Origin of the sequence: Streptomyces sp. HNM0645, assembly GCF_030056615.1 — a bacterium.
GTDB classification, from domain to species: domain Bacteria; phylum Actinomycetota; class Actinomycetes; order Streptomycetales; family Streptomycetaceae; genus Streptomyces; species Streptomyces marianii.
Window position 1 is genome coordinate 1 of record NZ_JASHLT010000017.1, and the last position, 112,887, is coordinate 112,887.

Sequence of the window (112,887 nt, forward strand, 5' to 3'; positions counted from 1 at the left end):
CGTGTGCGCGCGGCCCGTGTGCGCGCGGCCCGTGTGCGCGCCGCGCGCGGCGCGCCTAGCGTGGACGCATGATCCGGTTCGAGGAGGTCGGCAAGGTCTACCCGGACGGGACCGCCGCCGTTGACGGGCTGTCCTTCGAGGTCGCCGAGGGCGAACTGGTCACGCTCGTCGGCCCGTCGGGCTGCGGCAAGACCACCACGATGATGATGGTCAACCGGCTGATCGAACCCACGTCCGGGCGGATCCTGGTGGGAGGCGAGGACATCTCCCGGGTCGACCCGGTTCGGCTGCGCCGCCGGATCGGCTACGTCATCCAGCAGGTCGGCCTGTTCCCGCACCGGACGGTCCTCGACAACACCGCGACCGTGCCGTCGCTGCTGGGCTGGAAGAGGCGCCGGGCCCGGGCCCGGGCCGCTGAACTCCTCGATCTGGTGGGCCTCGACCCGAAGACCTTCGGAGACCGCTACCCCGAGCAGCTCTCGGGTGGTCAGCGCCAGCGGGTCGGGGTTGCCCGGGCGCTGGCGGCGGACCCTCCCGTACTGCTGATGGACGAGCCGTTCGGCGCGGTCGACCCGGTGGTGCGGGAGCGGCTGCAGAACGAGTTCCTGAACCTCCAGGCGACGGTCCGCAAGACCGTGCTGCTCGTCACCCACGACATCGAGGAGGCGGTGCGGATGGGCGATCGCATCGCCGTGTACGGGCAGGGGCGCATCGAGCAGTTCGACACGCCGGGCGCGGTGCTCGGCACGCCCGCGACCGACTACGTGGCCCGGTTCGTGGGCGCGGACCGGGGGCTGAAGCGGCTCTCGGTGACCGGGATCGAGGAGGACGGCCTGGAGCAGCCGCCGATCGCGCGCCTGGACGAGCCGGCCGACGCCGCGGCGGGCCGACTGCGGGCGGCGGACGCTCGCTGGGCGGTCGTGCTCAACGCCGGTGGCGATCTGCACGGCTGGGTGTCGGCCGACTCCCTGGCCCGGGCCGGTGACCGGGGCACGGTCGGCGATCTGGCGCGCAGGATGGAGGCGTGGGTGCCGCTGGGGGCACCGCTGAAGCAGGCGTTCAGCGAGATGCTGCAGCACGACGCGGGATGGGTGGCGGTGGTGGACGGGACCCGTTTCGTGGGGGTGCTGACCCCGGCGAAACTCCACGAGGCACTGCGCCGTTCGGTGGACGCCGAGGCCCGGGGAGTGGCCAGGGACCAGGTGGACTTCGACTCGGTGGCGGACGCCTGAGCCACTCGGGGGTGTCCGTCCCGGCCGGCCCGGGAACGGCCTTCCGCGCCGCCCGGAAGAGGGATGACCCGCGGCTCACTTCGGGAGAAGGCCCTTGGACTGCAGGTACTGCCGGGCGACGTCCTCGGGCAGCCGGCGCCGGCTGTCCACCTGCTCGTTGAGCCGGGCGAGGTCCTCCGTGGTCAGGACCTCGTTCAGCTCGTCGAGCGCCTTGCCGACTCCGGGGCCACCGGCGCGCGCCCGGTTGACGACGGGCACGATGTGGTCCGCGTTCTGGAGGTGCTTGTCGTCCTCGAGGATCACCAGGCCGAAGTCGTCGAGGGTGGCGTCCGTGGTGGTGGTCAGGACCATCTGGTCCTGACCCGACTGGACGGCCTGTTTGGCCTGGGTGGTGCCGACGCCCTTGGGGTCGATGCCGCTGATGCGGATGCCGTACGTCCTCTCCAGACCGGGCGCGCAGTACGGCCGCCGCACGCACTCGTCCCCGGCGGCGAGGCGCACGGGGATCCCGGACCTTCCGAGGTCGCTGAGGGTCCGGAGGTCGTGGGCGCGGGCGAACTCCTCGGTGACGGCGAAGGCGTTCTGGTCGACGGCGCGCCCCGGGTCGAGGACCTTCAGCCCGCGCGCGTCTGCCAGCGGGCGCAGCGCGCTCATGGTGGCGCCGAGGTCGGGCGAGCCGACGGCCGGCGCATCGGGGCCGTGGGCCCTGGCACCCAGCCAGTCGGCGAAGGTGGCGGCGTACTCGGGGACCACGTCGATCTGGCCGCTCTCCAGGGCGGGTTCGTAGATCTCCCGGTTGGCGACGGAGATGACCTTCGTCTGGTAGCCGGCGTGCTCGAGCAGCAGGGAGTACATCTGCGCCAGCAGGTCGCTCTCGGTGAAGCCGGCGGATCCGATCGTCAGATGCCGGCTGTCCCCGGGAGGAGCCGTCACCTGTCCGCGGTCCTCCAGGGACGGGCCCGTGGTGCAGGCGGCCAGCAGGGCCAGCAGGGACGCGCCGAGGTGCAAGGGGAGCCTCCTCATGACGACCGCCGCCCGGTCCAGGCGGGTGCGGACCGTTCCACGGCGACGAAGACTCCTTCCACCACCAGGGCGAGGGCGGCGACGAGAACCGCACCGGCGACCACCTGCGGGGTGGAGGCGAGATTGAAGCCCGCCGTGATGATGCGGCCCAGCCCGCCGCCGCCCGCCAGCGCCGCGACGGTCGCGGTGGCCACGAGCTGGACGGCCGCGATCCGTACGCCGGTGAGGACCAGCGGCGTCGCGAGCGGGAGTTCGACCCGGAACAGGGTCTGGCTGCCCGTCATGCCCATCCCCCGCGCGGCACGTACGACGTCCTGGTCGACACCGCGCATGCCGACGTAGGCGTTCGTCAGCAGCGGCGGCACGGCGAACAGCACCAGCGCGACGATGGTGGGCCAGTCGCCCCACGTGCCGATCGGGCTGAGCAGCAGCAGGACGAGGACCGCGAAGGTCGGCACGGCCCGGCCCACGTTGGAGATGTTGACGGCGAGTGCGCCGCCCTTGCCGAGGTGGCCCAGGACGAGGGCGACGGGCAGCGCGATGGCGCAGCTGATCACCAGACACACCGAGGTGAGGTAGAGGTGCTGGCCGAGTCGGCGCCACACGCCGTTCTGGCCCGACCAGTTGGCGGCGCTGGTCAGCCAGTCCCAGGTCTGTGCGACCGTGCTCACGCGGCGGCCCGCCGTGCGGGTCGCGTCCACGGCGTGAGCATCCGCTGGACGCCCAGCAGGACGAGATCGGCGGCCACGGCGATGAGCACGCAGAGCACCGAGGCCGTGAGCACCTGGGCCTTGAAGTAGGTGTTCATCCCCGAGTAGATGAGGTTTCCCAGCCCGCCGAAGCCGACGATCGCGCCGATGGTGACCAGCGAGACCGCGGACACGGTCGCGATCCGCAGCCCGGCCATCGCGGCGGGCAGGGCCAGCGGCAGTTCGACGCCGAGAAGCTGCCGCGCCGGGCCGTAGCCCATGCCGCGTGCGGCCTCCCGTGTCTCCGCGGGGACGGAGCGCAGCCCCGCGAGGACGTTGCGGACCAGCAGGGTGAGGGAGTACAGCACGAGCCCTGCGACGACCAGTGACGCGGACAGCCCGTACACCGGGAGCAGCAGCGAGAACATCGCCAGGGACGGGATCGTGTAGAGGATCGTCGTCACCCCGAGCACGGGACCGGCGGCCCAGCGCCACCGCCGGGCCGCGACGGCCAGCGGCACGGCGAGGAGCAGCGCCAGCGCCACGGAGGCGAACGTCAGCTGGAGGTGCTGGAGGGTGGCGTCCCAGAGGATCTCGCGGCGGGTGGAGAGGTAGGCGCCGCAGACCCACTCGTTGCGCGCGAGGCAGTCGTCGGGAGTGGCCGTCACCCGTCCATTGCAGCCCGGGAACCCGGCTCGCGCGCGCTGTGCACACCTGTCCGAGTGCGTGGCGGTGCTGTCGGGACGGCCGCCGGGCCGGGACGTGGGACCCCGCCCGTTCTCCGGGCGGACGGCGCCGGGTCGCGGACGCACCGGACGCACTGCCCGGAGGCGTCCCCCGACGGCGGGGCGGGGTGATGACGTCGCCGGAGACGCGGGAGGGACCGGATCGCGGCCGGTGCCGAGGACGGCCCGGCCGGCCAGGCCGACGCCTGGGCCGCGCGGTCACGGCGGCGGACTCACCGCGGGCGGGACCGCGGGCCCTCGGCGGGCCCGCGGTCCCGCCCGGCGCGTCAGATCTTCTCCTCCTGCGACCGTCCCACGCACAGGGCCCAGATGATCGCGATGTAGAGGGCGATCGCGACCAGGGACCACAGCGGGTAGTAGGGCAGGGAGAGGAAGTTGACGACCAGCAGCACTCCCGCGAGGGCGATGCCGAGGATCCGCGCCCACAGGGCGCCCTTGAAGAGGGCGAATCCGGCCGCGATGGCGACGATCCCGAAGATCAGATGCAGCCAGCCCCATGCGGTGAGGTCGAATCGGAAGACGTAGCCGGGCGTCGCCACGAAGACGTCGTCGTTCGCGATGCCCATGATTCCACGGAAGAAATCGAGGAATCCGGCGATGATCAGGACCACTCCCGCGAACATCGTCAGGCCTCCGGCCCAGGCGAAGTAGCTCTTGGAGTGTCCGGTGGTCGGTTGGGTCATGATGTCCCCTCGTCCTCAACTCAGGAGCTTGTCCTTGGCTCGCTGGAACTCCTCCTCGCTCAGGTCACCCTTGGCCTTGAGCTCGGAGAGCCGGGCAAGCTCGTCCCCCGGGCCGGCACCCTTGGCGGTCTGCCGGATGTACGCGTTGAAGGCTTCCTGCTGCTCCTGCGCGTGCGTGATCTCGCGCTTGCCCATGTCCTTGCCGCGGACGATCACGTAGACCAGCACGCCGAGGAACGGAATCAGCAGCATGAAGATCAACCAGGCCGCCTTGGCCCAGCCGCTCATCTCGTGGTCACGGAAGATGTCCACGAAGACACGGAAGAGCAGCACCAGCCACACGACCCAGAGGAAGATCCACATCACGGTCCAGAACGCGCCCAGAACCGGATAGTCGTAAGCGAGGTAGACCGTGTCGTCCATCTCCGTCCTCCTGCCGTTCGCGTCGGACCTCGGGTGTCCGCTCGCCGTCAGTGTGGGGCGGTGGGCGAGCGGTTCCCTCACCCCGCACGGGTGAATCGGCGGCCCGGCCGGCCCCGCGGGGTGGCGGCCGGGCACCGTGTCGGTGCCCGGGCGGGACGGCCCCGTACCCGACGATGAACCGGTCCGTGATGCCTGGTGACCGGGTGGGTGATGAGTGCGTGAGCGGCGGGAACGCCCTGACCGGGGTGGCCGTGGCAGTGGTCACCGCGGGGTATGCGCTGGTGTCGCGGCGCATCGCCGCCACCGTCCTCACCGCGCCCCTGTTCTTCACCGCCTGCGGGGTGCTCATCGGCCCCGCCGGACTCGGCCTCTTCGGCCTCGAGCACAACGCGGGCCCGGTTCTGGTCCTGGTCGAAACGGCACTGGCACTGGTCCTTTTCACCGACGCGATGAGCCTGCGCGGACGCCAGCTGCACCAAGGCCGCTTCCTGCCCGTGCGGCTGCTGGCGATCGGACTGCCGCTGACGATCGCGGCGGGCTGGCTGCTCGCCTGGCCGCTGCTGCCCGGGCCGACCGTGTGGGAACTGGCGCTGATCGCCACGATCCTCGCGCCCACCGACGCGGCGGTGTGCCGAACCGCCCTCTCCTCGCCCAGGGTGCCGCCACTGGTGCGCAACGGTCTCAACGCGGAGTGCGGCGTCGGTGACGGCATCGTCCTCCCCGTCTTCGTCCTGCTGCTCGCGGCCCTTCCCGGCGCCGCCGAGGAGGACCACGTGGGCGTCTTCTGGCGCTCCCTGGTGCTCAGCGCGGCGCTCGGGGTCGCCTGCGGGGTCGCGGCCGGCCTGCTGCTGGGGCGGGCCCGTGCCGCCGGGTGGGTGAGCGGGGAGGGGAACCAGCTGATGATCCTGGCCACCGTCCTGGCGTCCTTCGCGCTCGCGCGGCTCGTCGACGGCAGCGGCTTCATCGCCGTCTGGGCGGCGGGTATCGCGTTCGCCGTACTGGTGCGCCGCGGCGTACCGGCGGACGACTCCCCGGACGGCGCGCGGAGCCGGGGATTCGCCGGGGGCCACGAGTTCACCGAGAACGTGGCCGCGCTGCTGGCGGCGATGAGCTTCCTGGTGTTCGGTGCCGTGCTGCTGGGGCCGGCGCTGGAGTACCTGGACTGGCGGGCCGTCGTGTACGCGCTGCTCAGCCTCACCGTGGTGCGGATGGTGCCGGTCGCGCTCGCCCTGGCCGGCACCGGGCTGCGGCCGCCGACCGTGGCGTACGTGGGCTGGTTCGGGCCGCGGGGACTGGCGTCGCTGGTCCTGGCGCTGCTGGTGGTGAAGGAGTACGGCGCCGCGGCGGCCCTGCCCGGCCGGATCGTGGCCGTCACCGTGGGGCTGAGCGTGCTGGCGCACGGGGTGACGTCGGTCCTGCTGAGCGAGCGGTACGGATCCTGGTACGAGAAGGCGGCGCGACGCGATCCGGGGCTACGGGAACGCGTGTCCGACGGCGAGCGGACCGGATGACGGTCCGGGCGCGGCGCCGCCCCCTGCGCGGGCCGGGCGGCGTCGGGCCCGCGCAGGGCACCGCTGGCGGCAGCCCGCGCGGAGCGGGCATCCCACTGCGGGGACCGGGCGGCGTACGCGTACCGGGCCGGGCGCATACGGCCGAACACCGCCCGGAGCCGCGCCCCACGGGCCGTGCAGCGGTCTCAGTCGGGCAGCCGGCGCAGCTCCACCACGCGGAGGCCGAGGTCCTGGAAGCGTACGAGCAGCCCGTACAGATGCGCCTCGTCGGTGACGGGCCCGTACAGGACGGTCTCCTCCGGCACCGTCACTTCGTCGAGCTCGGGAAAAGCACCGGCGACGGCCGGTGACAGATGACCGGAGATGCGGAACTCGTATCGCATGCGAGCACTTCCCCGTGCGCTGAGGGCTCTTGCCGCATGGTCCCGCCGTGTGCGTCCCGACCGCATCACCCGGACGAGGTGACCCGGCGCGTGGCCTGCCCGCCCGACCGCGCGGCCTCAGAGCAGTCCGGCGTCCCTGGCGCGGCGTACCGCCTCGCTGCGGCGGGACACCGACAACTTGCGGTAGACGCTCTTCAGATGCGTCTTGACGGTGTTGACGGACAGGAACAGTTCGGCGGCGATCTCGTCCGTCGACATCATCTCGGCGGCGCAGCGCAGGACGTCGCACTCCCGGGGGCTGAGCTGCTCGACGAGCAGTGGAGCCCCGGCGGCCGAGTCACCGGAACCCGATCCGCCACCACCGGGGCTCCGCTCCGTGTCGCCGGACCGGCCCGTCAGCCAGGCGCGGGCGTCGGCCAGGCCGGGTGCGCGGGCGAGGACGTGCCGCAGCCACGGGCCGGACTCCGTGAAGGGGGCACGAAGTCCGTGCGTCCGCGCGGTGCGCACGGCGCCGGCGACGAGCGTCGCCGCCTTCGCGGTGTCCCCCTCGACCGCCGCCAGCTGGGCCTGGAGCAGCTGCGCACGGACCCGGACCGCCGGGGGGACACGGTCGCCTGCGGGGAGCCCGGCGAGCAGCCGGCGCGCCTGTCCGCCGTCCCCGGCCGCGAGATGGGCGGCGGCCGACGCGGCGGTGAGGGCGGGGACGCCCGGAGGTGCCTCCTCCAGTGCGGCGAGCGCGGCCGCCGCGTCACCGCGCACCAGGTGGACGGAGCAGCGTGCCACGGCGATACGGCCCGCCGCCTCTCCCCCGGCGACGGCGGGACCGTCGGCGGAGACGGGTGCGTCGTCGAGCGCCGACAGTGCCGCCGCCGTGCGTCCGTGGGCGAGTTCGAGGCGGGAGCGCAGCACCGCGGCCTCGGCGGCGGCCGGTACGTCACGGACGGGCGCGTGCGTGCGGGCAGCGGCGAGATGCCGGCCGGCGGCCGTGAGGTCACCGCGGTCGGCGGCGACCGAGGCGAGCGCGAGATGGCAGCGTGCCGTGCGTCGGTCGACGGGAATGCCGTGCTCCTCCGCGGCCTTGAGTCCTTCCCGGGCGTGTGCCTCGGCCTCTCGCAGCAGTCCGTCGGCGGCCTCGGCGAGGGCCAGCGCGCCGAGGCAGTGGTAGCGGACCGTCCAGGTGTGCTCGTCCGTGGCCGCGGCGAGTGCGGCGGCGAACGCCTCACGGGCCTCGGACCGGTGCCCGGTGGCCAGCAGGGCGCGGCCGCGGCCGTAACGCCGGAGTGCCTCGATCTCCGGGTGCCGGGCGAGCGCGTCGGGGTCCACCCGGTGCGTCAGTGTCCGCACCTCGCGGTCGGGGTCCGGCGTGCCCTGGTCCGGGTCCATCTCCTCCGCGGCCCGCTCGGCGTCGTCGCCGTCCCCGGTCGAGGCGGGCGCCCGGGGGTTCGCGGTGCCGGTGTCCGCGCCGGTGAGAAGCAGCAGCAGAGCCCGGGTGAGCAGGCTCTCGGGTGTGTCGTCGCCGTGGGGACGGACCCCCGCGAGGTGTTTGCGGCCGGCGGCGGCGTCACCGCGGGCCAGTGCGCAGACGGCCGCGGTGAGGGCGGGCGCGGTGCCGGGCAGGCCGTCCGGCATTCCACTGAACAACCGTTCGAGGCGATGGCTGTCCGGTCCGGTCAGGAGCCGCCCGGCGGCGAGCCTGTCGACGAGGAGACCGGCGGCGTACGGCCAGTCGTCCGCCGCTGCCGCGTGCTCGATCGCGTCGGTCACCCTGTCGTGTCCGTCGAGCCATCGTGCGGCCTCGCGGTGCAGCGGCCCGCCGAGGGCCGGGCTGCGGCTGCGCAGATGGGCCCGGAGTACTTCGGCGAACAGCGGGTGGCAGCGGTACCAGGAGGTGTCGCCGATCGGCTCGACGAACGCGTTGTCGCGGACGAGCCTGCCGAGGATGTGCTCGCCGTCGTCCCGTCCGGTGAGGGCGTCGGCCAGTCCCGGGTGGACGTGGGAGAGGATGCTGGTCCGGATGAGCAGGTCCTGGGTCGCAGCCGGTTGGGCTGCCAGGACCTCGGCCGTCAGATAGTCGGCGACGGCGTTCTGCGAGGCGGCGAAGGACTGGGCGAAGTGCTCGGCGTCCTCCGCGCTTTGCATGGCCAGGGCACACAGCCGCAGCCCGGCGGCCCAGCCCTGGGTGCGGTCGGTGAGGGCGCCGACGCTCTCCTGGGAGGGCGTGAGCCCGTGGCAGCGCAGCAGCTGCGCCGTCTCGCGCGGGGTGAAGGCCAGTTCGGACCGGCGGATCTCGCAGACCCGGGCCTCGGCGCGGTAGCGGTGGAGGGGCAGCGCGGGATCGACCCGCCCGATGAGGACCAGCCGCAGGGACGGCCCGGCATGGGCGAGGAGGAAGTCCAGTTCGGCGGAGACGCCGTGGACGCCTGCGTGTTCCAGCCCGTCGAGGACGAGCACGACCGGTTGGGGCAACTGGGTGAGGGCGGATGCGAGCCGGACGATCAGCGAGTGGTCGACGTTGTCGGCGCTCGACGGGCTGCCGACACCGTCGGGCAGCGGCACCCGGTGGTAGCGGAAGGCACCGAGGACATAGGCCCAGAACACGCCCGGCGCGTTGTCGTCGCTCTCCACGGTGAGCCAGACGACCGGGCCGGGCGCGAGGTCGGCCTCGCGCCAGGAGGCGGCGAGGGTGGTCTTGCCCGCGCCGGCGGGGCCCGTGATCACGGTGAGGGGGCCCTGGGCGCCCTCGGTGAGCCGGTCCAGGAGACGCTGCCGGGCCACGAAGGCAGGCGGTACGGCGGGTACCGCGAACTTCGCGGCCAGCAGCGGGTCGCCGCTGGGGTGCAGCTGGGCGTCCTCGGCCATGGGTTCCACCGCCGTGCCGTCCGTTCGTCGGCCAGCCCTCATGATCCCAGCGGCCTTCCATGATCGCCAACGGCGACGGGGGCGCTGCGCCGACGGTGTCCCGCGACCCTGCGGCCGGTCGGCGAGGCGGCAGCGGCGTCGGCGAGGGCCTGGCGGGCCCGGCCGGGAGGAGGGGGACGTCGCGGTGTACCGGCCCGGCGCTGACGGCCGCGGGACGAACGGGCACCGGGCACGAGCCCGGCCGGGGGCTCGCAGCGCACCGCCCCAGGAGCGACCGCCAACGTCCGGAACCGGCCTGGGCGTACACGGCCCCGCGTCGTCAGGAGAGGCGGCCGCCCCCGCGCGGTTGTGCAATGGCGGTAGGACGCACACGGACCGGAGGCGCCATGGACGACGACGGCAGGACGCGCGTGGTCCGGAGCCGGCGCTGGAGCGCGCGGCTGGCGATCCTCGCGGCCGCCGCGGCCGTCGTGCTGCTCGTGGCCTCCGGACTCGGCGGCATCGCGATGGTGCTGCTGGTGCTCGCCGGGACGGTGGTGACGGCGGCGGCCCTGTGGTGGGCGCTGACCCGGCGCGGGCCCGTGCGGGTGCTGGCGGTGCTGCTGGCGCTGGCCGCCCCGCTGACCGTCATCTGGCTGCAGGCCCGTTCGGGGGTGCTGTGGGTCATGGTGCTGTGCCTCGTCCTCGGGGCGGTGGCCGCCTCGGCCGGCTGGGAAGCCCTCGCCCTGGACGCCCGGCGCAAGGCCCAGCCCACGGTGGCCGCGGAGCGCCCCGCACGCCCGTTCCTGATCATGAACCCGCGCTCGGGCGGCGGGAAGGTGGAACGCTTCGGGCTGAAGGCGAAGGCGGAGCGTGCGGGGGCGGAGGTCTTCATGCTGGATCCGGAACGCCCGAGCGACGTCGAGGCTGTGGCCCGGCAGGCGGTCGCCGACGGCGCGGACCTGCTCGGGGTCGCCGGTGGGGACGGTACGCAGGCGCTGGTGGCGGGGGTGGCGGCGGAGCACGGGGTGCCGTTCGTGGTGGTCCCCGCCGGAACCCGGAACCATTTCGCACTGGACCTGGGGCTCGACCGGGACGACCCCTCGCGGGCGCTGGAGGCGCTGACCGACGGGGTCGAACTCGTCGTCGACCTGGGCATGGCCGGCGACCGGGTGTTCGTCAACAACGCCTCGTTCGGGGCCTACGCATTGGTCGTGCAGAGCGACGCCTACCGCGACGACAAGGTCGGCACCGCCCTGCAGCTGTTCCCCGACGTGCTGACGCACCGGGCCGGACCGCGGCTCACCGTGCGGGCCGCGGGGACGACGCTCGACTCCCCTCAGGCGGTGCTGGTCAGCAACAACCCCTACCGCGCCGGGGACCGCACGGCTGTCGCGCGCCGGGACCGCCTCGACCGGGGCGTCCTGGGCGTCGTGAGTGTGACGGTGGAGAGTGCCGCCCAGGCCGCCGGGCTGCTGCGCGGCGAACGTTCGGCCGGGTTCACCACCCTCACCGCCCGCGAGGTCGTCGTGGCGGCCGACGCGTCGGAGGTGCAGGTCGGCGTGGACGGGGAGGCCCTGACGATGCCCGTGCCGGTGCGCTGCACCATCAGGCCCGGCGCGCTGCGGGTGCGCGTCCCCCGCCACCGGCCCGGGGTCCCCCTCGCCCGGCCACGGCTGAACTGGCGCCGGCTGGCGATGCTGGCGCTGGCGCGCTGACCCGGCCACCGGGCGGGTCCGGGCCGTCGACGGCACAATTGCGGACCGGGCCCCTCCGACCGCACAACGCCGCGCGCGCGAGGGCACGCCGCCGATGTCGTGGCGTCGGAGGTAGAGGACGGCCACAACGCCGCGCGCGCGAAGGCACGCCCCGGGCACGGTGGGACGCGGCACCACGCAGGCCGACGCACGGCCCGCCGCCGGCGCCCCTCGGCAGGGCGTACGCGGCGGCTGGGTGACGCGCCCCGCGACGCCGCGTACGCCTGCGGCGCACGCTCCGGTTCACGCCTCCCGCGCGAACGCCTCCAGAATGCGCTCCGCCGCGAGGGTGGCGGTCAGTTCGCCGTCGCGGACCTGCTGTTCGAGGGCGGGGCCGAGGGCCCGTACGGCCGGGTGGGCGCGGAGACGGCCGAGGAGTTCGTCCCGGACCATCGCCCACGCCCACTGGACCTGCTGGTCGCGGCGCTTGGCGTCGAGGTGGCCGCCCGCGTCGAGCAGGGCGCGGTGCTGCTCCAGCCGTTCCCAGACCGTGTCGAGCCCGCTCGACTCCCGCGCGCTGCAGCTCAGCACCGGCGGGGTCCAGACGGCATCGGCCGAGGGGGTCTCCCCGACTCCGGCGGAGTGGTGGGCGGGGGGACGCATCAGCCGCAGCGCACCGGCCAGTTCGCGCGCGGCGGTGCGGGCGTCGCGCTCGTGCGGCCCGTCGGCCTTGTTGACCGCGAGGACGTCGGCCAGTTCCAGGACGCCCTTCTTGATGCCCTGGAGCTGGTCGCCGGTCCGGGCGAGGGTGAGCAACAGGAAGGAGTCGACCATCCCGGCGACGGCCGTCTCGGACTGGCCGACGCCGACGGTCTCCACCAGGACCACGTCGTAGCCGGCGGCCTCCATCACCACCATTGACTCGCGGGTCGCCTTGGCCACGCCGCCGAGCGTGCCGGCCGAGGGCGACGGCCGGACGAAGGCCGCCGGGTCCACGGCCAGCCGCTCCATCCGCGTCTTGTCGCCGAGGATGGAGCCGCCGGTGCGGGTGGAGGACGGGTCGACGGCCAGCACCGCCACCCGGTGGCCGAACCCGGTCAGCATCGTGCCGAAGGCGTCGATGAAGGTGGACTTCCCCACCCCCGGCACTCCGCTGACACCGATCCGCCGTGCGTTGCCGCTGTGCGGCAGCAGTTCGGTCAGCAGCCGCTGGGCCGCGGCGCGGTGGTCGGGCCGGGTGGACTCGACGAGGGTGATGGCGCGGGCCACGGCCGCCCGCTTCCCGTCGAGCACGCCCTTGACGTAGGCGTCGATGTCGACTTCCCTGGCCATCCGCGGCTACAGCTCGTCGTGGCCCAGCGCCGCGGCCAGGCGCTCGACCAGGTCGTGGGCGGCGTCGGGGATGACCGTGCCCGGCGGGAAGACCGCCGTCGCACCCATCTCCAGCAGTGTCGGCACGTCCTGCGGAGGGATCACCCCGCCCACGACGATCATGATGTCGTCGCGGCCCTCCTCCGCGAGCTGCTCGCGCAGCGCCGGGACGAGGGTGAGATGTCCGGCCGCGAGCGACGAGACGCCCACGACGTGCACGTCCGCCTCGACCGCCTGCCGGGCGACCTCGGCCGGGGTCTGGAACAGCGGGCCGACGTCCACGTCGAAGCCCAGGTCGGCGAACGCGGAGGCGATCACCTTCTGGCCGCGGTCGTGGCCGTCCTGGCCCATCTTGGCGACGAGGATGCGCGGACGGCGCCCCTCCGCCTCTTCGAAGCGGTCGACCAGTGCACGCGTGCGGTCCACGGAGGGGGACTCTCCTGCCTCGTTGCGGTACACGCCGGAGATCGTACGGATCTGGCCCGCGTGCCGTCCGTACACCTTCTCCAGGGCGTCGGAGATCTCGCCGACGGTGGCCTTCGCCCGGGCGGCGTTCACAGCGAGCGCGAGCAGATTGCTCTCCAGGCCGGCCCCGGAGTCGCGTCCGGCGGCCTCGGTCAGCGCGCGCAGCGCGTCCTGGCAGGCGGTCTCGTCGCGCTCCTCACGGAGCCGGCGCAGCTTGGCGATCTGCTGGGCGCGCACGGAGGAGTTGTCGACCTTGAGGACGTCGATCTGCTCGTCGTTCTCGACGCGGTACTTGTTGACCCCGATGACGGGCTGCCGCCCGGAGTCGATACGGGCCTGGGTGCGGGCCGCGGCCTCCTCCACGCGCAGCTTGGGGATGCCGGCGTCGATGGCCTGCGCCATGCCGCCGGCGGCCTCGACCTCCTGGATGTGCTGCCAGGCCCGGCGCGCGAGGTCGTACGTCAGCTTCTCGACGTACGCGCTGCCGCCCCAGGGGTCGATGACGCGGCAGGTGCCGGACTCCTGCTGGAGCACGAGCTGGGTGTTGCGGGCGATGCGGGCGGAGAAGTCGGTCGGCAGGGCGAGCGCCTCGTCGAGGGCGTTGGTGTGCAGCGACTGGGTGTGGCCCTGGGTCGCCGCCATGGCCTCCACACAGGTGCGGGTGACGTTGTTGAAGACGTCCTGAGCGGTGAGCGACCAACCGGAGGTCTGTGAATGGGTGCGCAGCGACAGCGACTTGGCGTTCTTCGGCTCGAACTGCTTGACCAGCTTGGCCCAGAGCAGCCGGGCCGCGCGCATCTTGGCGATCTCCATGAAGAAGTTCATGCCGATCGCCCAGAAGAAGGACAGACGCGGTGCGAAGGCGTCCACGTCGAGGCCCGCGTCCCGCCCGGCACGCAGGTACTCCACACCGTCGGCGAGGGTGTACGCCAGCTCCAGGTCGGCCGTCGCTCCGGCCTCCTGGATGTGGTAGCCGGAGATGGAGATGGAGTTGTAGCGCGGCATCCTCTGCGAGGTGTACGCGAAGATGTCGGAGATGATCCGCATCGAGGGCCGAGGCGGATAGATGTAGGTGTTGCGGACCATGAACTCCTTGAGGATGTCGTTCTGGATGGTCCCGGCCAGCTTCTCGGGCGGTACGCCCTGCTCCTCGGCCGCCACGATGTAGAGCGCGAGTACGGGCAGCACGGCGCCGTTCATCGTCATCGACACGGTCATCCTGTCCAGCGGGATGCCGTCGAAGAGCTGCCGCATGTCGTAGATGGAGTCGATGGCGACGCCCGCCATGCCGACGTCACCGGTCACGCGCGGGTGGTCGCTGTCGTAGCCGCGGTGCGTGGGCAGGTCGAAGGCGACCGACAGGCCCTTCTGGCCGGCGGCGAGGTTGCGCCGGTAGAAGGCGTTGGACTCCTCGGCCGTGGAGAAGCCCGCGTACTGGCGGACCGTCCACGGCTGGTTGACGTACATCGTCGGGTACGGGCCGCGCAGATACGGCGCCACGCCCGGGTACGTGCCGAGGAAGTCCAGGCCCTCCAGGTCGCGGCCGGTGTAGAGGGGCTTGACGCCAATGCCCTCCGGCGTCTCCCACAGCAGGTCGTCGGCGCTGCTGCCGGTGGACTCCTTCACGGCGGCGCGCCACTGCTCCTCCGCGGCCTCGGCGGGCGGAGTGCCCTGGCCGAGGGCGACCTCGGAGAAGTCGGGGATCTGCGTCACGGGGCCACTCCCATGCGGTCGAGAACGGAGGACAGGACGCCGACGGCGTCGCAGCCCGCGAAGACGTAGGCGTCGACACCGGCGTGGCCGCCCGGCCGCCCGGCCAGGAAGACCTGCTGGGCACCGGCGGACCTGAGGGCCTTGGCGACCTCCTCGGCCTGCTCCTCGTACAGCGCGTCGCTGGAGCAGAGGCAGGCGACGGCGGCGCCGCTGCGCGCGAAGGCGTCTGCCGCCGTGGCGGCGTCGACCGTCACGGGGTCGTGGACCGGCTCGACGCCGCCCGCCTGGAACAGGTTCGAGGCGAACGCGGCGCGCGCGGTGTGCGCGGAGGCGGGGCCGAGCGCGGCGAGGAAGACGCGGGGGCGGGCACCGGTCGCGGCCAGGTGCGCGTCGGAGCGGGCGCGCAGGCCCTCGTAGTCCTCGTCGCGGCGGACACGGGGCAGGCCGCCCTCGTGGCGGGGCACCTCGGGCGCGGGCTCGCGCACGACGGGCTTCTCGGCGAGGAACGGGAACTCGCTGACGCCGGTGACGGGTTCACGGCGTTCGGCGAGCCTGCGCCTGCGCTCTTCCCAGGTGGCGGCGATGCGTTCGCCGACCAGGCCGGAGCGCAGGGCCTCGCCCTGACCGCCCGCGCGCTCCAGCTCCTGGAAGAACGCCCAGGCGGCGTGGGCGAGTTCGTCGGTGAGGCGCTCGACGTACCAGGAGCCGCCCGCGGGGTCGGCGACCCGGCCGAGGTGCGACTCCTCCAGGAGGATCGAGGAGGTGTTGCGCGCGATGCGGCGGGCGAACGCGTCCGGCAGGCCCAGTTCGTGGTCGAAGGGCAGCACGGTCACGGCGTCCGCACCGCCGACGCCCGCGCCGAGGCAGGCGATCGTGGTGCGCAGCATGTTCACGTACGGATCTCGGCGGGTCATCATCACCGGAGACGTCACCGCGTGCTGGCGCTGGGCCGCACCCGCGCCCCCGGAGGCACCGGACACCTCGGCGACGCGGGCCCACAGCCTGCGGGCGGCGCGCATCTTGGCGACGGTGAGGAACTGGTCGGCGGTGGCGGCGTAGCGGAACTCCAGCTGCCGGAAGGCGGTCCCGGCCGTCAGTCCGGCCCCGGTGAGGGCCCGCAGGTAGGCGACGCCGGTCGCGAGCGAGACGCCGAGCTCCTGGGCGGCCGAGGCGCCTGCCTCGTGGTAGGGCAGCGCGTCCACGGTGAGCGCGCGCAGTCCCGGGTACCGGTCGTGGACGCGGCGGGCGAGCTCCACGGCCGGTTCGGTGTCCACGGGGTCGCCGGTGCGGGCGGACAGGCCCAGCGGGTCTGCGCCGAGGTTGCCGCGCGCCTCCTCGCGTGGGACGCCGCGCTCCTCGTACAGCCGCAGCAGTTCGGCGGCGGCCGCCGCGGTGTCCGCGCCGGCGTCGAGGACGACCGGCGCGAGGTCGAGGTAGACGCCGTCCAGGGCCTGGGCGAGGCCCGGCACGGGCACGCCCGCGGCGCCGACGGTGAGCCAGAGCGAGGTGACGCCGTTCTCGAGGTCCGTGAGCACGGCCTCGTTGGTGCGGCCGGCCTCGGGCCGTCCGTGGCGCTGGCGCACGTCCCAGCCGCCGACGGGCCGGCCGCCGCGCACATAGGGCGCGAAGCCCGGATAGCCGGCGTCGGGCGCGGCGTCCCGCGCGGTGTAGAGGGGGCTCGCCACGAGCCCGTCGTCCAGGGCTGTCGTCAGCGCCTCTTCGGCCGCCGCACCCGACACGTCCTGGCCCGATTTGCGCAGCACACCCTCGACGAGGCGCTGCCACTGCTCATGGGTGGCGTCGGGGAACTCGGCGGCGAGCGTAAGCCCGTCATCAGGCAGAACCGTCATGCTCGGATGCTAGGGCAGGGTTACGGATGAGCAGCAGAGGAGACGGCTGTGACCTTGCTCGCTGAATTGGCACTCAGTGCCGCCGCAGCAGCCCGACACGGGCGGGATGTCCGGTGTGCACCCGCGCGAACCGCTTCTGATGCCTCGTCGGCGGATATTCAGTGCGAACCGCCCTCAATGGCCCGCGAGCAGTTTCACCGCGATGACGCTCACCCCGATGACGGTGTCCACGATCCCGGAGAGGAGTGCGCTGAGCGGGCCGTTGCCCATGCGCAGTCCGGTCCGCCAGCCCCAGAAGAACAAGGTGACGACCTCGACCGCCGCGCTCAGGAGCAGCGCGGTCCCCAGATCCAGCGCGCCCAGCGCCGAGACGCCGATCAGCGCGAGGGGACCCACCGCGGTGAGCAGCAGCGGGCTGGAGACGTACAGCGCGGCGCGGATCTCCTGGAGGGTCGCGGCGCGCCCGGTGAGCGCCCGGTGCGACTGCTCGTCGGCGACGAGGGTGGCCAGCCAGATCCCGAGCGCGGTCACGGTCACGGTGAGAGCGGACTCCAGGACCTCGGGGTGTGCCGTCTCGGCGAGGGCGACCACGACGGCGGTGAGCGTGATGGTCGCGTAGATGCGTTCCTTGAGCCGCGCCGCAGCGGTGTCGCCCGCCCGCGCGGCGGTGGCCGCCGCCTCCGGAGTCGCCCGCGGGCCCTGCTGTCCCGACGCCACCATCGATCACCGGCCCTTTCCGATGGCACACCGTAGGGGCCGGTGGGAGGCTCGGGCGCGGCGCAGCGCGGGGGTTGGGCCGCTCGGGGGAAGCGCGCCGCGGCCCGGCGGGCGGGGCCGGGACCCTGGAGTCGGGCCGCTGGCGCTGGTGGCGGTACGGGCCGAAACGGATCGACAGGGTCAGCACCTTCGTGCTGTTCGCCGGCACCCTGGTGTTCGGCATCAGTCTGCTGGACTCGTTCCTGCACGGACTGACGGCCCAGCAGACGAACCGGCCGGCCTGGGCCCCCGACATGATCGGCTGTCCGCTCTTCCTCGTCTCCGGGCAGCTGGCGCCGATGGAGGTCAGCCACGGGCCGCCCAGGGTCCAGCCCCACGACCTCGGCCGGTGGATCGTCGCCGTCAACCAGCTGGGATCCGTACTGTTCATGATCGCAGCGCTGGCGGACTTCACCGCGCCCGCCACCGGCGCCCTGGTGAACACGGGCATCGCCGACCGGGGACGCTGACGGGCGCCGTCCACCTCTGCGTCGGCGGAGTGCTCCAGGCTTTCGAGTGGCCGTGGCGTCCGCGCCTGCATGCGGGAGCTCCGGGCAAGGGCGCCCGGTGCCGTCCGCCGCGGGGCCGCGCGGGGCCTCTGCGCCTACGGCGGTGGGAACTCGGCGCGTACGCAGACCAGTCCACGCAACCGCGGTCGCCCTCCGCGGGTGGGGGCTCCGTGCCGCGGGGGCGGAGGTGCCGCCGTCAGTGCCCGTGCGGGCGCCGCTCCCCCGCCCGGCACCGATCCTCCGTCAGTGCCGCGTGCCGCGCGGCACGGCGACATCCGTGAGCAGGGAGCCCCCGGGGGCGGCCTCTGGCCAGGACTTCTGCTGGGTGAGCACCGCGATGGCCGCGGTCGGGAACTTCTCCTCGACCTGCTGGAGGGTGTCGCCGAGACCTTCCGACGCCATCAGCAGAACGAACTCCTCGAGGGCCGGGTTGTGGCCGACGAGGAGCAAGGTGGCCACGTCGTCCGGGGTCTCCCGTACGACGGCGAGCAGGTCCGCGGCGTCCGCGCCGTAGAGCCGGGGGTCATGGCGCGTCCGCGGACCGGTGGGGAGTTCCCCGGCCGCGAGGTCCCAGGTCTCGCGGGCCCGCACGGCGGGTGAGCACAGCACCAGGTCCGGGACGCAGTCGGCGTCCCTCAGCCAGCGGCCCGCGGCCGGTGCGTCGCGCTGCCCTCGCTCGGCCAGCGGCCGTCGCGCATCGGCCACACCGGGCGGCCGGGCGGACTTCGCATGCCTGAGGACGACCAGTCGTCGGAGAGTCATGGGGCCTCCACCCGTCGGGCCTCCACCCGTCGGTGAGCGGCGACAGTCTGTGCGCCGCAAGCCTTCCACCCCCTGGCGACCCGGGCCAGTGCACGGACGCGGTTGCCGCGACCCCGCTGCCGGAAACGCGCGCGTGCTCCCCGGACGGCGGACGGGGCCGGGCGCGCCGCACCGGCTCGGCCGGCCCCCCTCCCCGCGCGGAGCTTCCGTGTGACCGCACCGTCTCCAGTGGTGACCTCCCCGTCCTGGAGGAGACTGGGAACAGAGACCGGGAGGGGACGGGGCTTCGACCCAGGCGAGGCTGGTTGCGATGGGCACAGGCGGCGTGACCCGGCGCGGGGACGGGCGCGAGCAGGCCTCGGCGCGGGCTGGGCCAAGGTCGTGGTGAACGGGCGGGGTGCGGCGTCCCTGGCGGACAGCCCGGCGGAACCGACGGGCGTGTACGCGGACGGCGAGGTCAGCACGTTTCCTCCGGCCTCCCCGTCCATCGAGGCACTCGCCGATCTCCAGCCCCGGCTGGCCGACGCCGTGGAGGCCGACAGCGCGTGGGTGCTTCAGGACCCGGCGCGCGGCGCGCGGATCCTCCAGGACAAGATCCGGGCCCGGTGCGACCGGGTACCAGGGCGGTCACGCCGGGAATGCCGGTGAGGCGGCCAGGGCACGGCTGCTGGGCGCGCTCGCGCGAGCCCCGGGCTCCGTGCGCGAGACGTGCCGGATGGTGTTGGAGGCCCTGGTCCCCGACCGGCCGCGCCAGGACGCGGCCCTGCTCGTGGCCCGTACGCATGCGTTGGGCCCGGGCCGGGTCGCCTGCTGGGACCTTCCGAGCGACCCGGCCGTCGTCTCCACCGCCCGCTCGCCCGCCACCCGTCAGTTGTCCTCATGGGCGCTCGACGAGGCCGCGTTCGCCACCGAACTGATCGCGAGCGAGCTGGTCACCAACGCGATCCGGTACGCCAGGGCTCCGGTGCGGCTGCGTCTGATCCGCGACCACGTCCTGACCTGCGAGGTGTCCGACGGCAGCAGTACCTCGCCCCGGCTGCGCCATGCCCGTACGACCGACGAGGGCGGACGGGGGCTGCTGCTCGTGGCGCAGTGCTCCGAGCGCTGGGGGACGCGCTACACCGAGGACGGAAAGACCATCTGGGCCGAGCAGAACGTCGCCTGACGGGCCCTCGGCTCCGCCGGCTCCCGCATTCGCGTCGGCATGCACCGGTACGGACGGCCGGTCGCTGCGGGACGGTACCGGCGCGGACCGCCCACGGCCCCTCAGGCGGGCAGCGGCCTGCGATCGGCCCAGGGGCGGGCCTCCTCCAGCTCGGCGGCGAGGGACAGCAGTGTCATCTCGTCGTCACGACGGCCGACGAGTTGTACGGCGAGGGGCAGTCCTCCGGTGGTGAACCCGGCCGGGACCGAGGCCGCGGGGTTGCCGGTGACGTTCCACAGCGCGCAGTACGCGATCATCGGCATGGACCGCAGGGCCGCCCGTACCGTTCCCGTGCCCGTCAACCGGCCTTCCGCGGGCGGGAGTCCGGCGATCGTCGGGGTGAGCAGCACATCGACCCCGTCGAACACTCGGTTCGCCTTGACCGCCGTTCTCTCCCCCTGGCTCATGGCCCAGCGCGTGACACCGGGCCGGACCCAGGTGCCGAGACGGACGGTCTGGCGGGTGCGGCGCTCGAGTCGGGCGTAGTCGTCCACCGCGAACGCCTCGGTGCGCAGACCGGCGAAGAACTGCGGCACGAAGGACGCGGTGGGGTCGGGGTAGTGGGGGTCGATCTCCTCGACGTGGTGGCCCAGTTCGGCCAGCAGACCGGCCGTCCCCGTCACGGCCTCGACGACCTCCGGCGCCGGCCGTACTCCTCGCGCGGCGGACCGGGTCGACCAGCCGATCCGCAGCCGGGGCGGTTCGGCGGCCGCGGCCGCGGCGAAGGAGCCGGCCGGTTCGCGGGCGCGGAACAGGTCCCCGGGAAGGGAGCCGCGGATCGCGTCGTGGACGAGGGCGGAGTCCTCGACCGAGCGCGTCAGCGGACCGAGCACCCCGAGCCCCCACCACAGGTGCGGCTGCGGCGCGGTGCTCACCCGCCCGCGGGTGGGCTTCAGGCCGAACAGACCGCAGCAGGCGGCCGGGATCCGGATGGAGCCGCCGCCGTCGCCGCCGATGGCCACCGGAACCAGTCCGGCCGCGACCGCCGCCGCCGAGCCGCCGCTGGACCCGCCGGGCGAGCGTTCCGTGGACCAGGGATTGCGGGTGCTGCCGTGCTCCGACGACTCGGTGAAGGGGAACAGCCCGAACTCGGGCATGTTCGTCTTGCCGAGGACGACCGCGCCCGCGGCGCGCAGCCGTCGCACGACCTCGGAATCCGCGGGCGCGGGGCGGGTGTTGGCGGCGGTGCCGAACGTCGTCACACGACCCTCGACGTCGTTCTCCTCCTTGATCGCCACCGGTACGCCGTGGAGCGGGCCGCGCTCGTCCGCGGCGGTGGCGTCCCTGCGGCCGGCCTCGGCCAGCGCCTCCTCGGCCATGACGGCGGTGAAGGCGTTGAGGGTGACGTCGTACCGTTCGATGCGGGCGAGCAGCAGTTCGGTGAGTTCCCTTGCCGACACCTCGCCCGAGCGGACGGCCGCTGCCTGTCCGGCGACGCCCGCGTACGCAAGATCGTCCGTCATGACCGGGAACGTACATCCCGACGCCGCCCCCGAAGAAGCGCCCCTCGCATGTGATGCCGATCACATCGCGGCGGCCGGACAACGGCGAGGCGGGGCGCCGGGGTGGGAAGGGACGTCGAGGGAAGCGCGGCGGTCGGGGCCCGTGCACCGAGCCGCGCGGACGGAGCTCCGCCCCGCCCGCCTCCGCTCCTTCCCGGTCCCTCCCGCTCCTTCCCGGTCCCTCGGTCCCGGGCCCGACCAAGCGCTCACGCCCAGGTCTGCGAGTAGTACTCCCGGTAGTTCCTGCGGCCCTGGGCCGTCTGGATCCAGCGGCTGACGACGAGCAGGACCAGGCTCGCGCCGATGACACCGATGCCGGGGGCGACGGCGCCGAGGGGGCCGAGCTCGGCGGCGATGTCCGTGACGATCCCCGGCCCGGACCTACCGCCCCATGGTGGAGCCGCCCCGCCCCCGGCTCCCGCACCGGGCGCGGGGCTCTCGGGTGCCGGAGCCGACGGATCGGCCGGGGCGGCGGGCCGCCCGTCCGCCCCCGCGCCTCCCTGCGCTCCGGGGGACTGACCGATGAGTGCCACCCCGAGCGACGCCATGGCGGTGGTGACCGGCTGGAAGTAGGTGGTACCGCCGCTGTCGCAGTCGCCGGTGCCGCCCGAGGTGACGCCGAGCGCGATGCCCTGGGCGAACAACGGGCCGCCACTGTCCCCGGATTCGGCGCAGACGGTCGTCTCGATCAGCCCGCCGACCGTGCCCTCGGGGTAGTTGACGGTCGCGTTGAGCGCGGTCACCCGTCCCGAGCGCAGTCCCGTGGTGCTTCCGCTGCGGAAGACCTCCTGGCCGACGGAGGGGTCGGCGGCCCCGCTGATCCGCACGCCCCTGTTCTCTCCGATCGCCACTATGTCGGCACCGGCCGGGTCGGGCGCGGAGCTCTCGTCGTACCGCACCAGGGAGAAGTCGTTGACGGGGAAGCTCCCGGCGACCGTGCTGCCGACCCGGTCGTTCCGTCCGCGGTCGCCGAACCACGTGGTGCCCACGGGCCCGCAGTGGCCGGCCGTCAGGATGAACGACCGCTGCCCGTCGGTGACGTTGAACCCGGCGGAGCAGCGGCTGTTCCCGCCGAACATCGGCGCGGCGCCGTTCAGACGGGTGGTGAACGTGCCCGGGTTGCGTTCCATACGGACGAAGCCGCCGATGTCCTCGGCGAGTTCCGTGAGCCGTGACCAGTCGGAGGCGGAGACCGTGCGGTCGGCGCGCACCACGACCTCGTTGGTGCGGTAGTTCACCGCCCATGCGGTGCCCGGCACCCGGGGGGCTCCTCGCAGGGTCTCGGTCGCCGAATGGAGTTCGTCCATGCTGTGGCGCACGGTCTTGGGGTTCGCCCCGGCCCGGCGCACCTCGGCCGCCGCGCCGGGGTCGGTCACCGCGACGACCGGGCGGCCGTCGGCCCCGATCCAGCTCCCGGCGGTACGGGACGTGCCGAGCCGTTCGACCACTTCCCCACCCGGGTCGGCGGCGCGTGTGGTGGGTGCCGCGGCCGTACCGGGAGGTCGTGTCTCCCCGGCCATGGCATCGGAGACCATCAGCGAGCCGCAGACCAGCCCGCCGACCGCCGCCAGCCGGGCGATCCGCTGAAGGTTTCGTCGTGCGTGCCTCATCCGCGGCCCCAAGGTCGTACCGACACGGTGTCACCAGGTGTACGGGGCCCAGGAAGCGGCCTGGACCCCACCGTCTATACGCGGCCCGGCGCGGCGTCGTTCAACCGGGGTATCCATGGACTCGCGGGAGGGGGCGTGCGCCGTCGGCGATGACGCGCAGCTCGGGCCAGTGATACCCCCACAACAGGGCCGAGCACTCCCACATCAGGACGGCCGTCAGGAGTCCCGCGGGACGCCCCCCTGCGTCTGCCGGGCCTGCCGGGCCCGGAGGACCGCGGCCGTCCGGGCGCACCACTCGGACGTCTCCTGCTCGAAGCGCAGGCCCCGCAGACAGGTCAGGTACGGGCCGACGCGGTCCGCGGTGGCGAGGAAGGCGTCCTCGTCGAGCTCACCGCGCAGGCGTCGCAGGAAGCGCTCGAAGAAGTCGGTCTTGGCGGCGGCCGTGGCGGCCCGTTCGTCTAGCTGTTCGATCACGGGTGCCATGGGCGCGCCGTCCACGGCCTGCACCTTGACCAGGAGGTCGTCGCGGATGAACGACGGTTTCGCGGCGGTCTCCGCGAAGCGCGCCAGTTCCGCCAGACCCTCTTCGGTGATGGTGAACAGCCGCTTCGGCGGACGGGATTCCTGGATCACCTGGCGGCCCTCGACCAGGCCGGCCCTCTCCAGTTTCGTCAGCTCGAGATAGAGCTGCTGCGGAAGGGCGTGCCAGAAGTTCGCCACCCCGAGGTCGAAGGCCTTCGCGAGCTGGTAGCCGCTGGACTCCCCGTCCAGCAGTGCCGCGAGCACCGCATGGCGCAGCGCCATGACTCCGCCTCCCGCTCCGTGTCGTTTCCCGGTCCGTGCCGTCGTCAGCGTACTCAACGGCATGAGTAGTCACTTCGTTGAGCGGACGGGTGCGCTGAGGTGCGTCGACGGACCGGCTCCGCGCCGGGCCGTGCGCCCGTCGCCGGAACGTCCCGGGGTGGCAGGCGCGCGCCGGTCTCGCCGGATGAACCGGTCAGCCGTCGGGGCCTGTTCGGGCCGTGACCCGTTGCCGCCGACACGCTCAGGGCGTTCACGGGTCCGTGCCGGGCGGGTATCCGTACTCGCCGTAGAGCCGGACGAAACGAGCCGGCACGATGGTCCGGCGCGGTGTGAGACCCCGGGCCGTCCGCTCGTACAGCCGCACCTGTTCCCGCCCACCCGGACCGATCGGCTGGACGAGTCTCCCCCCGACGCGCAACTGCCCGACCAGTGGCTCCGGCACTTCCGGGAAGGCCGCCGAGACGACGACGGCGTCGTAGGGCGCCCGTTCCGGCGAGCCGAGCGTGCCGTCGGCGGCGGTGACCGAGACGTTCCCGACGCCCGCCCGGGACAGCCTGCGGCGGGCCTGCCCCGCCATGTCGGCCCAGCGCTCCAGACTGACGACCTCCCCGGCGAGGCGGGCCAGCACGGCGGCCTGGAAGCCGTAGCCGGTACCGACCTCCAGGACCCGCTCGCCACCGGTCAGACCGAGCGCCTCCACCATCAGGGCCACGAGGCTCGGCTGGGTGGTCACCTGTCCGTGCGGAAGGGGAACGGGGACGTCGAGACAGGCGGAAACGGCCTCCGCGCGGGGGACGAAGTCGGCCCGCTGGACGCTTCGCAGGGCTTCGAGGACACGCTCGTCCCGCACGCCCGCGGCCCGGGAGGCCCGGACCAGGTCCTCGGGACCCGGTCCTTGGCCCCACCCGTGTCGGTCCTCTCGTTCCGGGGACGCCCCTGGCGACGCGTCCCATGAGGGCTCCGACCGCGGCTCCGGCGACGAACCGGGAGACGGCTTCGGCCGCGGCCGCCGGGACATCACGGTGCCCCCTGTCCGGTGCGGTCACCGGACCGCGGCACAGGGGCTTCCGCATACGACAGCCTCATCGCCGCTCCTCGCCGCCCGGCTCCCCCGCCGTTCCTCTTCGATGATGCACTCGGACCCCCGGCCGCTCCAGGCCCACGGGCGTCCCGAGCGCCTCGGCAGGCACCGCGCGCCGGGCAGATGATGACGGACGCGGCGCACGCGGCGCCTGCGAGGTCACGTCTGCGGTCAGCCGTGGACGTGGCCGGGCGGGTCCCGCCGCAGGGGCATGTGCCGCGACCTGCTCCACGAGGGTTCCGCATCATGTGCGGCGACTGGCCGCACAAGGGTTCCTTTCCCGCCATGCTGGCGCGTACTGTGCGCATCCCCGGCACCCGTCCGCCGGGGAACCGCGGTGCACCTCCCCCTTGCGCACCGCCGCGAGACCCCGCCCGCATCCGCACGGCGGGGCCTCGCCGTGTCCCGCCCCGGCGCCCGGCACTCCCCGGTCCGTTCCTTCGCCCCCTCGGCGGCCCCTTCGCGTCCCGCAGCCCGCATCATTCCGGCCAGTCACCGCGTCGGGCCAGTGACAGCACGAGCGCGCCGATGTTCCAGGCGTCGTCCTCCCCGCTGTGGTGGCGGCCCTCCAGGGGAAGCCCGGCGATCCGCAGCGCCTGCGCCATGCCCGGGCGTTTGCGCAGGGCGTGCGCGTCGGTGAACACGGCCTTGGCATTGGTGTGCCGCTGCCCGAAGGGGTACGCCGTACCGGTCGCGGCGCACTGCCGGGCGAACTGCCTGCGGTCGTAGTCTCCCCAACTGGCCCAGGGCCGGGCCCCGGTGGCGTGCTCGGCGGCGAGCAGCCGGCAGGCGCCGGCGAACTCGACGCCCCTGTCCACCTCGGCCCGGGTGAGTCCGGTCAGTTCGGTGCAGAAGGCGCTGACCTCGGACCGTCGCGGGCGTACGAGGATCCGGTGCCGGGCCACATGCTCACGCGCCCGCAGATCGACCACGGTCAGTCCGATCTCGATGATCTCGCTGACGGCTCCTGGTGGTGGGGTGCCGTCCCAGCAGGTCGCCTCGACATCGACGACATTGAGGAGTCGCGCAGTACTCATGGCGCCGAGCGTAGGGAGCACGACGGCCGCACGTCGCCCGCATTTCGGTCGGCCCCGGGGCGTTGTGCCCGGTCACAGGCGCCGGCCGGGACAGCAGCGGGCCACCGGTCGGGGAAGCAGCCGGGTCGCCGCCGGGCGCCGTACCGCCCGGCGGCGACCCGACCGGTTCCCCGGCCGGCCGGTTCCTCACGGTCCTGCGGAGGCCGCTACGCCGCCGGTGCCCGGCTCTGCCCGTGGGCGGGAGCCGTCCGGTACCCGTGCCCGGGAGCGTGCCCGTACCCGTGCCCGGCGGAGGCGGCCACGACGACACGGGACTCGGCCCGCGTCCCGTTCACCGTCACCGCGAGCACGGCCGTCCCGGGGCGCAGTCCGGTGAGCAGGCCCGTCGACGGGTCGTACGCGGCGACGTGCCGCGGTCCCGCCCGGCCGGGATCGCCCACGTACACGTTCGGTGAACCGCTCCAGTCGGCGCTCATCGGGAAGCGGGCCGGCACCTCGCGGACGGCCGTGCCCTGGCCCTGCCGGACGACGGCCGTGACGGGCTCGTCGGTGGCGACCGGTAGGGAGGCCGGGGCGCCGAGGGTCAGTCCGTCGACGTGCGCGCGGGTCTGGACGGTCACCCAGTCCGGCCCCCCGGCCCACGGCGACCGCCGTGCCACCGCCTGTTCGGCACGGGACACCCGGTCGACGCCGACCAGCGACCATCCGGTGAAGCCTCCCTCGTCCACCGGAGTCGAGGGCGCCTTCCCGGAGTTGCCGTTGATCAGGTACGGGACGCCGTCGACGCGCTCCGCGTGGAAGGTGCCGACATGGCCGCCGATGAAGGCCGCCCCCTTGCCGGTCGCCCGCCGGAAGGCGGAGAGCCAGCTCTCCAGCAGCGCGGCCTCCTTACGGTCGCCGAGCTGGCTGCCCTGCTGAGGTGTGGGGTCGCGCGGCGGCACGTGCTGTATCACCATCAGCGAACCGACGCGCGGATCGGCGGCCGCCGCGTCCAGTTGCTCGCGCAGCTCCCTGATCTGGGCGAAGCCACCGCCACGCAGTGCGAGGCTGGAGGTGTCGAGGGTGACGAACCGGGTGCCCCGGTGGTCGAACGTCCGCTGCGCGGGACCGAACTCGGCCACGAAGTTGTCGATCCTGCCACCCATGACCTCGTGGTTGCCCGGTACGTAGTACCAGGGCAGCGCGCCGCCCAGCTCCTCCTCGAGCACGGTGCGGGCGAACGCCAGGTCCTCGGGCGAGCCCTCGTCGACCAGGTCGCCGTTGACGACCACGAAGTCGGGCCGGGCCGCTCTGATCTCGCGCAGGGTGCGGCGGGCCTGGGCGACGACGGGGCTGTCGGGGCTGCGGGCCACGAACTGCGCGTCGGAGATGACCGCGAAGCGCCAGTCCCGGCTCTGGGTCCCGGCCGCGGTTCCGACGAGCGGGTCCCGGTGCGGCGGCTCGGCGGGCAGCTCGACGGAGGGCGGGACCTCGGCGGTGAGGTCGTCGACGACGATCCTGCCCGTGTACGCGCGGTTGGCGGCGGTCTCGGCAAGGTAGAAGCGGTGGACCCGCAGGGGGTACGAGACGCCGGCGGGTACCGCGAACTCGACGTGCCGCCAGCCGGTCCAGGTGATGTACGGCCCGCGGAGCAGCTGGTCGGACCCGGCCGAGTCCTTCAGGTGCAGCGTCGGCCAGGCGCCGTTTCCGTCCCCCTTGACCCAGAGCCCGAACGACTGCGGCTGGCCGTCGACCGGAATCTGTCCCGGCGGACTGGCGTAGGCGGCCCGGGTCGCGGTGGACCGGGTGAAATCGTAGGCGATGTCCAGGCCGGTGCCGGTACGCCCGTCGGCCGTGGGTGCGACCGATCCGGAGGCACGGGCGGCGCTGAACGTCCAGCGCCCGGCGTCGTCGAACGACGCGACCTCCCGGGCGGCCAGGCCGACGGTCACGGCGATGACCGTGCTCCTGCCCGCCACCGTGGCCGTGACACGGCCGGCCGCGGGCCCCGCCCCGCGTGCCCTGACGGTGAAGCCGCCCTCGGCGTCCGGGGCGACGTCGAAGCGGGAGCGGTCGTAGTCGAGCCGGACGTCGGCGGGCTCGACGGGGGCGCTGGTCCCGTGCGCGTCGAAGCCGAGGACGCCGAAACGCCCGGACGCCTCCGCGTCGGCCAGAGCCACGCGCGGCTCCGAGGCGCGAATGCGGTCCAGGTCGTCGAGGACGGTCAGCCGGATGGTTCCGCGGGCGTTGCCGCGCCGCGCGGTGACGTGCGTGTCACCGCTGTGCCGGGCGGTGAACACACCGTCGGTGCCGACCCGTCCGACGAGGGGGTTCCCCGTGTACCAGCGCGGGGTCCCGCCGGCGGGCCCGTACGTCTCGTCGTACCCGGCGGCGGTGAGGCGGCGGGTGAGCCCGGGGAAGACCCGCTCGGGGTGGCCGCCCCGAACGGGGTCGGCGGTGGGCGCGGTGCCGGGGTCCACCGCCGTCTCGACCCGGTAGCCCCTGAGCTCTCCGCTGCCGTCGGGCGCGGTGAGGGCGAGGCCGTTGGGCACGGCCCGTTCGGTGCCGTCGGAGGGGCTGTTCTCGACCTGCACGGTGTCGCTGCCCGGCTCGCGGGCCACGAGGGTGGAGGAACCGCCGCCGTCGAGGTTGACGGCGTTGTGGGCACCCGCGCGCCGCATCATCAGGGCGAGTTCGGTGAGGGTCACCCCGCCGCTGTCGGCCTGACGGCCGTCGACGGTCAGGATCTGCATGATGCCGCCGTCCCGGGAGAAACCGACCGCGGTACGGGGCGCGGCGGTGTTGTTCCCACCACCCTCGTGGTCGACGGGCATGCCGTCGACCACGAGGAGTTCATTGGCGCCGATCGCGGTGCGCGGAACCCGCCCCGTGGCGGCGCGCGGGCGGTACTCAAGGGTGACCGGGTCGCCGACGGCGAGTGCGCCGAGCGCGTCCGCGCCGGCGTCCCGGCCGACGAGCACGGTCGTACCGGGCGGGACCGGTCCCTTGCCGGGCGGGCCGGCAGGGGCGGTCACCTTGCCGTCCGTGACGGCGACTTCGGCGGTGCGCTGCGCGCCGTCGACGGTGAGGGCCCGGTCCGCCTCGCCCCACTGGGCGTTGTACGCGCCGACGCCGTTCGCGGGGACGTTCGCCGCGTTGAGCGCGGCGAGAGGGCGGGTACCGGCGGGCAGGGTCAGTGTGCCGTCGAAGTACAGCCGGAGCACCCGGCCGGTGTTACCGGGACCGAAGCCGAGGGCCCGGTGGTGGCCGGCGGAGGGCGAGTTGAGCAGGCGGCCTTCCCGGAGGGCGATGCCGTTGGGGGCGCCGGTCTGGTTGATGTCGAAGAAGTCCCCGTTGATCGCGGCGACGGTACGGCGTCCGGGGCCGGCATCGTGCTCGGCGGCCATCTGGGACACCGTTCTCCGGGCGGCGACCTTGCCCGGGTGGAGATAGTCCACCCTCGTACCCCGGGTGAGGTCGACGGACAGGGAGTCGACGCGGAGCCACTTGTCGGACTCCAGCCGGTCGTACGAGTTCAGTTCGACGCCGGGGGCCAGCGGGCGGCTGGTCCGGGCCGTCTCCAGCCCGTCCCCGTCGGCGACGGTGAAGCTCTCGAGGCCCCTGCCGCCCGGGTCGGCGCCGGTACGGTCGGCGTCACTCGCGGCCGGCGGGGAGACGGGCCGCAGCATTTGGGCCGCGGACCGCGGAAGGGGGTCGGGCGGGGACAAGGACCCGGCGGCGGCCGGCCCTGCGGCTCCGACTGCCAGGGCCGAGCACACTGCCACGACGGTCGCGCTTCTTCTCAGTCCAACGGTCGCGCTTCTTCTCAGTCCAGGTGAAAGCACGGCGACTCCGGTGAAGGCTGGCGGCCACGCGCGCCCGGTGCGCACGTGACGGCGCTTCAGCATCGCGGCGCGAGTGACGCCTTACCAGAGGGCGTTGGAGACATCGGGGCGAACAACCGGCCGCGGCACCGGCGCCCGCGCCGCTCTCCGTGCAGGCCGCCGGTTCACGGTTGGGGAAGCCCCCGCCCGGAGCCACCGCTCCTGACCGGCGTCTCGGACCACACCGGCGCGGGACGGCCCGCTCGGAGCGAGGGCGGTGCACCTTGACGGAAGAAGGACGTACGGAATGGCAGAGGCGCCCCCGTCACCGCCAAGGTGGCGGGAACAGGGGCGCGCGTTCACCGTTCGGAGCACGGCGGCGGGCACGGAGGCGCCGGCCGCGCCGGGTGAGGGGGGGCAGGGTTCCGGAGGCGGCGCCGGGCCGGGATCCGGCCCGCTCCGGGAGAGGCCCGGCGGCTCAGTAGGCGGAGTCGACGTTGTCGATGGAGCCGTAGCGGTCGGCGGCGTAGTTGGCGGCCGCGGTGAGGTTGGCGACCGGGTCGGTCACGTCGTGCTTGGTGCCCTTGACGTGGTAAGCGTCGAAGGTCGGCTGGATGACCTGGAGCAGCCCCTTGGACGGGGTGCCGTTCTGGGCGTTGACGTCCCAGTTGTTCTGCGCGTTCGGGTTGCCGCCGGACTCGCGCATGATGTTGCGGTGCAGGCCCTCGTAGCTGCCCGGGATGTCCTCGGACTCCATGATGTCCAGGGCCTCACGGATCCAGCCGTCGAGGTTGTCCTTGTACTGCTTCTTTTCCTTCTTCGCCTGCTTCGCCTTCTTCGCCTTCTTCGCCGGAGCCTCGGCCGCCACAGTCCTGCCGGACGCGGCGCTCACCGAAGCCTGCTCGGCGGCGTGCGCCGGCGACGGGGCCAGCGTGAGAGCCGCTGCCGCGGCACCGGCGGTGGCGACACCGGCGACGGAGAGCTTGCGGAGACGGGCGATGCGGCCGGTGGTGGACTGCGTGCGAGCGGTCATGCGGGAGGACTCCAATGGTGGACTGCGTGGGGAGGAACCATGGGCGGTTCGGCAGGAGCTGAGCGATCGGCGCGGGTGGCGACCCGCTCGGCCCGGCACTCACTCCCCGGAACGTCAGCCATCGTGGAGGGCCCACCTGCCCGAACGCAAAGATGTGACGTACTACCGGTCTACGGAGAAATGTCCGATTCGATGTATCGAGCGCGTTCCCTGAAGGCCGCCCCGCCCTCAGCTCCACTACCGCGCTTAGGACGTGACGCGCCTCCTATGCCCGGCATCACACGGACGCGCCGTTTCCACCAGCCGACACGACCCGGAGTGGCCGTGTGCTCACGCACCGCCGACCACCGACCACCGGGGGCACGTTCCGGATGACGTTTCGGTTGCGACGGCGACGGGTGTCGTTCCCTCTCGCCCGAGTCGGTCGTTTCCCAGGCATGAACGCAATCGGCAGGGAGACCGCACTCGCACCGGCCGCGTCCTGCGTCGACGCCTACTGGCTCGACTCCCACAGGCACGACCAACTCAGCTGCCTCGTCCGGGTCCAGGCCCGGCAGGACGCCCGAGGCGGAGGTTCCTCGGACGCGTCCCGCGCCGGGGAGGACGAGGACCGGCCCTCACCCGGATCCCCGCCGGCACACGGACGAAGACACCCCGCCGAGCCGTGGATCGTGCCGCCGGGCCTCCCGCCCCGGCTTCCGTCACCGCCCCCGCCGCCCGGTGCCGACGGCTGACTCCGACCCGTGCTGTGCCGCGCGCGGGACGGACGCGGACCGCCGCGGGGCGCCGACGCGGGCCCCCGCCCGGACGTCACCCGGACGCAGTGGCCTTCCTCACGCCGGGCGCCGAGAATCCGGCCGACGCACCGGCCGACGTCGTGCCCGCGGTCGAGCAGGACGACGACCCCTGTGCCGTCGGTCCAGCGGGCGTAGGGGTGGCCGTCGTAGCGCTGGTGGGTGCGACGGTCGTCTCCGTGCCATTACCAGTGGCCGTCCTCGTCGTCGCGCCAGTGGCCGTGACCGTGCCGGTCCCAGCGTCCGTCACGGAGCCGGCGCTCGCCGGCGCGGTCCGTGACGGTGGTGTTCGCGTTCCGCCGGTCCCGGACGGCGGAACGCGGCTCCGCGGACGCGCCGCCCGGGGTGCCGGCCCCGGAGTCCCGCCTGGACACCAGGGAACACGTAGTCCGTCAGCAGGTACCGAGGCCCGCTTCTCTGCCGAATCCGCGGCGGGACTGCGAAGCGCCCGCTCCGCCGGGGGTCGTGCTCGGTGGATCCGGACGGTGGAGTGGAGTCGCGATCGCGCCGCGCTCGTTCACGGCCGTGCCGCCGCGCATGTGGCGCACCGCCTGGGCGGGGCCGGGCCCGGAGCCGGGGACGAACGCGGTGGTCACGTCAGGCGGCAGGGGTCGGGTGTCTCCCGGAGCCCGGAGAGGCACGGCACAGCCGCGGACTGCGGCGCTACCAGCAGAGCCGGCGCTCGCCCCGGCCGCCTCGGTCGGGACTCGATCGGCGGGCCGAACCGCGACCCGGAGTGCGCCTCGAGGGCGCCGGCCTCCTACGGCGGCGTGAACGATGCGCCAGGGCGCGGGCCCCACACCGGGGCCGATCATGTGACAGTACGACAGGTGCGGCAGGATGACTCGCGCGCCGGACGGATCCGAACGGCCCGGCGCGACGCACAACGGCATCCCGACACGCACAGGTGGCTCGTGACGACTCCTCACATCCGACTCACTGCGGCAGGCGCGCCCCGCCGCACCCTCCCGTATGCACCGGGGGGTACGAAGTGACCCGGGCCCTCACCCTCCACGACCTCATCGTCGCCGGCATCGCCCTGGCGGCCGGCACAGCGGCCGCCGTACTGCTCCGGGTGATCCTGAGATGGCTCGGGGTACGGGCCGGGAGAACGAAGTGGAGCGGCGACGACATCATCGTCGACGGTCTGCGGACGATCGCCCCCTGGGCCGCGGTGACCGGTGGCGCGGCGGTCGCCGCCTCGGCGCTCCCGCTGACGGCCCGGGTGGGACGCAACGTCACCATGACGCTGACGACGGTGCTGATCCTGGCGGCGACGATCACCGTCGCGCGGGTCGTCGCCGGAATGGTGCAGGCCCTGGCGCAGTCCAGGTCCGGTGTCGCCGGTTCGGCCACCATCTTCGTGAACATCACCCGCGTCGTGGTCCTGGCCATGGGCTTCCTGGTGATGCTGGAGACCCTGGGCGTCTCCATCGCGCCGCTGCTCACCGCACTGGGGGTGGGTGGTCTCGCGGTGGCGCTGGCCCTGCAGGACACCCTGGCCAACCTCTTCGCGGGCGTGCACATCCTCGCCTCCCGCACGGTGCAGCCCGGTCACTACATCAAGCTCAGCAGCGGTGAGGAGGGCTACGTCGTCGACATCAACTGGCGCAACACCGTCGTGCGTACGCTCTCGCACAACCTCGTGATCATTCCCAACACGAAGCTGTCCGGCACCAACATGACCAACTACCACCGCCCCGAGCAGCACATGTCGCTCAACGTGCAGGTGGGCGTCGGCTACGACAGCGACCTCGAGCACGTCGAGCACGTGACCGTCGAGGTCGTGAAGAGCGTCATGGCCGATGTCGAGGGGGGTCTGCCCGACCATGAACCCCTCGTCCGCTTCCACACGTTCGGCGACTCCCGGATCGGGTTCACGGTGATCCTCGGGGTCGGCGAGTTCAGCGACCAGTACCGGATCAAGCACGAGTTCATCAAGCGGCTGCACAAGCGCTACCGGTCGGAGGGCATCAGCGTGCCCGCCCCCAGGCGCATCGTCTCCGTCCACCAGACGGAGATCCCGCAGCCCGAGTTGCCGATCCCCGGTCCGCGCGTCGCCACCGATGCGATGACCACGCCGGTGAGTCCGACGCCACCGGTCTGACGCGACGAGGCGGTCCGCCCGTACTCCGACCTTCCGGCGCGACCGGCGGTCCGCGTCGCCTGCCCGGGGCGACACGGCCACTCGGACGCCACCGCGTCGCGTCGTCTTGGACCGGCCACCGCGGTGGCCGGTCCAAGACGACGCGACTGGGCACGACTGCAGGTCCGGGTCTTCGCCAGGCGCCATGTCCGGGGGCGCGCTCGCGCCGCGGCGGACACGGCGCCTCCGTACCCCGGATGCCCCTGCACGGGCGCGCCCCGCCGGACGGTCCGGTGCGGGTTCCGGCCCCCGGCCCCCGGCAGCAACCCCTCCGGACGCTTCGCGGAACGGCGCCGGCGCTCAGGCGCGGTCCACCGCGTCCCGGTCCGACAGCACCTTGCCGTCCCCCTCCCCCACCGTGTCGCCGGCAGGACCGTCCGCCGCCGGGGGTTCCGGGGCCTGCCGCACCACCGGAGCCGTCCCCGCCGGCCTGCCGCGCCCGGTGAGGCGGGTGGCGAGGGGTTCGGTGAAGCGGGCGGTGAGCGGACCCATGACGACGAGGATGAGGACGTACGCCGTGGCGAGCGGGCCCAGGGCCGGCTCGATGCCCGCGGTGACGGCGAGACCGGCGATGACGATGGAGAACTCACCGCGCGCCACCAGCGTGCCGCCGGCGCGCCAGCGCCCCTTGGCACCGACCCCGGCCCGCTTGGCGGCCCAGTAGCCCGTCGCGACCTTCGTGCAGGCCGTGACGGCGGCGAGGGCGAGTGCGGGCAGAATGACCGGCGGAATGCTCGCCGGGTCGGTGTGCAGGCCGAAGAAGACGAAGAAGACGGCCGCGAACAGGTCCCGCAGCGGGCTGAGGAGGGTGTGGGCGCCCTCCGCCACCTCGCCGGACAGGGCGATGCCGACGAGGAACGCGCCGACCGCCGCGGATACCTGCAACTGCTGGGCGATGCCCGCGACCAGCAGCGTCAGTCCCAGCACGACCAGCAGCAGCTTCTCGGGGTCGTCGCTGGAGACGAAGCGCGAGATGACCCTGCCGTAGCGCAAGGCGACGAACAGCACCCCTCCGGCAGCGCCGAGGGCGATCGCGAGGGTGACGCTGCCCGTGGCGAGGCCGGTCCCGGCCAGCAGGGCCGTGACGATCGGCAGGTACACCGCCATCGCCAGGTCCTCCAGGACGAGGATGCTCAGGATGACCGGTGTCTCACGGTTCCCGATCCGTCCGAGGTCGCCCATCACCTTGGCGATGACACCCGAGGACGAGATCCAGGTGACCCCGGCCAGGACCACCGCGGCCACCGGCCCCCAGCCGAGCAGCAGCGCCGCGACGGCACCGGGCACGGCGTTCAGGGTGAAGTCGACCAGCCCGGCCGGGTACTGGGTCTTGAGGTTGGACACCAGGTCGCTGGCCGTGTACTCCAGGCCCAGCATCAGCAGCAGCAGGATGACGCCGATCTCGGCGCCGATGGCGACGAACTCCTCGCTCGCGCCGAGCGGCAGGAGACCGCCCTCGCCGAAGGCGAGACCGGCGAGCAGGTAGAGCGGGATCGGGGAGAACCGGAGGCGTCCGGCGACACGGCCCAGGAGGCCGAGGCCGAGGATGATCGCACCGAACTCGATCAGGAAGAGGGCGGAGTGCACGCGGGTCACTCCCGTCCGAGGATGGCCGCCGCCGCCTCGATGCCCTCACGGGTACCGATGACGATCAGGGTGTCGCCGCCGGCGAGCCGGAAGTCGGGCGTCGGCGACGGGGTCGCCTCCGCCCTGCGCAGCACCGCGACCACGGACGCGCCGGTCTCCGTCCGCATCCGCGTGTCCCCGAGTACGCGGCCGTTCCAGTGCGAGTGGGCGGACAGTTCGATGCGCTCGGCGACGAGGCCGAGGTCCGTGGTGTGGAGCACGTTGGGGCTGTGGTGGTCCGGCATCAGCGCGTCGATGAGCGATGCCGTCTCCCCCGAAGAGAGGTGCAGGGACTGGGCGCAGGCGTCGGGGTCGTCTGCGCGGTAGACGTTCACCGTCCGGGTGCCGTCCCGGTGCGCGACCACCGACAGATGGCGCTGCTCACGCGTGGTGAGGTCGTACTGGACACCGATGCCGGGCAGTGGCGTGGTGCTCATCCGTGAGGCAGGCACGGCCCATCCCCTCTGGTTCTGCGGACTGATGTACGGACCACGGCGCCCCGTTCGGGGCGCGGCGGCGACGAGCAATGTTGCCACCTCGCCGCGGAGCTCGAACATGGGTGTCGGCACGTATGGACGCGGAGCCGCGCCGCCGCGAGGCTGGTCCGGGCGGCGCGGGACCCGCCGCGCCCCGGATCACGCAGGGGAGGCCCGTCGCCGGCGGGGAGACCATAGTGGAGGTGGGAGCCCACCGAGAAAGGCGAGCGCATGTCGCTGTACTGGCGGATCTTCCTCCTCAACGCCGCCGTTCTGGTCGTGGCGGTCCTGCTGCTGCTCGGCCCGGTCACGGTCTCCACCCCCGTGCTGCTGGCCGAGGCGGCGGTCATCGGGACGGGGCTGGTCGCCATGCTGATCGCCAACGCGGTCCTGCTGAGGATCGGGCTCGCTCCGCTGCAGCGGCTGACCCGCGCCATGACCACGGCCGACCTGCTGCGGCCGGGTGCCCGGCCGGCGGTCACGGGCCGGGGCGAGATGGCGGAGCTGACGAGGACGTTCAACGCGATGCTCGACCGGCTGGAGACCGAGCGCGCCACGAGCAGCGGCCGGGCGCTGTCCGCGCAGGAGTCCGAGCGGCGGCGCATCGCCCAGGAACTCCACGACGAGATCGGACAGACCCTCACGGCGGTTCTGCTGCAGATCAAACACGCCGCCGACCGTGCCCGGGAACCCGTACGGGGAGACCTCCACCAGGCGCAGGAGACGGTCAGGGCCAGTCTGGACGAGATCCGGCGCATCGCCAGGCGGCTGCGGCCGGGCGTGCTGGAGGAACTGGGCCTGCACAGCGCTCTGCGGGCCCTCGCCACGGAGTTCACCACACCCGGCCTGGACGTGCGGCTCGACATCGGCCCCGGGCTGCCGCCACTGGACCACGGCACCGAACTCGTCTTCTACCGCGTGGCCCAGGAGGGGCTCACCAACACGGCCCGCCACTCGGGCGCGAGCCGGGTGGAGCTGCGTCTGCGGACCCTGCCGGGCGGGGGTGTGGGCCTGCTCGTGCGGGACGACGGCAAGGGCGTCGGCGGTGCCCCCGAGGGCGCCGGGATCCGCGGCATGCGCGAACGGGCCCTGCTGATCGGAGCCGACCTGACCGTGGGCCCGGGCCGGAACGGCGGCACCGAGACGCGACTCGACGTCACCGACCCGAAGGGGAACGCCCGATGACCGCACCGGCTCGCATTCTGCTTGCCGACGACCACGCCCTCGTACGCCACGGGGTGAAGCTCATCCTCGACAACGAGCCCGACCTGACCGTGGTCGCCGAGGCCGACGACGGCGCCGAAGCCGTCGCGCAGGCCCGCTCCATGGACATCGACCTGGCCGTCCTGGACATCGCCATGCCGCGGCAGACCGGGCTCCAGGCCGCCCGCGAGCTGTCCCGCCTGCGGCCGGAGCTGCACATCCTGATCCTGACCATGTACGACAACGAGCAGTACTTCTTCGAGGCGCTCAGGGCCGGGGCCAGCGGGTACGTCCTCAAGTCCGTGGCGGACCGGGACCTGGTCGCCGCCTGCCGGGCCGCCATCCGGGACGAGCCGTTCATCTATCCCGGCGCCGAGACCACGCTCATCCGCAAGTACCTCGACCGGGCCCGGCAGGGCGACGCGCTGCCGGCCAGGCCCATCACCGAGCGCGAGGAGGAGATCCTGAAGCTCGTCGCGGAGGGACACACCTCGAAGGAGATCGGCGACATCCTGTTCATCAGTGCCAAGACGGTCGAGCGCCACCGCGCCAACCTGCTCCAGAAGCTCGGACTGCGCGACCGGCTCGAACTCACCCGGTACGCGATCCGCGTGGGGCTGATCGAACCGTGACGACACGGGTGCGATGCGTTTTCGGTTGCGGATGAAGTGGCGGCCGCGGTTGCGGTGGCACCGGTCCCGGACCGGCCGGCCCGTGACCCTAGCGCCCCGTCAAGCCGTTGCGGTCGAGTTCTTCCCGGATCCGGCCGAGCCACTCCGTGCCCAGTCGCCGCCCGTCGGGGAGTCGGTCGCGCCGATCCCACCGCCACGTCGTGACCATCGCCAGCACGAGGGTCCGGCACACGCGCAGCAAGTCCCGGTCGACACCCGGGTAGTGCCCGCCGACTTCCTCGGGCGCATGGGCGAGATCGAACTCGACGGGCCCACGGCAGCACGTCTCGAGGTCGATGAACAGCAACCCGTTGCTCGTCGTGAGCACGTTGCCCGGGTGCGGCTCGCCGTGCAGCAGTTGCTCCGCGCCGCCCTGCTCGTCGACGACTCGCCCCAGGTTCCGCAACGTGTCGCCGAGCAGCCGCCGGTCCGCGTCGGCGAGCGCCGGGGTGTGGTCGCGGTTCGCGACGAGTTGCCGAGCCTGCTCGACCCGGTCCGTGAATCGCGGCGTCGGGACGTCGATCTCCGGCATGCCGGCGTGCAGCCGCTCGAGCGCACCGGCGTAGTCCGCTGGTGAGAGCTCTCGAGGTGTCACGGGTTCGTAGTAGGTCCACAGCGTGACCACGAAACCGCCACGCTCATGGACGCGTGGCTCCACCCGAGGCTCGAGAGCGGCCACGGGGCATCCGGAATCGGCGAGCCGCTGGGCGAGATCGACCTCGAACTGTGCGACCTGATGCGCTGCGGGTGCCACCCGGGCCAGGACATCACAGGGCAGCAGGCGCAGAGTGAGCTTGTTCGAGTCATGGAGAACGATCGCGTCGTCGGCTGTCAGGCCGAGTGACGAGGCGGTCGACAGGGCCGCGGCCACCGCGTGCGGGACCTCTGACGCCTGCATCGTCGCCTGGCTCCTCTCCCTCGGGTGCTGACCACGGCTGTCCGGGCTGCGAACCATACCGAGCCGGTGCCGCGTCAGCCAGGGCTCGCCCCGTCGCGACGCCCGGCCACGGCGGCAACGGTGACGGCCCGCGTCCCGGGCCGGTGAGAGGTGGGGCACGCCGCCATCACCGGCCCGTCGTCCCGGTCGTACGTTCCGCGCAACCCGGGGGCCGCGCAAGGCTGTCCGGTTCCCGTACCGGGTCACCGAGGCGCTGCCGCCGGTCCCCCGTCCGGACGAACGGCGGCAGACCGTGCCCATCCGGTCCTCGGCACGGTCCACGCGAACGGATCCGGCCAGAACACGGGGGCTCTGCGACGTCTTCGCCACCCAACACCCGGGAGGAGACGTCCCCGGGGCACTTCGTGATCGCCGCGTCCTGCTGCCCCTCCTGACCGAGCCCCGCCGCCCCTCCCCTCCGACCACGAAAGATGGGTGCCGGCTCGGAGAGAGATGGGTGCCGGCCCCGATGTGCCGGCGCTCCTCCCCGTGTGACGGTGGGTGTACCGCGGTGACCGCCGTAAGGCCGGGAGGAGCCATGACACGTCCGGCGACGAGACCGTCGACGATCTCGAGGCACGCACGCGTTGGGGCGAGCCGCGCCTCGCCCGCGGGCTGGACGCCGGACGCCCCCGCCCTCCGAGGGAGTGCCGGCGCGGGCCGGCCTGCGTGCTGCTCGCGGCGCGCTCACGCTGCCGGCCGCGGGACTGGTACTGCCCGAGGGCCTGATGCCGGCGGGGTTCGCGGCACGGTTCCTCACCGCCCCGCGGCGGCGGACGGCCGCCGGCCGCGACCGCGGCACCGCCCGCCCCGACCGCATGACCGCATGACCGCGTGACCGCATGACCGCATGACCGCATGACCGCATGACACGCAACCGCATGAACGACAGGCCGCATGAACCGGAGAACCGCATGACCGCGAGGTGATCGACCGGCCGCCGGGTCCGGCTGCCGGTCGCCGCCGCACCGGCAGGCGCGGGAGCGGCCCCGACGCTTCGCGAGTCGCCCGCACGAACAACGAACGCTTCCCGAGCATAGGGAGTACGCATCCCCCCGTCCGTCGCAACAGATCCGTTCCTCCGAGCCGCCGAGGGTGGTGACCCGTGGGACATGCTGACACCCTGCTCGCCATGGGCGGAGCCTTTCTGGCTGCGGCCTTCCTCGCTCGCATGGGCAGCCGGATCGGGCTGCCGACGATCCCGCTCTTCATGTTCGCGGGCATCCTGCTCGGCCCGCACACCCCCGGTCCGGTCCTGGTCGAGGACGCGCACGACTTCGAGATGCTGTCCGCGCTCGGCCTGGTCCTGCTGCTGTTCTACCTGGGGCTCGAATTCCACCTCGACGATCTCAGGAGCGGCGGCAGACGTCTGCTCGCCGCCGGCGGCACCTATCTGCTGTTGAACGTCGGTGCGGGCCTTGCCTTCGGCTTCGGCCTGGGCTGGGGGGCCAGGGAGGCTCTGGTTCTCGCCGGAGTCCTCGGGATCTCGTCCTCCGCGATCGTCACGAAGATCCTCATCGACATGGGACGCGTCGGGCGGCCGGAGACCAGGCTGATCCTGGGCGTCATCGTCGTGGAGGACGTCTTCCTGGCGTTGTACCTGGCGGTCCTGCAGCCCGTCGTCAGCGGCGCCGAGGGCATTGCCGAAACGATTCTGCAGGCGTCGAAGGCCTTCGGGTTCCTCCTGCTGCTGGCCGCGGCGGCCCGATACGGCACCCGGCTCATCGGCCGGCTGATCGCGGTCCGCGACAACGAACTGCTGGTGATCAGCTTCCTCGGGGCCGCGGTCCTCATCGCCGGGGTCTCCGAGGTCCTGGGGGTGGCCGACGCCATCGGCGCCTTCATGGTCGGCCTGATCCTCGCCGGCACCCCCTCCGGGCCGCGCATCCGTGAACTGGTGCATCCGCTGCGCGACGCGTTCGCCGCCGTCTTCTTCCTCGCGTTCGGGCTCGCCGTCGACCCCGGGGACATCGCGTCGGTCGCCGGACCCGTCGCCGCGGCGGTGGGGCTGACGATCGGGATGAACGTGTCCGCCGGTCTGCTCGTCGCCCGGCTCTACCGCTACGGTCCCGGCGCCGCCGCGGAGATCGCCACCACGCTCCTGGCACGCGGCGAGTTCGCGCTGATCCTGGCCGCCATGGCCGCCGGTGCCGACCTCGACGCACGTCTTGCTCCGTTCATCGCCGGGTACGTGCTCGTGCTCGCCGTACTGGGCCCGGTCCTCGCGGGACGGGCGGACGTGCTCGCCCGCGCCCTGCGAGCGGCCCCGGCGCTGCTGCCGGGTCGGCGAGTCCGCGCCGGAGGGGAGCCGGAACCGCTCACGGACCGGCGGGACGCCCCGGCCACGGCCGGGTCCGTCGCGGCCACCGGCGACGTGGACCCGTCGGAGGCGGATTCCCCGGAGCCGTCACCGCAGCCCGTCGATGCCGAGCGGTAGTACGAGGAGTCCTCACGCGGCGACCACCACGAGAACGGCCGCCGCGCGGAGCCGTCGTTCGGGCCCCGTGGGCGTGGGGCGCGGGGGCGAAGGTGCTGTACGGAGACACGGCCGAACCGCTGCGACCACCGGACGGCAGCCCGCCGGTCCGAGGCGTCGCGGGGTGCGTCCCGCCCAGGCCGGCGAGGACGTCGGTGCCGGGGCGACGGGCCGGACGCGCGCCGTGGACGTCGTGAGACGGTCGGCCCCGATGACACGACGCAGGCGCGGCACCCCCTTCCCGGCTCGTGCGCCGAGAGCACGAACGCTCCCGCGAGCCCCGGACGTCCTGCGGACCCGTGCACCCCGCGCACCGGGTGGCGGCTACGCCGCCATCGCACCGCCCCCGCCGAGCGCGTGCAGTTCGGGCAACAGCTTGTCCTCGGCCCAGGCCAGAAAGTCGTGCTGGGTGCTGCCCCCGATCTGCACGAGGGCGACCTCGGTGAAACCCGCGTCGACGAAGCCGCGCACTGCCTCCACGACCGCCTCCGGGTCGTCTCCGCAAGGGATGGCCTCGGCCACGTCCTCGGACCGCACGTACCGGGTGGCCGCTGCGAACGAGTCGGGGTGCGGAAGTTCCGCATTCACCTTCCAGCCCATGCCGAAGCACTTGAACTGTTCGTGCGCGCGACGCACGGCGACGTCACGGTCGGTGTCGTAGCAGATGGCCAACTGTCCGATGCGGGGCTTGCCCGCTCCCCCGGCGCGCGCGAAGGACTCGGTGAGGGAACGCGCGGGCTCGACTGCGATCATGAGGTCGGCGAGCCGCCCCGCGAGTCCGCAGGAGCGGTCGCCCGAGACGGCGATGCCGATCGGCGGCGGTTCGTCCGGCAGGTCCCACAGTTTGGCGGAGTCCACGGTGAAATAGCCGCCGCGCCTGCTGACGTGCTCCCCACGGAACAGCTCCCTGATGATCCCGACCGCCTCGCCGAGCATCTCCAGGCGCACGTCGGCGGGCGGCCAGTCCCCGACGACGTGCTCGTTGAGGTTCTCTCCCGATCCCAGTCCGAGCCGGAACCGCCCCTCCGACAGGATTTGGAGCGTTGCCGCCTTCTGCGCCACGACCGCCGGGTGGTACCGCATCGTCGGGCACGTGACGAAGGTCATCAGCGGGATCTCGGAAGTGGCTTGCGCCGCCGCGCCGAGGACGCTCCACGCGTACGGCGAGTGTCCCTGGGCACGCAACCGGGGAAAGGCGCGGTCGGAGGTCACGGAGAAGTCGAACCCGACGTCCTCCGCGTGCATCAGGTGATCGACCAGCTGTCGGGGGCCGGCCTGTTCGGTCATCATCGTGTATCCGATTTGCACCATATTGCCTGGTTGCCCCTCGTTGATGCCGGGAAACTCCGCCGCCGACCCCGACCGCCAAGGCCTCGGGGCGGCGGTGCGCCCCGATGGCGTCGAAGACCTCCGCCGCGACGGAGCGGGCCCGGCCGATGGCGACGGTGAATGCATATGCCTTTGACATTTTCACCGGCTGAGCCGGCAGACACGCGAGGAGGACGGCGCCTCCCCCGCGCACATACGCCGGTGCAACCGCCCCGCCGATACCGGGATCACCACCGGTCACCACCCCCTGCGCTCGCGAAGGAAGGAGGCCGCGTCCCCCTACGACGTCCCTCCGTCGCCCGGGCCGGGTCCACGACCCCGTCCGTCCGCCGGCAGGCGTTCCGCCGCGGTCCGGTCAGGGGCGGAGCGGGAGCAGACGGGCGGCACCGGCGGCGACCGGTACCCGGTGGCTCTGCCCTCGCCCGGTCATCCCCTGACGACACTCAGCCCTTGGCTCCTCGGCCTCGCCGTGGGCGACGAGCGGCCGGGAGAACTCACGGAGGGCCTTCGCACGGTCCGCTTCGACGCTGCGCATCCCGCGGGGAAGGTCCTCCATCGTCCGGTGGTCCTCGAGAATCAGCTCCACCACGTCGGGGCCATCGGTACCTTCCTTCGGGAATCGTGATCTGCGGGCACGTGCTCGTCGTTCAGCCGTCGCGGGGCAGAAGCGAGCCGAGCGGGCCCAGGTCGATGTTCAGGTCCTCCGGGCGAAGCCCGAACTTCTCCAGCAGTTCGTCCATGCGCTCCTCGAGGAGCATGAGCGTCAGGCCGATGCGCTCCTCCTGCTCCTCCGTGAGGTCGCCGGTCTCCACCCTGCGCAACGCCTGGCGTTCCATGAGCTGTCGCAGCAACTCCACGACGGTGAGGACCAGTTGCGCAAGGTCGCGCTCGACGTTGTCGGGGTCGAGGTCCATGTGCCGCCCGCTCATGCAGCTCCTCGCTGCGGTCCGCCTGCGCGCGCCCCGTACGGACCGGAGCCGCCACGGTCCTCGAAGGGCGAGGCGACCACGGACCCGACCGAGCAGATCAGCGCGTTGAGGTCGATGCGCACGAGGTCGACGTCCGCGATCCGCAGGGTCAGGTCCCCCTTGATCACGACGCCGCCCGCGAGCAGCCGGTCCAGCAGGTCGACCAGCGCCAACTGCCGTTGTGCGAGCGGTCCGGCCTCCGGCGGCGCCGTCCGGGTGTCCCACGGCACGGCCGGATCCGTCGAAGACGTCACTCCGCCCCACTCCCCTCGGCGTTCGGCACGGCCGTGGTGACGGCGAATGAATACGGCGCCCACGGTCCGGTCAGCTCCACGCGGATGCCGGCGCCGGGGGGCGCCAGCCGCCGCACCTCGTGAGCGAACGCGTCGCCGTCCTCGCGGGGTACGAGATAGGCGGCGTTGAGCACGTTTCCGCTTGCCGCTCCCGGCAGCCCGGGGTCCTGGGGCCGATGAACCCGCTCGGCCTGCGCGTACCGGGAGAGTTCCGTGTGCAGGGTGCGGGAGACGGCGTCGGCCCGCGCCCAGACACCCTCGGTGGCCTCGCGGCGGCGCATCCGCTGCTTCAGGTAGTCGCGACCGGAGGCGGGACGGCGGTCTCGCGCGGGCCCGTCGCCGGAGTCACCCCGACCAGTGCCTTCCGCCCGGTCGCCGCGCCCCGCCCGGACGTCCCGTGCGCCGCCCAGGGGCTCACGGGTGTCCTCAGCCCCTTCGGCATAGACCTTGACCCCCCATTCGACGCGCCCGTCAAGGCGTTCCAGGGCACGAGTGAACTGTTCGCGACCCGAGTCCAGCAGCCGACGGACGCCGTCGTCGTCCCGGCACACCGTCACCATGCGCAGGGGAAGCGGTGTGGTGGCCGCGGTCAGCGCGCTGACGACGGCGTCGTGGCCGCGTGCGGTGGCGGCGAGCCAGTCGAGGTCCTCCAGCCGTTCGCGAAGGGCGACGTCGGAGAACTGCTCGGCCGGCACGTCGCTCAGCACGGCGACGAGCCCGTCGTGTACCAGCAGTCTCGCGTGGGCGCCGGACACCCCTTGCACCTCGTCGTGCGAGGTTGCGCCGGCATCGTCGAAGGGCCGGGTCACGGCGTACACATAACGGACGTCGGTCATGCCGTATCCGCCTCCAGGGCAGCGATGCGCTGTCGCAACCGCTCGTTCTCCTCGGAGAGTTCACGCCTGCGGGCTCCGGACGACAGCGAGGGGTCGTCCTCCCACCAGTCGATTCCCATCTCCTTCGCCCGTTCGACCGAAGCGACGACGAGGCGCAGCTTGATGGTGAGCAGTTCGATGTCGAGCAGATTGATGCGGATGTCGCCGGCGATGACGATGCCCTTGTCGAGCACCCGCTCAAGGATGTCGGCGAGGTTGGCTCCCGATCCTCCGGAACCGTAGGGGTCCGGAAGCCGGCTCGGGGTGGTCATGGTCGTCCTCCGGTCCCGGCCTCGGCGCGGGCCGTCTCGCGGTCGTGGGTGTCGTCGGCGCACGCCTGGTCGTCATACGTCTCGGGATCGTCGAGTTCCTGCTCGCCCTGGCGCGCGGTGTCGTCGTGGTCGGCATCGATCCGGGCAGGGTCCTCCCCGTCCCGCTCCCGCATCGCGACGCGCTGCGCGAAGCCCGTGAGGTCGAGGCGTGCCCGGCGGTTCGGGGCGCCCAGCAGAGCGCCGGCGCGCTCGACGAGCCCTTCGGGGTGGTACTCGACGACGAGCAGGACCCGGGTGAGTGTGTCCCCGATCGCGTGGAAGGTCACGACGCCGTCGACGGTGCCCTTCGTCCCGCGCGAGGTCCAGACGACGCCCGTCCCCTCCGAAGCCGTCTCGCCCCTGGCCCCCATCGCGAGTGCGGGCAGTGCTTCCTGACGGTTCCACAGGTCGTACGCACGGGCCACGGGTACCCCGACATCCACGGATTCGACCACAACGGCGGGCCCACGGTGACCTCCGGTGCGGACCCGCCTCGCGATACGGTCGGCGATGTCCTTCCTGAGGCGGGAGGCGCCTGCCTCCACCGCCGCGCGGAGGGGACTCTTGCCCTGCGACAGCCTGCGGCCGCTTTCGAGGGCGAGCCTCGCGAAGCCGGGGCCGCGGCCGTCCGCCATGTCCCGCAGCGTGACCACCGCCTGACCGAGCCCGCGGCCGAGGGAGGCCAGCAGATACTCCGACCTGGCGACGGCATGGTCAAGGAGTTCGGCCTTCACGCGCTCGACCGCGACCGGGTCCACTGCGGAGAGCACGCCGCCGCTACTTCTCGCGTCAGTCATCGGATCGGCCTTCCCGTGCGGAAGTGCTCCTCGCGGCGTCGGCGGTTCGCTTCGCCGGCGTCTTCTTGCGGGGCGAGGACCCCTTCTCGGCGGTGGTCTTCGTCGTGGCGGACTTCTGGTCGGCGGGCTTCCGCGTCGTGGTCCGCTTGGCCGGCGTCTTCCTCGCCGCGGTCTTCCCCGCCGCGGCCCCCTTGGTCGTCGTCCTCTTGGTCGTCGTCCTCTTGGTCGTCGTCCTCTTCGCCACGGTCCTCTTGGCCGGCGTCTTCCCGGCGGACGCCTTCCTGGACGCGGTACCCTCCCCTGCCGATGTGGACCTACCGGCGCCGGTCGGCCTCTCGGCGGCGGGCGCCGTCCCCTTCGCCTTCGTCGTCGGGGCGGTGGGTTGCCTCGACCTCTCGGGTACGCCCTCGCCGGGGGCGGACTCCTCGGGGTCGCCGGGGTCGTCGTCGGAGTCCTCCTCGTCCTGGTCCAGGGCCGCATCCGGGTCCGCGCGCGGGCCGCCGTCCACGTCGAAGTCGTCAGCGTCCACGTCGAAGTCGCCGTAGTCCCCCTCGAAACCCTCGTCGAGTTCGTCGAGTCCGACGGGTTCAACGGGTTCTTCGCCGTCATCGAGTTGACCGGGCCGGTCGAAGTCGTCGAGTTCGTCGAAGTCGTCGTCGGAGCGCCGCGCCGTCCCCGGGCCGACCGCCCCGTGCACCCGGTCCCGGACGTCGAGCGTGCGCTCGCGCAGACGGTCCGCCAACCCGTTGAGCTGCCGGTTGACGACCATGCCGACCGCGGCGCTGCCGACGCCGCTCAGGTCCTCGCGCAGCTGTTCGCCGATCTCCTTGAACCGAGGACTGCCCCGGAACGGATCGGTGATCACCTCGACCAGTGCGCGCGGCCCCAGGCCGAGCCGCCTGCACACCACGACGGCGCCGACGGCCAGGGCGAGTTTCGCCTTCTTCGTCCGCCCCAGTACATAGCCCGCGCCGACCGCGAGCCCCACTGCGAGCCCGTTGTTCATCGCCCGGCCGCCCCTCTGCTCATCACGCCCCCGCCGCCCTCTCCAGCCGGTCGAGGAGCTCGTCCTCGCGACGGTCGAACTCCTCCTCGCCGATCTCGCCCTCCTCCAACCTGCGTTCCAACAGAGCCAGTTCACGCCGAATGGTCGAAGGGTCGCAGTACCGCCGCTCCGCCTCGTCGGCGACCTGCCGGAGCACCCAGAAGGTGCCCCGGACCGGCGCCGCGGGAAGGAGCAGCAGCTCACCCAGCAGTCCCATGGGAGTTCACTCCACGAAGCTGTACGGAGGCAGTGGGCCGTTGAGCTGGAACGACAGGTGCGGGTTGTCCTTGGCCAGCTTGTCGACGGCCGCGACGAACGCGTCCGCGTCTTCCCGGGCGACCAGGCAGGAGACGTTGGCGAGCCAACCGGTGGACTCCGGACCGACGCTGACCGACTCGGTCAGGCCGTTGAGTTCGCGGTGCACGATGTCGGCGTCGATCAGCTCCCGCTGCTGCACGGCCGCCACGATCCGCTCGCCGAGCCGGAGCTTCTGCTCCTGGGTTCCGCCGCCGGCCGCCCTGTTGGCCTCGCTCATGGCGCGCAGCTCGGCGTTCTCGGCGAGGATGCGGTGCAGTACTGCCTCTTCGTCGTGGGAGGCCTTCACGTTGTACTCGACCCTGCCGTCGAGGGCCGTGAGCCGCTGCTCGAAGTGCTCCGCGCGTTCCGCGAGGACCGCCTTCACCGCGTCGTCGTCGGGCGACACCCCGCCGAACCTCATCGGCAGCACCGCTCCGGTCGCGGATGCCTCGGCGAGAACGTTCTGGTGGGCGAGCAGGTCGCGGCGCTTGGGCCGCAGGTTCTCGGGCGCGTCGCTGACGATGGCGACCAGTTCGCCGTCGGCGACGGTCCGCACGGGGAGCGGCGGATCGCCGACTCCGACGAGTTCGGTCGCCGGGCCGGGGTGGGAGCGGCGAGCGATGCCGTAGACGTACGTGCTCACTCCTGCTCCTCCTTCTTGCGCGACGTGGTGCGACGGGTGCGCGGCCTGCTCTCCGAGCTGCTCTCGTCACGGGCCTTCTCGAAGGCCTCGGAGATGGTCTGGGCGGCGCCCGAGAGCGCGCCCTTGGACTTGCCGCGAGCGCCGGACTCGGTTATTTCGCCGACGAGATCGGGCAGTCCGGGGCTGGCGTTGCGCCCCGATTCCAGGTCGAGGCGGTTGCACGCCTCGGCGAAGCGCAGATAGGTGTCGACGCTCGCGACGACGACTCGGACGTCGATCTTCAGGATCTCGATGCCGACCAGCGACACCCGTACGAACGCGTCGATCACGAGCCCTCGGTCGAGGACGAGTTCGAGGACGTCGTAGAGTCCGCTGGTGCCGCCTCCGGAGCGGCTCTGTTGTGCCGGAACAACCGTCATGGTTCCGGTCCTCCCTCTCTGGTCGTCATGGTCCGCGCGTCTCGGGTCCGGTCGGGTGGCACGCCGACGGGCTCCCGCGGTCACACATGGGTGGACGCACGAGGTGGATACGACGGGGGCAGGGGTCCGTGGTCGCGGCCGTGGGCACGGGAGCCGCGCCCCGGAGCCATCAGCCGGTGGTCCGGACCCTCAGGAGGAGTCCGCTCTCCCGCGCTCGTAGCGCCGGACCCGTCGATACGTGGTCAGCTCGCCGTCGGGGTCCAGGGAGACCTCGTACGTCGCGAGCAGGCTCGTCGTGTCGGGGATACGGGCGAGCTCGACCACCTCGACGGCGAGTTCCCAGCCGTCCTCCGTCCGCGCGAAGGACGACACCGACTCGACCTGCCTTCCGGTGAGTTCGGTGAGTTGGTCGCGAGCCGCCCGCATGACGTCGATCGCCGTCGACGGACGGTCCGCCCCGGTGTCACCACCACCGGACCCTCTCGTTGAGTTGGTCATCGCGACCTCGTCCTCCCTCTGGTTGCCGCATGTCGTCGGCGAAAACCCGACTGGCTGTCACGAACGTGATCCGGCACCGTGTCCGGTGCCCGCCGAGGCATCGGCACCCGTCCCCGGAGGGACGGGTGCCGATGCCGACGGGACACACTCCCTCTGCGCGGCGGACCTGAGCAGNGAACGTGATCCGGCACCGTGTCCGGTGCCCGCCGAGGCATCGGCACCCGTCCCCGGAGGGACGGGTGCCGATGCCGACGGGACACACTCCCTCTGCGCGGCGGACCTGAGCAGGAGCGCGGCGGCCGCCATTGCGGCGGCGAAGCTCAGCGCGGCGGCCCAGTCGGGGGGGCACCGCGCCGAGCAGGAGTACGAGGCAGCCGACGAGCGCCGCGCCCACGTAGCGGCCGGCCGCTCCCGCCGCGCTGTGGCAGAGCGCCGCCCGCCGCTGCCTCGCCGCCTGTTCGCGCGACTCGTCCGCAAGCACTTCCCGGACGGCCCGGGCTGCCTGGCCCGGCGGGTTGGTGTCCATAGGCGCTCGCGTACCCGGAGTCCTGTCCGACACGCGCGCGGATGCGGAGGGCCGCCCGCGGAACATCCGACTGCCCGCTGAGGCCGCACGGCTGAGGCGCCGGGGCGCCCTTGGCGGGGACGGCCGCCGTCCTCGCTCAGTCGGCCGGCGGCAGCAGGGGTCCGAGGTCCAGGTTGAGGTCCTCCATGGTCGGCCCGTACTGGGCGCACAGGTCCGCCATGCGGTCGTAGAGGATCATGAGCGTCGCCCCGAGCCGCTCCTCCTGCTCCTCTGTGAGGTCGGCCTGGTCCACCCGGTGCATTGCCTGACGTTCCATCAAGTGGCGAAGCAGCTCCACGAGCGTGAGGACGAGCCGCACGAGGTCGCGTTCCACGGTGTCGGTTCGCCGCGTTGCCAAAGCCGCCGCGAATCCCGAAGCCGCACAAGCAGACACTCAGCCGGTGCACCGGTCAGCGGAAGGGTCACGACCTGAGCAGGCTCATGGGAGCACTCTCAGACGAAGCCATACGGGGGGAGCGGGCCGATGAGCCGGAACTCGAAGTCGTCCCCCAGCTGGTTCGCGATGCTCATCTCGGTGGTGAGGAAGAGTTCCTCCTGCTCCTCGGCCACCAGGAAGGAGACACTGAGGAAGTCCTCGCCGGCGGGCTCGGAGGTCTGCTGGTCCCGGGCGAAGGGACGGAGCGCCTCGACGACTCCCGCGGCCAGGGACGCGTGGCGCGCTTCCACCTCCCCGGCGACCAGTTCGCCGAGCGCCAAGGAGACGTCGGGGCCGGCCGTGCCGCCGCGGACCGCGTCGTCGAGCTCCCGCGCCTCGGGAGACTCCTCGAGGATCTGCCGCAGCAGGGCTTCCTCGTCCTGCTTGACCTTCAGGTTGTACTCGGCGCAGCCCTCCAGCGCGCCGAGGCGGTCCGCGTACTCCGTCGCCCGCTCCTCCAGGTCCTCCCTGACGGCATCGTCGTCCGGCGCCGTGAGTCCGAAAGGCATGGGCAGCACCGTGCCGTCGGTGATGAGCCGGTCCTGGACCTCCTGGTGCGCCGTGAGGTCACGGCGCCTGGGACAAAGGCCCTCAGGAGCGTCACTGACGACCGCCGTCAGTGATCCGGAGGTCACGGTACGCAGCGGGGAAGGCGGGGCGCCGACTCCGGTGAGGCCGTCCAGCCGGAGCGGATGCTGTTTGCCGACGACGGAGTACACGTAGACGGCCATGGGTCACTCCTCCTCGCGCTCCCTCGAGCGCCGGACGCCGATCCTCAGACTCTTGACACCGACGAGCGGGACCCGCGGAGACGCCGACGACGAGTCCGCGATCGGGAATGAGTTGCAGGACGTCGTGGAGGCTGCGGCTCCCGCCCCTGGAGACACCGCGTCCGCCCTGCGGCACCCGGTCATGGCGCCTCCCTCCACCGGGCCGACCGCTCAGGGCATGCGATCGATCTGCTCTCTGGCGTGTCTGCGCTTGCGTTCGCAGGCCGGGTCACCCTCCTTGTCCAGGGTTCGCGGGCTCCTCTGCCGGGGCCAGATCGTTCTCCAGGGTCAAGGGGAGCAGCGTATTTCACATCTCAACATGCAATTTCACTATATACGGATATCCAAGTCACATGTGAGACGATGCCCTGCGGGGCCGCGGTTTCCCTGCCTTCCCCCAACGCCCTTCGTGAAGCCGCCGGTTCATGAGCGACACGACCAAGGTTGCTCGCGGGGCCGAGGATCTGCTCGGCGGCGGCAAGGGCGGACACAGATCCGGCGGTGGCAGTCCACGGACATCCTCGAGGTCCACGACGCGGGCGTGCCGATCCGCACGGCGGACGACCACCGGACGCAGTACGAGGCGTTCAGCGACTTCGCCAAGGGTGTGCGCAGCGTTGGACGTCCGAGGGTGCCGAGGGCACCACACGCGACTGCGTCAGCTTCCAATCCGTGACGCCGTCCCTCACCCGGATCGTGCTCATCGTCGAGTACTACCCGTCCGGATTCTTCGAGAAGACGGGAAACCTTTGGCGCACCCAAGACCGCCGGCTGCGGCTGGACTTCAAGAAAGTTCGTCGCCACGTCACCTTCGCCGAGGAGGAGCCCGGAGGACGGCGTGGCGAAATCCGTGACGGTGAAGTCGTGCGCAGTCACGAAGAGGCACTGGAGGACGAGGAACAGGAACAGGAGCAGGGCGAGTGCGACGAGGAAGGCAACGGGGACGACGAGGAATACGACGAGGAGGAGGAATACGCGGACGAGGACCAGGAACCCGAGGACGACGAGTACGAGGACGAATACGACGAAGAGGTCGAGGACGAATACGCCGAATGAGGTTTGACGGCATTCGTCCGAGGTAGCAGCAATGGCGTAGCGGACGAACCGTTCGGACGCTCAAGGGGCTGATGTCACATGGCTGCACAGGGAAAGAAGATTCGCGGCAAGGCCCAGGAGACCGTCGGCAAGGCCAAGCAGAAGGCCGGCGAGGTCACGGGCAGCGAGGAGCTCCGCGCGAAGGGGACCTCCGACCGCTTGGCGGGCAAGGGCAAGGAGAAGGCCGCTGAGGCCGAGCAGACGGCCCGCGGCACCGCCGAAGAGCTGAAGGGCAAGGCTCGCAAGAACATGTGAGGGCCTGCCTGCCGGAACCGGTACCCGGGCGCCCGGAACCGGTGCCGTCCCGGGTACCGGTCGCGTTTCGCCCAACGGACCTCCCCGCCGGGGATGTCCGCGACGCGCCCCGTCACCCGGAGGCCGGCAAGCGGACGGGGGGAGCCGGCATACCGGCGAACGACGCGCTGCGGGACCACCACCGCCCGCGTACGACGGCTGATCGACGATCCGGTCAGCCGCGCCCTTCGCCGGTGAGGCGCACGCACTCCGTGACGACGTCCCGCATGCTTCCGGTGCGCTCCAGGATCGCGCGCTGGACGGCGGCGCCGTTCCCGTCCCCGAGCAGACGGGCCAGCGCGTCCTGGGCGGGCTTCGTGTCCCCGTAGGCGTCGAGGGAGTCTCGTACGTGGTCGAACAGCGCGCGCACGACCGTTTCGGCGGGCGCGGGGCGCATCGACAGAGGGTGGAGCAGCCGGCCTTTGAAGCCGTAGCGGGCGGCCTGCCATGCGGCGAGCCTCAGCAGGTGCTCGCCGTGTCGCGCCGGGGGCTCCCCCGCCTGCCACTGCCGGGCGGCCGTCTCCACCAGCCCGCGGACGAGGACCGCGTGGAGAACCGTGGCGCCCGGGTTCAGGCAGACGTCCGCGACGCGGACCTCGACCGTGGGGTACCTGTGCGAGAGCCGGGCGTCGAAGTAGATCATGCCTTCGTCCCTGAGGACGCCGGTGCCGACCATGTCCCGCACCCGCTGGTGGTACTGGTCGGCCGAGCCGAAGATCCCCGTGGGGCCGGCGGACGGCCACCGGCCCCACACTTGGCTGCGATAGCTGCTGTAGGAGCTGTCCCGCCCCTGCCAGAAGGGCGAGTTGGCGCTCAGGGCGAGCAGAACGGACAGCCAGGGGCGGATCCGGTCCAGCACCGCGACGCCCTCCTCGTCCGAGTCCACGGAGACGTGGACATGGCATCCACAGGTGAGCTGCTCCTGCAGGGTCAGCCCGAAGCGCTCGGCCATCCAGTGGTACCGGCTGTCCATGGCGACGGAGGGACTGACCGGCAGGGGGGACGTGGCGAGCGCCGCGACGGCGACGCCGGCGTCCTCGGCGTGCTGCGCCGCCTCCGCCCGGCAGCGGTGGATCTCGGCCGCTAGTTCCGCCATCCGGGTCTGCGGCCGGGTGGCGAACTCCAGTTGCTCACGCTGCAGCTCCGACTCGAAGACCTGCTCGTCCCCCGCGCTCTCCCTGGCGGCGGCGTCCAGAACGGCCGCCGAGACGGCGCGGGGCTCACCGCTCTCCGCGTCCACGAGGAGGAGCTCCTCCTCCACTCCCACGCTGCGCACGGCACGCGCTCCCTCGCCGGTACGGCGGTCAGGAGGGCCCGGCGCCGAGCGCGTCCAGGGCCTCTCCGAGTGAGGTGACGGTACGGACCGACGTGCGCGGGCCGGCGCTCTCGAGCAGCTCCCGCACGGGCGGCGAAGGGGCGGCAACGTAGAGTGACGCCTCTTCCTGGAGCTTCATCAGGAGGGTGAGCATGGCCGGGTCGGCGGAGGTCACCGACTTCGTGTCCACGACGATGGCCCGGCCCTCCCCGGCCACGTCGTCGAGCTGCCGCGATACGCCGGCCAGCGCGTCCGGCCCGAGATCGCCACCCAGGGTGACGACCCAGGCGTTTCCGCGTCGGCCGCAGCTGAGGACGCCGAGCGCGGTGTCCGGGGCCGATGGAGTGTGGTCACGTTCATGCATCCCCCACGTCTAGCAAACTCGTCGGCCGACTTCCAGACGGACCGGCGTCCGCACATGCCCCGTCCGGCGGTCGCGTGCGCGCATCGTCCACCACAGCCTTGACGGCACACCGGCTGCACTCCCACCGGGCTTCCTCCGCCGTCCGTGCGCTCCCCACGCCCACCGGCCGTGCGAGTGGCCCCGTCCCGGCCCCGCTCGGCCGCGGGCCACAGCCGTCGCCCCGGCGGCCCTGCGACACGGCTGGTCACCGTGGCGCCCGGGGACGAAACAGCACGTGTACGCGGTGCCGGAGGGGGCACGCGCCAATCGGGGACCCGGATGGCGCGGGTGTGGGTGCGCAGGTGCGCCCACTCGGATCGAGTCAGGTGTGCACAGCGCGAAACAGGTGAAGGGGGACGCATGAGCAAGATGAAGCTGAAGAGGGCGGGCAAGGTCCCGCTCGTCTACAAGCCGGTCGGTTTCGCCCTGGGCTGGGGCGGCGGCGCGCTCGCCGGACTGGCCTTCCGGAAGGCGTGGAAGGTGTTGCGCCACGAGGACGACGCGCCCGACGCCCTTGACCCCGACCGGAAGTGGGGCGAGATCCTGCTCGCGGCGGCCGTGCAGGGTGCCATTTTCGCCGTCGTGCGCAGCGTGGTCGACCGGTCCGGCGCCAAGGCCGTGCACCGGGCGACCGGCGTCTGGCCCAGCGGCGACAGGACCGGCAGGGACTAGTGCCGCGACGGGCAAACCCTGCCCGACGCGGCACTCGGCAGTCCTCGCGGAGCGCCCGGCCGGGCGGGATCCGCTTCACCGCGGCTCCCGGGGTGTCCTGCCGCCGGGCCGGCGCCGACCTCGCCGACACGCACTCCCCGCACACGCGGGGGACGGCAGCGGCTCGACGTAGGCCGCGTCGGCGGCGGTGACCACTGCCCTGCGGCGAAGCCACTCGGTGCGTGCGGCGGGCGGTCCCGGCGTGCGGAGCGCGGGCGACGCGTTCCGTGTCCGGGAGCCCACCCGAGAGGGCCCGTCCCGCCCCCGGACGCCGGATCAGAGCACCCGGACGCCGATGAGGCAGGTGTCGTCGTCGGTGTCGGACTTGCTGTGGGTGAGCAGATGGTCCAGTCGCCGTTCCAGGGTCGCGGACGCGGTCTGGGCGGTGCCGAGCAGCTGGGTCAGGGAGTCGTGGACGGAGGTGTCCCGGCGCTCGACGAGGCCGTCGGTGTACATCAGGAGGGTGTCGCCCGGCTCCAGTTGGACGTCGGACTCCTCGTACTGGGCGTCGCCGAGGGCGCCCAGGAGAAGGCCGCCGGGCATGGGAAGGGTGGTGGCGTCGGCACCGCGTACGAGGACCGGGGGCAGATGTCCTGCCCTGGCCCAGCGCAGCATGCGGGTCTCGGGGTCGTACAGGCCGCAGACGGCGGTGGCGGTGACGTGCTCGGTCAGATGGTGCGCCACGATGTTCAGCCAGGACAGCAGTTGGGCCGGGCCGGCGCCGGTGACCGCGAGGCCGCGAACGGCGTTGCGGAGCACGACCATACCGGTGGCCGCCTCGATGCCGTGGCCGGCGACGTCGCCCACGCACAGCAGGATGCGCTTGGACGGCAGCACGACCGCGTCGTACCAGTCGCCGCCGACGAGGGACTCCGATTCGGCCGGGCGGTAGCGGACGGCGACCTCGAGGCCGGGGGCGTCGAGCGGTGCGCGGCGTGGCGGCATGATGGCGTGCTGGAGCTGGAGGGCGAGCCGGTTGCGCTCGGCGGACTCCTTCTCGGTGTGTTCCAGTTGGTCGCGGGTCGCGGCCAGCGCGACCTCGGTCCAGTGCTGCGAGGAGATGTCCTGGTAGGCCCCGCGCACGGCGATGAGCCGGTTCTCGGCGTCGAGGACGGGTTCGGCGATGACCCGGATGTGCCGGGTGACGCCGTCGGGGCGCTGCAGGCGGAACGCCGTCGACGCGGGCCGCCGGTGGTGGAGCACGGCCTGGAGGAATCGGCCGATGGCGACCGCGTCGTCGGCATGGGCGTGGGCGGAGAGATCCTCCAGGTGGACGGGGCTGTCGGTGACGGCGCGGCCGTACAGGGCGAACAACTGCCCGTTCCAGGTGACTTCGCCGCTGACCAGGTTCTCCTCGAACCCCCCTATGCGCCCGAGGCGCTGGGCGTGCTGGAGCAGACTGGCCAGGCGCGCGGTCTCGTCCTCGATGCGCCAGATGAGCAGGACGGCGTGGCCGTGCCGGCTGATGCTGAGGTCGGCGACGGTGTCGAGCGGCACCTGGTCGACGAGCGCGGTGAGGGTCATCCGCCGGGCCCGGAACGGTTCGCCTGTCGCGTAGACGCGCTCGACCTTGTCGAAGAGGTCGCTGTCCGCCGCGGCCATGGGGTACGCCTCGAGCAGCATGGCGCCGCCGACCGCGCTGCGGGGCCGGCCCGCCGGGTCGAGGAAACGGCTGTTGGCGTGGCGGATCCGGAAGTCGGTGAGATGGCCGTGGGCGTCGAGGTGCGGGGTGAGGACGAGCGCCGGGTCGTGCAGACCTTCGGCAAGCTCCACGAGCTCGGCCACGCAGGCGGACTCCCGCGGCGCCTGGAGACCCGCGCCGGCGGGTGCGCTCTCCAGGGTGTGGGCGCACAGCTCGGCCAGCGCGTCGAGCTGGCGCTCCACGGCGGGCGCCCGGTCGGGGAGCAGCTGCGGCCAGCAGATCTCCAGAACTCCGTGGATCCTGCCGCCGGTTCCGGCCGGGAGGGCGATCCGGCCGCCCTCCGCGGTCCGGTTGTGGCCGATGGACGGCACACCCGCCTCGGCGAGGCACGGAATGTGCACCGGGCGCCGCTCGCCGAGCGCCTGGCGGGCGACGGTGGCCACGCCGGGCGGCACGTAGCGCCAGCGTGCCGCCTCGTCCGTGCTGAAGCCCGCGTGGCCGCTGAGCGAGAGGGAGCCGTCCGCCCCCGCGGTCCACACGGCGACGGCCGTCGCCCCCAGCGGGACGAGGGCGTGTTCGAGCAGCGACTCGGCGACCGCCTGGGTGTCGCCTGAGGCCAGTGCGGCGCTCTCGGCCGTGCGCAGCCGGACGGAGACGGACCGGCTCGGTCCGTGTCCGTCCGCGTGTCCCTGGGCGCGCCGGACGAACTCGCCCGCGATGTCCGCGACTTCGTCACGCGCCGCCTGGTTGACGATGTCCGCGGCGAGTTCGAGCTGCGAAAGGCCCGCCTGGTCGGCGAGTTCGGCCAGTTGGGCCGCCGCCTGGGCGGGACCGCAGCTGAGGCGTTCGATCAGAACGCCCTTCGCGAGCTCGACGAGGGCCCGCCCGTCGGCGGCCGCGTGCGCGGCGCGGACCTCCCTGCGGAGCCGTTCCACGGTGGCCGCGAGGCGGCCGACGCTGGAGGTGCGGTCCCTCGTCTCCTCCGGGCCGATGGGATCTCGGGGTGTACCGGGCGCGCCCGTCGCCGCGGGCAGCGGGGACGCTCCCGGTTCGGTCCCGCGCGCCGGATCCGTTCCCGGCCGGTCTCCGGACGGCCACCCTGAGCCCGGTGCCGGAACGGCCCCGGGAGCCGGCAGCGCGTCGTCACCGGGCGGGTTCCCGGCGGGCTCGGTTCGGCTCATGGCGCTGCGGACTCCTCGGGGTGAGGGTGGTGGGGGAGGCTGTGCGTGCTCCGGCGCGGGACGTTCGCCGCGCCGCGGCGTGTGTCACGGGGCACTGAGCCACCTGCGGAGACAGGCCACGAGGTCGTCGGCGTTCACGGGCTTGGTGACGTAGTCGCTGGCCCCCGCGGCGAGGCTCTTCTCCCGGTCGCCGGGCATCGCCTTCGCCGTGACCGTGATGACCGGCAGCGCCGTGTGCTCGGGCATCTGACGGATCTTGGACGTGGCCGCGTAGCCGTCCATCTCCGGCATCATCACGTCCATCAGGATCAGGTCGATCTCGGGGTGCTCGGCCAGCTTGTCGATGCCCTGCCGGCCGTTCTCGGCGTGGAGCACGCGGATGCCCTGCAGTTCGAGGATGCCGCTGAGCGCGTACAGGTTGCGGGCGTCGTCGTCGACGACGAGGACCGTACGGCCCTGGAGTCCCCAGGCGGCACTCGGCGGCTGCTGGTGGCTCTCCTCCACCCTGACCAGCGGTACGACGTCCCCGGGCTGCTCGGCCGAGAGGTACAGGGCGATGCGCTCGCGGAGTTCGTCCAGGCTGGACAGCAGCTCCAGCGGCCGCTCGTGGACGCGGGACTGGAGCGCGCGCTCGTCCGCCGCGTCCAGCCGGCGGTTGTTGTGGGCGAGCACGGGTACGGTCCGCAGCGCGGTGTCCCCGTCCATGGCGTCGAGGAAGCGCAGCGCCTGCCCGTCGGCCATGTCGAGTTCGAGGACCACGCAGTGGAACGGGTCGGTGGCGAGGGCCGCGGCCGCCTCGTCCGGCCCGACCGAGGCGACGACCTCGAAGTTGTCGCGGTCGGGCAGGTCACCGCCGGCCAGTTCGCCGACCGCGCTCTCGGCCACGAGCGACAGCAGCCCCCGGGGCCGCTCCTCGATCACCAGCAGCCGTCGGGGTTGCCGGGCGCGGGCCGCGGCGCCGAAGGACCCGGCGGGCCGTTCCCCGCCCAGGGCCTCGGCGGTTTGCTCGTTCCTGACCGGGGGACGGGCCGAGTCGTCGGTCCGAGCCTGGAAATCGGTTCGCGCGACCGGGAGGTAGAGGGTGAAGGTGCTGCCCTGGCCGAGTGTGCTCTCCGCGGTCACCGCGCCGCCGAGCAGGTGCGCGATCTCCCGGCTGATGGACAGTCCCAGGCCCGTACCGCCGTACTTGCGGCTGGTCGTGCCGTCCGCCTGCTGGAAAGCACCGAAGATGACCTCCAGTTGCTGCTCGGCGATGCCGATGCCGGTGTCCTTGACGCGGAACGCCACCACTGCGCCGCCGCGGTGGACGGAGTCGGGCAGTTCGCCGTCGGACGCCGGTTCGATGCGCAGTTCGACGCTGCCGCGCTCGGTGAACTTGACCGCGTTGGAGATGAGGTTGCGCAGCACCTGGCGGAGCCGGGAGTCGTCGGTCACCAGGTCGGCCGGGACACCGGGCGCGGTGGTGATGGCGAAGTCGAGGCTCTTCTGCGTCGTGACCGGCCGGAACGTCGCCTCGACGTAGTCGAGCAGCGGACGCAGCGCTATGCGCTCCGGGTTGAGGTCCATCTTGCCCGCCTCGACCTTGGACAGGTCGAGGATGTCGTTGATGAGCTGGAGCAGGTCGGATCCGGCGGAGTGGATGATGCCGGCGTACTCGACCTGCTTCGGGGTGAGGTTGCGGGTCGGGTTCTGGGCCAGCAACTGGGCAAGGATCAGCAGGCTGTTGAGCGGGGTGCGCAGCTCGTGGCTCATGTTGGCCAGGAACTCCGACTTGTACCGGGACGCGAGCGCCAGTTGCTGGGCGCGGTCCTCGAGTTCCTGGCGTGCCTGCTCGATCTCGAGGTTCTTGCCCTCGATGGCGCCGTTGCGGTCCGCCAGCAGGGCGGCCTTCTCCTCCAGTTCGGCGTTGGACCGCTGCAGTTCCTCCTGCTGGACCTGCAGTTCCTCGGAGCGGGACTGCAACTCCGTCGCCAGGCGCTGCGACTCGTCGAGCAGTTCGTCGGTCCGGGCGTTGGCGACGATGGTGTTGACGTTGACACCGATCATCTCCATCAGCTGCCCGAGGAAGTCCCGGTGGACCGGCGTGAACGTCGTGAACGAGGCCAGTTCGATGACGCCGAGGACCTGTTCGTCGACGACGACGGGCAGCACGATCAGGCTTCCCGGCGTCGCACGGCCGAGCCCGGAGGAGATGACGTAGTCGCCCGGCACGTTGTCGGCGGCGATCGTACGGCGGCTGAGGGCGGCCTGGCCGACCAGGGACTCGCCCAGCCTGAACCGGTCCGGGCCGGGCGTGCCGGAGGGGCGGCCGTACGAGCCGACGAGCCGGAGTTCGGTGTCGTCCCGGGTCTCCTCGGCAAGGTAGAACGCGCCGAACTGGGCGGACACGAGCGGGGTCAGCTCGTCCATGACCAGCTCGGCCACGACCGCCAGATCGCGATGGCCCTGCATCAGCCCGGAGATCCGGGCGAGATTGGTCTTGAGCCAGTCCTGCTCCTCGTTGGCGCGGGTGGTGGCGCGCAGGGANNNNGGCGATGGCGCGGACCTGGCGGGTGAGGTTCCCGGCCAGCTCGTTCACGTTCTCCGTGAGCCGCTTCCAGGTGCCGGAGACACCCTCGACCTCGGCCTGGCCGCCCAGCCTCCCCTCGCTGCCCACCTCACGGGCGACCCGGGTGACCTCGGCGGCGAACGACGACAGCTGGTCGACCATCGTGTTGATGGTCGTCTTCAGCTCCAGGATCTCCCCCCGCGCGTCCACATCGATCTTCCGGGTGAGGTCGCCCTGGGCGACGGCCGTGGTGACCTGGGCGATGTTGCGCACCTGGTTGGTCAGGTTGTTCGCCATGGAGTTGACGTTGTCGGTGAGGTCCTTCCACGTGCCGGACACCCCGCTGACGGTGGCCTGACCGCCCAGATCCCCCTCGGTGCCCACCTCGCGGGCCACCCGGGTGACCTCCTCGGCGAACGACGACAGCCGCTCGACCATGGTGTTGATGGTGTCCTTGAGCTCCAGGATCTCGCCCCGTGCGTCGACCCGGATCTTCTGCGTCAGGTCGCCCCGGGCGACCGCGGAGGCGACCTGGGCGATCGACCGCACCTGCGAGGTGAGGTTGTCGGCCATGGTGTTCACACCGGTGGTCAGCTCCTGCCACACCCCGCTCACGCCCTTCACCCGGGCGTGCCCGCCGAGACGTCCCTCTCCGCCGACCTCGCTGGCGACCCTGGTGACCTCGGAGGTGACCAGCGACAGCTGGTCGGCCATGCCGTTGTAGACGGCGGCGATCTCGCCCATGATCCCGTCGGCTTCCTCGGGGAGCCGCGCGGAGAAGTCGCCGTCGCGCACGGCCGTGAGCCCGGCCAGGAGCTTCCTGAGCCCTTCCTCGCTCAGTTCCGCCGGTGGCCGGACCGCTTCCAGCGCCTCGCGCCCCGTGGTGGGCCGCGCGTGTCCGGATTCATCCATGGCCGACCTCGTGTGCCGAATCGTCCTGCGTCCCGTGGTCCGGGCCCCGCCCGACGGGCAGTGCACCCGGCCCCGGCTCCCTTACCGACTGTCGCACGGGGAGACCGGGTCGGCGCCCCGTGGCCGCTCACGGCCGGCGGGGGGCCGTGACCTCCGCCCACACCGTCTTCCCGGAGTCCCGGGGCAACGAGCCCCACGCCCGGGCGAGCCGGCCCAGCACCACGAGACCGTGCCCGCCGGGCACGGCGGGGTCGGCGTGCGGACGCGGCCGCGGCGGCACGGGGCTCCCGTCGCTGACCTCGATGCGAAGCCGCTCGGGGGTGCAGTTGAGGACGAGCTCCAGCGGCCCTCCGGCATGCAGACAGGCATTGGTGACCAGCTCGGACACCACCATCAGGACGTCCTCGGAAACCGCCCGCCGTTCCTCGTCCCAGTCCGGTTCGTTGTCGATGCTCGTGTCCCAGGCGTACGGGTCGTCCCCCGGGATCTCCTCCGGGGGTCTGGCGAGACCGCCGGGGGGCAGCCATTCCCAGTCGGCGAGGGCCGTCGCGCTGAAGTCCCGGCAGCGGCCGACCACGCCCCTCCTCCCCGAGATCCCGAGACGGCGGGTCTGGCCCTGCTGCGGAAGCGCCGCGCTCACGGTCACTCCTGTCGTGGGCCCGCGAGCGCCTCGGCGAGGCTCGCGTACCGGGGGAAGACCGCCCCCGCACCGGTGATGGTGAGCATGCGGGCCACCTGTGGCCGCAGCGCCGCGAGCTCCACGCGGGCCTCGCTCTCCTGCGCGGCGAGTCTCGCGCGCAGCAGCACGTTCAACCCGGTGGAGTCGCAGAAGAGCAGCTCAGCGCAGTCGACGAGGATCCGCCGAGCCCCGCCGACGACCGCGTCGTCCAGAGCCGTGCGCAGCGGTTCCGCCGTGTCGTGGTCGAGCTCGCCGGTGAGTGCGAGCACCACGATGCCCGGCTCCGGGCCGGGTCGGGCCGTGACCGTGAACCGGCCACCACCGCTGCTGTCACTGCCGGCCCAACCGTCCTGTGCTGACACCATGCGCGGTTCTCCATCCGTCCCTGCCGGTCCTCCGCCCGTCCCTGCCGGTCCTCCGTGCGTCGGCTCCGCCGTCTGCCGTTGCTTCGCCCGTCCCCACCGGAACTCGGCGCGTCGACCCGACCGGATACCCGCGCCTCTCCGCCGGTGACAACCCCGACTATGGCACCGCCTCCGCCGCACCGCCCCCGCTCCGCGAACTCGCGACGGCCCCGGCGCCCCGGTTCCGGGTCCGGTCACCACGGGCCGCTGAGGGGCCTCACGCGGCGACTACCCAGCGCTCGGATGACTAGGCTGAAATACCCGTCGATTCTTCTCACGAGCGGCGAAAGCTGGCGCATGCGATGAACGTGACCTCCGACTTCGAACTGCTGGGCGTGACGATCCAGGTGGAGGGGCGCCCCGACATGCCCGTACGTCTGGCGCCCGCCCAGGGGCGCGGCGCCGGGCCGCCGCACGCACCGCTGGTGCTGCGGGAGGGGTCGGAGTTCCGGGTGCGGCTGGAGTTCGCCGTGGGGGCCGGTAGAGACCTGGAGGGGTTGCGGTTCATCGACGAGCGCACCCGCCAGGGCGTGACGGTCGGCCATCAGGAGATCCTGCTGGGCGACTACCGCCGCGGGGGTCCGTACGAGATCGTGCTGCCGCCGGAGCGGCTGCCGATCGGCCATATGGCCCGGGACGTCTACCAGGTGATCGGCACCTTCGTGGACAAGGAGGGCCGGGTCCTCGGCTGCGAGTCCCACAGCTTCGAGATCACCAAGGACTGGCCCCACTGAGCACGCCCGGCGCCCGTCCCCGCCCGTGTCGACCGCCCTCCCGGGGTCCTCACGGCGCGCCCGTCGCGGCGAGGAGCGGCCGCACGGCTCGGCGGCACCCCGTTCGCCGTCGCCCGACAGACGCCAACCCGGAGCAGGAGGCCGGCCCGGTGCCGCTCGAACGGGTCGGCAGGGGCGTGCGGCCCACGGCGGCCGGACCGCTGCCGGGCACACCCCCCGGCGACGGCCCCGGTCCGTGCGTACGACTCCGGCCGGGGTTTCCCGGATCAGGCCGTGCATTCCGCGCCCGGACGGCTCACGATGGGCTTGAGGCGAACGGAGGCACAGCGATGAGCAGCTCTTCGATACGGATCACGACCGCACTGTCCACGGAGCACCGCGGCCGGCTGATGGAGATGGCCAAGGACGTCAAGTTCCCGGAAGGGGCCCGTGTCTTCGAGGAGGGCCGCCTCGCCGACCGGTTCTGGATCATCCGGTCGGGGACCGTCACGCTGGACATCCGTGTCCCCGGCCGGCGCCCCGCCGTGATCGAGAACCTCGGCTTCGGTGAACTCGTGGGGTGGTCGTGGCTGTTCCCGCCGTACGTCTGGCAGTTGGGCGCCGAGGCCATGACCCCGGTACGCGCCCAGGAGTTCGACGCGGTGCCCGTCCGCATGCTGATGGACGCCGATCCCGCGTTCGGCTCGGCGATCGGCCAGTGGGTGGGCCGCGTCCTGGCTCATCGGCTGCACTCGGCCCGGGTGCGGCTGCTCGATCTGTACGCCCCGTACGGCAGCGGTCTCACACCGTGAACTGAGCACCGTATCCTGGCTCCGTGCGGCGGACCGCGATCACCGCTCCCGGGTCCGCTGCCGGGGTGCCTCCCCGGCATGCGCCTCCCCCCGGGAACCCGGCCGGCGTGTGCCGTCGTCACGCCGCTGTACCACCGTTCCGCCGCCGTCGTCCGAGGAGTTGGGAAGTGCACCGTGAGCTATGAGGTCCGTGGCGGTCCGGCGGTGCCCGCGGAGGCCCGTACGGGCAACAGCGGCCGGGGCGGCGGCCCCAGGCTCGTGGCCGTCAGCGATCTGCACGTCCGCTACGCCGAGAACCGCTCCGTCGTCGAGCGGCTGCGCCCGGAGTCGGACGAGGACTGGCTGCTGGTCGCCGGTGACGTCGGCGAGTACGTGGCCGACGTGCGCTGGGCGCTGGACCTGCTGGCCGGGCGGTTCGCCAAGGTGGTCTGGACGCCGGGCAACCACGAGCTGTGGACGCCTCCCGACGACCCGGTGCGGTTGCGCGGCGAGGAGCGCTACGAGCACCTGGTGCGGCTCTGCCGGGAGCTGGGGGTGGTCACTCCCGAGGACCCGTTCCCGCTGTGGGAGGGGCCCGGCGGACCGGTGGCGATCGCCCCGCTCTTCGTGCTGTACGACTACTCGTTCCGGCCCGCCGGAGCACGCTCCAAGGAGTCGGCCCTCGAGATCGCCGAACAGGCCGGAGTGGTGTGCACGGACGAGTTCCTGCTGCACCCGGACCCCCATCCGTCGAGGGACGCCTGGTGCCGCGCCCGACTTCGGACCACGGAGGCGAGGCTGGCCGAGGTACCGCCGGAGCTGCCCACCGTGCTCGTCAACCACTATCCGCTGGTTCGCGAGCCCACCAGGGTGCTGCGGCACCCCGAGTTCGCCCTCTGGTGCGGGACCGAGGCCACGGCCGACTGGCCGCGCCGGTTCCGTGCGTCCGCCGTCGTGTACGGCCATCTGCACATCCCGCGGCTCGTGTGGTGGGAGGGCGTACCCCACCAGGAGGTGTCCCTCGGATATCCGCGCGAGTGGCGCAGGCGCCCGGGGACGCCCGGCCGCCCCGTGGAGGTCTTCCCGTTGGTTCCGGACGGAGCGTGCGCGTGATCGGCAAGCTGCTGCCCCCTCCGATCGCGGTCTGCGAAGTCTTCGACGACCCGCCGGTGTTGGAGATGTACCCCGAGGAGCGCGCCGTCGTGGCGAACGCCGTGCCCGAACGCCGGCGGGAGTTCGGCACGGTCCGGGCGTGCGCCCGCAAGGCGCTCGGGGAACTCGGCTACGCACCCGGGCCGATCCTGCCAGGTGCCGCGAGGGCCCCGCAGTGGCCGCCCGGCGCGATCGGCGCCATGACCCACTGCCGAGGCTACCGTGCGGCGGCCGTGGCACGTGCCGCCGACGTCCTGACGATCGGCCTGGACGCAGAGCCCCATCTGCCCCTGCCCGACAGGGGAGTCCGCGAGCTGGTCACACTCCCCGAGGAGCGCACGGCGCTGGACCGGCTGAGTGCCCTGCGCCCGGAAGTCTGCTGGGACCGGCTGCTCTTCAGCGCCAAGGAGAGCGTCTACAAGGCCTGGTACCCGCTGGCCCGGCGATGGCTGGACTTCGAGGAGGCCGCCCTCACGATCGACCCCGACGACGCCACCTTCCACGCCCGGCTGCTCGTGGACGGCCCGGTCGTGGACGGCCGCCCGCTGACGGGGTTCGACGGGCGCTGGCTCGTCGAGTCGGGGCTGGTGGTCACGGCGATCGCGGTGGTGCGCTGAAGGGCGAGTGCTCGGGGCGCACGGCGGCGGCCACGCCCCACGGCACGGCTCGGTTCCCGCTCGTTTGGCCGTGCGTGCCGATGAGGCGCTGCGGTCAGGTGGGTGTACTCCAGCTCGATCGCGGCGGCCTCGCGCTCGGCCGGTGCCAGGCGTTCTGGGTCGAGGTGGTTCAGGTGCCCGTGAAGCGCGTCGCGGGTCTCAGGCAATCGCGAACGACTTGCTCACGCAACTGTCCGTGCCGACGGGGCAGACCGTCGTCGCCGGTCTTCCCACCGTTGCCCTGGACGTCGTTCGTGATGTTCGCGACGGAATTCACGCTGCCGGAGTGAGGGCGACGACGAGTCGGCCTGGGGCCTCGTTCCAGTCGCATCCCACTTCCACCGCAGAGCTGCCGGCGGTGGTGGTACTGCTCCGGACGGCGGCGAGGAACGTCTGGCGAAAGCCCTCTCGGGTGTCATCGTCCATGCCGCTTGCCGTGACGGTGGCGCCGCCCTTCCTCTTCAGGGCCACGGCGCTCTCCGGTGGCATCGTGAGCGCGGTGATGATCAGGCGCCGGTGGCGAAGCGTGACACGAGACCACCAGAAAATGATCATGGGCCCCACCTCACTGCTGTGAGGTGGGGCCCATTCACCTGCGGCTACGAAGCAAAGCTTCCGTCGGGACGACAGGATTTGAACCTGCGACCCCTTGACCCCCAGTCAAGTGCGCTACCAAGCTGCGCCACGTCCCGATGCGCGGATCCCCCGGGGTCTGCCCCCGGCTGAGCGCGCAAGAGAACACTACCGCAATCCGCACCCCGTCCGGAGACACGACCCCCGCCGAGCGCCGTGGACCCGCCGGTGGGCCCGGCGGCCGGTCAGGAGTGACAATCGGGGCGTGACCAGGACGTCGAGGGATCGCGATGACGAGGGCCGGGCGCGCAACGCCCGTCCGAGGGACGGGCTGGGGCGGCCGCTCCCCTACGGGCAGGAAGGGGTGGACCGGCAGCCGGAAGGGGTGGTCCGCTCGCCCGATGAGACTCTGACCGAGGCGCAGCGCCTGCTGGACGCGGGCATGCCGTTCCACGCCCATGAGGTGCTGGAGGACGCCTGGAAGTCCGGACCGGAGGAGGAACGCGGGCTGTGGCGGGGCCTGGCGCAGCTGGCGGTGGGTCTGACGCATGCGGCGCGCGGCAATCCCAGGGGCGGCGCTGCGCTGCTGGCCCGGGGCGCCGACTCCCTCGCCCCGTACGCGCCGGAGCGGCCGTACGCGGTCGACGTCGTGGGGCTGGCCCGGTGGGCGGAGGAGCTGAGGGACGAACTGCGGCGGGACGGAAGCCCGGTCCCCGCCGCGGGACGGGCACCACGGCTGCGCGCGGGCTGAGCCCGCCACTCCGCGGCCGGGGGCGACACCGCTGCGTGCAGCCTCTCGGCGGGCCGATGTGTCGGTGCATGCACCCGGACACCGACCTGGGTGCCCGTACCGAGGAAAGTCGACCCTCCGCGCGGCACGGCTCGGGAGGAGCACCGGACCGCCGTCAGGCCCGTCGGGCCCGTCGGGCCCGCAGGCCCGTCCGCCCGGTCCGGGCATGCGGGCGGGGCTCACCCCCTGTGGCACAGGGGCCTCGTGAGCGTCAGCACGAGGTCATGTCAGGCGTACGCGAAGAACACCGGCTCACCAGCGCCGCGCCGCCGAGGGCGGTGTCCTTCAGGAACGAGATCTGTTCCGTCTGGCGCCGCTGAGGGTCGGTCTCCTTCCAGAACGCGCGCATGACCAGGGCGGTCGGGAAGAGGAAGACCGCGACCAGCAGGGCGCCGAGGTCCGCCCAGAAGCCGAACACGATGCTCAGACCGCCGAGCAGCAGGAGCACTCCGCTGAGCACGGTCGCGGACTCCGCGGCGGGCAGGCCCTTGGAGGCGGCGTAGGCACCGATCCGCTGGTGCTGGGTGAGGTGCCCCACCGCCGAGGAGAGGAACACGATCGCGAACAGGACGCCTCCGATCAGGACCAGGACATCGATTCCGGCCTCCGGGGCGCAGGAAGGCGACGGTCTCCGCGTCCGGGGGCCGATGGTCTCGTCGTTCGAGGGGTCGTCGGCCTCCGCCTCGATCGTCCATCGCCCCGGAGGAACGCTCACGTCGGAGCGTCGTCGCAGGTCGGCCGCGCGGGCAGGAGCGGCCCGCACCCGCTTCCGGGGGCGCGCGGGGGGGGTGACAAGGGTTTTCCCCGTATCGGGTTCACCCTGCCGTTCCCTACTGTCTGCCGCACCGGCGAATCCCGGCCAAGAACCTGAATGTCAGGTGCATGTTAATGCTGGGTGACGTTCGGTGGCGGCTCTTGACCAGGGGCCGTCACGCAGGAGGCGGCGCACGGGCTCACCCAGCCCGGGGCACCACGGGTCGCACCCCCACAGCGAACCGCGGAAGCCGTGCGCCGCCCCTCTGCGTTCCGCACCGTCACTTGAAAGGGATCATCTTGAACGGTTCCGGACGGAGACTCATATCCGTCGTGGCCGCGAGCGCCACGATATTGGGTGCCGCCGCCACTTCCTCCGTGGCGTTCGCCGCCGCCTCGGGGGAACCCTCGCCGAAGCCCGCACCGGCTTCGCAGTCGATGACCGCGCTCCCCTCCTCGCCCGTCGAGAAGGTCATCGTCACCTACAAGTCCCAGGCCGCGGAGGCGGGTTCGAACACCGCCGCTGCCGGGGACGCCAAGGCCAAGGGCTCCGAGACCGGTGAGAGCCTGCGCTTCGAGCGCCGCCTCGCCGGCGGTGCCGCCCTGGTCGACCTGGGCGGGGAGGCCTCGAAGAAGGACCTCGCCGAGGTGATGGACGCCTTCCGCGCCGACCCCTCGGTCGCCTCGGTGGAGCCGGACATCCGCGCGTACCCGATGGCCGTCACTCCGAACGACACCGACTACGCCAAGCAGTGGGACCTGTTCGAGGCCACGGGCGGCATGAACGTCCCCGGCGCCTGGGACAAGACCACGGGCAGCGGTGTCACCGTCGCCGTCATCGACACCGGCTACGCCACCCACTCGGACCTGGCCGCGAACGTCGTCCCCGGTTACGACTTCATCTCCAGTTCCGCGGACGCCCGTGACGGCAACGGCCGCGACAGCAACGCCGTGGACGAGGGCGACTGGAACGCCACCGACAACGAGTGCGGTCTCGGCTCCAAGGCGAGCGACTCGTCGTGGCACGGCACCCACGTCGCGGGCACCATCGCCGCGACCACCCACAACAGCAAGGGCGTCGCGGGCATCGCATACAACGCGAAGATCCAGCCCGTGCGGGTGCTCGGCAAGTGCGGCGGCTCGTCCTCGGACATCGCCGACGCCATCACCTGGGCGTCCGGCGGAAGCGTCCCGGGCGTCCCGGCCAACCCGACCCCGGCGAAGGTGATCAACCTGAGCCTCGGCGGGGCCAGCTCCACCTGCCCGAGCGTCTACCAGAACGCCATCAACGGAGCCGTGTCCCGCGGCACCACGGTGGTCGTGGCGGCCGGCAACAGCAACGCCAACGCCTCCGGGTTCACCCCGGCCAACTGCGCCAACATCATCAACGTCGCGTCGACGAGCCGTGAGGGCAACCGGTCCTTCTACTCCAACTACGGCTCGGTCGTCGACGTGGCGGCGCCCGGTGGGGAGACCCGCCGTGCCACCGACACGCCCGGCACCGTCACCACCCCCGAGAACGGCATCCTCTCCACGCTGAACTCGGGCGCGACCACCCAGTCGACCGAGAACTACCAGCCCTACCAGGGCACTTCGATGGCCGCGCCGCACATCGCGGGGCTCGCCGCCCTGCTGGAGTCCGTCAAGCCGTCGCTGACCCCGGCCGACATCGAGTCGGCGATCAAGGCCAACGCCCGCCCGCTGCCCGGCACCTGCACCGGCGGCTGCGGCGCCGGCATCGCCGACGCCACCAAGACGGTGAACGCGGTCTCCGGCACCACGCCCGGCGGCACGACCTTCACCAACGGCACGAACGTCACGATCTCGGACAACTCCACGGTCACGTCCTCGATCGCCGTCACCGGCCGCTCCGGCAACGCCCCCGCCGCCCTCAAGGTCGACGTGGACATCAAGCACACCTGGCGCGGCGACCTGGTCATCGACCTGATCGCCCCGGACGGGACCGTGCGCAACCTGAAGACCTCGTCCGGCTGGGACAGCGCCGACAACGTCCTCGCGACGTACACGGTCGACGCCTCCAGCGAGGTCGCCAACGGGACCTGGAAGCTGCGGGTCCGCGATGTGGCATCGGGTGACACCGGCTACATCGACAGCTGGAGTCTCACCTTCTGAGACGCCGGCACGACCGGCATCCATGCAGGTCAGGGGCGCGTCCGCGGGCACGATCCGCGGGCGCGCCCCGCGTTCGGCCCGGTCCGGACCTGTCCGCATGCCGGACACGGGGCCTGGACTGGGCCGATCGGGTTCGTATCCTCTGCTCGAACGGGCAGGGGGCCCGCGCACGCCGGAAGGTGGTGGTGGGTACGTGAACGTCGGCGCGTACCTCCCCCTGCGCGCGAACGCGGGGATACCTCCCGTGCCGGTCGGCCGGGCCGAACTCCTCGACCGCCTCGACCGGGTCCTGCACACCCGCGGACGCGCCCTCCTCACCGGCCCCGCGGGCGTCGGCAAGTCCGAAGTGGCGCTCGCCATCGCGGCACGCGCCGAGGCGCGCGGCGAGCAGGTTCTGTGGCTGTCCACGCTCCCCACCGACCGCGGGATCCCCGGAGCGGCGGCGGCCGCGCTCGTGGCCTCCGTCACCGCGTCGGCGCCCGACCCGGGGCAGCGGACGGGCCCCGCCCCGAGCGGCGGGAATCCGGCCGAGGAACAGGACGCCCTCCGGATGTTGCCCGGCCCGCAGCGCGACGCCGTGGCGATGCTGTGCCGGGAGGCACCCGTGCCCGAGGAGGGCTGGGACCGCATCGCCCTGCGGCTCGCCCTCGCCGGCATCCTCCGCACGCTCACCGTCGGCAGTCCGGTCCTGCTCGTCGTGGACGGAGTCCAGCGGATGGACCCGGAGAGCGCCGACCTGCTGCGATTCGCCCTCCATCTGGCCCCGCCCGCGCTGCGGGTCGTCGCCGTCGAGACCCCGGACGCCGAGGCGTACGGCCCCGAATCCTCCGGCGAAAGCCCGGAACCGCTGTGGGTTCCGTCCGAGGCGGACGTGCTGAACGTGCCGCCGCTGCACGCCGACGAGATCGCCGAACTCCTCATCCACCACCGGCTACCGTCCCGGATGGCCGGCCGTATCCACCGGGCCAGCGGCGGCAACCCACGGCTCGCCCTCGCCATCGGCCGCTCCCTCGCCGACGCGCGGACGCCGGTGCACCACGCCGAGGCGCTGTCCCTGTCCGGCCGCGCCCGCGACCTCGCCCGGCAGCTCCTCGGGGTGGCCTCCCCCGCCGTGCGCGCCACGCTGCTGCTCGCCGCGCTCGCACTGCGGCCCTCGGCGTCGCTGATCCGCCGGGCGGGCCGCCCCACCGCGGAGTCCGACCTGGCCACGGCCGAACGGGCCGGACTGATCACCCTCACCGAGGACGGGACGGTGTCCTTCACGGCCGGCGTGCTGCCGTCGACACTCGTGCACGACGCCTGCTGGATCGAGCGCAGCCAGGGGCACGCCGCGCTCGCGCGGGTCGTGGACGACCCGGTGGAGGAGGTGCGGCACCGGGCCCTCGCCACGGACGTACCCGACGAGCAGCTGGCGGCCGAGGTCGCCGCCGCGGCCGACTCCGCACGGCGCCGCGGCAACAGCGCCCTGGCGGCTGAACTCGCCCTGCTCGCGGCGGAGTCCACGCCCGGGCGGGAGGGGACGCAGCGGATCGCCCGGCTCGTCGACGCGGCGGAGGAGGCCGCCCGTGCCGCACGCGCCGACCTCGCGGTGCGGGCCGCCACCGATCTCCTCTCCCGGGACGCCGGCCCTGCCGACCGGGTCCGGGCCCGCCTCGCGGTGCTGGACACCGCGGGTCAGGGACTCACCGACCTCGACGAGATCTATGTGCACGCGATGGAGGACTCCGAGGGCGACACCGCGCTGCGCGCCGCCGTACAGCTCCGCCTCGCGGTGAAGTACGTGCTCGCCGACGGCGACCCGGTACGCTCACGGGCGGCCGCCGTCGACTCGGCGGAACTGGCCTCCTCCGTCGGCGACGCGAGGACGGCGGCCAGGGCCCTGACCGTACGGGCGCGCATGGAACGCTTCCTGGGCTCGCCGGACGCGGAGCGGGTGCTGGCCGAGGCGCGGGCCCTGGAGATGGTCGAGCGGCCACCCGGGATCCGTAACGCCGCACAGATACTGACGATCCGCCACGCCCTCTTCGACGACCGGCTCGGCGATGCCCGGGACGAGCTCAACGCGCTGCTGCCGCTGGTCGAGCGCCGCGGCACCGTCGAGGACGCCATCGAGCTGTTCAACACGTCCGCGGAGGTCGAGGCGCGGCGCGGCCAGTGCGCGGCGGCGCTGTCGCACGCCGGACGGTCACTCGCCCTGACGCTGGAGGCGGGTCTCTCCCCGGGGCCCGCCTGGTACTCGCTGGCCCTCGCCGAGACGGCCGGCGGCAGCTTCGCCCGCGCCGCCGGCTACGCGCGCCGCAGCGCCCAGGCATCCGAGGAGGAGGGCGACCATGTCTTCCTGTCCCGCAGCCTCTACGCGCTCGGACGGGTCCAGCTCGTCACCGGCGACGTGGCCAACGCCCTGGAGACCCTGAGGCGGGTCCAGGCCGGGGAGCGCGCCCAGTCCGCCGTGGACCCGTCCATGCTGCGCTGGCACGAGGAACTGGCCGAGGCGCTGCTCGCCAACGACGCCCCGGAGGAGGCCGCGGCGGTACTCTCCGACGTCCGGCCGGTCGCGGAGCGGCTGGGCCGTACGACGGTGCTGCTCGGCTGCGACCGGGTGTACGCGCTGTACCTGGCGGCGAGCGGGAAGGCCGACGAGGCGTCCGGGTTGCTGACGGAGACGGCCGACCGGTTCGGCGACGCGGGGCTGCCCCTGGAGCGCGGCCGGGCGCTGATCGCGCTCGCCAGGGTGGAGCGCCGCCGCCGCAGGCGCTCGGCGGCCCAGCAGGCGCTGCAGTCGGCGGCGACGGTCTTCGAACGGTCGGGAGCGACACCCTGGCTGGCTCTGGCGTCGGAGACCCCGTCGGGCTCGGCCGAGCCCGCGCCCGCCCGTGACGGCGCGCTGTCGTCGCTGACGGAGGCGGAACTGCATCTGGCGCTGCTGGTCGGGCAGGGCGCCAGCAACCAGGAGGCGGCGGCGCGGCTGTACCTCAGCGTGAAGACGGTCGAGGCCCGGCTGACCCGCATCTACCAGAAGCTGGACGTGCGTTCGCGGGCGCAGCTGGCCACCGCGCTCAGCGCCTGGCCCGGGCTGAGGCCGCCGGCGATCCCGGCCGGCGGGCCCGCGGCCGGCTGAGAACCGCCGGCCCGGGAGAAGTCCCTCCGGATCCCCGCGCCGCCCCCACACGGCGGTGACGATCAACGTGCGCGGCCGTGCCACAGCGGCGGTCCCGGCCGGGCCGGAGGCGGGCCGTGCCGGCACGGCCACGTGTCGGCGGCCCCGGCGTGGTCCGGCCGGTGGCGCCGCACTTCGCACGGTGGCCGGAGGAAGCGGAGAGGCCGTGTCGGATCAACTCCGACACGGCCTCTCACCTGCGACTTCGAAAAGTCGGGACGACAGGATTTGAACCTGCGACCCCTTGACCCCCAGTCAAGTGCGCTACCAAGCTGCGCCACGTCCCGGTGCCCGTCTGACCTGGGGTTTCCCCCGGCCGAACGCGCACGAGAACCATACCGCACTTCGCCGGGTGGTCACGAACCGATTGCCGGTTGACCTCAAGTGCGGTTGAAGTTGCACGGTGGGCCCATGACGCCGACAGCATCGACCACGACCCGTGACCGCACCTGCACCCGCCAGGACCTGGACCGCCTGATGGCCCGGATGACGGGCGACGAGAAGCACGGGGCCGCCGCGACTTCCACGCTCGACGCCCTCTGGGTGCTCTACGACCGGGTGCTCAGGGTGACCCCCGAGACCGCCGGTTCGGTGGAGCGCGACCGGTTCCTGCTGTCGAAGGGCCACGGCCCGATGGCCTACTACGCGGTGCTCGCGGCCAAGGGGTTCATGGACGAGGAGTCGCTGACCGGGTTCGGGTCGTACGACTCCCCGCTGGGCCATCACCCCGACCGTGTGCTCGTGCCCGGCGTGGAGATCGGCAGCGGCTCGCTCGGGCACGGACTGCCCCTCGCGGTCGGCACCGCACTGGGCCTGCGGGCACAGGGGCTGGACGCTCCCGGGGTGTGGGTGCTGATCGGCGACGCAGAGCTGGACGAGGGGAGCAACCACGAGGCGATCGCCTACGCCGGCGCCGCAGGGCTCGAACGGCTCCACACGCTGGTGATCGACAACGGCTCCGCGACCCATGGCTGGCCCGGTGGCATCGCCTCCCGCTTCCAGGCGGCGGGCTGGTCGGCGGCGACCGTGGACGGACGCGACCACGGAGCGCTGTACGCGGCGTTCACCGCACCCCATGCCGGGCGCCCGCGTGCCGTCGTGGCCCGCGTCGAACCGAAGGACGCCTGACGGGCTCACCGGCGGCGCGCCCGGCCCGGAAACCAGCGGACAGCACGGGAGCGCCCGACGGGCGCCCGGACACCACACGAGGGAATTGATCATGGACACGATGCGGGACCGCTTCATCTCGACGACGACCCGGCTGCTGGACGAGGACCCTCGGCTCGCCCTCGTCCTGGCCGACATCAGCGGGGACGGATTCCGGCCCGCGGCACGGGCACACCCCGACCGGGTGATCAACGTCGGCATCCGCGAGCAGCTGATGATCGGCGTGGGCGGCGGACTGGCTCTGACGGGGCTGCGGCCGGTCGTGCACACTTTCGCGAGCTTTCTCGTCGAGCGGCCGTTCGAGCAGATCAAGCTCGACTTCGGGCACCAGGGCGTCGGCGGGGTGCTGGTGAGCGCGGGCGCCTCGTACGACTGGCCGGCGGGCGGCTTCACGCACATGTCGCCCGGCGATGTGGCCCTGCTCGACACCCTCGACGGCTGGACCGTGCACGTACCCGGGCACCCGGACGAGGCGGAGGCCCTGCTGCGGGCGGCCACCCCCGGGGACGACCGGGTCTATGTGCGCCTGTCGCTCCAGTCGAACGAGCAGGCGCGGCCCGTCGACGGCACCCGCTTCACGGCCGTACGGGAGGGACGCGGCGGCGTGGTGGTCGCCGTGGGGCCGATGCTGGACCCCGTGCTGGCGGCGACCGGGGGGATGGACGTGACGGTGCTGTACGCGACGACCGTCCGGCCCTTCGACGCCTCCGCGGTCCGCCGGGCGGCCGGGCGCGGATCCGCCGACGTGGTGATCGTCGAGCCGTATCTGGCGGGCACGTCGACCGCCGCCGTCAACGACGCACTGACGGACGTGCCGCACCGTGTGCTGGGGCTCGGCGTCGCCCGGCGGGAGCTCCGGCGGTACGGGCGGATGGACGAGCATCTCGCGGCGCACGGCCTGGACCCGGCCGGGCTGCGCGGGCGGATCGGGCGCTTCCTCGGCGACGGCGCGCACCACTGAGCAGGCGGCCTCGTACCCCTGGCGGCCCTCCCCTCGGTCGTCACCCCTGGCCCCTGGCCGGCGGGGCGAGCCACGCGGCGACGGCCTCGGCGATGGGCAGACCGGTCTCCAGTTCGATGAAGCCGAACTGGCCGCCCTGGTTGCACTCCAGGAACCACCACAGCCCCTCCTCGTCCTCGGCGAAGTCGAAGGCGGCGTAGGCGAGTCCGGCGAGACCCATGTAGTCCCGAACGGCCCGGGCGATGCGCTCCGGTACATCCACTGCCTTCCAGGGCTGACCGGTGTCGCCGTACCGTCCGTCCACCTGTCCGTCCTCGGAGAGCTTCCGGGCGGCGAACAGGCGTGTGCCCACGGCGGTCAGGCGGATGTCGGACCGCTTGGGCACGTACTGCTGGAGCAGCGTGGGACCGGCGGCCACACCGGAGAAGTCGGCGTCGGGGGGGATGCGGGTGGTGGGCAGGGACACCGGCGGATCACCGGGCGGCGGCCCGGAGGCGGACTTCACCACGATGTCCTGGTACTGCGCCGCGAACTGCCGCGCCACACGGGGGAACGTGGTGACCACGGTGGGAGGGACGGCGAAGCCGCTGCGGTGCGCGAGGCTGAGCTGCCAGGGTTTGCAGCGGGCCTGCGCGGACACGCAGGGGTGGTTCATCCAGCGTGCGGTGGCCGAGTACAGCATTCCGTACAGGGCCTGCTCGGTCTCCGCGGTCAGCCATGCCGAGGGCTCCTCGGCGTGGGCGGCGGGTTCACCAGGTCTGCGCACCCATATCGACCGCAGGGCGCCCATGCTCAGCAGCCTGCCGTCGGTCGAGATGTGGCCGTAGAAGTCACCGCGCACATACTCGGCGGACAGGGCGGCCTCGCCCGGGAGATCTGCGGGGTCGAGCCGCACGAGGGGCACCCCCCGGTCATGCAGCTTGGCGATCACCATGTCCGCGGTGACGTCTTGACGGCACGTCAGTATCAGTACGGTCATCGCTGCGCCGGTCCGTCAGTCGTCGAAGTGCGTCTTGGAGCCGGCGGTGGAGGTCGTCGTGCCGGTGACCAGGATCAGATCGCGGTCGACGATGGCCGGCCGCCCGTCCGGCAGCACATTCAGCTGCAGCGCGGAGTCGTAGGTGTACGGCAGGGTGACCGCAGGACTCTCGGCCGGAAGTACGTAGTTCAGTACGAACGGTCGCATGAGTCTCCTTCGTCGATTGTCTGGGCACACGTAGCAGTACGTGCCGATGATGTAGGGCACTCATTACTATCCGTCACTTCCGTACGTGCTGGCAGTGAATGTAGTCACAGTGTGCGGACCCCACGGGATCGCCCCATCGGTAGACGGATGGGGGAATGTGCAGGGTTCCCCCATGAGAGCAAGGAATGGTGTAGACCGTTGTGAACATCCCGTGAAGACGGGCGAGTTGAGCCATCACCCGTGATCGCGTGCGCACACGCCATGACCGTCCGTCACTTGCGCACATCCTCCGCGCACACTCCATGACCATGCGTCACACACTTCCGTCACCCGCGCATGCGTCGTGACCGTGCGCCACCTCCACCCGTAGGCCGCGTACACGGCATCACTCTACGTAACAGGCGTGCACCGGCCCGCGCGCGGACCTCGCGTGCGCATGCGCCCCGTGCGCCGGTTCGGCAGGCGCGCGCCTGTCGAACCTCCGCGCCCCCCGGTCCCGCGCCTGTGCGCCCCTTCCGGCTTCGCCCCGCGTGGGAGGAGTCGCCGGGGTCAGGGCCAGGACGGCCCGCCCGGCTCGGGATGGGCTTCGAGCGGCCGTCGCGGAGCCGCCTGCCGCCAGGAGTCGAGCAGGACGGCGTACAGCTCCTCCTCGTCGTCCAGTGCGCCGAGCCGCACCCTCAGCCAGGCGTAGGCGTCGTCGTGCCCTTCGCGGACGAAGAACTTGTGCGGCTCGGAGGCGATCAGCCGCTCGCGGTCCTCGTGGGGGCACTTGACCCCGATCACCTGATCGCCGTCGTCGAGCGAGGCGAAGATCCTTCCGCCCCGTCCCGCCCGGAACGTGGGCAGGCCCCAGGCGAGCTCCTCCACCGCACCGGGGAGTGCGAGCGCGATTCTGCGTGCGTCGTCGGCAGTGGCCATCCTTCGACGGTACGGCGCCCCACCGACAACGCCCGGGACCACCCGCCCCGACACCCGGACCCCGGCTCGCACTCGCGCCGGCTCACACCCGCCCGTCCGATCCCCACCCGCCCGTTCGGTTCACACCCATTTGCCCAGCCAGGCCACCAGATCCTGCTGGACCTCCTCGCGGTTGGTCTCGTTGAGGATCTCGTGGCGGGCACCCTCGTACGCCTTCCACGTCAGGGACTCCGTACCGACGTAGCGGAAGTCCTCCAGCAGTTCGTGGACCAGGGTCATCCGCTGGTGGCAGGGGTCCTCCGCACCGACGGCGACATGGACGGGAAGGTCGGCCGGAACGCGGGCCAGGTTGCGCGGGTCGTTGATCTTCCGCACGGCGCGCAGCCAGTCGAGGACGAGGCCCGTGGTGAAGGGGAAGCCGCAGCGCTCGTCCATGGCGTAGGCGTCCACCTCGTCCTCGTCGCGGGACAGCCACTCGAATCCGGTCCGGTGCGGGTACGGGTCGTTGAAGGACGCGAAGAGCTCGGAGAGGTAGGCGGAAGGGGCCGAGCGGCCCTCGGCGGCCGCCTGCCCCTCCAGACGGGCGAGGGATCCCTCGATGTCGGCACCCGGCAGCGTACGGAAGGCACCGGAGAGGATCAGGCCGCTGAGATCGTCCGGGTACTCCTGGACGTAGTCGCGGGCGAGCATGGAGCCCAGGCTGTGCCCGAGGACGACCACGGGAACCCCCGGATGGAGCAGCCTTGCCCGGTCGCCGACCGCCTTGATGTCCTCCACCATCGCGCGCCAGCTGTCGTAGCCGTCGACCGGTGCGGCGTCGGGCGTCTCCGCGACGCCGTAGCCGCCGGTGGAGGGGGCCGTCGCCCCGTGACCACGGTGATCGGAGGCGATCGTCCCGTAGCCGTGGGCGGCCAGATGGCGGGCGAACCGGTCGTACCGCAGCGCGTGCTCCGCGGCCCCGTGGACGAGCTGCACCAGGGCCCGGGGACGCCGGCTCTCCGGCAGCCAGGAGTACGTGGCGATCTGCACGCCGTCGGCGGCGTCCAGCAGTCCGGGGCGGTATGCGGTCGCGGTCATGGGGGCCGGCCTCCTCGGTCGGACGGTCACGGGGCACGCGGGGGTCCCTCCCCCGGTCGCCGCCGGTCACACCCACCAGGCCCCGAATGCGCCTGCCGTGCCCGTCCGGCCCCGGGCACGCTCATCGAGCCCGGGGCCGTGGACGTCGCCCTCGCCGTGGTGCAGCACGGCGAGGGACTGACGCCGCCCCTGGACACCGGCGCAGGCCGTCGGGGGCGTGCGCCCGGAGAGGCATGCGCTGGTCAGCGCCCCTGTACGCCGGGACCGCTTTCCGCTCAAAGCCCGTCGATTCCGGCTGAGTTACGGGCATTTCCGGACCTCTGGGGCCTGGCCGACCGTCGCCGAAAGCGGAATGCTGTCCCTCGGCGCCATATGCCCGACAACCCCTTGCCCAGGGCATGTGGCAGAAAGAAGACCCGCGGGCATGCCTGCGGGTGCACCGGACGGGCCGCTACCACCAGGGACATAACCTCAATCACACTTCAATGGGTCACATTTCGGCCAAAGTTGGCCACCGAGTTGTACCACTCGTAAGCGATCAACACCATGAGGTGGTCGGCCTGCACGAGACGGGACCATGCCGATGCACCATCTGCTCGAACACTCGCGCGAGCAGGCGTTTCGCAGAGGAGGGCTCGCGATGGACGGGTACTTCGCCGGTCGGCTTCATCATCAGCTTCGTGAGCGGGTGCGGAACTTCGCCGAGTGCGAGGTCCGCCCGCGCATTCCGGCCATGGAGGCCGCCCGCACGGTGCACCACGACCTCTCGCGGCTCATCGCGCGACAGGGCTGGCTCGGAGCGACGATCAGCAAGGGCCACGGCGGGATGGGGGTCGGACATCTGGCCAAGACCATCATCATCGAGGAACTGTCCCGCGTGAGCGGCGCGATGGGAGCCATGGTCCAGGCCTCCCAGCTGGGCGTCGCCAAGATCGTCCACTTCGGGAACGAGGAGCAGAAGAAGACCTGGCTCCCCCTGATCGCGGCGGGCGAGTGCCTGCCCACGATCGCGGTCACCGAGCCCGAGTCGGGCGGCCATGTGCTGGGCATGAGCGCCACCGCCGTGCGTGACGGCGACGACTACGTCATCAACGGCCGCAAGGTGTACGTCGGCAACAGTCACGTCGGTGATCTGCACGGGGTCGTCGTCCGGACGGGGCCCGGCTCCAGGGGGCTCACGGCCTTTCTGGTGGAGTCCGGCCGCCCGGGGTGCCGCACGGACGAACAGAAGCCCACCATGGGACTGCACGGCTTCAGTTTCGGTGAGCTCCACTTCGACAACTGCCGGGTTCCGGCCGCCAACCGGCTCGGGGAGGAGGGGGACGGCCTCGCCGTCGCCTACTCCTCCAGCGTGCTCTACGGCCGGGCCAACCTGACCGCCGTCGCACTCGGCATACACCAGGCCGTCCTGGAGGAGACCACACGGTTCTGCGCCGAGCGCCACCGTTACGGCAAGCCGCTGCACGAACTGCCGTCCATCAAGCTGAAGCTGGGGCAGCTCCAGTCACGGCTGATGACGGCGCGGCTCGCCGCGTACCACGCGGTGCATCTGCTGGACCAGGGACTGGCATGCGACGCGGAGCTGATGAACGCCAAACTCGTCAACGTCGAGTCCACGCTCGACTCGGCACGGAACGCGATGGAGATACACGCCGCGTCCGGGCTGTTCACCGAGCGTCCGATCGAGCGCTATCTCCGGGACGCGCACCACATCTTCGCGCCCGCGGGCACCTCCGACATCCAGTTGCTCCGACTGGCCGAAGTGGCCCTGGGCCAGTCGAAGGGCCAGTGGTCGGAGCGGCTGGCCGAGCTGACGCGCATGGACGCCCTGGTCTGATTTGGGGCAGGCGAGAGGGGCCCAGCGGATGCGGCTCGGAGCACACGACGTCCCCGGGAGCCGTACGGCGTTCCCGGGGACGTCACCACGTCACGGTCACAGCAGCCCGTCCTCACGGCGGTGGATCTGCCCGACCAGCTCGGCCGCGAGCGACTTGATGGTCTCCAGACCCGCCCGGCCCCACGGCCGCGGCTCGGTGTCCACCACGCAGATCGTGCCCAGGGCGATGCCCGTACGGTCGATCAGGGGCGCACCCAGGTACGAGCGGATGCCGATCTCGTCGACGACCGGATTGCCCGCGAACCGGGGGTAGTCGCAGACGTCCTCCAGCACCAGCGCCTTGCGCCGCACGACCACGTGCGGGCAGTAGCCGTGGTCGCGCGCCATGAAGCGGCCCACGTCCCCGCCGCCCGCCGCCGCGAGGTCGCCCCCGCCCGCGTGGGTACCCTCGGGTGTGTGCAGCCCCGCGAAGAACTGCTGGTGCTCGTCGATGAAGTTGACCATCGAGTACGGGGCCCCGGTCACCTCCGCGAGCTTGTGGGCGAATTCGTCGAACGCCGGCTCGGGCCGTTCGCCCAGCCCGAGCTGACGCAGCCGACGCACCCGGGCGGGGGCCTCCCGGTCGACGGGTGTCAGCAGCAGGTGGCCGGTCGGGTCGTACGTCATGACTGAGCTCCGTAGCTCGGCGCCGCTGCCGGTGCCGGGGTGGTGGTGAGCAGATGCTGGACGAGGGTGACCAGAGTGCCGATCCCGGAGCCGGCGATGCGCGCGTCGCACAGCACGACCGGGACGTCCTCCCTGAGGTCGATCGCGGCCCGGACCTCGTCCGGTTCGTAGCGGTAGGAACCGTCGAACTCGTTGACGGCGACGACGAACCCGATGCCGCGCCGCTCGAAGAAGTCCACGGCGGAGAAGCAGTCCTCCAGCCGGCGCGTGTCGGCGAGGACGACCGCGCCGAGCGCTCCTCCGGAGAGCTCGTCCCACATGAACCAGAAGCGCTCCTGGCCCGGTGTGCCGAAGAGGTACAGCACATGGCGGTCGTCGAGGGTGATCCGGCCGAAGTCCATGGCCACCGTGGTGGTCGTCTTGGACTCCACTCCCGCCAGGCTGTCGGTGCCGACGCTGACGGCGGTCAGCAGTTCCTCGGTACTCAGCGGCTCGATCTCGCTCACCGCGCCCACGAAGGTCGTCTTGCCCACCCCGAAGCCGCCCGCGACCAGGATCTTCAGTGCGGTGGGAAAGGGATCGCCGCGGAGACGGGAGCCCTGGTCGTGCTCGGGGGTGTGGTCAGGGCGGTGGTCAGAGCCGTCGTCGTAGGCCATCGAGCACTGCCTCCAGCAGGGAACGGTCGGTCGGGGAGTCCTGGAAGCGGGGCGCCCTTGCGGTGACGGCCCCGCAGTCCACGAGGTCGGACAGAAGCACCTTGGTGACGACCGCGGGGAGCCGTAAGTGCGCCGAGATCTCCGCCACCGACGTGGGCCCGCCGCACAGACCGAGGGCCAGTGCGTGCTCCGGACCGAGCGCCCCCTGCGGGACGGTGCCGGTGGCCATCACCAGGGACAGCAGATCGAGGGTGGCCGTAGGACGGGTACGGCCCCCGATCACGGAGTAGGGACGGATCAGCCGCCCTGCCGCATCGTCGAGCCACGGCCCGTCCTTGGGGGCCGGCACGGTCAGAACCCCGTGGCGTTCGGCGCCCCGGCGGCCTGTCTGGCCGGAGTGACCAGATACGGCCGTACGCTCTTGACCAGCATCGCCATCTCGTACCCGAGGACCGCGGCGTCCGCCTCCCGCCCCGCCAGCACGGCCAGACAGGTGCCCGATCCGGCCGTGGACACGAACAACAGAGTGGAGTCGAGTTCCACCACGACCTGGCGGACCTCACCCCCGTCGCCGAACCGGGCGCCGGCGCTGCGGCCGAGCGAGTACAGCCCGGACGCCAGCGCGGCCATGTGGTCGGCGCTGTCGGCATCGAGGCCGTGCACGGACTTCACCAGGCCGTCGGAGGAGAGCAGAACCGCGTTGCGGGTGTGCGGCACTCGCTGGACCAGGCCGCCGAGCAGCCAGTCGAGATCCGAGGAATGGCCCGTGGGCACATCGCTCGCCATGGTGCATCTACTCCTTGTGGGTGTCGAGCTGTTGCTGCGGTTCGTGCGGGACCGGGTCCGCTGCTTCCGGCGTCCGGGACTCCGCGAGGCCGATTCCCCGTTGAAAGGCCGCCATCAGCCCGGGGTCGTGCAGGGCCTGCTCCTCGGGTCTGCGCGGGGCTGGTTCGTCCCGCAGCTGGGGTGCCAGATGCTCCTGGGCGCGCCGTTTGGGCAACTGCGGGCGGCCCATGGTGCCGCGTACGGCCGGGGGGTCGGACGGGGAGGGCGCATGGCGCGGCTCGGGCGGCCGCGGGGGCGGTTGCGCCGGCGCCGGCGGGGCGGCCGCGTGGGCCGCGCCGGTCCGGACGGTGGCCGGGTTGGCCCGGTCCGGGTGCTCGCCGCGCACCGGTAGCGGCCCGGCTGCGGGATCCGCCGCAGGCTGCTGGTGCGGCATCCCCGGCATGCTCGCCGCGTAGCTCAGAGTGCGCTGACTGCCGGTGTGGTGCGCGTCGACGGTGTGCGGCGGCTCGACGGCGGGATGAGGGACGGCCCCGGGGGCTGCGGCGCGCTCCCGGCCGGCGACCCCGCCCGCCACCGCGGCGGCCGCGGCCGGCGGCTGGTCGGCGTGGCGGTGGGCACCCTGCTGCCCGGCACCGTCCTGGGCTCCCGGCTCGGCACCGAGCAGCCCCTGGGGCAGCACCAGGACGGCCTGGATGCCTCCGTAGATGTTGGACTGGAGCCGGACCGCGATGCCGTGCCTGCGTGCGAGCGCCGAGACCACGAACAGTCCGATGCGGCCGTCCTGCAGGAGGTGCGCCACATTGACCTGGTCGGGGTCGGCGAGCAGGGCGTTCATCTTGTTCTGCTCGGAGAGGGGCATGCCGAGACCCCGGTCCTCGACCTCCACGGCCAGCCCCGCCGTGACGTGCGAGGCGCGCAGCAGCACCTGGGTGTGCGGGGCGGAGAACAGGGTGGCGTTCTCCACCAGCTCGGCGAGGAGGTGGATGACGTCGGCGACGGCGTGGCCGCGCAGGGTGCCGTCGATCGGCGGCACCAGCTTGACCCGGGGGTACTGCTCCACCTCGGCGATGGACGAGCGGAGGACCTCGGTCATGGTGACCGGGTTGGACCACTGGCGACGGGAGATGGCTCCGCCGAGCACGGCGAGGTTCTCCGCGTGGCGGCGGATCCGGGTCGCCAGGTGGTCGACGTGGAAGAGGCCCTTGAGCAGCTCCGGGTCCTCGACCTCGTTCTCCAGCTCGTCGAGCAACTGGATCTCGCGGTGCACCAGCGACTGGAGCCTGCGGGCGAGATTGACGAAGACCTCGACCTTCTGCTCGTTGCCCACGCTGCTGGACAGTCGGGAGGCCTGGACCACGGCGGCCACGGCGGACTCGTGGGAGCGCGTCAGCTCCTGGGCGAGGAGATCGAGTTCGTCACCACCGGCGGTCGGGACGGGCAGGCTCTCACGGGGCGACGGACGCTCGCCGTGGCGCAGTCGGTCCACCACGGCGGTGAGTTCGGCCTGCCGGCGGGCGCTGGACCGGCGCAGGCTCTGCGCGCGGTCGCGCAGGGTTCTGGCCGTGCGTTCCGCGCCCAGCGCCGCCGCCGCAACGGCGACGGCGGCGAGGGCCGCCGAGCCGGCGAGCGCGACCCACAGCGCGGCGGACGGCCGCGCGTCGGTGGAACGGATCGTGAACAGCACGGCGGCCGCGCCGCTGAGCGAGACCACGACGGCGGGCAGAACGGCGGTTCGCAGCAGTTGGGAACGTATACGGGCTTCGGAGTTCGGCGGCGTGGACTGCGGCCTGCCCGCGGAGGAGAGCGCGCGGGCGCCTGACCGGCCGTGCCGCCCGCCCTCGCGGCGGTCCTGCCGCGCGGCGGGTGCGCGTAGTTGAGACATCAGCGTCCTTGGTACGTGGCCCGGGAATCGTGTACCGATCGGTGTGCGCGGCGCCAAGGGGGTTGCGAGAGCCCACCGTTGATCACCGGACACACACGGTAGTCGTGATCCGTTCATGTGCGGTGGGCAGTTGACAAACTTGCCCGTAGAGCATCCCGCTCTGGTATGAGGGCTCGCACGCACAGGCGAAATTCCGGGGGCAGCGGTGGGTGCGTGTGCCCGGGTACGTCCTCGTCCTCGGCTGATGGGGCGGAGTGTCCGGACAATTCGTGAGAGGCCGGCCGTGCGGCGGGCCCCGGCGTCGGGTCTCCTCGTCCGCCCGAGCGTGCCCGTCCGGCTCGTCCAGGGGGGTGCAGCGCGAGGTTGAACGTGCCCCAGCGGATCGGTGACATCACCCCGGACAGCTGCCCGCGTACGGTGGAGCGACCGCTACCCGGGAGGGTCCGTGGCCAGCCGGACGCAGGGCACCGTATCCGATGCGGCGTCCTCCGCCACTTCCGCACATCCACGACCGAGCCCAAGGGCAACCAGGCGGGCGCGGTGGCCGGTTCGTTCACCACCACCAACACCTACGACTCGATCTACCAGCTGACGTCCGTGGTCAACTCGGCCGGTGACAAGGTCAGCTACGCGTACGACGACGTCGGCAACGTCACCAAGGTCGTCGACCCGAAGAAGAACGCGACCACCGACCCCGACGACTACACGGGCACGACGGTCTACGACCTGAACCACCGGGTCGTCACGTCCACCGACGCGGCCGGCAGGTCCACGTCGAAGAAGTACGACAAGGACGGCCTGGTCGTCGAGGCCACGGACGCCGAGAACCGGACCACGTACGTCACCTACGACGAGCGGGCCCGCCAGACCGAGATCAAGGTCCCGTACACGGGCACGACCTCGATCACCTACCGCACGACCCGGTACGAGTACGACCAGGTCGGCAACGCGACGAAGGTCGTCACCCCGCGCGGCACAGAGACGGCGGACACCGACGACTTCGCCGCCCGAACCGAGTACGACGCCATGAACCGGCCGGTCAAGCAGTTCCAGCCGTACGACCGGCGACCGCGACACCGCAGCGGGCGCCTTCATCTGCCTGCTGCTTTCGACGCTGTTCGGCATCGGGGCGGGGGCAGTGGCGTTCCGCTGGATGACCGCGCGCGTGCTGTGCGCCCTCCAGCTGGCGCTCGTGGTGATCATCTGGACCCGGGTGCCCAGCCCGTTCTGAGCACCGGGCCGGGGGGAGTCGCCCCGTGACCGATGGATCTGCCCGACGGCCGGAGCCGTCGGGCAGATCCGTGCGCGGCCCGTGCCGCGGCGCGTCGGGCGGGGCGCGTCAGGCCGGATCCACCATGCGCTCACCGGCCGGTCCGGCGACGGTGCTCCGGAACTGCGGCGGATCCGGCATCCGCACGACCCCGCCGCGGTCGCCCCCGGCCGACGTCACCGCTCACCGGCGAGGTCGAGATCACCCCTGCTCGTCTCGGCCGCACTCTCAACACCCCGCGGACGGCGCCACGGACGGGCGATCGGACCGGAGACCGCCCGCCACCACGGCTCCTCGGGCAGCCTCCCCGCCGGCTCGAACGGCTCACCGGGCCGCGGGAACGCCACCGCCTGGCCGGCCTCCTCGCCCGCGTCCTTCGTCCACTCCCCCGGCTCCGCCCACGCATGCAGAGCCAGGTTGAAGGTGCCCCAGTGGATCGGCAGCAGCACCCCGGACGGCCGCCCGCCCTGGAGGTCCAGATGGGCCCGCACACCCTCGGCCGGAGTCATGTGGATGTCGGGCCATATGACGCTCTATCAGACTCAATTAGCCACAACTTCAGCAGAGCCCAAAGGCTGGCTTCAGGCCCTCGGCGGCGCCCTGAAGCTCACCGACGCCACCCCCAAACTGCTACAGGTGGCCTCCCATCTCAACCCCCGGCCCGCGGCCTCTGAGCCAGAGATTCGCCGCCTACTGCCGACGAATCTCTGACTCAGATCACCAGCCGCGTGCTCCTACGTCGCGCCGCTGCTGACCGACCGGGCCGGTCTCGCCACCGGACTGGTACCGCTGGTCCTCGTCGGCTTCGGACTCGGTGCGCTGGCCGGCTCGCTCGTGGGCGGCCGTCTGGGTGACCGTCGCAGGCAAATGGTGACTGTCACCGCCGCCGCGGACGGGGTGCTTCCCCTGCTGGCGGTCGTCCTGCTGGCAGGCTCCGCCCCCGCCGTGATCGTCCTGATCGCACTGCTCGGCTTCTTCGGCCTCAGCGCCAATCCGGTCCTGGTGGCCCTGCCCGTCCGCCACGCCGGCCAGGCGTCCACCCTCCGCCTCAGCACTGACCTTCGCGGCGTTCAACCTCGGCACCACCATCCGCTCCGGGATCGCCGGCCGAACCCTCGACTCCGGCCTGGGCCCCACCGGCCGCGCCGTCGTCGGCACCGCCATCGCCGCCCTGACTCTGATCCGCAACTCGTCCTGGCCCGGCGCCACCGCCGCCCTGCCCCGGCCTGCGCGGGGACCCGTTGAGCCCGGATGCGGCTTCGCGGACATGCGGGCGCCGACCGCAAGGACCGCATCCCCTTCGACACCCTGGACGCGTTCTTCACCAGGAACTTCACCTGACCGCCCCACTCCACGGCGACCGATGCGGAGGGGCTGCTCGCGCTCAGCGGTCGACGGCGTCAGCGGCACGCGCCCTCGCTGAAGGTCGCGTGGGAGACGTAGAAGGCGAGCATGTCCGGGTCGGGTGGCGGCAGGTCCTCGGTTCCCGGAAAGGCCACGGGCGGCTCCGGGTCCGGAGTCAGTGTGACGCGGACGCAGTACTCGGTGTCGGTGTCCTCGGTGCCGACGGTGTAGCCGCCAGCCTCCTCCTTGTGCGTCTCGACGCCGTGCCCGGGTCCGATACCGCTCTCCTGGATCGCCTCGGCGATCAGGAAGCCACGGTCGCCCGCGAGACTCGTGTAGTGCCCCTTTCCGTCCAGATCCGCGACGCCCTTGTGGACGGCGTCGCGGATCTCGCCCTCACTCCACGTCGACTCGGCCCGCATGCCGAACAGCCCGCCGAGCGCGATGAGCGACGCCAGGACGATCAGTGGGAGACCGACCGGGTTGCGGTGGTTGTAGACGTACCGGCCCGTTCCCCACCCGCTCCTGACGAAGACCGGCTCCTCGCTCACCATGACTCCGATCCGGGATCAGCCCGACCGGGCCCCGTCCGCACGGCGTTCACCCACAGCCGGCGATGCGTGCGAGGTTCGTGGCCGCCTCCCGAACGATCGCCGCGCTGTTGCGGATCGCGGTGTCGCTGTCGACGAGCTCCTTCTCCTGCTGCTCGCCCTTCTTCGAGGGCGCGATGAAGGTCACCGTGATGTACGGGGCGGTCGAGCCCATGCGGGCGGCGCAGCCGTCGGGCAACACGGCCCTGGCCTCCTCGGGGAGCGCCCAGCCCTTGTATCCGGAACCGAGGGGGACGGAGTCCTTCCGGGGACCGGAGTCATGCCGCTCGTCCGCGATGACCAGGTTGAAGGTTCCTCGGCGGGAGTCGCTGCCGGGGTTGGCGCGCATCACTCCGCATGCCTTGAACACCGCGTCGTCACTGCCCTTGCCCTTGCTCTCCCACTCCTCCGCGCTGACCTCGCCCCCCTTGCCGTCGTCGATCAGCTCGGCCGTCTGCCGGCTGAGCGCCCCGTGGCACAGGGTCTGCGCCAGCGGCGGTCTCTTCTCGTCGTCAGGCCAGATACTCGCCGTCACGACCGCAGCCCCGGCGACGCCGAGCACGACGGTCAGCGGCAGCCACTTCTTGTGCATCGGTCACTGGCCCATCGACTTGTCGGCGTCTTCCATGCCGTTCTGGTACCACTGCTCGGTGATCGTCTGGAGGTGGTCCTCGAACTCGCCGGGGCTCCTGTCCAGCTCCGTCTCCGTGAGCCCGCGATGTATCGCCATCCCGCGCAACATGCCGTACATCTGCTTCTGGCCCTCGTCGTAATGCTTGATCATGTTTTCGCGGGTCGCGGCGTCGACCTTGGCGTTCTCGTCGTTCAGGTTCGCGCTCAGACCCCAGTCAATCGAGCGCTGGACCCCATCGCCGACGATCGGGATGGGAGTCAGCAGCCCACCATACACGTGGTAGTTGACCATCTTGTTCCAGTTGTTGGCGTCCTTCTCCGCCTGCCCCAGGTCATAGATGACGTCGCCGCGCACACCGTCGAGGTGACCGAGCGCCGACGCGGACTGCTTGACCCAGGCCCGCAGCTCCGGGTCCTCCTTGCGGAAGGACTCCTCCGGGAAGCGTGACAGCCCCTCGCCGATCACGGCGGTCTGCGAACCGTGGATGGCCTTGAAGGCGTTGGGGTCCTCGGCCGTGGAGCGGATGATCCGGGTGAGGTCGCCGCGGTCGATCTCCAACTGATTGAAGTCGGTCGGGCCGTCCATCTTCTTGCCGAGGATCTGGTGCACGTCGGAGCCGTAGTCGGCGATCATGTCGGCCATCGGCAGTCGCATGGAAACGGGGATGGCGCTCTGGTTCGTCCTGAGCTCCTTCGTGTACTCGCCCATCACCCGCTCGAAGATCGCGGTCTCGGCGCCGTCGTGGTGAGCCGGCACCGGGTGCATCGGCGAGCCGGGGGCGCGGCCGGTGGCGGCGGCCTCGAGCGCGAGACCGAGCTCGGCTCGGGCCGAGCTGTGCTGCAGCTCCCCCGGCATCTTGCTCTCGACCTCGCCGCCGGGCCACTTCCGGTCGTCCAGGAAGTACTTCAGGTTGTCGGTGGTGTTCGGGTCGAAGTAGTGGGTGGCGGCGGACGGGTTGCGGCTCATGGCGTTCAGCAGGCCCTTCATCGGGTCCTCCTGCGTGCCCTGCCAGTTCTTCATATGGCCGTCGTACGGGTCGTCCGTGTGCGTCTCCCAGTCCCGGATGGTCTCGGCGACCTCTGTGAGGAAGGCCTCGCTGTACACCGGGTCGCCCTCGTCCTTCTGCCAGGGCGAGGACTTCTCCTTGGGGTCCTTGTTCGGGTCGTAGACCTGCAGGCCGTCGTTGTCCGCGGCCATCAGCTTGGTCAGCGCGCTGAGCCCCGCCGCTCCGCCGCCCAGCTGCCCCGGGTGCCGGTTCGGAAGGCCGTTGCCGTCACGGGCCACGGCGATGAGGCGGTCGGTCCAGGCAGAGGTGACGCCGCCGGGGGAACCGAGCGGCGAATCGGGTCCTGTGGCGGTGGCGAGGCTCCCGGACAGCGCCCGGTAGAGGCGGGCGTCGGTCGCGGAGAGCTGGCCGTCGCGTCCGCCGTGCTCCAGGCTGCTGGCCAGCAGAAGTACGGCCTCCTGCTGCTCCCGACCGTTGAAGCTGAGGTTGGTCATGAGCTCGGCGGAGAACGCCGGCGATCCCTGACCGTCCTCCACGAGCCTCAGCAGCCGCTGCCCAGCATGCCCTCGATGCCGGTGAACGCGTCGTCGGCGACCGGTCCGGCGGCAGCGTTCAGTCCGCGCCCTCGGAGATCATTTCCAAGAGCGCGGAAGCTTTTCCCATGACCTCCAGCGCGGCCTTGTTCCGGGCCAGCTCCTTCTCCAGCCGTTCCACCCGGCGGCGCAGTTTCTCGTTCTCCGCCTCGGCGGCGGTCTTCTTCGGCCTCGCCGGGCTGGTGCGCTTGTCGACCAGCTTCTCCAGGGCCCCGGCATCCCGCGCGGCCCGCCATTCCTTGACGTGCGAGTGGTACAGCCGCTCGCGGCGCAGGACCGCACCCTTCTCGTTCTTGGGCGCGGCGTCGTACTCGGCCACGATCCGCAGCTTGTACTCGGGACTGAACGTGCGGCGCTTCGGCCGGGCAGCCGGGTCGGATCCGGCCGAAGTGGTGCTGGTCATGAGGGGGTGGCTCTCCTGTCGTGCCCTCTCAGGCTAACCCGACGAATCGGGACGTCTCACCCAAGGCTGACAGAGAGGGCCAGAGCGGCGCGGGATCCGGCTGCGGTCGACATAGGGGATCGCGTTCACGATCTCTCTCAGATCACGCGCTCAGGCTGCCGCTCCAGGCCCTGAGCTGGCCGCCGTATAGCGACAGGCGCTGAGCCGCTCCCCGCCACACGAGGTGCAGTCGGTGACAGGTGCGAGCGTCGCCGCCGGGGCGTACGGGCCTCCTCAGCAGTGCGTGGAGCGCGGTGGAACAGGGACGGCCTCAGGGGGCCAGAGCTCGCACGGCCAGCCCGAGCCCTACGACGACCAGGGCGGGGGTGGCCACCGGTCCGATGCGTAAGGCGGTGTTCGGTCTTGGCGCGCAGGTTCCTGGTGAAGGACCGCACATAGGTCAGGGTCGCGTTGTTGCACGCCTTGTCGGCGATGTCGTACGCCTCCATGTTGAGGTGGACCGGGCTTGCCGGCCTTCATGCCGAGCGCCGAGGCCCTGGCGATCGCGTCGTCGGCGTTGCTCACCCCGACCGCGGCGGCGGTGGCTGCCGTGAACCGTTCCTCGCTGCCGCTCCTCCGGCACGGCGGCTGCGCGCCGACGTGGAGGCGGATGACCCACCGGCCGAGCGTGTCGGCCGACTTCACCCACGACCTGGTCAGGTCGGGCTGGGCGCAGCCGCGGTTCCCGCCGCCGATGCAGACCGCGACGCGGCCGTAGTACGTGTCCTTCTTCTAGACCTTCATAGCGGAGAGCGAGGGTGCCGTGCGGGCGCCGAACGCCCGTCCCCTGTACGTCCGTCGGGCAGGCCAGGCCGAGGCCGCCGTCGAGGTCTGCGCCGCGATCCCGGCGGCGGCCACGACGACGACCCCCGTGGTCGCCATGGCCACGTAAGGGCCCTTCCTGGACGCTCACCCCGTACGCACCCGGGCCCCGGTCCTCCGGAGCGACCCCACCCTGTCCGGGGCCGCCGGGAGGACCGCGCCGGCCGCGGTCCGGTCAGGGGCGCAGCTCAAGCGTGCAGCACTTGACGCTGCCGCCCGCCTTCAAGAGCTCGCTGAGGTCGACGCCGACCGGGCGGAAGCCCCGGGAGCGCAACTGCTCGTGCAGACCTCGTGCCGCCTGCGGAAGCAGGACGTTGAGCCCGTCGGAGAAGGCGTTCAGGCCGAAGACGGCGGCGTCCTCGGCAGAGGCGAGGACGGCGTCGGGGAACATCTCCCGCAGCACCGCCCGGCTGCCGGGGGTGAAGGCCTCCGGGTAGTACATGATCTCCGTGTCGGAGAGCACCGCCAGCGCCGTGTCGAGGTGGTAGTGGCGCGGGTTCACGAGGGTCAGGCCGGTCACCGGGAGGCCGAAGAACTCCTGGGCCTCGGCGTGGGAGCGGGGGTCCGTACGGAAGCCCGTTCCCGCGAGGATACGCCGGCCTACCGTGAGGTAGTCACCCTCGCCCTCGTTGATGTGCTCGGGCCACAGCACCTCGCGGTAGCCTTGCCGGACGAACCACCGGAGATAGGCGGGGCCTTCGGCGGTCCGCTCCACGTGGCGGAACCGTGCGCCGAGGACCTTGCCGTCCACCACTGTGGCCCCGTTGGCGGCGAACACCATGTCGGGCACGCCCGGCAGTGGCTCGATGACCTCAACGGTGTGGCCCAGGTCGGTGAAGAGGTCCCGCAGTCGCTCCCATTGGAGCAGGGCGAGAGCCGCGTCGGTCGGCTTCTCCGGCTCCATCCAGGGGTTGATGGAGTAGGTGACGTCGAAATGGCGGGGCGGGCACATCAGCAGCCTGCGGGGAGTTGCGGTGCGGGAAGTGGACATGTCCATGTGTTCCTCACATCAAGGGGCGCGCGAGGGCGCCGCCGGGCGAGGCCCGGCCGGGACGTCAGTAACGGGCGGTCAGTTCGCCGAGCGGCAGGAAGGAGAGATCCTCGCGGCGGCGTTCCTGGAGCGCCCGGCGGAACGTGGTGGCCGCGGCCCTCGGGTCGGACAGGGCGGAGGCGAACAGGTAGTCGGTGACCAGGGGCTTGGCGCGGCCGTAGGACTCCCAGTAGGCGCGGGCCACGGTGGACCAGGCGACCGTGGGACCGCCCCGGCGGCCCACCGTGAGGCGGTGGCGGGCGAAGCTCTCCAGGGCCAGCAGGTCCTCCACAGGGGAGACGGCGGCGCCGTCCTCCGGGCGGTGGGTGGGGCCCTCGTAGGGGCCCTGGCCGGCCCAGGCGGCGAGGAAGTCGTCGACGGCCCGGTAGCCCTGGCGGCGCAGGAGCGGCAGGAGCATGCGGGAGTTGGCGCCCCAGCGGGTGTTGGACTCGATGAACATGTGCTCGCCGGTCACCGGGTGCTCCCGGACCTGGACGGCGGCGAAGCCGACCGCGTTCACGGCGTCCAGGAAGCTCAACACGGCCTTGGTCTCGGGAAGCGCCGGAACGATCCGGATGGAGGTGGAGACCGAGGTGTTGATGTAGCGCTGTTTGCGGAGCGACACCACCAGGCGGAAACCGCCGGCGGCGTCCCGGATCGCGTTGATCGAGGGCTCGCGCTCGCCGGGCACGTACTCCTGGGCCATCGCCGGGCTGCCCGCGAAGTCCTCGTACGCCTGGTCGAGCCTGTCGGCCGAGCGGATCACGCGGATGCCCCGACTGCCGGAGGAGACCCGCTTTTTGAAGACGAGCGGGTACCCCTCGTCGGCCGCGAACGCCCGCAGGCCGGCGAGGTCGTCGATCCGCGCGGTGCGCGGGGTGGGCACCCCGGCCGCCGCGGCGGCGGTGACGGCCAGGTACTTGTCCATCATGGTCCGTGCCGTCGCCAGGGTCGGCGCGGTGACCAGGATGCCGGCGTCCTCGAACGCCTTCCGGTGGCTCGCCAGCGCCACCACCTCGGAGTCACCGGTGGGGATCACCGCTTCGGCGCCGATCCGCCGGGCGAGGCCGAGCATGGCGTCGGCGAACCGGTCGGGCAGCGGGTCAGTGCCCTCGGCCATGAGGTGTTCGGCGGTGGGACGCGGGGCCGGCACCTGGTGCGCGGCGGTGATCAGCCGGGAGACGGCCACGTCTCCGGCACGGTCGGAGTGCGCGATGTGGACCTGCGCGCCGGAGTCCACCAGCGTGCGGGCGAGGGGGTAGGCGCTCTCGTACGTGCCGTTGGCGATGAGCACCCGTCGGGGGCGGCTGGTGGAGGAGGGGTCGTGCATCACGTGGTGACTCCCGTCGGCGTGGTCAGAAGGACGCGAAGGTGACGCCGGCATCGGCGGCGCGCTGCCGCACCTGGTGCGGGTAGCTCTCCGGGTAGCGGATGTCCAGGACCTGGCCGTGCCGCTCGTAGAAGACCTGCTTGCCGTCCTCCACCTGGACCCGCTTGGCGGTGAGGTGCGAGAGGAAGCGGTTGTTCTCGTACGCGTCGTGCCGGCCGGCACTGAAGAACAGCCCCAGCTTGGTGGGCGCGTCGCCGTCCTCGGGGCCGGCGGCGGGAGTGCTGGCGTGCATGAGCCGGGCGTGCCAGAGGACCAGGTCGCCGGCCTTGCTGTCGACCCGGACCGGGGGCCGCCCGCCGGGCGGGTTGGCCAGGGCCGAGTCGAAGTCCGGGCGGGCCCGGCCGTAACCGTCGATCGAGGCGAGGTGGGAGCCGGGCAGCACGTCGATCCCGCCGCCGGTCCGCTCGTCGTTGTCCTGGAGGTAGATCGCGCCCTGGAGGTGCGCGAAGCCCGGGTCCCAGACGTACTCCTTGCCGGGTCCTGCGAAGGCCTCGTCGATGTGCCAGCCGATGTAGAGGCTCTTGCGGATCGTCAGGTTCGGGTAGAACGCCACCCGCGGGCCGAGGACCCGCGTCAGCGCGGCGGTGATCTCGTCGCGGAGCAGCACGTCGGTCAGCTCGGGGGTGGCCAGGAACGTACGGGGCAGCATCTCCTGCTTGCCCTCGCCGGTCAGCAGCCGGCCGCAGAGCTCCCGCAGCCCGGCCACGGTCTCGCGGTCGAGGACGCCGGGCAGGATGGCGTAGCCGTCCCGGGCGAACGACTCGGTGAGGGGGGCGTGTGCGGTCAGTTCCGCCATGGTGGTCGTGTCTCCTGTTCTGATGGTGGTTCCGGCGCGGTGAACCCGTGCGGCCACGGCGCCGATTCGCCGGACAAGGCCCTAGGCGCGGGCCGTCTCCGCCGTCGGGCGTCCGGCGCCGTCTTCGATGCGGATGGTGAACCTCCGGCGGATCCGGTCGAGCAGACCGGGGATCTCGTCCGCCCGGTCGGCGCGGCCGACGATCAGGCCCGCCATGGAGGTCGAGTAGAGCGTTCCGGTGACGGTGTCCCCGGGGGCCACGGCCATCTCGACGTGCAGCACGCCGGGGAGGTCGCGGAAGTCGTCGGCGGTGGACACCTCGGCCACCGTTCCGTGCCGTACGGGCAGCACGCACCAGTAGTGGACGCCGTCGGCGACATCGACCCGGTGGTCGAGCGGCCGGCCGAGGGCGGAGGCGAGGAAGAGCCCGCGGGTGTCGATGCCGTACTTGTGGGCGAGCACGTGCGGCACCCCGCCACCGCCGGGCCGGCCGGCGATCTCGCCGACCAGGAACCGGCCGTCGGCGGTGCGCAGCACCTCCATGTGGGTCACGCCGTCGCGCAGCCCGACCGCCGCGACGGTCCGCTCGTTCAGCTCGCGGACCGCGGCCGCCTCCGGTGTCCCGTCCGCCACGGTGTGCGAGCCGAAGATCTCCCCCAGGGAGCGCAGCACCGGCTGGAAGTACCGGGAGACGGACGAGAAGACGATGCTTCCGCCCACCACCAGGGCGTCGCAGTGGTACTCGTCGGTGACGTCCAGGCACTCCTCCACGACGAACGGCCCGGGCGCCTGGGCCAGCGAGGCGAGCAGCGGCGCCCCGGTGAGCTCCGCCCGCTCGTCCACCCGGTGGGTGAAGGCGGTGCCGTTACCGAAGGCGGGTTTGACCACCGCCGGCAGACCGGTGGCGAGAGCGGCCCCGGGCAGTTCCGCGGCGGTCGGCGCGAGGGCGCCGGCCGCGACGGGGATGCCGTGCGCCCGCAGCCGGGCCTTCATTGCGTACTTGTTGCACAACAGGTTCGCGGTGTCGAAGGGCAGGCCGGGCAGCCCCAGGTACGAGCGGAGGTAGCCGCCCGTCGGCAGGGAGCGCTCGGACGGCGCGACGACGGCGTCGACCGGGCCGTGGGCGGCGATGATCCCGAGCGCGGCCGTGCGGACCTGCTTCAGGTCTCCGATGTCGTCGACGGTGGTGACGTGGTCGAGGTCGGGATAGAGGTGCCGGTGGCCGGGCTCGGTGATCGCCGAGATCCTCAGCGCCCGGTCCTGCCTGAGCAGTTCGACGGGTTCGGACTTTCCGCCGGTGACCACCAGTACGTGTTCGCGGGCCATCGTGAGGGCTGTCTCCTAATTCTGTGGGCTCGATGGGCGGGGGCGCAGTCAGCTCTGAGGGCTCAGGGCGGGCCGGACCGGGTGGAGGGCCACGCCGGCGAGGAAGTCCGCCCGGTACGGCGCCAGGTCCGGGGCGGGCGTGCCGCCCTCCGGGGTACCGCCGTCGGTCAGCACCAGCAGCCGCAGCGGCGCCGTCACGTCCGTACCGGAGTACGCCAGCAGCAGCGACGGATGGGACAGCCCCCGCAGTCCGAGGAGCAGGTCCGCCTCGTCCCCGCCGACGGCCGGGTCGACCAGGTGCGAGGCCACCGGGGTGAAGCCCGACCGAGCCTTGAACCGGAACAGGCCCGTGCCGGCCACGTGCCCGTACAGCGACGGGTCGTTGCCCAGCGACATCACGGTCAGGCCCCGCTCCCGCGCCGCCCGCATCGCCGCCAGGTAGAGGGCGCGCTGCAACCGGGCCTCGCGTTCGAGGGGAGCGGCCGCCGCGAAACGCAGCTGCAGCACCGCGTCCTCGGGGCGCAGCAGGCACAGACAGCCGGCCACCATGTCGTCGCCCCGGTAGGCGTACACGGCGACGTAATCCGCGCCCCCCTGCCACAGCCGCTCCTGCTGGTGCCGCGCGTAGGCGACGCCGTGCGGCATGGTCGCGATCTGCGCGTCGTACACCGCAAGGAACGCGTCCAGTTCGGGTGCGGTCAGACCGTCCCGGACGACCACCGAGATGTCCCCGCCCTCGGCGAACCGCCGGCCGAGACGGAAGTTGCGGCGCTCCGTGGCAGGCAGCCCCGCCAGGTACGCCTCTTCGGAGGCCCCCAGCGGCGCCCGCCAGTTCACCCAGCCGGGTTTCACCACGAAGCCGGCCCGTTCCAGCTCCGGCCAGTGGACCGGGTCCGGCCGTCTGACCCGGACCACGTCCGCGGCGGGCGGGTCAGCCCGCCAGTCGCGGGCGAGGGCCTCGCCGGCGTCGACCATCGCGATCCGCAGACCGTTCTTGTCCTCGATGTTCACGCGCGCTGCTCCTCGCTCCGCAGGACGGGGGGTTCCGAGGCCGTGGAGGTGTCCGGCCGGACGGCGGCCCAGACCGCGAAGGCAGCGGCCGCGCCGATCACTGCGGGAGCCAGCCGCAGTAGTTGCTCCGAGAGGCTCACCGACCAGCCGAGCACCACCGAGGACAGCACCGTGGCCCCCACGATGAACGCCCGCATGATCGAGTTGACCCGGCCGACCAGCGCGTTCGGGATCGCCCGGAACCGGTACTCGTTGGTCGTCACGTTTATGCCGCCCTCACCGGCCATCAGGACGAAGAAACCGACGACCGTCAGCGCGGGCCAGGGCGGCAGCAGCAGGGCGCAGGCCACCGCGCACACCCCGAACCAGCAGCCGACCCGCCGCGTCGTGGATCCCTTGGCGAGCACCCTCGGGCCGAGCCAGGCGCCGAGCGCGCTGCCCGCCGCGCCAGCCGCCAGTACCAGTCCCGCCTGGCCGGACGACCAGTGCCAGGCGTCCTTGGCGAGGACCACCACGATCGCCGGCATGCTGCCCGCACCGAGGTTGTAGAGCGCCAGGACGACGGTGAGCCGCACCACGCCGGGAAGCCGCCGGAAGCCCCGGAAGCCCTCCGACAGCATGCTCAGGAAGCCGGCGGACGCTGGTGCCGCCGGCTGCACCGGCAGGGTGAGGGCGACCGCGGCCGTGGCCAGGAAGGTGATCGCGTCGAACCAGAGCGCCCACGACGGCCCCACCGTGGCGAGGACACCGCCGGCGATCGCCGGCCCGACGCACCGCGCCACCGACGTGACCGAGGCGTACCGGCTGTATGCCTCCGCCAGCCGGTCCGGCGGCGATAGCGCGGGCACCAGACTGAAGTCGCTCGTCAGGTTGGACACCACGCTCGCGCAGCCAACCACCAGCAACAGCACCAGCGTCCAGGCGATCTGTTGGCCCATCAGGAGGAGGGGGACCAGGGCCACCGCGACACCCTGGACCAGCTCGGAGACCATGAACACCCGGCGGCGCTCGTACCGATCGATCAGCCCGCCGAGCAGCGGCGAGATGATGTACGGCAGGTTCTGCACCCCTAGACTCAGCGCGGCCAGGAGCGGCGAGCCCGTGTGGGCCAGCAGCGTCCACGGCATGGCCAGGTGGAGGAAGGTGTTGCCGAGTTTGGAGACGGCGGCGGCGCTGGTGAGCAGCCAGAACCTGTGCATGGTGGTGGCCGTCGGCGGCGCGGCGGCGGCGGACTGTGACGACGGTGGGAGGCCGTCCACGGGACTCCTCTCGGAGCGGGCGGCGCGGAGTTCCGGCCGGTGAGCGGGACTCCGGGCGGCGCGGGAGGAGCCCGCACCGCCCGGCGGATCAGTGAGCCGCGGCGTACAGCTTGTCGAGCGGGTGCTCACGGCTGATCAGGGGGAAGGCGACGGGGCCGCCGGAGAGCTCCGACTGATAGGCCGCGTGGATCATCTCCAGCGCGGCCAGGCCGTCCTCGCCGCTGCAGGCCGGCGCCCGGCCATCGAGCACCGCGTCGATGAAGTCGGCCGCCGCGAGCTGGTGGTAGCGCCCGTAGAACGGGATCTCCTCGGTCTCCAGACGCTCCCAGTCGGGGCCGCCAGGGATCACCTCGGGCAGCGGGTAGTACCAGAGCGAGTGGTCGGCGTAGGGGGCGCGGATCGTCAGGATGCCCTTGGTGCCGCGGATCTCCAGCCGGTACGGTTGGAGCGGGCGCTCCTCGATGCCGACCCGCCAGGACTCGATGGTGCCGGTGATCCGGCCGCCGAACTCGTACGAGGCGTGGATGGCGTCCCCCGCGACCAGGCCGGCCGCCTCCGGGCCGGGCTCGACGTGCTCGGGGGCCAGGGGCCGTCCGCCGGCCGACACGCGGGCGAAGCAGTTGACCGGGTCGCCCGCCAGCCGGCGCAGCATGTCGGCGAAGTGCACACCCAGGATCAGGAAGTCCTGGCCGCCGCCGCGGTGGTCCCACTTGCAGACGGCGCGGTACTGGACCACGTCGCCGATCAGGCCCGACTCGAGCAGCTCCCGCACCTGACGGTGGCGCGGCTCGTGGACGAAGGGCAGCGCGTTGCCGAGCCGCAGTCCGGCCCGCCGCGCCGCCTCCACCATGGTGTCGGCCTGCGCCAGGCTCTGCGCGAGGGGCTTCTCGCAGTAGACGTGGGCCCCGGCGGCGAGGGAGTCCAGGACGAGTTCCTGGTGGCAGTCGAGGTGCCGGGGGGCGACCACGACGATGTCGGGCCGTTCCTCCTCCAGCATCCGGCGGTGGTCGGCGTAGTGCTGGGGAGCGCCGAGCTCCGCCGCCTTGTCGCGGCCGGCCGCCTCGTCGGTGTCGGCGACCGCGACGATCCGCACGCGGGGATCCGCGGCGAACGCCCGGTCCAGCTGGTGGCCGTAGTTGCCCCCGCCGGTGCGGCCGATCACGGCCACGCGAAGTCCGGTCACGTCACACCTCCCACGAACCGGGCTCGATCGCCTGCAGACCGGCGATCTCCTTGAGCAGCGACTCCTCCAGCGGCGGCTTCGCGGCCCACTCGACGTTCTGCTCCAGCTCCCGCACGGTGCGCGGCCCGACCATGACCGTGTGCACCCGGGACTGGGAGAGCAGCCAGCGCAGCCCGAGTTCCGGCATGGAAAGACCGGCCTCGGCGGCGATCCGCTCCGCCTCCTCGATCCGCCGCACGATCCCCGGCGGGACCGAGGCCCGACGCTCGGCCCGGAGCCGCGCGGCCTGCTCGGCACCGCCGCCGAGGAGGAGGCCCTGGCGGTATGGGGCGCCGATCGCGACGCCCATGTCCTGGGCCTCGGCGTGCGGGAGGATCTCGTCCACCGACTCCTGCCAGACCAGGTTGCAGTAGTGCACGTAGAGGATCGAGTCGAACCGGCCGGTGTCGCAGAGCCTCCTGGTCTCCTCCGGCTTGCGGGCGGACAGCCCGACGCCGCCGATCCGGCCCTCTGCCTTCAGCTCGTCCACGAGCTCCATCACCGGACCGCGGGCGGCGGTCAGGTCGTCCCACCACTCGGCCCAGTCGCTCTCGTGCAGCAGCAGCATGTCGAGCCGGTCGCGGCCGAGCAGACGCATGCTGTGGTCGAACTGGGCGCGGATCAGCTCCTTCGAGCGGTAGCAGGCGTCCCCGTGGCGGGCGAGGATGCTCTTCTCGAACCGGCCGACTTTGTTGATGAGGAACACCTCGTCCTCGATCGGACGCAGCGCCTCGCCGACGATGAACTCGGCCTCGCCGAGTCCGTACAGCGGGGCCGTGTCGATCGCGGTGACACCGAGCCGGACCGCCTCGCGGACCATCGTCACGGCCTCCTCGTGCGGCACCGAACGGTCCGAGGTCAGGTGGTACGTGCCCAGGCCGATCCGGCTGACGTCGGTTCCGGCCCGCCCGAACCTGCTCTTGGGCAGGGTGGTTGCGCTCACGTGTTCATCTCCGTAGTCATCGTGGTGGGCGAGGCCAGGGACGAGCCGCCGTCGACCCGGATCACCTGGCCCGTCAGATAGCCGGCCGAAGCGCCGCAGAGGTGGGCGATCAGCGAGGCGACGTCGTCCGGCTCGCCGACCCGGCGCAGCGGCACGGCGGCCGCCTGTCGGCCGAGCGACTCCGGCGTCCGGCGACCGCCCCGCAGGGCGCGCGGGGTGGCCACCTGGCTCGGTGCGACGGCGTTGGCGGTGATCCCGTACGGCCCCAGCTCCAGCGCCAGTTGGGCGACGAGACCGTGCAGGGCGGCCTTGGCGGCGGCGTACGAGGCGCTGCGGCCGAAGGTGCCGCGGAAGGCCGCGCTGGAGGAGACCAGGACGATCCGGCCGGTGCCCCGCTCGATCATGCCGGGGGCGACGAGAGACACGCCGTTCAGCGCGCCTCCGAGGATCGGTTCCAGGTCGCCGCGCCACTCCTCGGGGGACAGCAGATGGACCGGCCTGTGCGGCAGCGAGGGCGCGGCGTTGTGGACGAGGACGTCCACCGGCCGGCCGGCCAGCGCGGCCTGCAGCCCTTCGCGGTCGGTGACGTCCGCGACGGCCGGTTCGGCGTGCCCGCCGGCCGCCCGGATGTCGGCCGCCAGCCGCTCCAGGGCGGCCAGACGGCGCGGTGTGCCGTTCAGCAGGACATGGTGCGTCCGGGCGAGGCGGTGTGCGACGGCGCTGCCGATCCCGCCGCCGCCGGCGCCGGTGACGAGCGCGAACGAGGGGCCCCGGTTGTCCGCTGGGGGGCCGACCGGGTCACTCGAAGACATACCCGCGCTGCTTCAGCTCGTCGACGACGTCGAAGGGCTCGTAGCCGGTCCAGGAGCCGCGCACCTCGCGCTCGGCCGCCAGCTTCGCCGCCACCTCGTGCCGGATCTCCGGGGCCAGGGCGCGGGGCACGACGACCACGCCGTCGTCGTCGCCGAGGATCAGGTCGCCCGGCTCGACCAGGACGCCGCCGCAGATCACGGGGACGTTGACGGCGCCCTCCTCGGCCTCCATCGGGTAGTGGTAGTTGCGCGGGGTGGTGCCGAGGCAGAACGTCGGGAAGCCCAGGTCCCGCAGTCCCGCCGCGTCGCGGACCGCGCCGTCCACCACCGCTCCGGCCATGGACTTCATGGTCATCCGCTTGGCGGTGCCGTCGCCGAAGCAGGCGCGGTCGCGGATGCCGCCGGCGGCCACGACCAGGACGTCGCCCGGTTCGGCCAGGTCGATGGCCATCCGGCGGATCGACAGGTCGGCGCCGAAGCAGGTCACGGCGGGGCCGCAGACCTTGGTGCCGGGGGCCAGCGGCGCCAGGTCGACGCTCATGGCGCCGCTCTTGCGCATCGAGTCGAGGACGATGCCGGTGTAGTAGGAGGCGAAGGCGGTGACGACCTCGGGGGCCGGCCGCTCGACGCGCTGGACGATCCGGCCTGCGGCGAGTTGGTAAGGGCTGCTCATACTGTGTGGTCTCCGTGTTCGGGTGCCGGCCGTGACCCGCGGGACCGGCAACGGGCCACGGGACACGGTCGGACGGGTCGGTCGGCCGCCGGGTTCGACCGGACGGGGTCCGGCCTTGGGGGCCGCGAGGTCACCAGCCGGTGCGGGGGAAGTGGATGCTCTTGGGCGCCATGAACTCCTCGACGCCCCGGCGGCCCCCCTCGCTGCCGAAGCCGGAGGCACGACGGCCCCCGGACGCCAGGGGGATGGCGTCGATGCGGTGGTACGAGTTGAGGTAGACGGTGCCGACGGTGAGCCGGTCCCAGATGCGCTCGGCCCGCTCGACGTCGCCGGTCCACAGGCCGGCCGCCAGGCCGTAGTCGCTGTCGTCGACGGCGGCGACCAGCTCGTCCTCGTCGTCGAACGGGACCACCACCGCCACCGGGGTGAAGAGTTCGCGCCGGGCGAGCGGGACGTCCGCCGCGTGCTCGGCGGCGATCAGGGCGGGCGCGCGGTAGCTGCCGGTCCGGCCGGCCACCTCGACGCGTTCGCCGCCGGTCACCGTGACGCCGGCCCGCAGCCGGCTCCCGGCGAGGACGGTGTCCATGGTGTCGGCCAGCTCCGCGTGGCGCAGCGCGCCGATCTCGGGGCCGGAGGTGTACGGGTCGCCGACGCGCAGGTTCTTCACCCCGCGGGACAGCCGCTCGACGACCTCGTCGTACACCCGGCGCTGGATCAGGATCCGGGTGGCCGCGGTGCACACGGCTCCCTGGTTGCGGGTGAAGCCCGCGACCAGGCCGTCCACCACCCGGTCCATCGGGGCGTCGGCGAACACCGCGTTGGCGCTCTTGCCGCCCAGTTCCAGGACGACCTTCTTGAGACCGTCCGAGGCGGCCGCCATGATGTCCCGGCCGGCCGCGTCGCCGCCCGTGAAGGAGACGACGCGGACCTCGGGACGGGCCAGCAGCGACCGGGCCGTGTCCGCCCCGCCGTGCAGGACGGAGAGCACCCCGCGAGGAAGCCCCGCGGCGTACAAGGCGTCCGCGAGCCCCTGGACCGCCGCGGCGGCCAGGGGGGACGGCTTGAGGACGGCGGTGCAGCCGGCCGCGAGCGCGGCGCCCACCTTGTGGGCCGCCAGTTGCAGCGGGACGTTCCAGGCGCTGATGAGGGCCGCGACGCCGAGCGGCTCGGCGACCTCGACGCCCCACACCCGGGACGAGGCGCGGTTGACGACCCGGCCGGACTCCGCCAGGTCCACCTGCGCGTACTGGTCGAGGATCCGGGCGGCGCCGTCGACCTCGCCGATCGCCAGGTCGGTCACCCGGCCGGTCTCCCGGACGAGCGCGGCGCCGAGTTCCCTGCGGCGTTCGCGCAGCCGGGCGGCCGCGCCGCGAAGCACGGCCGACCGTTCCGACTGCGTCGAGCGCCGCCAGGAGCGGAAGGCTTCGGCCGCCAGGCCGACCGCCCGGTCGATGTCGGCGTCCGTCGCCTCGGGCACTTCGTAGAGCGGGCAGGCGTCGGGGGCGTCCAGGACCTCACGGTGTCCGGTGCCCTCGGCGGGCTGTCCGCCGATGTCGTGTCGGAGACGCACGTCATGTCCTTTCCTGTAGCGACGGGCGGAATGACGGGTGCGGAACGCCTCTGTTCCGCGCGGGCCGGCTCAGCCCCAGCCGAGGTCGTCGTCGGACGACGCGGGCGACACGGTGTCGGACGTGCCGGGCGACGCCGTGGCGGACGCGGCCGCCGGGAGGCCCGACGGGGCCGCGAGCGCGGCGGTGGGAAGGGCCAGCGTGAACAGCAGGGCGGTGAGCTTGGCGGCGGCGGAAAGGCGCTTCATGTGCATTGTGTGTTCTTTCTGTACGGGCTCGGTGCGGCGAATCCGGACTGTGTGAGAACTCTGCACGGCGGATCGGGAGACCTGAATATGCTTCAGGTGTCGTAGGTGCGACTGGCGCAACTACGTGGGGAGGGAAACTACCCATTCGGGATTTTCCGGCCCACTACGGCGGAGGCCGGCCCACGGGTGTGGGCCGGCCTCCGCACGGCGAGCGCGGGCGAATTCTCCCGCCTGTGTGAATTCAGGCCCCCTCAGGGGCCGGGCGACGCGGATTCCGGCAGCGCCGGCGGCTACGTCGCCCGCCCCGCGTGCGCCTGCCGCTCCGGCAGCGCCGGCGGCTACGTCTGCTCCAGCTGTTCGGCCTTGTGCAGCAGGTAACCGGCGTGGGCCCGGCTCCTGGCGCCGATCCGCCGCATCACCTCCGAGAGGTGGCGCTGAAAGGTCCGCAGAGAGATGCCCAGGCGCCTGGCGATGACCCGGTCCTCGTACCCCTCCACCAGCAGACGGATCAGCGCCTGCTTCACCTCGTCCGAGGACTTGACGACGTTGTCGCGCTCGTAGGCGGTGGGGAATTCGGTGGCCTCCGCCCAGGCACGCTCGAACGACTGCACCGCGAAGTCCACGATGCTCGGCTCGCGCACCACGAGCGCGCCCTGAGGATGGTTGCGCAGGGTGAGCACGGCGGTCTCCCGGTCGAAGACGATGAGCCGCATGAAGGCGTCGCTGACCGTGCGGACCTCGGCGCCGTGTTCGGCCAGCATCCGCACGTGCTCGATGGTGGGCCGGCTGAACTGGGCGGCGTGCTGGTACAGCGTGCGCATCCGCACCCCGCGGTCGAGCAGGGTGAGCGTGCGCTCCACGGCCTCGTCCAGCTCGGACTCGGGCCGGGCGCCGCCCGGCTGCGAGGTGAGGACCTCGACGGCGGCCCTGGCGGACAGCTCCGTGATGATCTGACGCACCGCCGCCAACTCGGTGACGTACTGCATACGCTGGGTCTCGAAGCTGCCCAGGGTGTTGTTCTCGTACACGGTCATCAGGGTGGTCAGCTCGGAGTAGACCCGGCTGATCTCCTGCTGCCGGTCGTGCAGTTCACGCATCGCGGGAATCAGGACCTGGGCGCCGGCAGTGGCGGGCGGCACCGCCACCAGCCGGTCGGCGCACTCCACCGTGGCCCGCAGCAGCCGCAGGTCCAGCAACTGGGCGACGGCCGCTCTGGCCTCGTGCTCGGCGCCCCCGGCCACCATCACGAGTTCGTCGACCGAGACCGACTCCCGACCGACGGCGTACGCGTAGAGGGCGGTGCCGACGGCCCCCTCCTGCCTGCCGGCGACGGGTTCGGTTCCCTCCCCCTTGTCCTGGTTCTTACCCCTCGCGGTTGCGCCAGGCATGAATACGACCCCCTATTTCTATTCTGCACCGCCCTGGGTTTTGGCAGGCTTCAGCGCAGTACTTGCAACGGGTGCCTTCCGGCCGACCGACCGGAAGGAACCTGCTTTGCCTGTCAACCTAACTTGGCCTCCCGCCCCGCCTTCACTCCCTTTTCTGTGACCTGGCGCACAAGGGCGGCCGGATTCACAGCCGCGCCGCAATTCGGCGCTATGCCGCCGGGAGGGCACGTGACCACGGTCGATCTGGCGCCGGCGGACTCGCTGGCCATCGCCGACGCCGGCCTGGTCGCCGCACACGGCGGCCGGCTGGTCCGGGAGACGCTGCGCGGCGGCCCCGCGGCCGACCTGCTGGCCCGGGCGCACCGGGTCCACGTGGTGGCCGTCGGCAAGGCCGCCGTGGAGATGGGCACGGCCGTACGGTCCGCCGCCGGGCCCGCCTTCCGGTCCGGGGTCGCGGTGCCGGCGGCACCCGCCGGCCCGGTCGCCGGCTTCACCGTGGTCCGCGGCGACCACCCCGTGCCCGGCCCGAACAGCGTGCGGGCCGGTCGAACCGTCGAGGAGTACCTGAGCGCCCGGCGGTTCGACGAGCGCGACCTGGTCGTCCTCGCCGTCTCCGGCGGGGGATCGGCACTGGTGAGCCGGCCGTCGTCCCCGATGGAGCTGGAGGACCTCCGGCTGCTGACCGCCGCCCTGCTCCGGACCGGCATCGACGTCACCCGCATCAACGAACTGCGCAAGGCGGTCTCCGGCATCCACGCCGGCGCCCTGTTGCCCCTGGCCGGCCGGGCCCGGCTGCTGGGCCTGGTGCTCTCCGACAACGTGCAGCAGGGAGCCCGCGCGGTGGCCTCGGGACTCTCGTACCCGGGCTCCGTGGACTTCGCCCGCGCCGCCGAGGTCCTCACCGAAGCGGCCCCGCTCCTGCCGGCCCCGGTCGTCGCACGGATCCGTACCGCCCTGACACAGCGGGCGGCGACGGCATCCGGCACCCCCTCGATCCTCAACCTCGAGATCGGCAGCCCGCGGACCGCGCTCGACGCCGCCCTGGCGGCCGCCCGGGCCCGGGGCCACCGCACCTTCGGCTTCGGCGACACCGTCCAGGGCGAGGCCCGCGAGGTGGCCCGACGGATCGGGGCGGCGGCCCGCCGGATCGCCGAGCGGACGCCCGGCCCGGTCTGCCTGGTCGGCGCCGGAGAGGTCACCGTCTCGGTCCGCGGCCCCGGCCGGGGCGGACGGTGCCAGGAGCTCGCCTGGGCGATGCTGCCGGAACTCGCCGGACTCCCCGGCGCCTCCTTCACCGCCCTCGCCACGGACGGCCAGGACTTCCTGCCCGGCGTAATGGGCGCCCGGGTCACCGGAGAGTCCCTCGGCCTGGCCGCCGGCCTGGGCCTCGACTGGCGCGCCCTCCTCGACCGCAACGACACCCACACCGCCCTCTCCGCCATCGGCGCCTGCCTGCCCGGCCGGCCCACCGGCACCAACGTCTGCGACATCTACGCGCTCTCCTGGGGCGACGTGGCGGTGCCCCGGTGAACGCCCCGCTCCTCCTGACGGACCGTGACGTCCTGTCCACCGCTCCCCAGCCGGCCGTCGACGCGATGCACGAAGCCCTGACCGCCCATGGCGACGGCCGCCTGCACGCACCACCACGAGCACGACTGTCGCTGGCCGACGGGGACCTGGTGGTCACCGCGGGCCGGCTCGCCGGCTCCGTCCACGGCTGCCGCGTCTACGACACGTTCGCCGACGGCGACCAGTTGACGGCCGTCTGGGACGGCGGCCGACTCGCCACCCTGGTGCACGGCCGAGCACTCGGTCCCCTGCGCACCGGCGCCATCGGTGCCGTCGCCGCCCGCGCCCTCGCCCGACCGGACAGCTCCGTCCTCGGCGTGATCGGGACCGGCGAGCAGGCATGGGCCCAGGTGCGCTGCCTCGCCGCCGTACTGCCGCTGCGCTCGGTTCTCGTCCACAGCCGAACCCCGGCCACCCGGGAGGCGTTCGCGGCCCGCGCCACCCGGGAACTGGGCCTGACGGCCACGGCGGTGCCCGACGCCAGGGCCGCCGTCGAGCCCTGTGACGTGCTCGTGGTGGCCACCTCCAGCACCACGCCCGTCCTCGACGACGCCTGGGTGCGCCCCGGCACGCACGTCAACGCCGTCGGTCCCAAGGGCCCGGGACGTGCCGAGCTTCCCCGCGCGCTGTTCGAGCGGGCCGCGCCGCTCGTGACCGACGCCCCGGAGCAGGCCCGCGACTACCCGGGCGGCCTGGTGGTCCCGCCGGACCGGCTCCTCGGCCTGGGGCACGTGCTGGCCGGCCGCGCCGCGGGCCGTACGACCCCCCGGCAGCTCAGCGTGTTCTGCTCGCTCGGCCTGGCCGGCACCGAGGTGCTGCTCGCCCGCGCCATCGCAGCGGCGGCCTCGGCAGCAGCGCCGCCACCGGTGGCGGGAACGTCCGCCGCCGCGTCCTCGCCGGTGGCCGGAACGTCCGCCCCCGCACCCCTCTCCTCCCTCCGGAGTCCGGAATGACCGTCCCTCTCTTGCCCGCCTCTCCCGATCGCCCCCTGCTGGCCGGCTGCCGCCGGGCGCCCGTCGAGGAGTACGACACCGCCCTGCTCGACCTGGACGGCGTGGTCTACGCCGGACCCGAGGCCGTACCCCACGCCGTCGACGCGCTGCACCGGGCCGACCGGGCCGGCATGCGCCTGGCCTACGTCACCAACAACGCCTCCCGCACCCCCGAGGACGTCGCCGGCCACCTCACCCGGCTCGGTGTGCCGACGGGCCCCGACGCCGTGGTCACCTCCGCCCAGGCGGCGGCCCGGCTGGTCGCCGAACAGGTACCCGCCGGGGCGGCCGTCCTGGTCGTGGGGGGCAAGGGACTCCACGAAGCGCTGCGGGAGCACGGCCTCCGGCCGGTCGGCTCGCTCGCCGACGAACCGGTCGCGGTGGTCCAGGGGTTCGACCCGGGCGTCGGCTGGCCGGAACTCGCCGAAGCCTCCTACGCCGTGGTGGCCGGACTGCCCTGGATCGCCTCCAACACCGACCTCAGCCTGCCCACGGACCGCGGGCGGGCGCCCGGCAACGGTGCCCTGGTCGGCGCGGTGCGCGCCGCGACCGGCGCGGAGCCGCAGGTCGCCGGAAAGCCGATGCCCGTGATGCACCGCGAGTCGATGCTCCGCACGGCCGCCCGCCGCCCGCTGGTGGTCGGGGACCGGCTCGACACCGACATCGCGGGTGCCGTCAACGGGGGCGTGGACAGCCTGCTGGTTCTCACCGGCGTCACCACGGCCGGACAGCTGCTCGCCGCCGGCCCGCAGGAGCGCCCCACTCATGTCGCCGCCGATCTGCGGGGCCTGCTCACCCCTCATCCGGCGGTAACGCCCGGGCCCGGCCACGCCTTCCACTGCGGCGGCTGGCTGGCCCGTACCGCAGACGGGCGCCTGCTGCTGGAGGGCGAGGGCCCCGACCCGGTGGACGCGCTGCGCGCACTGTGCGCGGCGGCCTGGACGGCCGGGGACCGCATCGGCACGACACCCGTGCTCGACCCGGCAGGACCCGCCGGGACCGTGCTCGGCGCCCTGCACGCCACGCCCTAGTACGCCAGGGCCCCCGACTTTCGACCGCCGCACCCGCCCACCGGCGACCGGCGGTCGCACCACCACATGTTGAACACCCATCAGCGCATGCGAGGAGCAACACCATGGCAGATGTCAACCCGGGACTCGCGGGCGTCGTAGCCTTCGACACCCAGATCGCCGAGCCGGACCGCGACGGCGGCGTCCTCCGCTACCGCGGCATCGACGTCGAGGACCTCGTCGGCCAGGTCTCCTACGGCGACATCTGGGGCCTGCTGGTCGACGGCGACTTCGACCACGACCTGCCGTCCGCCGAGCCGTTCCCCATCCCCGTGCACTCCGGCAACCTCCGGGCCGACGTCCAGGCCGCCATCGCCACGATGACCCCTTACTGGGGCACCCAGCAGCTGATCGACATCGACGACGCCCAGGCCCGTGAAGACCTGGCCCGGACCTCGGTAATGATCCTCTCCTTCGTCGCCCAGGCGGCCCGCGGCCTGGGGCGGCCCGCCGTGTCGCAGCGCGAGATCGACCGGTCGGAGAACATCGTCGAGCGGTTCATGATCCGCTGGCGCGGTGAGCCGGACCCGCGCCACGTCAAGGCCGTCGACACGTACTGGATGTCCGCCGCCGAGCACGGCATGAACGCCTCCACCTTCACCGCCCGTGTGGTGGCCAGCACCGGCGCCGACGTCCCGGCCTCCCTCTCCGCCGCCATCGGCGCGATGTCCGGGCCGCTGCATGGCGGGGCCCCCTCCCGGGTGCTCCACATGCTGGACGAGGTCGAGTCGGCGGGCGACGCCCGACGCTACGTCAAGGACCTGCTCGACAGCGGCCGGCGCCTGATGGGCTTCGGTCACCCGGTGTACCGCGCCGAGGACCCGCGCGCCCGGCTCCTGCGCCGCACCGCGAAGGAGCTCGACGCGCCGCGCTACGAGGCCGCCGCCGCCCTGGAGGCCGCCGCCCTGGCCGAGCTCCAGGAGCGCAAGCCGGACCGTGTGCTCGCCACCAACGTCGAGTTCTGGGCGGCGGTCGTCCTCGACTTCGCCGAGATCCCCGCCGAACTGTTCACCCCGATGTTCACCTGTGCCCGCACCGCCGGCTGGAGCGCGCACATCCTGGAGCAGAAGCGGCTCGGCAAGATCATCCGCCCCTCCGCCGCCTACGTGGGCGACATCGGTGTCGAGCCCGCGCAGCTCTCGGGCTGGGACCTGGCGCTCAAGCGCCAGGACAACCGCATCTTCCGCGGCTGACCCCACGGGGCGGTCCTCAGGACCGCCCCTACGAGGCGGCCGCGGCGGGCAGCCACTCCAGGTACTGACCGTGCGGCCCGGTGCGGGCGAGCGGCCGCTCGTTCAGCGCGAGGGTGAACAGCAGGCGGTCGGGCCGAGGTCCTGGCGGCAGTCGGCGGTCCACGGCGGGGAGGATGCCCGGGGCCTCGTTGGAGATCCAGGGACAGCCGAGCTCCCGCATGGTGGCGGCGAAGGCCTCGCGCTCCCCGTCCGGCAGGTAAGCGAGGACCGCGCTGTGGAGGACGACGGGTGTGGCTCCCGCAGGGGCGGCGGCGACCAGGTCGCGGATGGTCTCGTTGAGGTCGCCGCGGACCAGCGTCGGGGGCTCGGCACGCGCGATCCGCATGGCGTCCCGGAGCCGGCCCAGGCGCTGGTGCTGCTCGGGCCAGACCAGGCACTCCAGCCAGCGCGCGTCCTGGGGGTCGGCCACGTCGAGCGGGTTGAGGTCGACGCCCGCCCGCCACACGACCTCCGGCAGCCGGTCTGGCAGCGGAGCGGCGCCGGTGGTGTCGCAGTCCAGGACGACCGCGCTGCCCGAGGGGCCGAACTCGGCGCCGCCGTCGTAGCGGTAGTGGTAGCGGTCGGGGTAGAGGCAGAGCCCTGCCGAGGCGCCGACCTCGATGAGCGCGAGCGGCCCGGGCAGCCGGGCGAGCACGGGAAGCAGGACGGAACACCGGCCCGGCTCGTTGGTCTGGGTCCGCCGCTCCAGCATCGTGGCGCGCACCCGGTCCCAGTGGGCGAGGACCCACGCCCGGAAGGCGGCTGGGTCATCGACCGGCCCACCCAGAAAACGCACCGCGGCCAGCAACAGATTGGGCTGCCTCCTGGCAGGCGGCAGTTGGTCGATCAGCACCAGCAGGTCCGGAGCACCGGCGATCGCGTCGGTCAGCCGCTCGTACGTCGGGGAATGCCCCCGCGCCTCCATCGCCGCGAACCTCCGGTACCGCTCCGCCGTGTCCATCACATGCCTCCTCGCCGCCCGAACGGCAGCTTAACGAGCTCGTGCACGGTAAGCGATGAGACGTCGGGCACGGATGGTCGATCATGGTGGGGTGGTGGGGACCGTGACTCGTGCAGCGATCGTTAGCAGCCGTCGGATCACGGGCCTGTCGGCCGGTGTGATCGCTGAACTCGTCGCGGGGCTGAGCTCGTTATGGCATGAGCGTCAACAGGCAGAGCCGGCCTCCCGGCCGCGGCAGCGGCGTGGGGGAGCCGGCGCGAAGCACCGGCTGGTGTTCGTCGACCGGCTCCTGGCCACGCTCGTCCATCTCCGTCACGGGGTCACCCATGACGTGCCGGCCTGCTGGTTCGGCGTGGACCGCTCCACCATCACCCGGGTCATCGGCGAGGTGCGGCCTCTGCTCGCCGAGCGGGGGTGCACGATCGGCCCCGGCGTCCGGCTGCGGACCCTGGCCGAGGTCGTCGACCACCTCGGCGCCGGCGAACAGACCGGAATCATCGACGGCGCCGAGATCCGGGTCCGACGTCCGGCAGCCGGACGCAAGGACCGGGACACCTTCATCTCCGGGAAGAACAAGCAGAACGCCGCCACGTCCATGGTGGTCACGGACGGCGAGGGCCGCGTGCTGTGGTGCAGCCCGACCGAGCCCGGCAGCTGTGCGGACATCACCCACGCCCGTCAGTCAGGGCTGGTCGAGCTCCTGGACGGCGGCCCCGTAGTCGAGATTCTTGCCGATGCGGGCTACCAGGGTCTCGGCGCCCAGACCGGCGGGCGCGTGGTCACACCACCGCACCGCAAGTTCAAGAAGAACGCCCCGGACTGGTACGAGGAGATGTACGAGCGCCAGCGCAAGGCACACTCCTCACGCCGTATCCGGGTCGAGCACGGCATCGCCCATCTGAAGAACTGGCGGGCACTGGCCCGCCACCTCGGCCGCCGCGAGCACATCAGTGACACCGTCCAGGCCGTCGCCGGCCTGCTGTCACATCAGCAGACCGCGGACCTGAACCCACGACGGCAGAGGTCAGCACCAGGCCTGCCGGAGCCCTCGACGTCTCATCGCTTACCGTGCACGAGATCGTTAGGAGATTCAGACTGCCCCAGAGGCGAGCGACCTACTCCAGTTCCTCGTCCGCCGCCACCGCTCGCCGGCAAGGTCCAGGTCCCCAACCTGGAACTCGTCCTGTGCGAGTTCCACCGGCTCCAGGACCTGGTTGTCGTGCAGGTTCGCCGCCGAGATCGCAACAGAGAGATGGGCAGACCCGTCCGCTCGGTAATCAAGTGAATCTTCGAGCCGTACTTGCCCCGGTCCACAGGATTCGGACCTGTCAGGTCCCCCTTTTCAAGGCCCGCGTGTTCACCGAGTCGATCGCGCAGCGGGACCAGTCCACCTCGCCTCGGGCCCTGAGCTCGTCGAGGACCAGGCGGTAGAGCTTGTCCCCCCTCTGGCCTTCGTCCCCTCGGAGAAGCGCCGGTGGGCTGGCGCTCCCGAGGACCCGAACGACGCGGACGGCAACTGCTGCCACGTGCAGCCGGACGTGGCCACGAACACGATCGCGGCCAGCACCTCCCTGTCACCGTTCCGGCGCCGGCCACCACCCTGAGGTCGCGATGGAGCCTCCGGCACCACTCGCTGGAACAGCTCCCACAGCTCGTCCGGCACCAGCCGTTCAACGATCCCCACCAGAGTCCGCCGCCGACCGACCCTGCCAAATGAGATGACGTCTCAGGCACCCACGACGCGCGTTCGGACAACAACCGAGGACGAACCCGCCCCGGTCGGCAGCGGTACGAACCGTGGGGCACTCACCGAAGGCTGCGGCCGGGACGGACCGTCCACAGTACGCAGCACCCGATCACGCTCCTCGCCCGAGAGACGAGCCAGCAGGGCCACGACCCTGCCCAGCTCATCCTCGCCCGACGTCACCGATCACCAGCCAGATCGAGATCACGCTCGGACGCCTCGACAGGAGCCCGCTCCGGCTTCGGCCGGCGCCACGGATGAGCGATCGGCTGAGACACCCCACGCCACCACGCCTCCGCAGGCAGCTTCCCCGCCGGCTCGAACGGCTCACCAGGACGAGGAAACGCCACCGCCTGCCCGACCTCCTCCGCCGCGTCCTTCGTCCACTCCCCCGGCTCCGCCCACGCATGCGGAGCCAGGTTGAACGTGCCCCAGTGGATCGGCAGCATCACACCGGCCGGAGCACCTCCCTGCAGGTCAAGGTGTGCTTGTACCCCCTTCGCGGGCGACATGTGAATGTCTGGCCAGGCCCCCGGCATCGGCGTATAGTCCGTGTGGTTCTTGGGCCAGTACTCGCTGTAAGCACCGATCTGGATCATGGTCGCGTCGAACGGACCGTGCTCCCGACCGATGTCCCGGAAGCCGGGGAAATACCCCGTGTCACCGCTGTGGTAGATCCGGTGACCGGACGGTCCTTCGACGGCCCAGGACGCCCAGAGCGTGTGCTGCTGGTTGCGCAGCCCGCGGCCGCAGAAGTGGCGGGCCGGAGTGGCGGTCAGCCGCAGGCCGTCCACCTGCGTCGACTCGTGCCAGTCCAGTTCCCGCAGGCGGCTCTCGGCGACACCCCAGCGCTCCAGGTGCGCCCCCACGCCCAGCGGCACCGCGAAGAGCGTGTCCGTCGAGGTCAGGGCGCGGATCGCAGGCAGGTCGAGGTGGTCGTAGTGGTCGTGGGAGATGACGACCACGTCGACCGGGCCGAGCGCGGCCAGCGGCAGCGGCACGGCGTGGAGCCGCTTCGGCCCGGCGAACGCGAACGGTGAGCAGCGCCGGCCCCAGACCGGGTCGAAGAGCACCCGCTTGCCGTCGATCTCGGCCAGCACGCTGGAGTGGCCCATCCAGGTGAGCCGCAGCCCGGAGACGGGGGGCTGCGCGAGGTCCTCGAGTGTGGTCGGATGCAGGGGGATCGGGCCGGCCGGGCCGCGGCGCCTCCGGGCCTCTTTCCGGAAGAAGACCTTCGCGAACTCGAGTGTCGATCCGGACGGTCTGGTCCGGGCTCCCAGGGGGTTCTGGAACACGCCGTCGGCGAAATGGGGCGAGCGGCGGATACGCTCCATCCGCTCTCCGGCGGGGTCGGCCCCGAAGGCGACGGGCCGCAGCGAACGCAGCCGGGAGCGCAGCGGGTGCGGGGAACCTGCGCCGGTCACGGGACCTCCTGAGGTCTTCGGTTCGTTCCATTATCGGTGGATGTTCGCCCGGACGCCGGGGTCCGTGGAACGGGACGGCGGGCGTCCTCGGCAGAGGAAACGTCCGAGGCCGGGGAAAAATGCCGGGGCCGCGATGGGCGTGTGTCACATCCGGCACCACCCCGTCCGTCGTAGGGGTGAAGCACGGACC

102 protein-coding genes, 2 tRNA genes and 6 pseudogenes are annotated in these 112,887 nt (G+C 72.6%); 30 read left to right on the forward strand and 80 right to left on the reverse strand.

The window, feature by feature from the left end; genetic code table 11:
- The first annotated feature begins 68 nt into the window (after positions 1-68).
- The gene (locus tag QMZ92_RS14020) at positions 69-1,232 is read left to right on the forward strand and encodes a betaine/proline/choline family ABC transporter ATP-binding protein (RefSeq protein WP_283297709.1); all 1,164 of its coding nucleotides are present in this window, start codon (positions 69-71) and stop codon (positions 1,230-1,232) included.
- Positions 1,233-1,307: 75 nt separating this feature from the next.
- Here the strand turns inward: QMZ92_RS14020 and QMZ92_RS14025 are convergent, their stop codons facing one another.
- From QMZ92_RS14025 to QMZ92_RS14045, 5 genes are all read right to left on the reverse strand, one after another.
- On the reverse strand, positions 1,308-2,255 hold the full coding sequence (locus QMZ92_RS14025) for an ABC transporter substrate-binding protein (RefSeq protein ID WP_283297710.1): 948 nt from the start codon (positions 2,253-2,255) through the stop codon (positions 1,308-1,310).
- A complete protein-coding gene (locus tag QMZ92_RS14030) occupies positions 2,252-2,926 on the reverse strand; it encodes an ABC transporter permease (protein ID WP_283297711.1) in 675 nt (224 codons plus the stop codon). The genes QMZ92_RS14025 and QMZ92_RS14030 overlap by 4 nt, the downstream gene beginning before the upstream one ends.
- On the reverse strand, positions 2,923-3,612 hold the full coding sequence (locus tag QMZ92_RS14035) for an ABC transporter permease (RefSeq protein ID WP_283297712.1): 690 nt from the start codon (positions 3,610-3,612) through the stop codon (positions 2,923-2,925). The genes QMZ92_RS14030 and QMZ92_RS14035 overlap by 4 nt, the downstream gene beginning before the upstream one ends.
- Before the next feature lie 344 nt (positions 3,613-3,956).
- A complete protein-coding gene (locus QMZ92_RS14040; protein ID WP_138051671.1) occupies positions 3,957-4,373 on the reverse strand; it encodes a DUF7144 family membrane protein in 417 nt (138 codons plus the stop codon).
- A gap of 15 nt (positions 4,374-4,388) precedes the next feature.
- Complete coding sequence (locus tag QMZ92_RS14045; protein WP_138051672.1) at positions 4,389-4,796, reverse strand: SHOCT domain-containing protein; 408 nt, start codon at positions 4,794-4,796, stop codon at positions 4,389-4,391.
- A 218-nt stretch (positions 4,797-5,014) separates the two neighbouring features.
- Between QMZ92_RS14045 and QMZ92_RS14050 the strand changes: the two genes are divergently transcribed.
- A complete protein-coding gene (locus QMZ92_RS14050) occupies positions 5,015-6,307 on the forward strand; it encodes a cation:proton antiporter domain-containing protein (RefSeq protein ID WP_283297713.1) in 1,293 nt (430 codons plus the stop codon).
- A 185-nt stretch (positions 6,308-6,492) separates the two neighbouring features.
- Here QMZ92_RS14050 and QMZ92_RS14055 read toward each other — a convergent pair whose 3' ends face one another.
- A complete protein-coding gene (locus QMZ92_RS14055; protein WP_269727042.1) occupies positions 6,493-6,690 on the reverse strand; it encodes a DUF8691 family protein in 198 nt (65 codons plus the stop codon).
- Between the two features lie 117 nt (positions 6,691-6,807).
- Positions 6,808-9,549, reverse strand: a complete 2,742-nt coding sequence (locus QMZ92_RS14060; protein ID WP_283297714.1) for a winged helix-turn-helix domain-containing protein — start codon at positions 9,547-9,549, stop codon at positions 6,808-6,810.
- Between the two features lie 386 nt (positions 9,550-9,935).
- Between QMZ92_RS14060 and QMZ92_RS14065 the strand changes: the two genes are divergently transcribed.
- Positions 9,936-11,246, forward strand: a complete 1,311-nt coding sequence (locus QMZ92_RS14065) for a diacylglycerol/lipid kinase family protein (RefSeq protein WP_283297715.1) — start codon at positions 9,936-9,938, stop codon at positions 11,244-11,246.
- Between the two features lie 282 nt (positions 11,247-11,528).
- Here QMZ92_RS14065 and meaB read toward each other — a convergent pair whose 3' ends face one another.
- The 4 genes from meaB to QMZ92_RS14085 all read right to left on the reverse strand — a co-directional run bounded on the left by meaB (position 11,529) and on the right by QMZ92_RS14085 (position 17,344).
- Positions 11,529-12,557 carry a methylmalonyl Co-A mutase-associated GTPase MeaB gene (gene meaB / locus QMZ92_RS14070; protein WP_283297716.1) on the reverse strand — a complete coding sequence of 343 codons (1,029 nt, stop codon included), beginning with the start codon at positions 12,555-12,557 and terminating at the stop codon, positions 11,529-11,531.
- A gap of 6 nt (positions 12,558-12,563) precedes the next feature.
- On the reverse strand, positions 12,564-14,774 hold the full coding sequence (scpA, locus tag QMZ92_RS14075) for a methylmalonyl-CoA mutase (protein WP_283297717.1): 2,211 nt from the start codon (positions 14,772-14,774) through the stop codon (positions 12,564-12,566).
- Complete coding sequence (mutA, locus tag QMZ92_RS14080) at positions 14,771-16,624, reverse strand: methylmalonyl-CoA mutase small subunit (RefSeq protein WP_283297718.1); 1,854 nt, start codon at positions 16,622-16,624, stop codon at positions 14,771-14,773. The genes scpA and mutA overlap by 4 nt, the downstream gene beginning before the upstream one ends.
- A 174-nt stretch (positions 16,625-16,798) precedes the next feature.
- Complete coding sequence (locus QMZ92_RS14085; protein ID WP_283297719.1) at positions 16,799-17,344, reverse strand: hypothetical protein; 546 nt, start codon at positions 17,342-17,344, stop codon at positions 16,799-16,801.
- 71 nt (positions 17,345-17,415) lie between these two features.
- Here QMZ92_RS14085 and QMZ92_RS14090 point away from each other — a divergent pair, with 71 nt between their 5' ends.
- The gene (locus QMZ92_RS14090; protein WP_502962049.1) at positions 17,416-17,850 is read left to right on the forward strand and encodes a hypothetical protein; all 435 of its coding nucleotides are present in this window, start codon (positions 17,416-17,418) and stop codon (positions 17,848-17,850) included.
- A gap of 282 nt (positions 17,851-18,132) precedes the next feature.
- Here QMZ92_RS14090 and QMZ92_RS14095 read toward each other — a convergent pair whose 3' ends face one another.
- Complete coding sequence (locus QMZ92_RS14095; protein ID WP_283297720.1) at positions 18,133-18,651, reverse strand: SixA phosphatase family protein; 519 nt, start codon at positions 18,649-18,651, stop codon at positions 18,133-18,135.
- Positions 18,652-19,035: 384 nt separating this feature from the next.
- Here QMZ92_RS14095 and QMZ92_RS14100 point away from each other — a divergent pair, with 384 nt between their 5' ends.
- Positions 19,036-19,299, forward strand: a complete 264-nt coding sequence (locus QMZ92_RS14100) for a hypothetical protein (RefSeq protein ID WP_283297865.1) — start codon at positions 19,036-19,038, stop codon at positions 19,297-19,299.
- A pseudogene (locus QMZ92_RS14105) lies at positions 19,298-19,816 on the forward strand (ATP-binding protein); the annotation flags it as partial. The gene QMZ92_RS14100 and the pseudogene QMZ92_RS14105, both read left to right, overlap by 2 nt.
- Before the next feature lie 101 nt (positions 19,817-19,917).
- Here the strand turns inward: QMZ92_RS14105 and QMZ92_RS14110 are convergent.
- The 7 genes from QMZ92_RS14110 to QMZ92_RS14140 all read right to left on the reverse strand — a co-directional run bounded on the left by QMZ92_RS14110 (position 19,918) and on the right by QMZ92_RS14140 (position 30,725).
- Complete coding sequence (locus QMZ92_RS14110) at positions 19,918-21,318, reverse strand: amidase (RefSeq protein WP_283297721.1); 1,401 nt, start codon at positions 21,316-21,318, stop codon at positions 19,918-19,920.
- Between the two features lie 245 nt (positions 21,319-21,563).
- Complete coding sequence (locus QMZ92_RS14115) at positions 21,564-22,967, reverse strand: S1 family peptidase (protein ID WP_283297722.1); 1,404 nt, start codon at positions 22,965-22,967, stop codon at positions 21,564-21,566.
- A gap of 216 nt (positions 22,968-23,183) precedes the next feature.
- Entirely contained in the window at positions 23,184-23,771 is a 588-nt protein-coding gene (locus tag QMZ92_RS14120; protein WP_283297723.1) for a PadR family transcriptional regulator, read from the reverse strand.
- A gap of 250 nt (positions 23,772-24,021) precedes the next feature.
- Entirely contained in the window at positions 24,022-24,648 is a 627-nt protein-coding gene (locus QMZ92_RS14125) for a protein-L-isoaspartate(D-aspartate) O-methyltransferase (protein ID WP_283297855.1), read from the reverse strand.
- Positions 24,649-25,331: 683 nt separating this feature from the next.
- Entirely contained in the window at positions 25,332-25,889 is a 558-nt protein-coding gene (locus tag QMZ92_RS14130; protein ID WP_283297724.1) for a 3'-5' exonuclease, read from the reverse strand.
- Positions 25,890-26,095: 206 nt separating this feature from the next.
- Entirely contained in the window at positions 26,096-29,557 is a 3,462-nt protein-coding gene (locus tag QMZ92_RS14135) for a phosphodiester glycosidase family protein (RefSeq protein ID WP_502962050.1), read from the reverse strand.
- 613 nt (positions 29,558-30,170) lie between these two features.
- Complete coding sequence (locus QMZ92_RS14140) at positions 30,171-30,725, reverse strand: transglycosylase SLT domain-containing protein (protein ID WP_283297725.1); 555 nt, start codon at positions 30,723-30,725, stop codon at positions 30,171-30,173.
- 437 nt (positions 30,726-31,162) lie between these two features.
- Here QMZ92_RS14140 and QMZ92_RS14145 point away from each other — a divergent pair, with 437 nt between their 5' ends.
- Positions 31,163-31,459 carry a hypothetical protein gene (locus tag QMZ92_RS14145; protein ID WP_283297726.1) on the forward strand — a complete coding sequence of 99 codons (297 nt, stop codon included), beginning with the start codon at positions 31,163-31,165 and terminating at the stop codon, positions 31,457-31,459.
- Positions 31,460-31,704: 245 nt separating this feature from the next.
- Here QMZ92_RS14145 and QMZ92_RS14150 read toward each other — a convergent pair whose 3' ends face one another.
- Entirely contained in the window at positions 31,705-31,893 is a 189-nt protein-coding gene (locus QMZ92_RS14150) for a hypothetical protein (protein ID WP_283297727.1), read from the reverse strand.
- 617 nt (positions 31,894-32,510) lie between these two features.
- On the opposite strand from QMZ92_RS14150, the gene QMZ92_RS14155 reads away from it, so the two are divergent.
- The gene (locus QMZ92_RS14155; RefSeq protein WP_283297728.1) at positions 32,511-33,626 is read left to right on the forward strand and encodes a mechanosensitive ion channel family protein; all 1,116 of its coding nucleotides are present in this window, start codon (positions 32,511-32,513) and stop codon (positions 33,624-33,626) included.
- Positions 33,627-33,965: 339 nt separating this feature from the next.
- Here QMZ92_RS14155 and QMZ92_RS14160 read toward each other — a convergent pair whose 3' ends face one another.
- Together QMZ92_RS14160 and QMZ92_RS14165 are read right to left on the reverse strand one after the other, a co-directional pair.
- Entirely contained in the window at positions 33,966-35,252 is a 1,287-nt protein-coding gene (locus QMZ92_RS14160) for a cation:proton antiporter (RefSeq protein WP_283297729.1), read from the reverse strand.
- A 5-nt stretch (positions 35,253-35,257) separates the two neighbouring features.
- The gene (locus QMZ92_RS14165) at positions 35,258-35,728 is read right to left on the reverse strand and encodes a cation:proton antiporter regulatory subunit (RefSeq protein ID WP_283297730.1); all 471 of its coding nucleotides are present in this window, start codon (positions 35,726-35,728) and stop codon (positions 35,258-35,260) included.
- 270 nt (positions 35,729-35,998) lie between these two features.
- Here QMZ92_RS14165 and QMZ92_RS14170 point away from each other — a divergent pair, with 270 nt between their 5' ends.
- Together QMZ92_RS14170 and QMZ92_RS14175 are read left to right on the forward strand one after the other, a co-directional pair.
- Complete coding sequence (locus QMZ92_RS14170; RefSeq protein ID WP_283297731.1) at positions 35,999-36,952, forward strand: sensor histidine kinase; 954 nt, start codon at positions 35,999-36,001, stop codon at positions 36,950-36,952.
- The gene (locus tag QMZ92_RS14175; RefSeq protein ID WP_283297732.1) at positions 36,949-37,602 is read left to right on the forward strand and encodes a response regulator; all 654 of its coding nucleotides are present in this window, start codon (positions 36,949-36,951) and stop codon (positions 37,600-37,602) included. Before QMZ92_RS14170 ends, QMZ92_RS14175 begins: the two co-directional genes overlap by 4 nt.
- 88 nt (positions 37,603-37,690) lie before the next feature.
- Here the strand turns inward: QMZ92_RS14175 and QMZ92_RS14180 are convergent, their stop codons facing one another.
- On the reverse strand, positions 37,691-38,539 hold the full coding sequence (locus QMZ92_RS14180) for a phosphotransferase enzyme family protein (RefSeq protein ID WP_283297733.1): 849 nt from the start codon (positions 38,537-38,539) through the stop codon (positions 37,691-37,693).
- 1,144 nt (positions 38,540-39,683) lie between these two features.
- Here QMZ92_RS14180 and QMZ92_RS14185 point away from each other — a divergent pair.
- Positions 39,684-41,015, forward strand: coding sequence for a cation:proton antiporter (locus tag QMZ92_RS14185; RefSeq protein WP_283297734.1), 1,332 nt, complete (start codon positions 39,684-39,686; stop codon positions 41,013-41,015).
- 363 nt (positions 41,016-41,378) lie between these two features.
- Here the strand turns inward: QMZ92_RS14185 and QMZ92_RS14190 are convergent, their stop codons facing one another.
- The 14 genes from QMZ92_RS14190 to QMZ92_RS14255 all read right to left on the reverse strand — a co-directional run bounded on the left by QMZ92_RS14190 (position 41,379) and on the right by QMZ92_RS14255 (position 50,261).
- Positions 41,379-42,365 (reverse strand): TIGR03557 family F420-dependent LLM class oxidoreductase, encoded by a 987-nt coding sequence (locus QMZ92_RS14190; RefSeq protein WP_283297735.1) that lies wholly within the window; start codon positions 42,363-42,365, stop codon positions 41,379-41,381.
- Positions 42,366-42,738: 373 nt separating this feature from the next.
- Complete coding sequence (locus QMZ92_RS36345; RefSeq protein WP_502962051.1) at positions 42,739-42,972, reverse strand: hypothetical protein; 234 nt, start codon at positions 42,970-42,972, stop codon at positions 42,739-42,741.
- Between the two features lie 58 nt (positions 42,973-43,030).
- Entirely contained in the window at positions 43,031-43,297 is a 267-nt protein-coding gene (locus QMZ92_RS14200) for a gas vesicle protein K (protein ID WP_502962058.1), read from the reverse strand.
- Positions 43,298-43,308: 11 nt separating this feature from the next.
- Positions 43,309-43,581: a gas vesicle protein gene (locus QMZ92_RS14205; RefSeq protein ID WP_283297857.1), complete on the reverse strand. Its 273-nt coding sequence runs from the start codon at positions 43,579-43,581 to the stop codon at positions 43,309-43,311.
- 20 nt (positions 43,582-43,601) lie between these two features.
- Positions 43,602-44,480: a GvpL/GvpF family gas vesicle protein gene (locus QMZ92_RS14210; RefSeq protein WP_283297737.1), complete on the reverse strand. Its 879-nt coding sequence runs from the start codon at positions 44,478-44,480 to the stop codon at positions 43,602-43,604.
- Positions 44,477-44,791, reverse strand: coding sequence for a gas vesicle protein (locus QMZ92_RS14215; protein WP_093655001.1), 315 nt, complete (start codon positions 44,789-44,791; stop codon positions 44,477-44,479). The genes QMZ92_RS14210 and QMZ92_RS14215 overlap by 4 nt, the downstream gene beginning before the upstream one ends.
- Complete coding sequence (locus QMZ92_RS14220; protein WP_283297738.1) at positions 44,788-45,627, reverse strand: SRPBCC family protein; 840 nt, start codon at positions 45,625-45,627, stop codon at positions 44,788-44,790. The genes QMZ92_RS14215 and QMZ92_RS14220 overlap by 4 nt, the downstream gene beginning before the upstream one ends.
- Positions 45,620-46,633: a hypothetical protein gene (locus tag QMZ92_RS14225; protein WP_283297739.1), complete on the reverse strand. Its 1,014-nt coding sequence runs from the start codon at positions 46,631-46,633 to the stop codon at positions 45,620-45,622. Before QMZ92_RS14225 ends, QMZ92_RS14220 begins: the two co-directional genes overlap by 8 nt.
- Positions 46,634-46,655: 22 nt before the next feature.
- Complete coding sequence (locus tag QMZ92_RS14230) at positions 46,656-46,889, reverse strand: gas vesicle protein GvpG (protein ID WP_283297740.1); 234 nt, start codon at positions 46,887-46,889, stop codon at positions 46,656-46,658.
- A 6-nt stretch (positions 46,890-46,895) separates the two neighbouring features.
- Positions 46,896-47,612, reverse strand: a complete 717-nt coding sequence (locus tag QMZ92_RS14235) for a GvpL/GvpF family gas vesicle protein (RefSeq protein WP_283297741.1) — start codon at positions 47,610-47,612, stop codon at positions 46,896-46,898.
- Complete coding sequence (locus QMZ92_RS14240; RefSeq protein ID WP_093655009.1) at positions 47,609-48,031, reverse strand: gas vesicle structural protein GvpA; 423 nt, start codon at positions 48,029-48,031, stop codon at positions 47,609-47,611. The genes QMZ92_RS14235 and QMZ92_RS14240 overlap by 4 nt, the downstream gene beginning before the upstream one ends.
- Positions 48,032-48,220: 189 nt before the next feature.
- Positions 48,221-48,529 carry a gas vesicle protein GvpO gene (locus tag QMZ92_RS14245; protein WP_283297742.1) on the reverse strand — a complete coding sequence of 103 codons (309 nt, stop codon included), beginning with the start codon at positions 48,527-48,529 and terminating at the stop codon, positions 48,221-48,223.
- 662 nt (positions 48,530-49,191) lie between these two features.
- Positions 49,192-49,488 (reverse strand): gas vesicle protein K, encoded by a 297-nt coding sequence (locus QMZ92_RS14250; protein WP_283297743.1) that lies wholly within the window; start codon positions 49,486-49,488, stop codon positions 49,192-49,194.
- Between the two features lie 59 nt (positions 49,489-49,547).
- Positions 49,548-50,261, reverse strand: a complete 714-nt coding sequence (locus QMZ92_RS14255; RefSeq protein ID WP_283297744.1) for a GvpL/GvpF family gas vesicle protein — start codon at positions 50,259-50,261, stop codon at positions 49,548-49,550.
- 711 nt (positions 50,262-50,972) lie between these two features.
- On the opposite strand from QMZ92_RS14255, the gene QMZ92_RS36350 reads away from it, so the two are divergent.
- Together QMZ92_RS36350 and QMZ92_RS14265 are read left to right on the forward strand one after the other, a co-directional pair.
- The gene (locus QMZ92_RS36350) at positions 50,973-51,356 is read left to right on the forward strand and encodes a hypothetical protein (RefSeq protein ID WP_502962052.1); all 384 of its coding nucleotides are present in this window, start codon (positions 50,973-50,975) and stop codon (positions 51,354-51,356) included.
- 78 nt (positions 51,357-51,434) lie between these two features.
- Positions 51,435-51,650, forward strand: coding sequence for a CsbD family protein (locus QMZ92_RS14265; protein ID WP_283297745.1), 216 nt, complete (start codon positions 51,435-51,437; stop codon positions 51,648-51,650).
- 214 nt (positions 51,651-51,864) lie between these two features.
- Here the strand turns inward: QMZ92_RS14265 and QMZ92_RS14270 are convergent, their stop codons facing one another.
- On the reverse strand, positions 51,865-52,965 hold the full coding sequence (locus QMZ92_RS14270) for a glutamate--cysteine ligase 2 (RefSeq protein WP_283297746.1): 1,101 nt from the start codon (positions 52,963-52,965) through the stop codon (positions 51,865-51,867).
- Positions 52,966-52,993: 28 nt separating this feature from the next.
- Positions 52,994-53,368 (reverse strand): STAS domain-containing protein, encoded by a 375-nt coding sequence (locus QMZ92_RS14275; protein ID WP_283297747.1) that lies wholly within the window; start codon positions 53,366-53,368, stop codon positions 52,994-52,996.
- 399 nt (positions 53,369-53,767) lie between these two features.
- Here QMZ92_RS14275 and QMZ92_RS14280 point away from each other — a divergent pair, with 399 nt between their 5' ends.
- Positions 53,768-54,079: a DUF4235 domain-containing protein gene (locus QMZ92_RS14280; protein ID WP_283297748.1), complete on the forward strand. Its 312-nt coding sequence runs from the start codon at positions 53,768-53,770 to the stop codon at positions 54,077-54,079.
- A 315-nt stretch (positions 54,080-54,394) separates the two neighbouring features.
- Here the strand turns inward: QMZ92_RS14280 and QMZ92_RS14285 are convergent, their stop codons facing one another.
- From QMZ92_RS14285 to QMZ92_RS14300, 5 genes and pseudogenes are all read right to left on the reverse strand, one after another.
- Positions 54,395-56,941, reverse strand: a complete 2,547-nt coding sequence (locus QMZ92_RS14285) for a SpoIIE family protein phosphatase (protein ID WP_283297749.1) — start codon at positions 56,939-56,941, stop codon at positions 54,395-54,397.
- Between the two features lie 84 nt (positions 56,942-57,025).
- Complete coding sequence (locus tag QMZ92_RS14290; protein ID WP_502962053.1) at positions 57,026-59,392, reverse strand: response regulator; 2,367 nt, start codon at positions 59,390-59,392, stop codon at positions 57,026-57,028.
- A 301-nt stretch (positions 59,393-59,693) separates the two neighbouring features.
- A pseudogene (locus tag QMZ92_RS36355) lies at positions 59,694-60,062 on the reverse strand (HAMP domain-containing protein); the annotation flags it as partial.
- Between the two features lie 466 nt (positions 60,063-60,528).
- Positions 60,529-60,978, reverse strand: coding sequence for an ATP-binding protein (locus tag QMZ92_RS14295; RefSeq protein WP_283297858.1), 450 nt, complete (start codon positions 60,976-60,978; stop codon positions 60,529-60,531).
- Between the two features lie 65 nt (positions 60,979-61,043).
- Positions 61,044-61,445 carry an STAS domain-containing protein gene (locus QMZ92_RS14300; RefSeq protein WP_283297750.1) on the reverse strand — a complete coding sequence of 134 codons (402 nt, stop codon included), beginning with the start codon at positions 61,443-61,445 and terminating at the stop codon, positions 61,044-61,046.
- Positions 61,446-61,786: 341 nt separating this feature from the next.
- Between QMZ92_RS14300 and QMZ92_RS14305 the strand changes: the two genes are divergently transcribed.
- The 4 genes from QMZ92_RS14305 (at position 61,787) to QMZ92_RS14320 (ending at position 64,757) form a co-directional block, all read left to right on the forward strand.
- Positions 61,787-62,218 (forward strand): rho GDP-dissociation inhibitor, encoded by a 432-nt coding sequence (locus QMZ92_RS14305; protein ID WP_283297751.1) that lies wholly within the window; start codon positions 61,787-61,789, stop codon positions 62,216-62,218.
- A gap of 329 nt (positions 62,219-62,547) precedes the next feature.
- Positions 62,548-63,009, forward strand: coding sequence for a cyclic nucleotide-binding domain-containing protein (locus QMZ92_RS14310; protein WP_283297752.1), 462 nt, complete (start codon positions 62,548-62,550; stop codon positions 63,007-63,009).
- A gap of 204 nt (positions 63,010-63,213) precedes the next feature.
- Positions 63,214-64,101 (forward strand): metallophosphoesterase family protein, encoded by an 888-nt coding sequence (locus QMZ92_RS14315; RefSeq protein ID WP_283297859.1) that lies wholly within the window; start codon positions 63,214-63,216, stop codon positions 64,099-64,101.
- Positions 64,098-64,757 carry a 4'-phosphopantetheinyl transferase family protein gene (locus tag QMZ92_RS14320; RefSeq protein WP_283297753.1) on the forward strand — a complete coding sequence of 220 codons (660 nt, stop codon included), beginning with the start codon at positions 64,098-64,100 and terminating at the stop codon, positions 64,755-64,757. The genes QMZ92_RS14315 and QMZ92_RS14320 overlap by 4 nt, the downstream gene beginning before the upstream one ends.
- A 312-nt stretch (positions 64,758-65,069) precedes the next feature.
- Here the strand turns inward: QMZ92_RS14320 and QMZ92_RS14325 are convergent, their stop codons facing one another.
- On the reverse strand, positions 65,070-65,351 hold the full coding sequence (locus tag QMZ92_RS14325) for a hypothetical protein (RefSeq protein ID WP_283297754.1): 282 nt from the start codon (positions 65,349-65,351) through the stop codon (positions 65,070-65,072).
- Positions 65,352-65,414: 63 nt separating this feature from the next.
- Positions 65,415-65,488, reverse strand: a tRNA-Pro gene (locus QMZ92_RS14330).
- A 146-nt stretch (positions 65,489-65,634) separates the two neighbouring features.
- On the opposite strand from QMZ92_RS14330, the gene QMZ92_RS14335 reads away from it, so the two are divergent.
- Positions 65,635-66,120 carry a DUF309 domain-containing protein gene (locus tag QMZ92_RS14335; RefSeq protein ID WP_283297755.1) on the forward strand — a complete coding sequence of 162 codons (486 nt, stop codon included), beginning with the start codon at positions 65,635-65,637 and terminating at the stop codon, positions 66,118-66,120.
- Between the two features lie 250 nt (positions 66,121-66,370).
- Here the strand turns inward: QMZ92_RS14335 and QMZ92_RS14340 are convergent, their stop codons facing one another.
- Positions 66,371-66,874, reverse strand: a complete 504-nt coding sequence (locus QMZ92_RS14340) for a DoxX family protein (RefSeq protein WP_349307727.1) — start codon at positions 66,872-66,874, stop codon at positions 66,371-66,373.
- 371 nt (positions 66,875-67,245) lie between these two features.
- Here QMZ92_RS14340 and QMZ92_RS14345 point away from each other — a divergent pair, with 371 nt between their 5' ends.
- Together QMZ92_RS14345 and QMZ92_RS14350 are read left to right on the forward strand one after the other, a co-directional pair.
- On the forward strand, positions 67,246-69,045 hold the full coding sequence (locus QMZ92_RS14345; protein WP_502962054.1) for a S8 family peptidase: 1,800 nt from the start codon (positions 67,246-67,248) through the stop codon (positions 69,043-69,045).
- 193 nt (positions 69,046-69,238) lie between these two features.
- Positions 69,239-72,163 carry a helix-turn-helix transcriptional regulator gene (locus tag QMZ92_RS14350; protein WP_283297756.1) on the forward strand — a complete coding sequence of 975 codons (2,925 nt, stop codon included), beginning with the start codon at positions 69,239-69,241 and terminating at the stop codon, positions 72,161-72,163.
- Positions 72,164-72,415: 252 nt separating this feature from the next.
- Here QMZ92_RS14350 and QMZ92_RS14355 read toward each other — a convergent pair.
- Positions 72,416-72,489: transfer RNA gene (locus QMZ92_RS14355), tRNA-Pro, on the reverse strand.
- A gap of 124 nt (positions 72,490-72,613) precedes the next feature.
- Here QMZ92_RS14355 and QMZ92_RS14360 point away from each other — a divergent pair.
- Together QMZ92_RS14360 and QMZ92_RS14365 are read left to right on the forward strand one after the other, a co-directional pair.
- On the forward strand, positions 72,614-73,330 hold the full coding sequence (locus tag QMZ92_RS14360; protein WP_283297757.1) for a thiamine pyrophosphate-binding protein: 717 nt from the start codon (positions 72,614-72,616) through the stop codon (positions 73,328-73,330).
- 91 nt (positions 73,331-73,421) lie between these two features.
- Positions 73,422-74,330: a transketolase family protein gene (locus tag QMZ92_RS14365; RefSeq protein ID WP_283297758.1), complete on the forward strand. Its 909-nt coding sequence runs from the start codon at positions 73,422-73,424 to the stop codon at positions 74,328-74,330.
- 40 nt (positions 74,331-74,370) lie between these two features.
- On the opposite strand, the gene tgmB is transcribed toward QMZ92_RS14365, so the two are convergent.
- The 4 genes from tgmB to QMZ92_RS14385 all read right to left on the reverse strand — a co-directional run bounded on the left by tgmB (position 74,371) and on the right by QMZ92_RS14385 (position 77,511).
- Positions 74,371-75,309 carry an ATP-grasp ribosomal peptide maturase gene (gene tgmB / locus QMZ92_RS14370; protein ID WP_283297759.1) on the reverse strand — a complete coding sequence of 313 codons (939 nt, stop codon included), beginning with the start codon at positions 75,307-75,309 and terminating at the stop codon, positions 74,371-74,373.
- Between the two features lie 15 nt (positions 75,310-75,324).
- A complete protein-coding gene (tgmA, locus tag QMZ92_RS14375) occupies positions 75,325-75,516 on the reverse strand; it encodes a putative ATP-grasp-modified RiPP (protein ID WP_138051927.1) in 192 nt (63 codons plus the stop codon).
- A gap of 549 nt (positions 75,517-76,065) precedes the next feature.
- Positions 76,066-76,434 (reverse strand): MmcQ/YjbR family DNA-binding protein, encoded by a 369-nt coding sequence (locus tag QMZ92_RS14380; RefSeq protein WP_283297760.1) that lies wholly within the window; start codon positions 76,432-76,434, stop codon positions 76,066-76,068.
- 120 nt (positions 76,435-76,554) lie between these two features.
- A complete protein-coding gene (locus tag QMZ92_RS14385; protein ID WP_283297761.1) occupies positions 76,555-77,511 on the reverse strand; it encodes an alpha/beta fold hydrolase in 957 nt (318 codons plus the stop codon).
- Positions 77,512-78,151: 640 nt separating this feature from the next.
- On the opposite strand from QMZ92_RS14385, the gene QMZ92_RS14390 reads away from it, so the two are divergent.
- Entirely contained in the window at positions 78,152-79,348 is a 1,197-nt protein-coding gene (locus QMZ92_RS14390; protein WP_283297861.1) for an acyl-CoA dehydrogenase family protein, read from the forward strand.
- 96 nt (positions 79,349-79,444) lie between these two features.
- On the opposite strand, the gene QMZ92_RS14395 is transcribed toward QMZ92_RS14390, so the two are convergent.
- Genes QMZ92_RS14395 through QMZ92_RS14415 form a run of 5 tightly spaced genes read right to left on the reverse strand, consistent with a single transcriptional unit; the run spans position 79,445 to position 83,338 of the window.
- Positions 79,445-80,014 (reverse strand): GAF domain-containing protein, encoded by a 570-nt coding sequence (locus tag QMZ92_RS14395; protein WP_283297762.1) that lies wholly within the window; start codon positions 80,012-80,014, stop codon positions 79,445-79,447.
- Positions 80,011-80,670 (reverse strand): GTP-binding protein, encoded by a 660-nt coding sequence (locus QMZ92_RS14400; RefSeq protein ID WP_283297763.1) that lies wholly within the window; start codon positions 80,668-80,670, stop codon positions 80,011-80,013. Before QMZ92_RS14400 ends, QMZ92_RS14395 begins: the two co-directional genes overlap by 4 nt.
- Positions 80,648-81,019, reverse strand: a complete 372-nt coding sequence (locus tag QMZ92_RS14405; RefSeq protein ID WP_283297764.1) for a DUF742 domain-containing protein — start codon at positions 81,017-81,019, stop codon at positions 80,648-80,650. The genes QMZ92_RS14400 and QMZ92_RS14405 overlap by 23 nt, the downstream gene beginning before the upstream one ends.
- A gap of 2 nt (positions 81,020-81,021) precedes the next feature.
- A complete protein-coding gene (locus QMZ92_RS14410) occupies positions 81,022-81,456 on the reverse strand; it encodes a roadblock/LC7 domain-containing protein (protein WP_283297765.1) in 435 nt (144 codons plus the stop codon).
- Between the two features lie 7 nt (positions 81,457-81,463).
- The gene (locus tag QMZ92_RS14415; RefSeq protein ID WP_283297766.1) at positions 81,464-83,338 is read right to left on the reverse strand and encodes a sensor histidine kinase; all 1,875 of its coding nucleotides are present in this window, start codon (positions 83,336-83,338) and stop codon (positions 81,464-81,466) included.
- A gap of 369 nt (positions 83,339-83,707) precedes the next feature.
- Here QMZ92_RS14415 and QMZ92_RS36020 point away from each other — a divergent pair, with 369 nt between their 5' ends.
- Positions 83,708-84,598, forward strand: a complete 891-nt coding sequence (locus tag QMZ92_RS36020; RefSeq protein WP_349307728.1) for a hypothetical protein — start codon at positions 83,708-83,710, stop codon at positions 84,596-84,598.
- Positions 84,599-84,784: 186 nt separating this feature from the next.
- Here QMZ92_RS36020 and QMZ92_RS14425 read toward each other — a convergent pair.
- From QMZ92_RS14425 to QMZ92_RS14520, 20 genes and pseudogenes are all read right to left on the reverse strand, one after another.
- A pseudogene (locus QMZ92_RS14425) lies at positions 84,785-85,132 on the reverse strand (MBL fold metallo-hydrolase); the annotation flags it as partial.
- 193 nt (positions 85,133-85,325) lie between these two features.
- Positions 85,326-85,691, reverse strand: coding sequence for a hypothetical protein (locus tag QMZ92_RS14430; protein ID WP_283297767.1), 366 nt, complete (start codon positions 85,689-85,691; stop codon positions 85,326-85,328).
- A gap of 317 nt (positions 85,692-86,008) precedes the next feature.
- Positions 86,009-86,506 (reverse strand): hypothetical protein, encoded by a 498-nt coding sequence (locus QMZ92_RS14435; protein WP_283297768.1) that lies wholly within the window; start codon positions 86,504-86,506, stop codon positions 86,009-86,011.
- A gap of 46 nt (positions 86,507-86,552) precedes the next feature.
- The gene (locus QMZ92_RS14440; RefSeq protein WP_283297769.1) at positions 86,553-87,134 is read right to left on the reverse strand and encodes a hypothetical protein; all 582 of its coding nucleotides are present in this window, start codon (positions 87,132-87,134) and stop codon (positions 86,553-86,555) included.
- Positions 87,135-87,137: 3 nt separating this feature from the next.
- A complete protein-coding gene (locus tag QMZ92_RS14445) occupies positions 87,138-88,718 on the reverse strand; it encodes a DUF6571 family protein (protein WP_283297770.1) in 1,581 nt (526 codons plus the stop codon).
- A 76-nt stretch (positions 88,719-88,794) separates the two neighbouring features.
- The gene (locus QMZ92_RS14450; protein WP_283297771.1) at positions 88,795-89,178 is read right to left on the reverse strand and encodes a transposase; all 384 of its coding nucleotides are present in this window, start codon (positions 89,176-89,178) and stop codon (positions 88,795-88,797) included.
- Positions 89,179-89,576: 398 nt separating this feature from the next.
- Positions 89,577-90,099, reverse strand: a pseudogene (locus QMZ92_RS14455) (glycoside hydrolase domain-containing protein); the annotation flags it as partial.
- Positions 90,100-90,214: 115 nt separating this feature from the next.
- A complete protein-coding gene (ddaH, locus tag QMZ92_RS14460) occupies positions 90,215-91,030 on the reverse strand; it encodes a dimethylargininase (protein WP_502962055.1) in 816 nt (271 codons plus the stop codon).
- 64 nt (positions 91,031-91,094) lie between these two features.
- On the reverse strand, positions 91,095-92,399 hold the full coding sequence (locus QMZ92_RS14465; RefSeq protein ID WP_283297773.1) for an ATP-grasp domain-containing protein: 1,305 nt from the start codon (positions 92,397-92,399) through the stop codon (positions 91,095-91,097).
- Between the two features lie 25 nt (positions 92,400-92,424).
- Positions 92,425-93,255, reverse strand: coding sequence for a phytanoyl-CoA dioxygenase family protein (locus QMZ92_RS14470; protein WP_283297774.1), 831 nt, complete (start codon positions 93,253-93,255; stop codon positions 92,425-92,427).
- Between the two features lie 81 nt (positions 93,256-93,336).
- On the reverse strand, positions 93,337-94,581 hold the full coding sequence (locus tag QMZ92_RS14475; protein ID WP_283297775.1) for an ATP-grasp domain-containing protein: 1,245 nt from the start codon (positions 94,579-94,581) through the stop codon (positions 93,337-93,339).
- A gap of 48 nt (positions 94,582-94,629) precedes the next feature.
- Positions 94,630-95,592, reverse strand: coding sequence for a GNAT family N-acetyltransferase (locus tag QMZ92_RS14480; protein ID WP_283297776.1), 963 nt, complete (start codon positions 95,590-95,592; stop codon positions 94,630-94,632).
- Entirely contained in the window at positions 95,589-96,851 is a 1,263-nt protein-coding gene (locus QMZ92_RS14485; protein ID WP_283297777.1) for an MFS transporter, read from the reverse strand. The genes QMZ92_RS14480 and QMZ92_RS14485 overlap by 4 nt, the downstream gene beginning before the upstream one ends.
- Positions 96,852-96,939: 88 nt before the next feature.
- A complete protein-coding gene (locus tag QMZ92_RS14490; protein WP_283297778.1) occupies positions 96,940-98,034 on the reverse strand; it encodes a Gfo/Idh/MocA family protein in 1,095 nt (364 codons plus the stop codon).
- Between the two features lies 1 nt (position 98,035).
- Positions 98,036-99,016: an aldo/keto reductase gene (locus QMZ92_RS14495; protein ID WP_283297779.1), complete on the reverse strand. Its 981-nt coding sequence runs from the start codon at positions 99,014-99,016 to the stop codon at positions 98,036-98,038.
- Positions 99,013-99,828 carry an SDR family NAD(P)-dependent oxidoreductase gene (locus tag QMZ92_RS14500; RefSeq protein ID WP_283297780.1) on the reverse strand — a complete coding sequence of 272 codons (816 nt, stop codon included), beginning with the start codon at positions 99,826-99,828 and terminating at the stop codon, positions 99,013-99,015. Before QMZ92_RS14500 ends, QMZ92_RS14495 begins: the two co-directional genes overlap by 4 nt.
- Entirely contained in the window at positions 99,815-100,501 is a 687-nt protein-coding gene (locus QMZ92_RS14505; RefSeq protein ID WP_283297781.1) for an RraA family protein, read from the reverse strand. The genes QMZ92_RS14500 and QMZ92_RS14505 overlap by 14 nt, the downstream gene beginning before the upstream one ends.
- Before the next feature lie 130 nt (positions 100,502-100,631).
- Entirely contained in the window at positions 100,632-102,071 is a 1,440-nt protein-coding gene (locus QMZ92_RS14510; RefSeq protein WP_283297782.1) for an aldehyde dehydrogenase family protein, read from the reverse strand.
- A 69-nt stretch (positions 102,072-102,140) separates the two neighbouring features.
- Positions 102,141-102,317 (reverse strand): hypothetical protein, encoded by a 177-nt coding sequence (locus QMZ92_RS14515; protein ID WP_283297783.1) that lies wholly within the window; start codon positions 102,315-102,317, stop codon positions 102,141-102,143.
- 338 nt (positions 102,318-102,655) lie between these two features.
- Complete coding sequence (locus tag QMZ92_RS14520) at positions 102,656-103,705, reverse strand: LuxR C-terminal-related transcriptional regulator (RefSeq protein WP_283297784.1); 1,050 nt, start codon at positions 103,703-103,705, stop codon at positions 102,656-102,658.
- A 228-nt stretch (positions 103,706-103,933) separates the two neighbouring features.
- Here QMZ92_RS14520 and QMZ92_RS14525 point away from each other — a divergent pair, with 228 nt between their 5' ends.
- The 4 genes from QMZ92_RS14525 (at position 103,934) to QMZ92_RS14540 (ending at position 108,529) form a co-directional block, all read left to right on the forward strand.
- Positions 103,934-105,235, forward strand: a complete 1,302-nt coding sequence (locus QMZ92_RS14525; protein ID WP_283297785.1) for a DUF4147 domain-containing protein — start codon at positions 103,934-103,936, stop codon at positions 105,233-105,235.
- Entirely contained in the window at positions 105,232-106,227 is a 996-nt protein-coding gene (locus QMZ92_RS14530) for an ornithine cyclodeaminase family protein (protein ID WP_283297786.1), read from the forward strand. Before QMZ92_RS14525 ends, QMZ92_RS14530 begins: the two co-directional genes overlap by 4 nt.
- A complete protein-coding gene (locus QMZ92_RS14535; protein WP_283297787.1) occupies positions 106,224-107,297 on the forward strand; it encodes an HAD-IIA family hydrolase in 1,074 nt (357 codons plus the stop codon). Before QMZ92_RS14530 ends, QMZ92_RS14535 begins: the two co-directional genes overlap by 4 nt.
- Before the next feature lie 104 nt (positions 107,298-107,401).
- Positions 107,402-108,529 carry a citrate synthase 2 gene (locus tag QMZ92_RS14540; RefSeq protein WP_283297788.1) on the forward strand — a complete coding sequence of 376 codons (1,128 nt, stop codon included), beginning with the start codon at positions 107,402-107,404 and terminating at the stop codon, positions 108,527-108,529.
- Between the two features lie 28 nt (positions 108,530-108,557).
- Here the strand turns inward: QMZ92_RS14540 and QMZ92_RS14545 are convergent, their stop codons facing one another.
- On the reverse strand, positions 108,558-109,529 hold the full coding sequence (locus QMZ92_RS14545; protein ID WP_283297789.1) for a DUF2332 domain-containing protein: 972 nt from the start codon (positions 109,527-109,529) through the stop codon (positions 108,558-108,560).
- Between the two features lie 73 nt (positions 109,530-109,602).
- Between QMZ92_RS14545 and QMZ92_RS14550 the strand changes: the two are divergent.
- Positions 109,603-110,496: pseudogene (locus QMZ92_RS14550) on the forward strand (transposase); the annotation flags it as partial.
- Positions 110,497-110,724: 228 nt separating this feature from the next.
- Here QMZ92_RS14550 and QMZ92_RS14555 read toward each other — a convergent pair.
- A pseudogene (locus QMZ92_RS14555) lies at positions 110,725-111,216 on the reverse strand (transposase); the annotation flags it as partial.
- Positions 111,217-111,452: 236 nt separating this feature from the next.
- Entirely contained in the window at positions 111,453-112,697 is a 1,245-nt protein-coding gene (locus QMZ92_RS14560) for an MBL fold metallo-hydrolase (protein ID WP_283297790.1), read from the reverse strand.
- Positions 112,698-112,887 lie beyond the last annotated feature (190 nt).

What these genes read in the sequence shown, in the direction of transcription:
- QMZ92_RS14020 (WP_283297709.1), top strand. Translation starts at nt 69, where the DNA reads ATGATCCGGTTCGAGGAGGTCGGCAAGGTCTACCCGGACGGGACCGCC.
- QMZ92_RS14025 (WP_283297710.1), bottom strand. Translation starts at nt 2,255, where the DNA reads ATGAGGAGGCTCCCCTTGCACCTCGGCGCGTCCCTGCTGGCCCTGCTG.
- QMZ92_RS14040 (WP_138051671.1), bottom strand. Translation starts at nt 4,373, where the DNA reads ATGACCCAACCGACCACCGGACACTCCAAGAGCTACTTCGCCTGGGCC.
- QMZ92_RS14045 (WP_138051672.1), bottom strand. Translation starts at nt 4,796, where the DNA reads ATGGACGACACGGTCTACCTCGCTTACGACTATCCGGTTCTGGGCGCG.
- QMZ92_RS14055 (WP_269727042.1), bottom strand. Translation starts at nt 6,690, where the DNA reads ATGCGATACGAGTTCCGCATCTCCGGTCATCTGTCACCGGCCGTCGCC.
- QMZ92_RS14060 (WP_283297714.1), bottom strand. Translation starts at nt 9,549, where the DNA reads ATGGCCGAGGACGCCCAGCTGCACCCCAGCGGCGACCCGCTGCTGGCC.
- QMZ92_RS14065 (WP_283297715.1), top strand. Translation starts at nt 9,936, where the DNA reads ATGGACGACGACGGCAGGACGCGCGTGGTCCGGAGCCGGCGCTGGAGC.
- meaB (WP_283297716.1), bottom strand. Translation starts at nt 12,557, where the DNA reads ATGGCCAGGGAAGTCGACATCGACGCCTACGTCAAGGGCGTGCTCGAC.
- mutA (WP_283297718.1), bottom strand. Translation starts at nt 16,624, where the DNA reads ATGACGGTTCTGCCTGATGACGGGCTTACGCTCGCCGCCGAGTTCCCC.
- QMZ92_RS14085 (WP_283297719.1), bottom strand. Translation starts at nt 17,344, where the DNA reads ATGGTGGCGTCGGGACAGCAGGGCCCGCGGGCGACTCCGGAGGCGGCG.
- QMZ92_RS14095 (WP_283297720.1), bottom strand. Translation starts at nt 18,651, where the DNA reads ATGACTCTCCGACGACTGGTCGTCCTCAGGCATGCGAAGTCCGCCCGG.
- QMZ92_RS14110 (WP_283297721.1), bottom strand. Translation starts at nt 21,318, where the DNA reads ATGACGGACGATCTTGCGTACGCGGGCGTCGCCGGACAGGCAGCGGCC.
- QMZ92_RS14115 (WP_283297722.1), bottom strand. Translation starts at nt 22,967, where the DNA reads ATGAGGCACGCACGACGAAACCTTCAGCGGATCGCCCGGCTGGCGGCG.
- QMZ92_RS14120 (WP_283297723.1), bottom strand. Translation starts at nt 23,771, where the DNA reads ATGGCGCTGCGCCATGCGGTGCTCGCGGCACTGCTGGACGGGGAGTCC.
- QMZ92_RS14130 (WP_283297724.1), bottom strand. Translation starts at nt 25,889, where the DNA reads ATGAGTACTGCGCGACTCCTCAATGTCGTCGATGTCGAGGCGACCTGC.
- QMZ92_RS14135 (WP_502962050.1), bottom strand. Translation starts at nt 29,557, where the DNA reads ATGCTGCGGCCCGTCTCCCCGCCGGCCGCGAGTGACGCCGACCGTACC.
- QMZ92_RS14140 (WP_283297725.1), bottom strand. Translation starts at nt 30,725, where the DNA reads ATGACCGCTCGCACGCAGTCCACCACCGGCCGCATCGCCCGTCTCCGC.
- QMZ92_RS14145 (WP_283297726.1), top strand. Translation starts at nt 31,163, where the DNA reads ATGAACGCAATCGGCAGGGAGACCGCACTCGCACCGGCCGCGTCCTGC.
- QMZ92_RS14165 (WP_283297730.1), bottom strand. Translation starts at nt 35,728, where the DNA reads ATGAGCACCACGCCACTGCCCGGCATCGGTGTCCAGTACGACCTCACC.
- QMZ92_RS14170 (WP_283297731.1), top strand. Translation starts at nt 35,999, where the DNA reads ATGTCGCTGTACTGGCGGATCTTCCTCCTCAACGCCGCCGTTCTGGTC.
- QMZ92_RS14175 (WP_283297732.1), top strand. Translation starts at nt 36,949, where the DNA reads ATGACCGCACCGGCTCGCATTCTGCTTGCCGACGACCACGCCCTCGTA.
- QMZ92_RS14180 (WP_283297733.1), bottom strand. Translation starts at nt 38,539, where the DNA reads ATGCAGGCGTCAGAGGTCCCGCACGCGGTGGCCGCGGCCCTGTCGACC.
- QMZ92_RS14190 (WP_283297735.1), bottom strand. Translation starts at nt 42,365, where the DNA reads ATGGTGCAAATCGGATACACGATGATGACCGAACAGGCCGGCCCCCGA.
- QMZ92_RS14200 (WP_502962058.1), bottom strand. Translation starts at nt 43,297, where the DNA reads ATGGACCTCGACCCCGACAACGTCGAGCGCGACCTTGCGCAACTGGTC.
- QMZ92_RS14210 (WP_283297737.1), bottom strand. Translation starts at nt 44,480, where the DNA reads ATGACCGACGTCCGTTATGTGTACGCCGTGACCCGGCCCTTCGACGAT.
- QMZ92_RS14215 (WP_093655001.1), bottom strand. Translation starts at nt 44,791, where the DNA reads ATGACCACCCCGAGCCGGCTTCCGGACCCCTACGGTTCCGGAGGATCG.
- QMZ92_RS14220 (WP_283297738.1), bottom strand. Translation starts at nt 45,627, where the DNA reads ATGACTGACGCGAGAAGTAGCGGCGGCGTGCTCTCCGCAGTGGACCCG.
- QMZ92_RS14225 (WP_283297739.1), bottom strand. Translation starts at nt 46,633, where the DNA reads ATGAACAACGGGCTCGCAGTGGGGCTCGCGGTCGGCGCGGGCTATGTA.
- QMZ92_RS14230 (WP_283297740.1), bottom strand. Translation starts at nt 46,889, where the DNA reads ATGGGACTGCTGGGTGAGCTGCTGCTCCTTCCCGCGGCGCCGGTCCGG.
- QMZ92_RS14240 (WP_093655009.1), bottom strand. Translation starts at nt 48,031, where the DNA reads ATGACGGTTGTTCCGGCACAACAGAGCCGCTCCGGAGGCGGCACCAGC.
- QMZ92_RS14245 (WP_283297742.1), bottom strand. Translation starts at nt 48,529, where the DNA reads ATGACCAACTCAACGAGAGGGTCCGGTGGTGGTGACACCGGGGCGGAC.
- QMZ92_RS14255 (WP_283297744.1), bottom strand. Translation starts at nt 50,261, where the DNA reads ATGGCCGTCTACGTGTACTCCGTCGTCGGCAAACAGCATCCGCTCCGG.
- QMZ92_RS14265 (WP_283297745.1), top strand. Translation starts at nt 51,435, where the DNA reads ATGGCTGCACAGGGAAAGAAGATTCGCGGCAAGGCCCAGGAGACCGTC.
- QMZ92_RS14275 (WP_283297747.1), bottom strand. Translation starts at nt 53,368, where the DNA reads ATGCATGAACGTGACCACACTCCATCGGCCCCGGACACCGCGCTCGGC.
- QMZ92_RS14280 (WP_283297748.1), top strand. Translation starts at nt 53,768, where the DNA reads ATGAGCAAGATGAAGCTGAAGAGGGCGGGCAAGGTCCCGCTCGTCTAC.
- QMZ92_RS14285 (WP_283297749.1), bottom strand. Translation starts at nt 56,941, where the DNA reads ATGAGCCGAACCGAGCCCGCCGGGAACCCGCCCGGTGACGACGCGCTG.
- QMZ92_RS14290 (WP_502962053.1), bottom strand. Translation starts at nt 59,392, where the DNA reads ATGCAGGGCCATCGCGATCTGGCGGTCGTGGCCGAGCTGGTCATGGAC.
- QMZ92_RS14300 (WP_283297750.1), bottom strand. Translation starts at nt 61,445, where the DNA reads ATGGTGTCAGCACAGGACGGTTGGGCCGGCAGTGACAGCAGCGGTGGT.
- QMZ92_RS14305 (WP_283297751.1), top strand. Translation starts at nt 61,787, where the DNA reads ATGAACGTGACCTCCGACTTCGAACTGCTGGGCGTGACGATCCAGGTG.
- QMZ92_RS14310 (WP_283297752.1), top strand. Translation starts at nt 62,548, where the DNA reads ATGAGCAGCTCTTCGATACGGATCACGACCGCACTGTCCACGGAGCAC.
- QMZ92_RS14325 (WP_283297754.1), bottom strand. Translation starts at nt 65,351, where the DNA reads ATGATCATTTTCTGGTGGTCTCGTGTCACGCTTCGCCACCGGCGCCTG.
- QMZ92_RS14360 (WP_283297757.1), top strand. Translation starts at nt 72,614, where the DNA reads ATGACGCCGACAGCATCGACCACGACCCGTGACCGCACCTGCACCCGC.
- QMZ92_RS14365 (WP_283297758.1), top strand. Translation starts at nt 73,422, where the DNA reads ATGGACACGATGCGGGACCGCTTCATCTCGACGACGACCCGGCTGCTG.
- tgmB (WP_283297759.1), bottom strand. Translation starts at nt 75,309, where the DNA reads ATGACCGTACTGATACTGACGTGCCGTCAAGACGTCACCGCGGACATG.
- tgmA (WP_138051927.1), bottom strand. Translation starts at nt 75,516, where the DNA reads ATGCGACCGTTCGTACTGAACTACGTACTTCCGGCCGAGAGTCCTGCG.
- QMZ92_RS14380 (WP_283297760.1), bottom strand. Translation starts at nt 76,434, where the DNA reads ATGGCCACTGCCGACGACGCACGCAGAATCGCGCTCGCACTCCCCGGT.
- QMZ92_RS14385 (WP_283297761.1), bottom strand. Translation starts at nt 77,511, where the DNA reads ATGACCGCGACCGCATACCGCCCCGGACTGCTGGACGCCGCCGACGGC.
- QMZ92_RS14390 (WP_283297861.1), top strand. Translation starts at nt 78,152, where the DNA reads ATGGACGGGTACTTCGCCGGTCGGCTTCATCATCAGCTTCGTGAGCGG.
- QMZ92_RS14395 (WP_283297762.1), bottom strand. Translation starts at nt 80,014, where the DNA reads ATGACGTACGACCCGACCGGCCACCTGCTGCTGACACCCGTCGACCGG.
- QMZ92_RS14400 (WP_283297763.1), bottom strand. Translation starts at nt 80,670, where the DNA reads ATGGCCTACGACGACGGCTCTGACCACCGCCCTGACCACACCCCCGAG.
- QMZ92_RS14410 (WP_283297765.1), bottom strand. Translation starts at nt 81,456, where the DNA reads ATGGCGAGCGATGTGCCCACGGGCCATTCCTCGGATCTCGACTGGCTG.
- QMZ92_RS14415 (WP_283297766.1), bottom strand. Translation starts at nt 83,338, where the DNA reads ATGTCTCAACTACGCGCACCCGCCGCGCGGCAGGACCGCCGCGAGGGC.
- QMZ92_RS14435 (WP_283297768.1), bottom strand. Translation starts at nt 86,506, where the DNA reads ATGGTGAGCGAGGAGCCGGTCTTCGTCAGGAGCGGGTGGGGAACGGGC.
- QMZ92_RS14440 (WP_283297769.1), bottom strand. Translation starts at nt 87,134, where the DNA reads ATGCACAAGAAGTGGCTGCCGCTGACCGTCGTGCTCGGCGTCGCCGGG.
- QMZ92_RS14450 (WP_283297771.1), bottom strand. Translation starts at nt 89,178, where the DNA reads ATGACCAGCACCACTTCGGCCGGATCCGACCCGGCTGCCCGGCCGAAG.
- ddaH (WP_502962055.1), bottom strand. Translation starts at nt 91,030, where the DNA reads ATGTCCACTTCCCGCACCGCAACTCCCCGCAGGCTGCTGATGTGCCCG.
- QMZ92_RS14465 (WP_283297773.1), bottom strand. Translation starts at nt 92,399, where the DNA reads ATGCACGACCCCTCCTCCACCAGCCGCCCCCGACGGGTGCTCATCGCC.
- QMZ92_RS14470 (WP_283297774.1), bottom strand. Translation starts at nt 93,255, where the DNA reads ATGGCGGAACTGACCGCACACGCCCCCCTCACCGAGTCGTTCGCCCGG.
- QMZ92_RS14475 (WP_283297775.1), bottom strand. Translation starts at nt 94,581, where the DNA reads ATGGCCCGCGAACACGTACTGGTGGTCACCGGCGGAAAGTCCGAACCC.
- QMZ92_RS14500 (WP_283297780.1), bottom strand. Translation starts at nt 99,828, where the DNA reads ATGTCTTCGAGTGACCCGGTCGGCCCCCCAGCGGACAACCGGGGCCCC.
- QMZ92_RS14505 (WP_283297781.1), bottom strand. Translation starts at nt 100,501, where the DNA reads ATGAGCAGCCCTTACCAACTCGCCGCAGGCCGGATCGTCCAGCGCGTC.
- QMZ92_RS14515 (WP_283297783.1), bottom strand. Translation starts at nt 102,317, where the DNA reads ATGAAGCGCCTTTCCGCCGCCGCCAAGCTCACCGCCCTGCTGTTCACG.
- QMZ92_RS14520 (WP_283297784.1), bottom strand. Translation starts at nt 103,705, where the DNA reads ATGCCTGGCGCAACCGCGAGGGGTAAGAACCAGGACAAGGGGGAGGGA.
- QMZ92_RS14535 (WP_283297787.1), top strand. Translation starts at nt 106,224, where the DNA reads ATGACCGTCCCTCTCTTGCCCGCCTCTCCCGATCGCCCCCTGCTGGCC.
- QMZ92_RS14540 (WP_283297788.1), top strand. Translation starts at nt 107,402, where the DNA reads ATGGCAGATGTCAACCCGGGACTCGCGGGCGTCGTAGCCTTCGACACC.
- QMZ92_RS14545 (WP_283297789.1), bottom strand. Translation starts at nt 109,529, where the DNA reads ATGGACACGGCGGAGCGGTACCGGAGGTTCGCGGCGATGGAGGCGCGG.